The 113,448-nt window shown below is 63.9% G+C and carries 103 protein-coding genes and 1 pseudogene (2 of these 104 cut by a window edge); 59 read left to right on the top strand and 45 right to left on the bottom strand.

The window, feature by feature from the left end; genetic code table 11:
- The 6 genes from UIB01_RS06555 to rloA3 form a co-directional block, all read left to right on the top strand.
- Positions 1-390, top strand: the 3' portion of a protein-coding gene (locus UIB01_RS06555) for a curli production assembly protein CsgB (RefSeq protein WP_038657981.1). It extends 108 nt beyond the left edge of the window; only the last 390 of its 498 coding nucleotides appear in the window; the start codon falls outside the window, past its left edge; its stop codon occupies positions 388-390.
- A 47-nt stretch (positions 391-437) separates the two neighbouring features.
- Entirely contained in the window at positions 438-1,724 is a 1,287-nt protein-coding gene (locus UIB01_RS06550; RefSeq protein WP_038657980.1) for a PPE repeat-containing protein, read from the top strand.
- A gap of 384 nt (positions 1,725-2,108) precedes the next feature.
- Complete coding sequence (locus UIB01_RS06545) at positions 2,109-2,924, top strand: outer membrane protein OmpK (protein WP_038657979.1); 816 nt, start codon at positions 2,109-2,111, stop codon at positions 2,922-2,924.
- A 260-nt stretch (positions 2,925-3,184) separates the two neighbouring features.
- Positions 3,185-3,856, top strand: coding sequence for a TetR/AcrR family transcriptional regulator (locus tag UIB01_RS06540; protein WP_038657978.1), 672 nt, complete (start codon positions 3,185-3,187; stop codon positions 3,854-3,856).
- 4 nt (positions 3,857-3,860) lie between these two features.
- Complete coding sequence (locus UIB01_RS06535; RefSeq protein WP_038657976.1) at positions 3,861-4,817, top strand: LysR family transcriptional regulator; 957 nt, start codon at positions 3,861-3,863, stop codon at positions 4,815-4,817.
- Positions 4,818-4,872: 55 nt separating this feature from the next.
- Positions 4,873-5,394: a retropepsin-like aspartic peptidase RloA3 gene (gene rloA3 / locus UIB01_RS06530; RefSeq protein WP_038657975.1), complete on the top strand. Its 522-nt coding sequence runs from the start codon at positions 4,873-4,875 to the stop codon at positions 5,392-5,394.
- Positions 5,395-5,398: 4 nt separating this feature from the next.
- On the opposite strand, the gene UIB01_RS06525 is transcribed toward rloA3, so the two are convergent.
- Together UIB01_RS06525 and UIB01_RS06520 are read right to left on the bottom strand one after the other, a co-directional pair.
- The gene (locus UIB01_RS06525) at positions 5,399-6,334 is read right to left on the bottom strand and encodes a class I SAM-dependent methyltransferase (protein ID WP_038657974.1); all 936 of its coding nucleotides are present in this window, start codon (positions 6,332-6,334) and stop codon (positions 5,399-5,401) included.
- Between the two features lie 62 nt (positions 6,335-6,396).
- A complete protein-coding gene (locus UIB01_RS06520) occupies positions 6,397-7,407 on the bottom strand; it encodes a zinc-dependent alcohol dehydrogenase family protein (RefSeq protein WP_038657973.1) in 1,011 nt (336 codons plus the stop codon).
- 248 nt (positions 7,408-7,655) lie between these two features.
- Here UIB01_RS06520 and UIB01_RS06515 point away from each other — a divergent pair, with 248 nt between their 5' ends.
- Positions 7,656-9,176 carry a phosphate ABC transporter substrate-binding protein gene (locus UIB01_RS06515; protein WP_051605045.1) on the top strand — a complete coding sequence of 507 codons (1,521 nt, stop codon included), beginning with the start codon at positions 7,656-7,658 and terminating at the stop codon, positions 9,174-9,176.
- 131 nt (positions 9,177-9,307) lie between these two features.
- Here UIB01_RS06515 and UIB01_RS06510 read toward each other — a convergent pair whose 3' ends face one another.
- Together UIB01_RS06510 and UIB01_RS06505 are read right to left on the bottom strand one after the other, a co-directional pair.
- Positions 9,308-9,895, bottom strand: a complete 588-nt coding sequence (locus UIB01_RS06510; protein WP_038657972.1) for a glutathione S-transferase family protein — start codon at positions 9,893-9,895, stop codon at positions 9,308-9,310.
- A complete protein-coding gene (locus tag UIB01_RS06505; RefSeq protein ID WP_038657971.1) occupies positions 9,892-10,320 on the bottom strand; it encodes a VOC family protein in 429 nt (142 codons plus the stop codon). Before UIB01_RS06505 ends, UIB01_RS06510 begins: the two co-directional genes overlap by 4 nt.
- A 113-nt stretch (positions 10,321-10,433) precedes the next feature.
- Here UIB01_RS06505 and UIB01_RS06500 point away from each other — a divergent pair, with 113 nt between their 5' ends.
- Positions 10,434-11,330 (top strand): LysR family transcriptional regulator, encoded by an 897-nt coding sequence (locus UIB01_RS06500; RefSeq protein WP_038657970.1) that lies wholly within the window; start codon positions 10,434-10,436, stop codon positions 11,328-11,330.
- Positions 11,331-11,397: 67 nt separating this feature from the next.
- Positions 11,398-11,601, top strand: a pseudogene (locus UIB01_RS23380) (LysR family transcriptional regulator); the annotation flags it as partial.
- Between the two features lie 86 nt (positions 11,602-11,687).
- Here the strand turns inward: UIB01_RS23380 and UIB01_RS06495 are convergent.
- Together UIB01_RS06495 and UIB01_RS06490 are read right to left on the bottom strand one after the other, a co-directional pair.
- The gene (locus tag UIB01_RS06495) at positions 11,688-13,037 is read right to left on the bottom strand and encodes an autotransporter outer membrane beta-barrel domain-containing protein (protein WP_080695053.1); all 1,350 of its coding nucleotides are present in this window, start codon (positions 13,035-13,037) and stop codon (positions 11,688-11,690) included.
- Between the two features lie 472 nt (positions 13,038-13,509).
- Positions 13,510-14,880 carry an IS1182 family transposase gene (locus UIB01_RS06490; RefSeq protein WP_014818820.1) on the bottom strand — a complete coding sequence of 457 codons (1,371 nt, stop codon included), beginning with the start codon at positions 14,878-14,880 and terminating at the stop codon, positions 13,510-13,512.
- A 212-nt stretch (positions 14,881-15,092) separates the two neighbouring features.
- Between UIB01_RS06490 and UIB01_RS06485 the strand changes: the two genes are divergently transcribed.
- Positions 15,093-15,485: a VOC family protein gene (locus tag UIB01_RS06485; protein WP_038657969.1), complete on the top strand. Its 393-nt coding sequence runs from the start codon at positions 15,093-15,095 to the stop codon at positions 15,483-15,485.
- 130 nt (positions 15,486-15,615) lie between these two features.
- Here the strand turns inward: UIB01_RS06485 and ggt are convergent, their stop codons facing one another.
- The 3 genes from ggt to UIB01_RS06470 all read right to left on the bottom strand — a co-directional run bounded on the left by ggt (position 15,616) and on the right by UIB01_RS06470 (position 19,491).
- Entirely contained in the window at positions 15,616-17,289 is a 1,674-nt protein-coding gene (gene ggt, locus UIB01_RS06480) for a gamma-glutamyltransferase (protein WP_038657968.1), read from the bottom strand.
- Positions 17,290-17,467: 178 nt separating this feature from the next.
- Positions 17,468-18,169: an SDR family NAD(P)-dependent oxidoreductase gene (locus UIB01_RS06475; RefSeq protein ID WP_038657967.1), complete on the bottom strand. Its 702-nt coding sequence runs from the start codon at positions 18,167-18,169 to the stop codon at positions 17,468-17,470.
- A gap of 14 nt (positions 18,170-18,183) precedes the next feature.
- On the bottom strand, positions 18,184-19,491 hold the full coding sequence (locus UIB01_RS06470) for an ABC1 kinase family protein (RefSeq protein ID WP_038657966.1): 1,308 nt from the start codon (positions 19,489-19,491) through the stop codon (positions 18,184-18,186).
- Between the two features lie 433 nt (positions 19,492-19,924).
- On the opposite strand from UIB01_RS06470, the gene UIB01_RS06465 reads away from it, so the two are divergent.
- The 11 genes from UIB01_RS06465 to UIB01_RS06415 all read left to right on the top strand — a co-directional run bounded on the left by UIB01_RS06465 (position 19,925) and on the right by UIB01_RS06415 (position 30,570).
- Positions 19,925-21,451 (top strand): ATPase domain-containing protein, encoded by a 1,527-nt coding sequence (locus tag UIB01_RS06465; protein WP_038657965.1) that lies wholly within the window; start codon positions 19,925-19,927, stop codon positions 21,449-21,451.
- A complete protein-coding gene (locus tag UIB01_RS06460) occupies positions 21,435-23,132 on the top strand; it encodes a response regulator (RefSeq protein ID WP_038657964.1) in 1,698 nt (565 codons plus the stop codon). Before UIB01_RS06465 ends, UIB01_RS06460 begins: the two co-directional genes overlap by 17 nt.
- A gap of 248 nt (positions 23,133-23,380) precedes the next feature.
- Positions 23,381-24,001, top strand: a complete 621-nt coding sequence (locus tag UIB01_RS06455) for a class I SAM-dependent methyltransferase (protein ID WP_038657963.1) — start codon at positions 23,381-23,383, stop codon at positions 23,999-24,001.
- A 396-nt stretch (positions 24,002-24,397) separates the two neighbouring features.
- Positions 24,398-25,378, top strand: a complete 981-nt coding sequence (locus tag UIB01_RS06450) for an isopenicillin N synthase family dioxygenase (RefSeq protein ID WP_038657962.1) — start codon at positions 24,398-24,400, stop codon at positions 25,376-25,378.
- On the top strand, positions 25,371-26,120 hold the full coding sequence (locus UIB01_RS06445) for an alpha/beta fold hydrolase (protein ID WP_038657961.1): 750 nt from the start codon (positions 25,371-25,373) through the stop codon (positions 26,118-26,120). The genes UIB01_RS06450 and UIB01_RS06445 overlap by 8 nt, the downstream gene beginning before the upstream one ends.
- 50 nt (positions 26,121-26,170) lie before the next feature.
- Positions 26,171-27,148 carry an ABC transporter substrate-binding protein gene (locus UIB01_RS06440; protein WP_038657960.1) on the top strand — a complete coding sequence of 326 codons (978 nt, stop codon included), beginning with the start codon at positions 26,171-26,173 and terminating at the stop codon, positions 27,146-27,148.
- 4 nt (positions 27,149-27,152) lie between these two features.
- A complete protein-coding gene (locus UIB01_RS06435; protein ID WP_038657959.1) occupies positions 27,153-27,956 on the top strand; it encodes an ABC transporter ATP-binding protein in 804 nt (267 codons plus the stop codon).
- Complete coding sequence (locus UIB01_RS06430) at positions 27,943-28,737, top strand: ABC transporter permease (protein ID WP_038657958.1); 795 nt, start codon at positions 27,943-27,945, stop codon at positions 28,735-28,737. The genes UIB01_RS06435 and UIB01_RS06430 overlap by 14 nt, the downstream gene beginning before the upstream one ends.
- Positions 28,738-28,773: 36 nt before the next feature.
- The gene (locus UIB01_RS06425; RefSeq protein ID WP_038657957.1) at positions 28,774-29,244 is read left to right on the top strand and encodes a nucleoside deaminase; all 471 of its coding nucleotides are present in this window, start codon (positions 28,774-28,776) and stop codon (positions 29,242-29,244) included.
- Between the two features lie 122 nt (positions 29,245-29,366).
- The gene (locus tag UIB01_RS06420; protein WP_038657956.1) at positions 29,367-30,104 is read left to right on the top strand and encodes an SDR family oxidoreductase; all 738 of its coding nucleotides are present in this window, start codon (positions 29,367-29,369) and stop codon (positions 30,102-30,104) included.
- A gap of 10 nt (positions 30,105-30,114) precedes the next feature.
- The gene (locus tag UIB01_RS06415; protein ID WP_038657955.1) at positions 30,115-30,570 is read left to right on the top strand and encodes a carboxymuconolactone decarboxylase family protein; all 456 of its coding nucleotides are present in this window, start codon (positions 30,115-30,117) and stop codon (positions 30,568-30,570) included.
- Between the two features lies 1 nt (position 30,571).
- Here UIB01_RS06415 and UIB01_RS06410 read toward each other — a convergent pair whose 3' ends face one another.
- Positions 30,572-31,492, bottom strand: a complete 921-nt coding sequence (locus tag UIB01_RS06410) for an AraC family transcriptional regulator (RefSeq protein WP_038657953.1) — start codon at positions 31,490-31,492, stop codon at positions 30,572-30,574.
- 250 nt (positions 31,493-31,742) lie between these two features.
- On the opposite strand from UIB01_RS06410, the gene UIB01_RS06405 reads away from it, so the two are divergent.
- From UIB01_RS06405 to UIB01_RS06395, 3 genes are all read left to right on the top strand, one after another.
- Complete coding sequence (locus UIB01_RS06405) at positions 31,743-33,299, top strand: ABC transporter ATP-binding protein (protein WP_038657951.1); 1,557 nt, start codon at positions 31,743-31,745, stop codon at positions 33,297-33,299.
- Between the two features lie 12 nt (positions 33,300-33,311).
- The gene (locus UIB01_RS06400; RefSeq protein ID WP_038657949.1) at positions 33,312-34,418 is read left to right on the top strand and encodes an ABC transporter permease; all 1,107 of its coding nucleotides are present in this window, start codon (positions 33,312-33,314) and stop codon (positions 34,416-34,418) included.
- Positions 34,419-34,483: 65 nt separating this feature from the next.
- Complete coding sequence (locus UIB01_RS06395) at positions 34,484-35,410, top strand: ABC transporter permease (RefSeq protein WP_011914010.1); 927 nt, start codon at positions 34,484-34,486, stop codon at positions 35,408-35,410.
- A gap of 89 nt (positions 35,411-35,499) precedes the next feature.
- On the opposite strand, the gene UIB01_RS06390 is transcribed toward UIB01_RS06395, so the two are convergent.
- From UIB01_RS06390 to UIB01_RS06380, 3 genes are all read right to left on the bottom strand, one after another.
- A complete protein-coding gene (locus tag UIB01_RS06390) occupies positions 35,500-36,633 on the bottom strand; it encodes a Fic family protein (protein WP_038657945.1) in 1,134 nt (377 codons plus the stop codon).
- A 187-nt stretch (positions 36,634-36,820) separates the two neighbouring features.
- Positions 36,821-37,546, bottom strand: coding sequence for an SIMPL domain-containing protein (locus tag UIB01_RS06385; protein WP_038657944.1), 726 nt, complete (start codon positions 37,544-37,546; stop codon positions 36,821-36,823).
- Positions 37,547-37,617: 71 nt separating this feature from the next.
- Positions 37,618-37,941, bottom strand: coding sequence for a hypothetical protein (locus tag UIB01_RS06380; RefSeq protein WP_038657942.1), 324 nt, complete (start codon positions 37,939-37,941; stop codon positions 37,618-37,620).
- 193 nt (positions 37,942-38,134) lie between these two features.
- On the opposite strand from UIB01_RS06380, the gene UIB01_RS06375 reads away from it, so the two are divergent.
- Complete coding sequence (locus UIB01_RS06375; protein WP_038657940.1) at positions 38,135-39,364, top strand: dicarboxylate/amino acid:cation symporter; 1,230 nt, start codon at positions 38,135-38,137, stop codon at positions 39,362-39,364.
- A gap of 7 nt (positions 39,365-39,371) precedes the next feature.
- On the opposite strand, the gene UIB01_RS06370 is transcribed toward UIB01_RS06375, so the two are convergent.
- On the bottom strand, positions 39,372-39,584 hold the full coding sequence (locus UIB01_RS06370; protein WP_003283903.1) for a DUF3079 domain-containing protein: 213 nt from the start codon (positions 39,582-39,584) through the stop codon (positions 39,372-39,374).
- 188 nt (positions 39,585-39,772) lie between these two features.
- Between UIB01_RS06370 and UIB01_RS06365 the strand changes: the two genes are divergently transcribed.
- Positions 39,773-41,719 (top strand): DNA topoisomerase III, encoded by a 1,947-nt coding sequence (locus UIB01_RS06365; RefSeq protein WP_038657937.1) that lies wholly within the window; start codon positions 39,773-39,775, stop codon positions 41,717-41,719.
- Between the two features lie 175 nt (positions 41,720-41,894).
- Here the strand turns inward: UIB01_RS06365 and UIB01_RS06360 are convergent, their stop codons facing one another.
- Together UIB01_RS06360 and UIB01_RS06355 are read right to left on the bottom strand one after the other, a co-directional pair.
- Complete coding sequence (locus UIB01_RS06360; protein ID WP_038657935.1) at positions 41,895-42,371, bottom strand: GreA/GreB family elongation factor; 477 nt, start codon at positions 42,369-42,371, stop codon at positions 41,895-41,897.
- Positions 42,368-43,324 (bottom strand): alpha/beta hydrolase family protein, encoded by a 957-nt coding sequence (locus UIB01_RS06355; protein WP_038657933.1) that lies wholly within the window; start codon positions 43,322-43,324, stop codon positions 42,368-42,370. The genes UIB01_RS06360 and UIB01_RS06355 overlap by 4 nt, the downstream gene beginning before the upstream one ends.
- A 228-nt stretch (positions 43,325-43,552) precedes the next feature.
- Here UIB01_RS06355 and UIB01_RS06350 point away from each other — a divergent pair, with 228 nt between their 5' ends.
- Positions 43,553-45,400 (top strand): SLC13 family permease, encoded by a 1,848-nt coding sequence (locus tag UIB01_RS06350; protein ID WP_038657931.1) that lies wholly within the window; start codon positions 43,553-43,555, stop codon positions 45,398-45,400.
- 44 nt (positions 45,401-45,444) lie between these two features.
- On the opposite strand, the gene UIB01_RS06345 is transcribed toward UIB01_RS06350, so the two are convergent.
- A complete protein-coding gene (locus UIB01_RS06345; RefSeq protein WP_038657929.1) occupies positions 45,445-47,466 on the bottom strand; it encodes a methyl-accepting chemotaxis protein in 2,022 nt (673 codons plus the stop codon).
- 362 nt (positions 47,467-47,828) lie between these two features.
- On the opposite strand from UIB01_RS06345, the gene UIB01_RS06340 reads away from it, so the two are divergent.
- Both UIB01_RS06340 and UIB01_RS06335 read left to right on the top strand, forming a co-directional pair.
- Positions 47,829-49,055, top strand: a complete 1,227-nt coding sequence (locus UIB01_RS06340; protein ID WP_038657927.1) for an MFS transporter — start codon at positions 47,829-47,831, stop codon at positions 49,053-49,055.
- A gap of 131 nt (positions 49,056-49,186) precedes the next feature.
- Positions 49,187-50,134 (top strand): alpha/beta hydrolase, encoded by a 948-nt coding sequence (locus UIB01_RS06335; protein WP_038657925.1) that lies wholly within the window; start codon positions 49,187-49,189, stop codon positions 50,132-50,134.
- A 6-nt stretch (positions 50,135-50,140) separates the two neighbouring features.
- Here UIB01_RS06335 and UIB01_RS06330 read toward each other — a convergent pair whose 3' ends face one another.
- Both UIB01_RS06330 and UIB01_RS06325 read right to left on the bottom strand, forming a co-directional pair.
- The gene (locus UIB01_RS06330) at positions 50,141-51,154 is read right to left on the bottom strand and encodes an alpha/beta fold hydrolase (RefSeq protein WP_038657923.1); all 1,014 of its coding nucleotides are present in this window, start codon (positions 51,152-51,154) and stop codon (positions 50,141-50,143) included.
- A gap of 110 nt (positions 51,155-51,264) precedes the next feature.
- A complete protein-coding gene (locus UIB01_RS06325; protein WP_038657921.1) occupies positions 51,265-52,884 on the bottom strand; it encodes a methyl-accepting chemotaxis protein in 1,620 nt (539 codons plus the stop codon).
- A gap of 465 nt (positions 52,885-53,349) precedes the next feature.
- Between UIB01_RS06325 and UIB01_RS06320 the strand changes: the two genes are divergently transcribed.
- Positions 53,350-53,700, top strand: a complete 351-nt coding sequence (locus tag UIB01_RS06320; protein WP_038657919.1) for a DUF6746 family protein — start codon at positions 53,350-53,352, stop codon at positions 53,698-53,700.
- A gap of 18 nt (positions 53,701-53,718) precedes the next feature.
- Here the strand turns inward: UIB01_RS06320 and UIB01_RS06315 are convergent, their stop codons facing one another.
- The gene (locus UIB01_RS06315; protein WP_038657917.1) at positions 53,719-54,144 is read right to left on the bottom strand and encodes a protein-tyrosine phosphatase family protein; all 426 of its coding nucleotides are present in this window, start codon (positions 54,142-54,144) and stop codon (positions 53,719-53,721) included.
- A gap of 108 nt (positions 54,145-54,252) precedes the next feature.
- Between UIB01_RS06315 and UIB01_RS06310 the strand changes: the two genes are divergently transcribed.
- A complete protein-coding gene (locus UIB01_RS06310) occupies positions 54,253-55,092 on the top strand; it encodes an AraC family transcriptional regulator (protein ID WP_038657915.1) in 840 nt (279 codons plus the stop codon).
- Here UIB01_RS06310 and UIB01_RS06305 read toward each other — a convergent pair.
- The 3 genes from UIB01_RS06305 to UIB01_RS06295 all read right to left on the bottom strand — a co-directional run bounded on the left by UIB01_RS06305 (position 55,089) and on the right by UIB01_RS06295 (position 56,213).
- Positions 55,089-55,676 carry a LysE family translocator gene (locus UIB01_RS06305; RefSeq protein ID WP_038657913.1) on the bottom strand — a complete coding sequence of 196 codons (588 nt, stop codon included), beginning with the start codon at positions 55,674-55,676 and terminating at the stop codon, positions 55,089-55,091. The two genes, UIB01_RS06310 and UIB01_RS06305, sit on opposite strands and share 4 nt — an antisense overlap.
- Positions 55,677-55,758: 82 nt before the next feature.
- Positions 55,759-55,968, bottom strand: coding sequence for a hypothetical protein (locus UIB01_RS06300; RefSeq protein WP_038657911.1), 210 nt, complete (start codon positions 55,966-55,968; stop codon positions 55,759-55,761).
- 56 nt (positions 55,969-56,024) lie between these two features.
- Positions 56,025-56,213 carry a hypothetical protein gene (locus tag UIB01_RS06295; RefSeq protein ID WP_038657908.1) on the bottom strand — a complete coding sequence of 63 codons (189 nt, stop codon included), beginning with the start codon at positions 56,211-56,213 and terminating at the stop codon, positions 56,025-56,027.
- A 234-nt stretch (positions 56,214-56,447) separates the two neighbouring features.
- On the opposite strand from UIB01_RS06295, the gene UIB01_RS06290 reads away from it, so the two are divergent.
- Together UIB01_RS06290 and UIB01_RS06285 are read left to right on the top strand one after the other, a co-directional pair.
- On the top strand, positions 56,448-56,849 hold the full coding sequence (locus UIB01_RS06290) for a hypothetical protein (RefSeq protein WP_038657907.1): 402 nt from the start codon (positions 56,448-56,450) through the stop codon (positions 56,847-56,849).
- 297 nt (positions 56,850-57,146) lie between these two features.
- Positions 57,147-58,412, top strand: a complete 1,266-nt coding sequence (locus tag UIB01_RS06285) for a DUF445 domain-containing protein (RefSeq protein ID WP_038657905.1) — start codon at positions 57,147-57,149, stop codon at positions 58,410-58,412.
- Positions 58,413-58,419: 7 nt separating this feature from the next.
- Here the strand turns inward: UIB01_RS06285 and UIB01_RS06280 are convergent, their stop codons facing one another.
- From UIB01_RS06280 to UIB01_RS06265, 4 genes are all read right to left on the bottom strand, one after another.
- The gene (locus UIB01_RS06280) at positions 58,420-59,064 is read right to left on the bottom strand and encodes an ABC transporter ATP-binding protein (RefSeq protein ID WP_038665446.1); all 645 of its coding nucleotides are present in this window, start codon (positions 59,062-59,064) and stop codon (positions 58,420-58,422) included.
- Positions 59,057-59,818: an ABC transporter permease gene (locus UIB01_RS06275; RefSeq protein WP_038657903.1), complete on the bottom strand. Its 762-nt coding sequence runs from the start codon at positions 59,816-59,818 to the stop codon at positions 59,057-59,059. Before UIB01_RS06275 ends, UIB01_RS06280 begins: the two co-directional genes overlap by 8 nt.
- Complete coding sequence (locus UIB01_RS06270) at positions 59,815-60,795, bottom strand: ABC transporter substrate-binding protein (protein ID WP_180983552.1); 981 nt, start codon at positions 60,793-60,795, stop codon at positions 59,815-59,817. Before UIB01_RS06270 ends, UIB01_RS06275 begins: the two co-directional genes overlap by 4 nt.
- A 108-nt stretch (positions 60,796-60,903) precedes the next feature.
- Complete coding sequence (locus tag UIB01_RS06265) at positions 60,904-61,347, bottom strand: HIT family protein (RefSeq protein ID WP_038657899.1); 444 nt, start codon at positions 61,345-61,347, stop codon at positions 60,904-60,906.
- Between the two features lie 135 nt (positions 61,348-61,482).
- Between UIB01_RS06265 and UIB01_RS06260 the strand changes: the two genes are divergently transcribed.
- The 12 genes from UIB01_RS06260 (at position 61,483) to UIB01_RS06205 (ending at position 73,916) form a co-directional block, all read left to right on the top strand.
- Positions 61,483-62,730, top strand: a complete 1,248-nt coding sequence (locus UIB01_RS06260; protein WP_038657897.1) for a M20/M25/M40 family metallo-hydrolase — start codon at positions 61,483-61,485, stop codon at positions 62,728-62,730.
- Between the two features lie 87 nt (positions 62,731-62,817).
- Positions 62,818-63,510 (top strand): MOSC domain-containing protein, encoded by a 693-nt coding sequence (locus tag UIB01_RS06255; RefSeq protein WP_038657895.1) that lies wholly within the window; start codon positions 62,818-62,820, stop codon positions 63,508-63,510.
- A 114-nt stretch (positions 63,511-63,624) separates the two neighbouring features.
- Positions 63,625-64,179 carry a COG3904 family protein gene (locus UIB01_RS06250; RefSeq protein WP_038657893.1) on the top strand — a complete coding sequence of 185 codons (555 nt, stop codon included), beginning with the start codon at positions 63,625-63,627 and terminating at the stop codon, positions 64,177-64,179.
- Position 64,180: 1 nt separating this feature from the next.
- Positions 64,181-64,930 (top strand): CPBP family intramembrane glutamic endopeptidase, encoded by a 750-nt coding sequence (locus UIB01_RS06245; protein ID WP_038657891.1) that lies wholly within the window; start codon positions 64,181-64,183, stop codon positions 64,928-64,930.
- Positions 64,931-65,049: 119 nt separating this feature from the next.
- Positions 65,050-65,469 carry a YciI family protein gene (locus UIB01_RS06240; RefSeq protein WP_038657889.1) on the top strand — a complete coding sequence of 140 codons (420 nt, stop codon included), beginning with the start codon at positions 65,050-65,052 and terminating at the stop codon, positions 65,467-65,469.
- Between the two features lie 16 nt (positions 65,470-65,485).
- Positions 65,486-65,905 carry a VOC family protein gene (locus UIB01_RS06235; RefSeq protein WP_038657887.1) on the top strand — a complete coding sequence of 140 codons (420 nt, stop codon included), beginning with the start codon at positions 65,486-65,488 and terminating at the stop codon, positions 65,903-65,905.
- 144 nt (positions 65,906-66,049) lie between these two features.
- Positions 66,050-67,213 carry an acetyltransferase domain-containing protein gene (locus tag UIB01_RS06230; protein ID WP_038657885.1) on the top strand — a complete coding sequence of 388 codons (1,164 nt, stop codon included), beginning with the start codon at positions 66,050-66,052 and terminating at the stop codon, positions 67,211-67,213.
- A 228-nt stretch (positions 67,214-67,441) separates the two neighbouring features.
- Positions 67,442-69,028 (top strand): type IV pilus assembly protein FimV, encoded by a 1,587-nt coding sequence (locus UIB01_RS06225; protein WP_038657883.1) that lies wholly within the window; start codon positions 67,442-67,444, stop codon positions 69,026-69,028.
- A 194-nt stretch (positions 69,029-69,222) separates the two neighbouring features.
- Positions 69,223-70,206 carry a ribonuclease Z gene (locus tag UIB01_RS06220; protein ID WP_038657881.1) on the top strand — a complete coding sequence of 328 codons (984 nt, stop codon included), beginning with the start codon at positions 69,223-69,225 and terminating at the stop codon, positions 70,204-70,206.
- Between the two features lie 117 nt (positions 70,207-70,323).
- On the top strand, positions 70,324-71,211 hold the full coding sequence (gene yghX, locus UIB01_RS06215) for a YghX family hydrolase (protein WP_038657880.1): 888 nt from the start codon (positions 70,324-70,326) through the stop codon (positions 71,209-71,211).
- Between the two features lie 222 nt (positions 71,212-71,433).
- The gene (locus UIB01_RS06210) at positions 71,434-72,249 is read left to right on the top strand and encodes an alpha/beta fold hydrolase (RefSeq protein WP_038657877.1); all 816 of its coding nucleotides are present in this window, start codon (positions 71,434-71,436) and stop codon (positions 72,247-72,249) included.
- A gap of 530 nt (positions 72,250-72,779) precedes the next feature.
- Positions 72,780-73,916, top strand: a complete 1,137-nt coding sequence (locus UIB01_RS06205) for an amidohydrolase family protein (RefSeq protein WP_038657875.1) — start codon at positions 72,780-72,782, stop codon at positions 73,914-73,916.
- Between the two features lie 300 nt (positions 73,917-74,216).
- Here the strand turns inward: UIB01_RS06205 and rlmE are convergent, their stop codons facing one another.
- On the bottom strand, positions 74,217-74,837 hold the full coding sequence (gene rlmE, locus UIB01_RS06200) for a 23S rRNA (uridine(2552)-2'-O)-methyltransferase RlmE (RefSeq protein ID WP_038657873.1): 621 nt from the start codon (positions 74,835-74,837) through the stop codon (positions 74,217-74,219).
- A 245-nt stretch (positions 74,838-75,082) separates the two neighbouring features.
- Here rlmE and UIB01_RS06195 point away from each other — a divergent pair, with 245 nt between their 5' ends.
- The 5 genes from UIB01_RS06195 (at position 75,083) to UIB01_RS06175 (ending at position 80,964) form a co-directional block, all read left to right on the top strand.
- Positions 75,083-76,720 carry an NAD(P)/FAD-dependent oxidoreductase gene (locus UIB01_RS06195; protein WP_038657872.1) on the top strand — a complete coding sequence of 546 codons (1,638 nt, stop codon included), beginning with the start codon at positions 75,083-75,085 and terminating at the stop codon, positions 76,718-76,720.
- Between the two features lie 11 nt (positions 76,721-76,731).
- Complete coding sequence (locus UIB01_RS06190) at positions 76,732-77,463, top strand: TrmH family RNA methyltransferase (protein ID WP_038657870.1); 732 nt, start codon at positions 76,732-76,734, stop codon at positions 77,461-77,463.
- Positions 77,464-77,701: 238 nt separating this feature from the next.
- Positions 77,702-78,478, top strand: a complete 777-nt coding sequence (locus tag UIB01_RS06185; RefSeq protein ID WP_038657868.1) for a PP2C family protein-serine/threonine phosphatase — start codon at positions 77,702-77,704, stop codon at positions 78,476-78,478.
- A 16-nt stretch (positions 78,479-78,494) separates the two neighbouring features.
- Complete coding sequence (locus tag UIB01_RS06180; RefSeq protein WP_038657866.1) at positions 78,495-80,048, top strand: serine/threonine-protein kinase; 1,554 nt, start codon at positions 78,495-78,497, stop codon at positions 80,046-80,048.
- A gap of 61 nt (positions 80,049-80,109) precedes the next feature.
- Complete coding sequence (locus UIB01_RS06175; protein ID WP_038657864.1) at positions 80,110-80,964, top strand: FHA domain-containing protein; 855 nt, start codon at positions 80,110-80,112, stop codon at positions 80,962-80,964.
- A 105-nt stretch (positions 80,965-81,069) separates the two neighbouring features.
- Here the strand turns inward: UIB01_RS06175 and rarD are convergent, their stop codons facing one another.
- From rarD to fadD2, 7 genes are all read right to left on the bottom strand, one after another.
- A complete protein-coding gene (gene rarD / locus UIB01_RS06170; RefSeq protein WP_038657863.1) occupies positions 81,070-81,963 on the bottom strand; it encodes an EamA family transporter RarD in 894 nt (297 codons plus the stop codon).
- A gap of 35 nt (positions 81,964-81,998) precedes the next feature.
- Entirely contained in the window at positions 81,999-86,081 is a 4,083-nt protein-coding gene (gene hrpA / locus UIB01_RS06165) for an ATP-dependent RNA helicase HrpA (protein ID WP_038657861.1), read from the bottom strand.
- Between the two features lie 115 nt (positions 86,082-86,196).
- A complete protein-coding gene (locus UIB01_RS06160; RefSeq protein WP_038657858.1) occupies positions 86,197-87,801 on the bottom strand; it encodes a M28 family metallopeptidase in 1,605 nt (534 codons plus the stop codon).
- 274 nt (positions 87,802-88,075) lie between these two features.
- Positions 88,076-89,761, bottom strand: coding sequence for a methyl-accepting chemotaxis protein CtpM (gene ctpM, locus UIB01_RS06155; protein WP_038657856.1), 1,686 nt, complete (start codon positions 89,759-89,761; stop codon positions 88,076-88,078).
- A gap of 181 nt (positions 89,762-89,942) precedes the next feature.
- Positions 89,943-91,628, bottom strand: coding sequence for a methyl-accepting chemotaxis protein CtpM (ctpM, locus tag UIB01_RS06150; protein WP_038657854.1), 1,686 nt, complete (start codon positions 91,626-91,628; stop codon positions 89,943-89,945).
- A gap of 172 nt (positions 91,629-91,800) precedes the next feature.
- Positions 91,801-93,492, bottom strand: a complete 1,692-nt coding sequence (gene fadD1, locus UIB01_RS06145) for a long-chain-fatty-acid--CoA ligase FadD1 (protein WP_038657852.1) — start codon at positions 93,490-93,492, stop codon at positions 91,801-91,803.
- A gap of 224 nt (positions 93,493-93,716) precedes the next feature.
- Positions 93,717-95,405 (bottom strand): long-chain-fatty-acid--CoA ligase FadD2, encoded by a 1,689-nt coding sequence (gene fadD2 / locus UIB01_RS06140; RefSeq protein WP_038657850.1) that lies wholly within the window; start codon positions 95,403-95,405, stop codon positions 93,717-93,719.
- Between the two features lie 279 nt (positions 95,406-95,684).
- Between fadD2 and UIB01_RS06135 the strand changes: the two genes are divergently transcribed.
- Positions 95,685-96,155, top strand: a complete 471-nt coding sequence (locus UIB01_RS06135; protein ID WP_038657848.1) for a MaoC family dehydratase — start codon at positions 95,685-95,687, stop codon at positions 96,153-96,155.
- Positions 96,156-96,274: 119 nt separating this feature from the next.
- On the opposite strand, the gene ccoM is transcribed toward UIB01_RS06135, so the two are convergent.
- The 4 genes from ccoM to UIB01_RS06120 form a co-directional block, all read right to left on the bottom strand.
- Complete coding sequence (gene ccoM / locus UIB01_RS23560) at positions 96,275-96,388, bottom strand: cytochrome c oxidase subunit CcoM (protein ID WP_038657846.1); 114 nt, start codon at positions 96,386-96,388, stop codon at positions 96,275-96,277.
- Positions 96,389-96,629: 241 nt separating this feature from the next.
- Positions 96,630-96,791 carry a hypothetical protein gene (locus tag UIB01_RS23220; RefSeq protein WP_180983551.1) on the bottom strand — a complete coding sequence of 54 codons (162 nt, stop codon included), beginning with the start codon at positions 96,789-96,791 and terminating at the stop codon, positions 96,630-96,632.
- Positions 96,788-97,420 (bottom strand): alpha-ketoglutarate-dependent dioxygenase AlkB family protein, encoded by a 633-nt coding sequence (locus tag UIB01_RS06125; protein WP_051605043.1) that lies wholly within the window; start codon positions 97,418-97,420, stop codon positions 96,788-96,790. The genes UIB01_RS23220 and UIB01_RS06125 overlap by 4 nt, the downstream gene beginning before the upstream one ends.
- Positions 97,407-97,703 carry a hypothetical protein gene (locus UIB01_RS06120; RefSeq protein ID WP_015276198.1) on the bottom strand — a complete coding sequence of 99 codons (297 nt, stop codon included), beginning with the start codon at positions 97,701-97,703 and terminating at the stop codon, positions 97,407-97,409. Before UIB01_RS06120 ends, UIB01_RS06125 begins: the two co-directional genes overlap by 14 nt.
- A gap of 152 nt (positions 97,704-97,855) precedes the next feature.
- Between UIB01_RS06120 and rapA the strand changes: the two genes are divergently transcribed.
- Positions 97,856-100,705, top strand: a complete 2,850-nt coding sequence (rapA, locus tag UIB01_RS06115; protein WP_038657842.1) for an RNA polymerase-associated protein RapA — start codon at positions 97,856-97,858, stop codon at positions 100,703-100,705.
- A gap of 145 nt (positions 100,706-100,850) precedes the next feature.
- Here the strand turns inward: rapA and UIB01_RS06110 are convergent, their stop codons facing one another.
- The 5 genes from UIB01_RS06110 to UIB01_RS06090 form a co-directional block, all read right to left on the bottom strand.
- Positions 100,851-101,759 carry a CHAD domain-containing protein gene (locus tag UIB01_RS06110; protein WP_038657840.1) on the bottom strand — a complete coding sequence of 303 codons (909 nt, stop codon included), beginning with the start codon at positions 101,757-101,759 and terminating at the stop codon, positions 100,851-100,853.
- 116 nt (positions 101,760-101,875) lie between these two features.
- Positions 101,876-103,141 (bottom strand): Hsp70 family protein, encoded by a 1,266-nt coding sequence (locus UIB01_RS06105; RefSeq protein WP_038657838.1) that lies wholly within the window; start codon positions 103,139-103,141, stop codon positions 101,876-101,878.
- 163 nt (positions 103,142-103,304) lie between these two features.
- Positions 103,305-104,651, bottom strand: coding sequence for a spinster family MFS transporter (locus UIB01_RS06100; protein ID WP_038657836.1), 1,347 nt, complete (start codon positions 104,649-104,651; stop codon positions 103,305-103,307).
- A gap of 121 nt (positions 104,652-104,772) precedes the next feature.
- Positions 104,773-105,555: a hydroxypyruvate isomerase family protein gene (locus tag UIB01_RS06095; RefSeq protein WP_038657834.1), complete on the bottom strand. Its 783-nt coding sequence runs from the start codon at positions 105,553-105,555 to the stop codon at positions 104,773-104,775.
- The gene (locus tag UIB01_RS06090; RefSeq protein ID WP_038657832.1) at positions 105,552-106,439 is read right to left on the bottom strand and encodes an NAD(P)-dependent oxidoreductase; all 888 of its coding nucleotides are present in this window, start codon (positions 106,437-106,439) and stop codon (positions 105,552-105,554) included. The genes UIB01_RS06095 and UIB01_RS06090 overlap by 4 nt, the downstream gene beginning before the upstream one ends.
- A 281-nt stretch (positions 106,440-106,720) precedes the next feature.
- On the opposite strand from UIB01_RS06090, the gene UIB01_RS06085 reads away from it, so the two are divergent.
- The 5 genes from UIB01_RS06085 to phnE all read left to right on the top strand — a co-directional run bounded on the left by UIB01_RS06085 (position 106,721) and on the right by phnE (position 111,349).
- Positions 106,721-107,533, top strand: a complete 813-nt coding sequence (locus tag UIB01_RS06085; protein WP_038657830.1) for an undecaprenyl-diphosphate phosphatase — start codon at positions 106,721-106,723, stop codon at positions 107,531-107,533.
- A 499-nt stretch (positions 107,534-108,032) separates the two neighbouring features.
- Positions 108,033-108,884 (top strand): putative selenate ABC transporter substrate-binding protein, encoded by an 852-nt coding sequence (locus UIB01_RS06075; RefSeq protein WP_038657826.1) that lies wholly within the window; start codon positions 108,033-108,035, stop codon positions 108,882-108,884.
- Positions 108,885-108,927: 43 nt separating this feature from the next.
- Entirely contained in the window at positions 108,928-109,758 is an 831-nt protein-coding gene (locus tag UIB01_RS06070) for a phosphonate ABC transporter ATP-binding protein (protein ID WP_038657824.1), read from the top strand.
- The gene (locus tag UIB01_RS06065) at positions 109,752-110,585 is read left to right on the top strand and encodes a PhnE/PtxC family ABC transporter permease (RefSeq protein ID WP_038657822.1); all 834 of its coding nucleotides are present in this window, start codon (positions 109,752-109,754) and stop codon (positions 110,583-110,585) included. The genes UIB01_RS06070 and UIB01_RS06065 overlap by 7 nt, the downstream gene beginning before the upstream one ends.
- Complete coding sequence (gene phnE / locus UIB01_RS06060; RefSeq protein WP_038657820.1) at positions 110,582-111,349, top strand: phosphonate ABC transporter, permease protein PhnE; 768 nt, start codon at positions 110,582-110,584, stop codon at positions 111,347-111,349. Before UIB01_RS06065 ends, phnE begins: the two co-directional genes overlap by 4 nt.
- A 30-nt stretch (positions 111,350-111,379) precedes the next feature.
- Here the strand turns inward: phnE and UIB01_RS06055 are convergent, their stop codons facing one another.
- Positions 111,380-111,697: a DUF2288 domain-containing protein gene (locus UIB01_RS06055; RefSeq protein ID WP_038657818.1), complete on the bottom strand. Its 318-nt coding sequence runs from the start codon at positions 111,695-111,697 to the stop codon at positions 111,380-111,382.
- A gap of 199 nt (positions 111,698-111,896) precedes the next feature.
- Between UIB01_RS06055 and UIB01_RS06050 the strand changes: the two genes are divergently transcribed.
- On the top strand, positions 111,897-113,015 hold the full coding sequence (locus UIB01_RS06050) for a branched-chain amino acid ABC transporter substrate-binding protein (RefSeq protein WP_015276182.1): 1,119 nt from the start codon (positions 111,897-111,899) through the stop codon (positions 113,013-113,015).
- Positions 113,016-113,271: 256 nt separating this feature from the next.
- Positions 113,272-113,448: the start of a high-affinity branched-chain amino acid ABC transporter permease LivH gene (gene livH / locus UIB01_RS06045; RefSeq protein ID WP_015276181.1), read on the top strand. Its footprint extends 747 nt past the window's final position; only the first 177 of its 924 coding nucleotides appear in the window; the start codon lies at positions 113,272-113,274; its stop codon lies off the right edge, out of view.

Genomic DNA, 113,448 nt, shown 5'->3' with positions numbered 1-113,448 from the left:
GAATTAGCCAAAGCCTACGGCGACCTTTCTGCCCTGACTCATGCGAATGCCAGCGCCCAAGGCGCACTGTCCGTGATTCAGCAGAACGGCCAGGACATGGCCGGCCGCATCGCGCAAAAAGGGGCCGAGCTTGAGGCGTACATCATCCAGAGCGGCTACGCCAATAGCGCGTCCATCGAGCAGATCGGCCTGGGCAACGCCGCGCTGATCAGCCAGGACGGCTTCGGTAACGACGCCCATATCGAACAGTTCGGCTCGGACAACCGCGCCGCCATCGCACAACAGGGCTCGAACAATCGCGCCCTCATCGAACAGACCGGCAGCGGGCACCGCAGCAATGTCAGCCAGAGCGGCCGAGGTCTGACGGTAGTGGTTCGCCAGTACCGCTAATCCCAGGGAAATACCGCTGTACTTAAAACATCCATGGAGTGACAAAAATGTTTAAGTTCAAACCTCTTGTAGCAGCCATTCTGACTGTCGCCACTGCCCAGGCTTTTGCCGCCGACAACACCTCGGAACAGAACCAGCTTGGCATCAACAACGTTGCAGAAGTGCTGCAAAGCGGCGGTTCGGGCAACCTGGCCAAGCAAGGCCAGAGCGGCTTCGGCAACAACGCAATGATCGAACAAACCAGCTCTTACAGCTCGACTGCATCGCAAAACCAGGCTGGCAACTTCAATGCCGCCGATGCCCAGCAGCATCACGCTGTCATGTCCACCTCGACGCAGAATCAGCATGGTGCGGGCAACGAAGCACTGGTCGAGCAAAACGGCACGTACAGGACTGGCGCCACGCAGAGCCAGAACGGTGTCAAGAACGTCGCCGAGACTTTCCAGACCGCCACGACGATGACCAACGCCACCACCAACCAAGCCGGCAAGGAAAACTATGGCCTGATCACCCAGACTGCCAGCTACGGCAGCCAGGCCACGCTGAGCCAGAATGGTGATCTGAACAACGGCAGCATCACTCAATCGCTCAGCGCCAGCGACCGGGCGACCATCGACCAGCACGGCGTGGACAACGACGCTCATATCACCCAACTCGCCAGCAGCGGCTCCATTGCCGAAGTCGAGCAGTTCGGCTGGCGCAATGACGCTATGGTTTCGCAGACCGGCGTGCGCCAAGAGGCTTACGTCATGTCCGATGGCAGCTACAACAAGGTCGACGTGAACCAGAGCGGTAATGGGCAGAACGCTTTCGTCCTGCAACACGGCATCGGCAACGACTCCAGCATCGTGCAGACCAATGGCTGGTTCGGTGGCAACAACACCGCCACCACCGAGCAGTTCGGTATCGGCAACGAAGCCGATGTGTACCAGAACGGCCGTAACCAGACCGCCAAGACCATCCAGGAAGGCGGCTTCAACGTCGCTTCCGTGGACCAGCAAGGTCGCGGTAACGATCTGCACTTCCACCAGGACGGCACCGGCAACGAGCTGAACGCCGTGCAGAACGGTAGCGACAACGAAATCGTCGGGGTCAGCTACGGCTGGGCCAACAGCACCGATATCGACCAGAACGGCCACGACAACCTGGCTACCGTCCGCCAGGAAGGTACGCTGAACGACGTCATGCTGAGCCAGAGCGGCGCCGATCACCTGATCAAGGTGACTCAGCAAGGCTTCGGCAACGAAGCCATGGCAAGCCAAGCTGGTTATGGCAACACCGCGTTCATCAACCAGAATGGCTGGAACAACAGCGCCATCGTTACGCAGAACTAAACACCGCCCTCACCCGGCTGCCGGCTTGACGCCGGCAGTCGTGTTTCATCCTCTCTTTACTCGCAGCACCAGCTGCCCGTCAGCCATACGCTCGAGCAGCGCACCGTTTCGGTGGCGAGTCTGGCGATCGGCCATCTACCACGCCCCAATCTGAAGCAAGCTGACGCATCGGTCAGGTCATGTAGGCATTACCTATCCCCCGAAAGACATGCGTAGCCCCACCTGACCATCATTCATCCAATAAAATATTCCTTTAAGTTCAGACACTTAACTTATCGCTACAGATGCACCTGCGTATTGGCGCGGCGCTTGCTATGGGACCAAAGCCTGACCGCTTGGACAACTTACAAGCTCACTCAAAAAGCCAATACGGAGTACACACCAATGAAGCGCAGCCTGACCACCGCAGCCCTCGCGGCCGGGTTCATCCTCAGCAGCCAAGCCATGGCCAGCCCCATGCTCTGGCAGAACAACAGCCTGACCTACCTTTATGGCAAGGACTTCAAGGTGGATGCTGGGGAAATCCAGCAGACCATCACCTTCGAGCATGCCAGCGGTTGGACCTGGGGGGACATGTTCCTGTTCGTCGACAACAAGTGGTACAACGGCATCTCCGGCAGCGACGGCCACACCTACTACGGAGAATTCAGCCCGCGCCTGTCGCTAGGCAAGATCAGCGGCGCCGATCTGTCCTTCGGCCCGATCAAGGACGTGTTGATCGCCGCGACCTACGAGCGCGGTGAAAGCCAGGACGACGGTACCCCCAACCAGAACTACCTGCTCGGCCCGGCCGTAGACCTCGCTATCCCCGGCTTCGATCGCTTCGCGCTGAACACCTACTACCGCAAACCCGATGGCACGACCGGCAAACCAGGCGGCCAATGGCAGATCACCCCGACCTGGGCCATGACCTTCCCGGTGGGCAAGTCGGACATCCTCTTCGACGGCTATATCGACTGGGTCGTCAACGACAAGAAGAACAGCAACACCGAGCTGAAGAAGAACTTCCACTTCAACCCGCAGATCAAGTACGACCTCGGCAAGGCGCTGGACTACACCCCTGGCAAGCTCTACGTCGGTATCGAATACGACTACTGGTCGAACAAGTACGGCATCGAGGACGGTGGGTTCGTCAGCAAGAACTTTGTCGGCCCGACCGACCAGAACACCTTCAGCGCTATCGTCAAAGCGCATTTCTGATGCCCTCGCCGCCCGTACGCCGGGCGGCGCTTCCCGCGCCCTGCCCACCGACCGCGTCCACGCAAGCACAACGACTGCAACGATCAGTGAATCTCGTGCAGAATCAGCCTGCTTCGGCAATCACCCCGCGTCGACTCGACGGCCAGGCACTGGCTCTGCGTCCACCGCACGACCACCCCGAAGACGCCATCATCAACCCGGCATCGGCTTGGCCGGCCCCGGGAGACGGCCGACCACCAGCGCGCTCACGGACAGGAAACATGGACAAGCACAACGCACCGCAGCCGCTCTACACCGCCCAAGGCAAACCCGCTGGCCGTATTCGCCAGAAGAACGAGGAAAGCATCCTTGCTGCGGCCGCCGAAGAGTTCGCCCGTTACGGTTTCAAAGGCACCAGCATGAATGCCATCGCCACCCGCGCCGGGCTGCCGAAGGCCAACGTGCACTACTACTTCAACAGCAAGCTGGGGTTATACGTCGAGGTCATGCGGCATATCCTCGAGCTCTGGGACACCGCCTTCGACGACCTCACCGTTGACGACGACCCCGCAACCGCCCTGGCCGAGTACATCCGCATCAAAATGGAATTCTCGCGCCGCCATCCGCAGGCCTCGAAGATCTTCGCCATGGAAGTCATCAGCGGCTGCGAATGCCTGTCCGAACATTTCAATCAGGACTATCGCAACTGGTTCCGCGGCCGCGCCGCCGTATTCGACGCCTGGATCGCCGCCGGCAAGATGGACCCGGTAGACCCCATGCACCTGATCTTCATGATCTGGAGCAGCACACAGCACTACGCCGATTTTTCCGACCAGATCCGCCGCATCAACGGCAAACGCATGACCCGCGCGGACTACGCCCATGCCAGCGACAACCTGATCGCCATCATCCTCAAGGGCTGCGGGCTCAAGCCGCCGGCCACAGAGCGCTGAACGCGTGGCCCGCAAGCTACGCATCCACTCCCCGGCCATCCATTACTTCGACATGGTGCGCCGCTGCCAGTCGATCCGCGAAGCCTCGCGGCGGCTCAACGTCGCCTCGTCGGCGGTGAACCGGCAAATCCTCAAACTCGAAGACGAGATCGGCACACCGCTGTTCGAACGCCTGCCCGGCGGACTGCGGCTAACAGCAGCCGGAGAGATCTTCGCTCGCCATGTCATCGTCGTGCTGCAGGACGCCGAGCGCGTGCGCTCCGAACTGGACGCGCTGCAAGGCCTGCGTACCGGCCATGTGGAGATTGCTACGGTATCGGGCGTCACCACCGACTTGCTGCCCGGCGTGCTGGAGCAGCTGCGCGAGCGCTATCCGCGGGTCACCGTGGGCGTGACCAGCCTTGGCTCACAGGCGATTCCCGAAGCGGTGATCAGCGGCCAGGCAGACATCGGCCTGGCTTTCGCCCTGCCGCGCACCGCCGACCTGCAGCAACTGGGCGTCGGGCATTTCCGCCTGGGTGCCATCGTCAACCCGGAACATCCGCTAGCCACGCGATGCGAGGTCAGTTTCGCAACCTGCGCCGAATACCCGCTGATCCTGGCCAAGAGCGACCTTTCCATCCATCACCTGCTGGCACCGTTGCTGGCGCGCACCCGTCCACGGCACAAGGCACCGTTGGAAACCAGCTCCGTGGAGCTGGCCCTGCAAATGGCCAAGCGCGGCGCCGGCGTCGCGTTCCAGACACGCATCGGCATCGAGGCCGAACTGGCCAGCGGCACGCTCGTGCATGTGCCACTGAACGACAGCGGCTCGGTATTCAGTGACCTTGGTGTCTACGTGCGCAGCTCGCGCTATCTGCCGGTGGCAGTGGATGCATTCGTCCGCGCACTGAGCGAGGAAATTGCCGCCCGCGAAGCGGCGCAGAACGGCCCCGTCCGCAGCGGAACGACAACCGGCTGAACATCTGCAGCGGATACCGCTCTATTGAGCGTACCCAAACGCTCAGGAATGTCCCTTGAACGCATCTCGACTGCTCATCCTGCCGGCCGCCCTGCTCCTATCTCTGACCACCCTCCCAGCGCTTGCGGCAGAAGGCACGCCGCTGGGTTGGGTGGAGCGCGGCCTGATCCTCCCGGAACAGGTCACGGTAAAGTTCAAACTCGATACCGGCGCTCTGACCTCTTCCATGCACGCCGAGGATGTCGACTATTTCGAGAAGGACGGCGACAAGTGGGTCCGTTTCGATCTCGACCTCAAGGACGTGGAGCACGACAAGCTGGTCAAGTCGCGTATCGAACGCAAATTGCAGCGTGAGCTGACCGTGCGTGGCGCCGGTGGCAAGGAAGACCGGCCCGTGGTGTTGATGAAGGTCTGCGTTGGCGATCGCCTGCTCGAAGAAGAGTTTTCGCTTCGCGACCGCGACGAGATGAACTACCCCGTCCTGCTCGGCCGCCGCACGCTGGAAAAGCTCGGCCCGGTGGATTCGGCGCGCACCTTTACCATCGAGCCGAACTGTTCCGAAGTGGCCAATCGCTGAAAAGCTACGCGACGAACAGCAGTGCCTTGAGCCCGCTCTCGGGGCTGATATCGGGAAACTCCGGCGGGTTCTCCAGGCGCTGCTCGAAGCGCAGCTGCGGCGCCTCGGCAGCCATGCCCTGGATCAGGAAGTCCGCACCGATATCCGGGTCATTCACGCAGGCCAGCACCTGACCGCCGGCATTCAGCAACTCCGGCAGCTTGCGCAGGATCTTCTGGTAATCGCGGGTAAGGGCGAAGCTGCCCTTCTGGAAGGATGGCGGGTCGATGATGATCAAGTCATAGGGCCCGAGCTTGCGCACCTTGCCCCAGGACTTGAACAGCTCGTGGCCGAGAAAGCTCACCCGGCTGAGATCGTGGCCGTTGAGGCGATGATTCTCACGCCCACGGGTCAGCGCGGCGCTGGCCATGTCCAGGTTGACCACTTGCTTGGCGCCACCGGCGATCGCCGCGACGGAAAAGCCGCAGGTGTAGGCGAACAGGTTGAGCACCCACTTGCCCTGTGCATTTTCCTGCACCCAATGGCGGCCATAACGCATGTCGAGAAACAGGCCATTGTTCTGCTTGCGCCCGAGGTCGAGCTTGTAGCGCAGGCCGTTCTCGCTGATCTGCCACTCGGCGGGCACATCGCCCAGCAACGCTTCGGTCGGCGCATCCGGCAGATAGCGATGCTGCAGCAGCAAGCGCTGTGCCTGGCTCTGCTGCCAAGCCGGAGTGGCGGTCAGCGCCATAAGCACCTGCTTCAATGCCGCCAGTTCCGCCTCGCCCGGATCACGGAACAGCGCCACCAGCACCACGCCCTGTAGCCAGTCGACGGTCAGCTGTTCGAGCCCCGGATAGCAGCGGCCGCGGCCGTGAAACAACCGCCGCGTCTCGTCGGGCATGTTGGCCAAGGCGTCGAGCAGGTGATTTTGCAGGGTGGTGAGGTGTTCGGGTGTCATGGGCGGGCATCGTCGGCAGCGTGGCCGCGCATTCTAAACGCAGCCGCCGCCGACGCCAGGCCTCAGATATCCAGGCAGATCTTGCCGAAGTGCTGGTTGGTTTCCTGGTAACGGAACGCCTCGACGATATCGTCCACCGCGAAGTGCTTGTCGATCACCGGGCGGATGCCGTTGGCGTCGATGGCGCGGATCATCTCCTGCTGCTGCGCGCGGCTGCCCACCAGCACACCCTGCAGACGCAACTGGCGCACCAGCGCCGGCACCAGCGGCAGCTCGCCCGCCACGCCAGTGAGGATGCCGATGACAGCGATATGCCCACCGATTCGCGCCGCCACCATTGACTGCTCCAGTGTCGCCGGGCCGCCCACTTCGATCACATGGTCGACGCCGCGGCCATCGGTAAGCTGGCGCACCGTTTCACCCCAGGCCGGCGTGCTGCGGTAGTTGATCAGATGATCGGCGCCCATCTCGCGCAGGCGCTCCAGCTTGGCATCGCTGGACGAGGTGGCGATGACCGTGGCGCCGGCCATCTTGGCGAACTGCAGGGCAAAGATGGAAACGCCGCCGGTGCCCTGGATCAGCACTCTGTCGCCGGGCTTGAGCTTGCCGTCGGCCATCAGCGCACGCCAGGCTGTGAGGCCGGCAGTGGTCAACGTCGACGCCTCGGCATGGCTGTAGCCCTTGGGTGCATGGGTGAACGAAGTGGCGCGAGCGGTGACCATTTCCCGTGCGTAACCATCGACGCCATCGCCCGGCACCGTGGCGAAACCCTCGATCAGCGGCTCACCGGCCAGCCAGTCGGGGAAGAAGGTGCTGACCACCGCATCGCCAACGGCGAACTCAGTCACGCCGGAACCCACCGCCACCACTTCACCGGCACCATCGGCCATGGGAATGCGCGGCTCGCTGGGGCCCCACATGCCGCTGACCACCGCGAAGTCGTGGTAGTTGAGCGAGTTGGCGCGCAGGCGCACGGTGATCTCGCCGGCGCCGGGCGTGGCGGCCTCGCTGGTACCGACGACGACCCGGCCGTAGCCGCCACCGGGCTGCACGAATATGGCTTTATGGCTCATGGAATTCTCCTCTGCTAACGGGATGACCCGCATGGGAACGGCCGGCAGCGGCATCGTTCGACCTGCCGAAGGCTGCTGCGCATCGCTGCACGAGCACCGCTCGAATGCGCGACAGCATAGCCAATCCGCCATCGACATGGCGGTCGCGAACTTACCTCCTTTAGCATCGTCGAAAGCGCGTTCGCCAATAGTCAACGGCTCGCCCAAGGCAGCCGCACCAAACTGCCCCGCGCATCCGGAACAACCTCATGTCCCATCGCCCTGATCAACCGACGATCCTGCACACCACCATCGCTGCCGCACTTCTACTCGCCTTGGCCACGCCCAGCCTGGCAGCGGAAACCGAGGCCCAGCTGGCCGCCCGCGACGCCGAGAACAAGCGCCTGACCGCAGAGCTCCTGGCCAAGCCAAACGAGCTGACCCAGCCGCTGGAGAGCAAGTACAACCACATCATCACCTACGGCCAGTCGCTAGCCTCCGCGGCCGAAGGCTGGCCGGCACTCTCGGTGGCACCGCGCTACGACAACCTGATGCTCGGCAAATCGCCACGCTCGGCTGCGTTCAGTGGCCCGGCGTTCAAGCCGGTGGGCGAAGCCGCCTTCACCCCGCTACGCGCCGTGGTTCAGCAGAAGAGCAACGCGGCGGTCGTCCTCGAGGCGGAGAAGGTCGAAAAGCTCGCGCCGCAGGCGCAGGAAGAAGGCGAATCGGTGGAAGTCGGCGCGCTGAACATGGCACGCCGGCTCTATCTGCATCACCTCGGCCGCGACACCGATCCGGATCATCTGTTCGTCGCCAGCAACGCCTCGACCTCGGGTCGCTCCATTGCCCAGCTCTCGAAAACCGGCGGCACCAACGAATACCTGCGCGTGACCCAGGCGGTCGATCAGGCCAAGGCACTGGCTGACGCGCAACAGGCCAGTTACAGCATCAGTGCGTTCTTCTGGTTGCAGGGCGAGTACGACTATTCCCACACCAACGGCGGCAAGAACGATCAGGCGTACTACAAGGCCAAGCTGCGCCAGCTGCGCGACGACCTCTACGCCGACACCGCCAAGGCCATCGCCGGGCAGGAAAAAATGCCGGCCTTCTTCAGCTACCAGACCGACGCCAAATCTTCGGTGAAGGACGGCTCGCTCGCCATCGGCACGGCGCAGTGGGAACTGGCCCAGGAAGAACCAGGCTGGTACCTGGTCGGGCCGGTCTACCCGTACACCGACAAAGGCGTGCACCTGTCGGCGAACGGCTATCGCTGGTTCGGCCAGATGCTCGGCAAGGTCTACCACCGCGTCGTCATCGAGCGAAAAGGATGGGTCCCGTTGTCGCCTCGCCATGCCACGGTGGACGGCCGCGACGTGGTGATCGACTACCACGTGCCGCACCCGCCGCTGGCGTTCGATCAGCCGTACATCGGCCACCAGGCCCGCGACGTGAAGAACAAGGGTTTCGTGCTGCGTGACGACAACGGCGAAGTGCCCATCGAAGCCGTCGAAATCGTCGCCGACACCGTCGTGCGCCTGCGCGCCAGTCGCGATCTCAGCGGCCAGCCGCGCATCAGCTACGCGGGCCATGAGGTCGGCGGCGCCGGCCAGCTGCGCGACAGCGACCCGATGCGCGCCGACGCCACCTACGAATACCTGCCCGACCTGATGCCCGCCGAAGCCAACATCAAGGCACTGGTGCACCAGCCCTACCCGCTGCAGAACTGGAGCATCGCCTTCGATATCGCCGCTGAAAAAGCCACGCCGGCGCAACGGCCGGTTAGCGAGTAACACCACGGCGCCGGTCACACCGGCGCTTCAATACTGCACGCGCAGCCGGCAATGCTCCGTTGGCAGGTTTCAGCGACCGGCTGATGATCAGTTTCCCGCGGTGATCGCGTCTCACCGTGGCTGCTCGGCCGCTAAGGCTTGGGCAGATAACCCGGCAACGCTTCCAGCCGCTCCATCCAGCGGGCGACGTGGCGGTACGGGGTGAGATCCACACCCCCTTCCGGCGCCAGCACCACGTAGGGGTAGACCGCGCAATCGGCGATGGTCGGTCGGTCGATCGCCAGCCAGTCGTGGCGCTGCAGATGATCGTCCAGCAGCTTGAGCACCGCCGGTGCCTTGGCCAGCGCTGCGGCCTTGTCCAGCGGATAGCCGAACTTCTGCACCAGCCGCGCCGCATTCAGGCTCTGCTGGATCTCGTTCGCAGTGAAGGACAGCCACTGCACGATCTCCGCCTGCCCGCGCGGATTGTCCGGCCACCACGCCAGGCCGCCGTAGGTCCCTGCGAGGTAAACCAGAATGGCCTGCGAGTCGCGGACGATATGCCCGCCATCGTCCAGAATCGGCAACTGCCCCAGCGGGTTCAGCTCGGACAGCGGCGGCTTCTTGTGCGCACCATTGGCGAAATCCACGGCTACCAGTTCAAGGTCGATGTTTGCCAGCGCAGCGAACAGCCGCACCTTGTAGCAGTTGCCGGATGGTCCCAGGTCATACAGTTTCATTGCGCACCTCCTCTGATGAGCTGATTGAATTCCAAGACGTTGCCGTCCGGGTCGCGGATGAACAGCGCGATCCGTCGCGGGCCGATGGGATGCGGTCCCTCGGTGATGACGATGCCCTGCGCCTCGAGCCACTGCTGGAGCGCCGCGAGGTCATCGACGATAAACGCCGGATGGGTCATACCGGGCCGCTTGACCGGCGCATCCAGCAGCACGTTGTGCGCATCAGGCGCACGCGCACCGTTGAAGATCAGGTTGATGCGCACGCCGTCCGGGCTGAGCATTTCGTTCGCCTCGAACAGCGGGAAGCTGGCGCTCTCGACGAAGCCCAGCGCCCGGTAGAAAGCCATCGCGCGCGGCCGGTCGCTGACACGAATACCGATGTGGTCGTAGGCGAGAATGCGGGCGGGATTGGCTGATTGATTCATGTGCGAAACTCCAAGAGACCTCAGTCCCTGAAGTGTCAGCCGCCACGCGGGTTTCACCTATGCCGCGGGCCTGACAACATCTATGCAGCAATCGCACAAATCCAGGGGTGGCAATGGACAAGCTCAAAGCAATGGCCAGCTTCGTTCGCATCGTCGACAACGGCAGCCTGAGCTCGGCCGCCGATGCCACCGGGCAATCCGTGGCATCGGTGGTGCGCTCACTGGCCGCGCTGGAACGCCAACTCGGCGTGCGCCTGCTGAACCGCAGCACCCGGCGCATGGCCCTCACCGACGAGGGCGCGGAATACCTGGCCTGGAGCAGGCGCATGCTGGCGGACTTCGCCGACATGGAGCAGCGCCTGGAAGCCAGCGACGGCGCCGTCCGCGGCCTGCTGCGCATCACCGCGCCAGTGGAGTTCGGCCAGCGTTACGTCGCGCCGCTGGTGAATGAATTTCTCAAGGAACATGCAGAGATCCGCGTCGAGCTGAACCTGAGCGACCAGATCGTCCCGCTGCTCGACGAACGTCTCGACCTCGCCCTGCGCATCGGCCACCTGCCCGACTCAGCCATGGTCGCCCGACAGATCGGCAGCACCCGGCTGGTCACCTGCGCCAGCCCGGACTACCTGAGCACCGCTCCCGCCATCGGCACCCCCGCAGCACTGGAGGACCACGCCTGCATCCTCTTCGCCGCCCAGGGCCGCCACTGGTACTACCGCCACGGCGAAAAGGAACAGGCCGAAGAAATCACCCCACGCCTGACCTGCAACCAGATCCGCACCGCCAGTCTGGCCTGCGTGCAAGGCCTAGGCATCACGCGGCTGATGCACTATCAGGTCGCCGATGAACTGGCTGATGGTCGTCTGGTAAGAGTGCTCAGGGATTACGAACCGAAGGACCTGCCGATCCAACTGGTCTACCCGCACGCCTTGCAGCTATCGCCAAGGGTGCGGGCGTTTGTGGAGTGGGCTTGTCCGAAGTTGGAGAGGGGTTTGCCAGGGTTGGGTTAGAAATAGAGGCTGGCTGCTTTCGGCCAGAAGCGGTCATCCAGCGTCTACGAAAGGTGGGACTATTCACTTCGGCGTCTCCGTACTGGTCACACGCCCGCAGTCGGACATCACCTACGATGGCAAACACGTGGTCTGCGTGGACATAGTCGAAGACGTCACGGGATCCGGCCTAGTAGCCGCCTGGATCAAGCGATCGCACCTAACCAAACCGGCCCAGTTGTTAGTCGACTTCTGCAAAAAGCAGCTGGGGTCTATCGACGAGTCGGCGTAGCCGCGTCAACAACCCTAGGCTGCGTAGCTCTGCAGCAACGCAGTGGCGCCTGAATAGGTGGTCCCACTGCGTAGCTTCAACATGGCTTAGAACGGCAGCTGATACGAGGTGGCCACCCAGAAGTTGGGCATTTCACTCTGGGTCGTACCGTTGAGCATCAGCGACAGCTTGCCCGGACCGGCTTCGCCTTCGACCCCCACGCCCGCTTTCAGCCAGTCGTTGGTCACATCCTCACCCGGCAGGTTGAAGGTGAAGTAGCCATCAACAGCACCGTTAACACCAGCACTGTTCTTATCGAAGCGATGAGCCGCTTCCAGATTGGTCACGAAGTTGTAGCCGGAAATGAATGGCAGCGGCGTCTGGGTATTGAAGCCCAGGCGTGCCTCGGTACGGTCGTCGGTACGGCCATCGAAACGCGCCGGTAAGCCACCGCCCTCTTCGGTATAGCTTTCCATGTGGCTGCTGCTGTAACTCAGATCGACATAGGGGCTGATGCCGGTATTGGCCACGCTAAGAGCGCTCTGCCAGTCCAGACGCGCACGCACGCCCCAGGTTTCGGTATCCGGGCTGGCCTTGGAGGAATCCAGGGCGCTCATATTGAAATAGCCACGGTGAATATCAACTTCACCCCAGTGGCCATAAGCGCCGAGAGTCGCATACAGACCTTCGACCTGAGTCAACGGAATGATGCCTTCCAGCATCAGGTAACGGCCGTCGCTCTTGACCTCACCGTTGTAGATCAGATCCTGCTTGGCATGAGTCTGGCCAAGGGAGAGGTTGATCTGCGCAAAGCCCAAGTTGCGCCCGACACCGATCTCTGCAAGACCGCCATTGCCCGATCGATTACCGTGATCGTCACGACCCCAGTCTCCCGCCGCCCAGAAGGTGCTTTGCCCCGGCTCAACCAGGCGACCCAACGGCCGACTATGGGCGCCGTTGATCATCATGCTCAGGTTGGAATTCAACGCGTTCACGCCAGACGACGTGGACTCCAGGCTGGCAGCCATGGTTTGCAGGGTGACCAGCTGGTTGATGATTGCATAATAATAATTGCTACTTAGAGTGGGACAAGAACTCGGACAATTAGTTGTTCCACTACCGTTGAAATAGTCAATGGACACATTAGAACCGCTAATCCCATAAGCGAACAAAATCCCAAGCCCACCGCCTGACTGATAGTACCCTGCCGACGTTCCTACAAGCCCTGCCAAGGCATTCGACAAACTCGTATTACCCCACCAGGGCTGCGACTCCAGCAGAGACGAATAGTCGGTGTAATTGACGAATTGAGAGCTGATGGAATAGGTACTTCCGCCATAGCTTACGACCACCGTCGGCCGCTCATCAGGTACGGCCTGCGCCTGGGTCGGATACACATTGGCAAGGCAGGCACTGACGACAAGACCGCCCGAAAGCAGCGCTTTGAGATGGCGCATGGAAGAACTCCCCAGTTCACTGTGTGAGGGCCAGTATGCAGCCCTGCTAATCAGCAGGACAATAATGCCAATAACGGCGAAAAGCTATGGTTAGAGATGATTTTATCTACACATTAACGACAAAAAAGATCGTAAAAATGGACAGCTCTTAGTCCATTTAGTCGAACAATCATTAATTAAGAATATCCTTTTACTGGTTCTACTCTGTGAGTAGAAACTCACGCAGTCGCTGACCATCGATAGCACGGCAAATGCCCTCGGGCTGAATCGCCCCCTGACTTCCCAGGCACATTCGAATGGCTGCTTTTGGCCGATTCTGTTGAAAAAGTAGGTTTAGCGGCAGCAAGGCGGTCGGATGTACCTGCTGTCGAAGTGGCTGCAAGCCACTTCAAGTTACCTTTCGGCGTTTCACTGAGCGTCCTTGCTCAGGTTTGAGGGTTAATTCGAGGGTTTCTGCTCGCCACAGGCGTACCTATCCCGTGAGCGGTGGCCCTTGAGGCAAAAGCTTGGCCATGCGGCGCAGGTTCTGCACCATCGCAGCCATGGTGAATTCGTCAGTGGCGCCTGTCAGGCCACGCAGTCGTAAACGGTCGAGTTTCATGATCCGTTTAAGATGGGCGAAAAGCATCTCCACCTTCTTCCGTTCGCAACGTGAGACGAGGTATTCCGGTGTCTTGGCGATGCGTCGAGCCACATCGCGGGCAGCCTCATGGATGCTGCGAACGATCTTCCGATTCGGTGTGTTGGGGCAGCATTTCGCTTTCAACGGACAGGTGACGCAGTCGGTTTGGCTGGAGCGGTAGATGATGGTGTTGGCCTTGGTTACCCGCGATCTTTTCTGGGTGAAGGCGCGCCATTCACTGCGTAGCGGTTTGCCGGTTGGGCAGCGATATTCATTGGCTTCCTGATTCCAGTGGAAGTCGTTACTGGAGAGACTGTCGTCCTTGCGCTCAGTCTTGTCCCACACCGGCACATGCGGCTCGATGTCCTTCTCTTCGACCATCCAGGCCAGCATCGGGGCAGTGCCATAGGCGGTGTCGCCGATGAGGCGTTCCGGTGTGAGGTCGAACTGCGCTTCGACACGCTCGACCATCGTCCTGGTCGAGTCGACTTCGGTGGTACGGTGCGCCGGGGTCGCTTCCACATCCATGATCACACCGTGCTCAGTGTCGATCAGGTAATTTGTGGAGTAGGCAAAGAAGGCCGGGCCGCCTGGTGCTGCTGTCCAACGGGACTGAGGATCGGTGAGCGAAATCTTCTTGGGAAGAGCCTCAGCCAACGCATCTTCATCAAGTGCTTCGAGGTACTCGCGCACGGCGCGGCTGCTGAGCTTTGGATCGCTCCAATCGACTTCATCTCCCACCACCCCACGTTGCCGGCTGGCATCCGCCTTGATGATGCTGGCGTCGACGGCGAAACCTTCGCCCTTGACTAGGCCGGCTGCCATGCAGCGCCGCAGCACTTCATTGAACAACCAGCGGAACAGATCGCTGTCACGGAAACGGCCATGGCGATTCTTCGAGAAGGTCGAGTGATTAGGTACTTCGTCTTCCAGACCCAGCCGGCAGAACCAGCGATAGGCCAGGTTCAGGTGCACCTCTTCGCACAATCGCCGCTCGGAACGAATGCCATAGCAGTAGCCGACGACCAGCATGCGCACCATCAATTCCGGGTCAATCGAGGGACGCCCGATGGGGCTATAGAAATCCGCCAGATAGGCGCGCAGATCACTGAGATCCAGGCACTGGTCGATGCTGCGCAGGAGATGTTGGGCCGGGACGTGATCTTCGAGATTGAACGAGTAGAACAGGCGCTGCTGTCCTCCCGGTAACTGTCCCATCATGCTGTTCGCCTCCACGCCCGCTGACAAAGCAATTTTGCCAACGGCATGGGGAGGTCGCTACTTTTTCAACAGAATCGGCCGAAAGTAGCCTCTGACCTTCGGCTCGAACATCCGCGCTCACCGCCCAACCCACCGCTTGCCCCCCCTATTCCTCCCAATGCTAGAGTGCCTGCTCCATAACCGCATAACCCCAACCACCTAGCGAGGCCCCCATGCTCAACCATGTAATGGTCGGTTCGAATGATATTGAACGGTCGAAGCGGTTCTACGATGCCGTGCTCGGCGTACTCGGCGCTGGCGAGCCGCTGCGCAATGTGGCGCCGTCCGGGCATACGCGCCTGTTCTACCGTCACGACGGCAGCCTGTTCGGTGTAACCGAGCCGATCAACGGCGAGGAAGCGACCGTCGCCAACGGCGGCACGATTGGCTTCAAGTGCAGCTCGGCCGAGCAGGTCAAGGCGTTTCACGATGTAGGCGTCGCCCATGGCGGGACGACCTGTGAGGACCCGCCAGGACTGCGCGAATCCAGCCTCGGCGCGATGCACCTCAGCTATGTGCGCGACCCTGACGGCAATAAGCTGTGCGCCATCTACCGCCCGCAGTAAGCGTCCCGCTCGATGCCGCACAGCCCATGTGCGGCGTTGAAAGCTGAGCCTCATGCGCCGCAGCCCGCTGCGGCGCATGACGCTTCACAAGACCGCAGCGATCCCCTCCGCTTGCTCTCCCCCTCGCCCATCAGGGTTTAACGACCATCCCAACGCCACGCCCACGCGGGTCGGACCCGGTCTGCAAGCGGGTGCCGTCGACGCGTATCGCCTGGATATCACCCATCAGCCAGCCCTGATCCTCGAGCGTGTAGCCCATGGCTTTCAGCTCGTCGGCGACCTTGCCGGTCAACGGCGCGTGGGCGTCGTAGTAGATGGTGTCCTTCGGCAGCAGCTGATGGTGCACGCGTTGCGCGGCCACGGCTTTTTCCAGCGGCATGTCGAAGTCGTAGACGTTGTTCAGCACCTGGAAGATCGAGGTGAAGATGCGCGAGCCGCCCGGCGTACCGAGCACCAGGCTGACCTTGCCGTCGCGGGTGACGATGCTCGGGCTCATGGACGACAGCATGCGCTTGCCCGGTTCGATGGCGTTGGCGTCGCTGCCCACCACACCGAAGGCATTGGCAACGCCTGGCTTGGCGCTGAAGTCGTCCATCTCGTTGTTGAGCAGGAAGCCGGCGCCCTTGACCACCACGCCGCTGCCGTAGTCCAGGTTGAGGGTGTAGGTGTTGCTGACTGCATTGCCGTCGGCGTCGACGATGGAGAAGTGGGTCGTCTGCCGCGGTTCGAGGCCCGGGTGCACCTTCTCGGTTTCGGAGATGGCCGTGGGATTGATCTCGGCGGCACGCTGCTTCAGGTAGTCAGGCGAGGTCAGCTTCGCGACCGGCACGTCGGAATAGTCCGGGTCGCCGAGGTAGTCGGCACGGTCGGCAAAGACGCGTTTTTCAATTTCGGCGAGCAGGTGGATGTAGCGTGCCGAGTTCAGCTCGACGCCCTTGAAGTCGGCGGCGCGCTGCTCCTTCATGCCGATCAGCTGCGCCAGTGCGATGCCACCGGAGCTGGGCAGTGGCGCGGTATAGAGGCTGTTGCCCTGCCAGTCGACACGCATCGGCTCGCGCCATTTGACGCGGTAGTCGGCCAGGTCCTCCTTGGTGATGAGCCCGTCGTCACGCTGCATCTGCGCCACCAGCAGCTCAGCGGTCTTACCTTTGTAGAAGTCGTCAGGCCCCTTGTCGGCGATGCGCTCCAGCGTCTCGGCCAGCTCCGGCTGGCGGAAGGTGGAACCCGCCTTCATGGCGCCGAAGTAATCCTCGAAGTCGGTCGTACCGTTGAACAGCCCGATGGCGTCCTCGCGGTACTGGAACTGCTGGTCGGCCACCGTGAAGCCCTCACGGGCATAGCCGACCGCCGGGGTGATGAGTTCGCTCCAGGGCAACTTGCCGAAGCGCTGGTGCGCCTCCCACATGCCCAACACGGTGCCAGGCACGCCGGACGCCTTGGCGCCAACCAGGCTCAGGTTCTCGATCACCTCGCCCTTGTCGTCGAGGTACATGGTCTTGCTGGCGGCCTTGGGCGCGACCTCCCGGTAGTCCAGAAAGTACGGCTTGCCCTCGATATACAGCGTCATGAAGCCACCACCGCCGATATTGCCCGCCTCGGGGTAGGTGACGGCCAAGGTGAAGGCGGTCGCCACTGCGGCATCCACCGCGTTGCCGCCGGCCTTGAGCACCTGGGCGGCCACCTTGGCGCTGTACTCGTCGGGTGCGGCGACCGCCCCGCCTTCCAGAAGCGCGCCGTGGGCGATGTGGCCCGTGGCGACGATCGCCACGCCAAGGGTCAACCTGCTGATCTGAAGCAAACGCATCGTGCTCATCCTTATTCTTGTGGTCACCGCCGCCCCGCGATGGCTGGGCGGTTATCACCAACATAGACAATAGGGACGAGGCGTAGGTGCGCAGCGGGGCGTTTGCGGGTCACGCGGCTTGGCTGTAGCGGTGTCTAGCTGCGCGCTGAACGCCGTTTCCTGCCAGGCAGGCCCGGCGCTACCACGGCAACCCCTCCCCGCTATACGCATAGAACCCACCGCTCGCCTCCGGCCCCAGGCTGTCGATCACCCGCAACAAATCCTGCGCTGCGTCGGCTGCGGGCCGGCCGATCTCCGCACCGCGGAATGGATGTGACAGCCGTGAATTAACCGTGCCCGGATGCAGCGCCAGCAGCACCGCATTCGGCTGGCTGCGGCGGACTTCGATGGAAGCAGTCTTGAGCAGCATGTTCAGCGCAGCCTTGGAGGCGCGGTAGCTGTACCAGCCGCCGAGGCGGTTGTCGCCGATGCTGCCGACCTTGGCCGAGAGCATGGCGAGCACGCCGCGCTGGCGGTCGAGCAGCCCGCTGAAGTGACGTAGCAGCATGGACGGGCCGAAGGTGTTGATTTGGAAGGTGGCGAGCAGCTGCGCCTGGTTGAGATCGGCCAGGCGCTTCTCTGGCATGAAGTCGCCACCGTGCAGCACGCCGGCGGCGTTGATGATCAGGTGAAACGGCCCCTGCCCCGCCACGCTGGCCGCGGCCTGTTCGATGCTGGCGGGATCGCTCAGGTCGAGAGCCGGCTCGGATGAACGACTCAAGGCGATGACCGACGCGCAGCGCGGATCGCTGCGCAAGGCATCGACCAGCGCGGCGCCGATGCCACCGGATGCGCCGATGACCAGCGCGCGAAACCCTTCGGGGAATGAGTCCAACGGCATGACGATCTCCAGCTTTAAGGTCGACGAACACCGGCTTCGCCGCGCCAGCGCTCGATATGCTCGGCAAGTAGATCGGCGATGGGCAGGCAGGCGCCGAGCCGGTAGAGGTTCCAGTAATGGCCCTCCAGCGTGCGATTGATCAGCAGGGTGCCCGAAGCCGGTTGCAGACTGCCGAGTGCGGACATCATCAAGGGGAACAACTCGGACAGCCGTTGATGCAGCGCCGCCTCGCGGAAGTCCCATTGCGCGCCGGCTTGCAGCAGCGGGTGCAGCATCAGGTGGATGCGCCGGTACAGCCCATGGGGCGGCGCACTGCCCGGCTGGCGACCGCCGAGCATCTGGAAGCCGGACTCCAACGCCTCGCTGGAGGTGCTGCGCAGCGCTTCGAATATCTGCACGTAGCCGGCCAGCAAGCGTGGCTCCAGACGCAGCACGCTGCCGAAATCGTAGACCACCAGCTCGCCAGACTTGGTCCAGGCCAGGTTGCCGGGATGCGGATCAGTATGCAGCCGTTGCAGACCGAATGCCTGCTCGGCCAGCCATGCGCACAGGTTTTCTGCCAGGCGCTGACGCACTTCCGCCGGGGCCTGATCGACCTCGGCCATGGAGCGGCCGGGCAGATCTTCCATCACCAGCACACCGGGCCGGCAAAGTTCGCCCGCGGCATAGGGTATGCGGATGCCCGGCCAGCTTTCGAAGTGTTCACGAAAGGCTTCGAGATTGGCGCGCTCTGCGTCGTAGTCGAGCTCCTCGGCGATCGCCCGTTGCAGCTCGATATAGACCGCATCGAGGCGCGCGGGCGGCGTACCGAACAGGCGCCCGAGCGGCATTAGGCGACGCAGCTGGCGCAGATCGGCATCGCAGATGGCGCGGATGCCGGGATACTGGATCTTGATGATCAGCGCCCTGCCCTGACGATCCCGGGCGCGGTGGACCTGACCCAGTGAGGCAGCCGCCGATGGCTCAGGCTCGATGGACTCGAACAGTTCGTACAGGCTGCCGTCGTAGACGCGCTGCAGATTGGCTTGCAGTGCGTCGAACGGCAGCGAGGGCACCTGATTCTGCAAGCGCGCCAGCGCGGCGCTGATCGGATCAGGCAGCAGATCCTGCCATTGCGAGGCCTGCTGACCGAGCTTCAGCACCGGACCCTTCATCTGCCCAAGCGCATCGCCGAGCAGCTCGCCGACCGGCACCCAGTCGATACGCGCCTTGCCCGGGGTGATGCGCTGCACCAGCAGGTTGCCGGCAATGCGCGCGCCGGTGCCGCCCAGTTGCAGAAAGCGGCCTAGCGCCGAAGCCGATGGACGAGAGAATCGAGACATGCAGGCGACCCGCAAAGGCAAAGGCTGATCATGGGCCAGCCCAAGGCATGATCCAAGGGCGAATGGTTGCAGTCTGTTGCGCAGCACCGAGCGCGCAAAGCCGCTTCGCTACAGCAAGCGAAGCACTAGATGCCGTGGTTAGCAGCGGGGCATGCCCCGAAATATGGCGTCTGCCGCTACGGGCCAACCGTGCCCATGCGGAACGGGCAGGCACCGTGCGAGTCGGATTAGATGACTGCGCCCCTCGAATGCCGTCCGTCCACAGCGCGTATTCGCCGCGTATGAAAACGCACAACGTGACGGTTCGAGCGGCTTTCAGCCCTGTCAGCCTGAAAGGCAAATAAGGGCGTGTTTCGCCAGCGGGTTCGTCAGCACATGAATTGACGGCTGGAGGAACAGATCACGCAGCGATGCCTGCGTTAAGGAGAGTGGAATGACCGATTTCAATAATCCTTCCTTCCAACCGAACGATGAAGCCCCACGCATTTCCACCGGCAGCAAGGGGCTGGATGACATTCTGGGCGGGGGCCTGGATCCCAACCGCATGTACCTCTATGAGGGCAGCCCCGGTTCCGGGAAGACCACCATCGCCCTGCAGTTTCTGCTCGAAGGTGTGCGCCAAGGCGAGCGCGTGCTCTATGTGACGCTTTCGGAAACCAAGGCCGAACTGGAGCTGGTGGCCAAGCGGCATGGCTGGACGCTCGAAGGCATCGATGTGTTCGAACTGATCTCGCCAGAGACCAGCCTCGATCCCGAGCTGGAACTGACGGTACTGCATCCGGCGGAAATGGAGCTGAGCGAAACCACCCAGCAGGTATTCGACCGCGTCACTGAAACCAATCCAACGCGGGTGATCTTCGACAGCCTTTCGGAAATGCGTCTGCTGGCGCAAAGCCCGCTGCGCTATCGGCGACAGGTGCTGGCGTTCAAGCACTTCTTCACGTCACGCAATTGCACCGTGATTCTGCTGGACGACCAGACCTCCGAAATCGGCGACCTGCAGCTGCATTCCATCTCCCACGGTGTGGTGATGCTCGAGCAACTGGCCATCGACTACGGTGCCGAGCGCAGGCGGCTGCGCGTGATCAAGATGCGCGGCATCCAGTTCCGCGGCGGCTACCACGACTTCGTCATTCGCAAGGGCGGCCTGCAGATCTACCCTCGCCTCATAGCTGCAGAGCATCACTCGCCGTTTACCGGTGAGCTGGCCTCATCTGGTAACGAGGCGCTGGACAAGATGCTTGGCGGCGGACTGGAGCGCGGCACCAACGCGCTGTTGGTCGGCGCAGCCGGTGTCGGCAAATCGTCGTTGGCGTTGAGCTACGCGGTCGCGGCATGCAAGCGCGGCGAGCAGGTCGCCTTCTTCGTTTTCGACGAGAACACCAGCACCCTGCTCGCACGTGGTCGGGCGCTGGGCCTGCCGATGGAGCCATGGATCGATCAGGGCCTGCTGCACCTGCAGCAGGTCGACCCCGCCGAGTTGTCTCCCGGCGAGTTCACCGCCGCGGTGCGCCACAGCGTGGAGATGCAGGGTACCAAGCTGGTGATTCTGGACAGCCTCAATGGTTACTTGCACGCAATGCCCGACGGCAAGTTCCTGATTCTGCAGATGCATGAGTTGCTCAGCTATCTGGGGCAGAAAGGGGTCGTCAGCATCATGATATTGGCCCAGCATGGCCTGGTTGGCCCAATGGATACGCCCATCGACATCAGCTACCTCAGTGATGCGGTTATCATGCAGCGCTACTTCGAGCACTCAGGGGTGGTTCGCCGGGCGTTGTCGGTGGTGAAAAAACGCAGCGGACAGCATGAAAACACCATCAGGGAATATCGACTCAGCCCTGCTGGGATCAAGGTCGGACCGCCGCTAAGCCACTTCAACGGCATTCTATCGGGCACGCCGGAATACACCGGTGATGCGACTTATCTACTGACAGACGAGCATGACGACGCCCACTAACAGAGATAGCCCAATCGTAGTCGTCTATGCCCCCATCGGCCGGGACGGTCCCGCCTCGGCCGAGCTGCTCAGCCGCAGCGGCATGGACGCCGTCGTCTGTCACAGCGTCGATGAAGTGCTGCAACGTGCAGAAACCGATGCGGACGCGGTCTTCATTGCTGAAGAGGGCCTCTTCGGGCGAGATCTCGAAGGGCTTGCCGCCTGGGTCGAGCAACAACCTGCCTGGTCCGACTTCCCCTTTGTCGTACTGACCAGCAAGCATCAGCAGCCTGCCGTCACCGCGTGGCGCCAGCGCATGGTCGCTGCACTGCGTAACGTCTCCCTGCTTGAACGTCCCGTACAGAGCATCACCCTGACCAGCGCGGTAAAGGCCGCATTACGTGGGCGGCACCGCCAGCACGAGGTACGCGCACTACTGGAAGCGCGTGAACGAGCCTCGCAGGAGTTGGAAGCGCTGGTCGTCGAGCGCACCAGTGAACTGGAAGCAACCAACCTCGAACTGCGTACCCAGATGGCCGAGCGCGCGCATATCGAGGAAACCCTGCGCCAGACGCAGAAGATCGAAGCCATTGGCCAGCTTACCGGTGGCATCGCCCACGACTTCAACAACCTGCTGATGGTCATTACCGGCGGGCTCGACATGCTCGACCGCCGCGCCGACCCTGAGCGCCGCAAGCGCCTGATGGATGGCATGCGTCAGGCAGCGCAACGCGGCTCGGCCCTGACCCGTCAGCTGTTGGCGTTCTCCAGACGCCAGTCGCTGGCGCCCGAACCCGTCGACCTGGCCCGACGCATCAGCCAGATGCGCGAAATGCTCGACCGCAGCCTGCGCGGTGATGTGCATGTTCGTCAGCAATTCGCGCCAGATCTGTGGCCGGTGCAGGTCGATCCGGGTGAGCTGGAACTGGTCATCCTCAACCTCGCAGTCAACGCGCGTGACGCCATGCCCGCTGGCGGCTCGATTCTGCTGCAGGCCTGCAACGCACCCGATGAGCAGGTGCTCGGCCGCCGTGGCGACTTCGTCCGCCTGGCCGTGACCGACACCGGTACCGGCATACCGGCTGAGGTTCGCACCCGCGTATTCGACCCCTTCTTCACCACCAAGGAAATCGGCAAGGGCTCGGGTCTCGGTCTCGCCCAGGTCTACGGTTTTGCCCGCCAGTCGGGCGGCACCGTGTGGATCGAAAGCGAATGCGGACAGGGCACCAGCGTGATCCTGCTGCTGCCCCGCGCCGAAGATATCCCGGCACAGCCTGACGTCGAGCATGTCGCGAATGACACCGGTGACGCGTTCCTCGGCAGCGTCCTGCTCGTGGATGATGACGAGGAAGTGGCCGCCCTGGTTGGCGAGATGGTCGAACATCTGGGTTATCACGTCACCCATGCCGGCAGCGCTACCGACGCCCTGAACACGCTGGCCGACGGCTGCAAGGTGGACATCGTCTTCTCCGACGTGATGATGCCCGGGGGCATGAACGGCGTTGAGCTCGCCCGCGAGATTCGCACCCGCGCACTGGGTGTTCCCGTGTTGCTTACCAGCGGCTATGCCGAAGCGGCGCAACAATCGGCCACCGCCGAGGGTGTGCACGTGCTCGCCAAGCCCTATCGCCTTGAGGAACTGGCGTCCGCGCTGCGAGAGGCGATCGAAGGTGCAGCGGCAACGGCCAGTCGATATGGCTAGCGATATGCTCTTGCGGCAGGAAGTACGCAACGACCCGCTTCGCGCCTTCGCTTGACTCTGGCGCAATCCGACTTTCAGTCATCAGGTGCGTAAAGCACCAGCTGGCAGCCGCCCGACTGAACCCCTCTTGCCGGTCAGATCCAAGTCGATTAGCGCGGTCCCTGGCTTCTATGTGTCGCCTTTTGCCGATGTGCTACCGTCCGGAGGCGTCTATTTTCAATGGATCGAAACAGTCGAGGGATAGCGCCATGCAGCCGAAAGATCACTGGGAAAAGGTCTACTCCACCAAGGCCGCAGACGAGGTCAGCTGGTTTCAGGAACACGCCGAGCTGTCGCTGAAACTGATCCGCGATGCAGACGTCCACTCGGCAGCGTCGATCATCGATGTGGGTGGTGGTGCCTCGACGCTGGTCGACGACCTTCTGGCCAACGGTTATCGAAACCTGACGGTGCTCGATCTTTCCGCTGCGGCGCTGGTCACGGCCAAGACGAGACTCGGTGCCAATGCCGCGAGTGTCCGTTGGTTGGAGGCGAATGTCATCGAAGCCGCGCTACCCGAGCGCAGCTTCGATGTATGGCACGACAGGGCAGTTTTTCACTTTCTGACCAGCGAAGAAGACAGGCATGCCTATGTGCGTCAGGTGCTGCATGCGGTCAAGCCCGGCGGGCTGGTGATAGTGGCCACCTTCGCCGAGGATGGCCCGGAGAAATGCAGCGGCCTGCCGGTCATGCGCTATGGCGCCAGCGAGCTGCATGCCGAGTTCGGCGAGCCCTTTCTGCTGCTCGGCCATGAAAAGGAATCGCACCACACTCCCGGCGGGATCGAGCAGAAGTTCGTCTACTGCTTCTGCCGCAAACGGGTCCAATAGCAGGCAGCACTGACAACTGATTCCGTTCCGGGCCAACCACGACAAGTAGTGCTTCGCTGTTTGCCCTGCGCGACAAACGCGACCGCCCCGTCCTCACTGGCCGCGGTCTGCCCGGCCAGGCAAGAAAGAAAATTCCTCGCCCCTCGACACCTACTCCACGCCCCATAACAGTGCGAACGCCCCCTCTCCAGCCTCTCGCTCCTCCTCCCAGGCAACGCCCGCATGCTCTCGCCCAGCACCATTGCTGCCCACCTGACGCCTCTTAATGATGCAAGCGCCTCTGCTGCCGAAACGGCATCGGCTTGCTCGATATTCTCTGCTTCTGCGCACAGCAATGGCAGTCGGATACTGCACCCGCCGATCGCCATCCCGCGCTCGGCAGAGCAGGACTGACACATGCACGATGCCCTTTCCGCCCGCCATCTCGAAGCAGCCGCGCTGCCGCTGATCGATATCGCCGGGCTGTTTTCCCCCGACCTTGCCGAGCGCACAGCCGTGGCCGAACGCATCGGCGCCGCCTGTCGCGAGGTCGGCTTCTTCTGTATTGCCAATCATGGTGTCGACCCGGTGCTGCAGCAGGCGGTATTCGAGCAGGCGCGAGCCTTCTTCGCCCAGCCGGAAGCGAGCAAGCGCGCGCTGGACAAGGCTTTCTCGAAAGCCAATCGCGGATACGAGCCCTTGCGCGGACAGGTGCTGGAAGCCGGGACGCCGGCCGATCTCAAGGAGGGCTTCTATATCGGCGAAGAGCTGGCCGAGGACGACCCGCGTGTACTGGCCGGGCGCTTCAACCACGGTGCCAACCAATGGCCAGCCGAGCTCGCGGACTTTCGCCCGACCATGGAGCGCTATCGCGATGAGATGAATGCCCTCGCGGCACGGCTGATGGGTGCCATCGCGCTGTCGCTGCAACTGCCGGAGGAACATTTCGCCGGCTTCTGCCGCGACTCCATGAGCACCCTGCGCCTGCTGCATTACCCGCCGCAGCCGGCCAATGCCGCGCCCGGCGAGAAGGGATGCGGCGCACATACCGATTTCGGCGGCTTGACGCTCTTGCTGCAGGACGAGAATCCCGGCCTACAGGTCTGGGATCGCCACAGCAAGAGCTGGATTCACGCAGCGCCCGTACCCGGCACCTATGTGGTCAACCTGGGCGACATGATCGCCCGCTGGACCAACGATCAGTACCGCTCGACGCTTCACCGGGTGGTCAACATTTCCGGGCGCGAGCGCTACAGCGTGCCGTTCTTCTTCAGCGGCAACCCGGACCATCTGGTCGAGTGCCTGCCGACCTGCCTCGCGCCGGGTGAAGCCCCTCGCTATCCCGCCGTGACGGTGGAAGAACACCACCGCGAGATGTACCGGAGGACCTATGGCTGACATCGTCCTCATCCACGGTGCCTGGGCCGGTAGCTGGGTCTGGGATTCGCTGCAGGATGGCCTGCGCGATGCCGGACACAGACCCCACGCGGTTGATCTGCCGGGCAACGGCCATAACGACACGCCACTCACCGCGGTCTCGCTGCAGCGCTATGTCGAGCACGTCGGCGCATTGATCGAGACGCTGCCCGGTCCGATCCAGCTGGTCGCGCATTCCGGCGGCGGCGTCACTGCCACCGCCGTGGCCGAGGCTTATGCCGAGCGCGTCGCCGGGGTCGCCTATGTCGCCGGCATGATGCTGCCCAGCGGCATGGGCTTCGGCGAACTCTGCGCCGGACTGAGTAGCGACTTTCCCGAGGTTAGCGGCATCGGTCCCTATCTCGAAGCGGTGCCCGGTGGCAGCCGCGTACCAAGCGATGCCGCCTGTGCGGTGTTCTTCCACGATGCACCGGCACAGGCCGCCATCGCCGCAGCGCGCCGCCTGACGGTGCAGCCCGATGGCGGACGCGACATCGCCGCGCATTGGAGCGTCGAGCGTTTCGGTCGTCTGCCACGGTTGTATATCGAAGCCGCGCAGGACCGCTCCGTGCTGCCACTGGTGCAACAGCGCATGCAGCAGCTGGTGCCTGGCGCCGAGCGGGTGGTGCTCGATTGCGGCCATGCGCCGCAACTGGCCATGCCCGACGCGCTGCTCGCCGCCCTGGTGGATTTCTTCACTCGCCATCCTCAACCCGTGCACTGACCCGTTTATTGCATCGCGCTCATCACGCCGAACCTTCAAGGAGCTTCACCATGTTCAAGAAAACCCTGCTCGCGAGCGCACTGCTCGCGCTGTTCAGCCAAACCGCCCTGGCCGCCGACAAGGTGCGCTGGCTCAACGACTGGTTGCCAGCCGGCGACAAGGCCGCGATCTACCTCGGTGTCGAGCAGGGCCTGTTCGCCGCCGAAGGCATCGAAGTGGAAATCGCCAGTGCCCGCGGCGGTAGCGACGTGGTGACCAAGCTGGCCACCAACAGCGCGGACTTCGGTTCGGCCGGCCTGGCCTCGCTGCTGCAGGCCAAGGCCCAAGGCGAGGTGCCGGTGGTGGCCGTGGCGCCGATCTACAACAAGCAGCCGGACGCCTTCTTCACCACCGAAGGCTCGGGCATCGAGAGCTTCAAGGACATCGTCGGCAAGACGGTCGCCACGCCGACCTTCTCCGCCTCCAACGTGGTCTGGCCGCTGCTGCTGGAGCGCAACGGCATCGACCCGAACAGCGTCAAGCTGCTCAAGCTCGACCCCGGCGCACTGGCGCCGATGCTCGCCACCGGCAAGGTCGACGCCACCATCAACTGGCTGACCGTCGCGCCTGGCTTCGTCCGTGCCCTCGGCGAAGCGGACAAGACACTGAAGACCATCCCCTGGTCGGAGTACGGCTTCGAAGGCTACGGCCTGTCGCTGGTGGCGTCTCAGCGCTTCGTACAGCGCAATCCCGAGGTCGCGAAGAAGTTCGTCAAGGCCTACCAGCAGGCGCAGAAGAACGCCATCGCCAACCCGGCTGCCGCGGCCGCCGCACTGAAGAAGATGGTTGCCGAAGTCGACGAGCAACAGGCCGAGGAGCAGTTCGCCGCCTCGGTACCGCTGATGCAGAACGAGATCAGCAGTGCCGAGGGCACGGGCTTCGATGCCAAGCGCCTAGCCACCACCTGGGAGTGGGTCGCCAAGGCCCAGGGCATGGCCGTCGACAGCCTCGATCCGGCCAGCGCCATCGACACCAGCCTGAGCGAGTGAAGCCATGAACGCCGCCGTCCTGCCCGCCACGCCGCGCCCCAACATCAGCTTCGACCGGGTCAGTCAGGTCTTCACCTCCTCCGATGGCAGCGAGGTGGTGGCGCTGGACAACGCCAGTTTCGATATCGGCCGTCACGAGTTCATCGCGGTGCTCGGCCCTTCGGGCTGCGGCAAGTCCACGCTGCTGCGCATCCTCGCCGGGCTGGTGCGACCGACCCACGGCCAGGTCAGCATCTACGGCAGCCCGGTGGACGGCCCGCGCGACGAGATCGGCATCGTCTTCCAGCGACCGACCCTGCTGCCCTGGCTGAACATTCGCGACAACCTGACCTTCCCCATGCGCCACAAGTACGGCCGCGTCACCGCCCAGGAAATCACCCGCGGCGAAGAGTTGCTGGAACTGGTGGGGCTCAAGGACTTCGGCAACAAGCGCCCGGACGAACTCTCCGGCGGCATGCAGCAGCGCGCGGCGATTGCCCGGGCGCTGCTGCACGACCCGGAAATCCTGCTGATGGACGAACCCTTTTCGGCTCTCGACGCGCTGACCCGCGACGAGCTGAGCCTGGAGCTGCTGAACATCTGGACCCAGCGTCCGAAGACAGTGCTGTTCATCACCCACTCGATTCCCGAAGCGCTGCTGCTGGCCGACCGCATCCTGGTGATGTCGGCGCGCCCCGGCCGCGTGCAGGAAATCATCGATGTCGATCTGCCGCGCCCGCGGTCCATGGAAACCCTCACGGAGCCCCGTTTCAATGAGCTCGCCAACCATATCCGCCGCAAAGTCTTCTCGCGCCATGCCGCCCATTAAGCCCAGGGCGCTGCGCCTGAAGGCTCAGGCCGACCGCTTCGCGCCCTGGCTCGCGCTGCTCGTTCTGCTGCTGGTCTGGGAAGCGGCCTGCCGCCTGCTCAAGCTGCCGAGCTTCGTGCTGCCCTCGCCCAGCGCCATTCTCGCGGCAACGCAGAAGGTCGGTCTCGGTGCCTGGGCCGAGCATATCTTCGCCACCCTGCGGGTGACGCTGATGGGCTACGGCCTGTCGATTCTGATCGGCATCCCGCTGGCCATCGCCCTGGCCTCTTCACGGGTGATGTCGCGCACCCTCTATCCGCTGCTGGTGATCGTGCAGTCCACGCCCATCGTGGCGGTGGCACCAATCATCGTGGTGGTGATGGGCGCCGGCGACCTGCCGCGGGTGTTCATCACCTTCCTCATCGCCTTCTTCCCCATCGTGGTGTCCTGCGTCACTGGCCTCCTGGCGACGCCAGAGGAGCTGGTGGAGCTGTCACGCTCCCTCGGCGCTTCCAAAGCCCGTGAGTACCGCAACATCCGCCTGCCCTATGCGCTTCCGCACCTGTTCTCGGCGCTGCGCATCTCCATCACCCTGGCGGTGATCGGCGCAGTGGTGGCCGAGTTCGTCGCTGCGGAAAAAGGCCTGGGCTACTTCATCAACTTCTCCACCTCGATGTTCCAGGTGCCGCAAGCCTTCGCCGCGCTGCTGATGCTGGTGGTAATCAGCCTGGTGTTGTTCCACCTGATCGGGCTGCTGCAGAAGGTGTTCTTCCCCTGGAGTCTGCCCAAGGGTGGGCATTGAAGCCCACCACCTCTTCATCTCAGTCTGGATAACGCCATGTCTCTCGACGATCTCGCCCTGCTGCGCAAAAGCTTCGACGTCGCCCGCCGCGCACTGGAAAACGGCACCCATCCGTTCGGCGCCATCCTGGTCGGGCCGGACGGTGAAGTACTGCTGGAACAGGGCAACGCCTACATGCCCGACCACGACATGACCGGCCACGCCGAGCGCGTACTGATGACCCGCGCCTCGACCCGCTACACACCGGAATTCCTGTCGCGCTGCACCATGTACACCTCGGCCGAGCCCTGCGCCATGTGCGCCGGCGCCGCTTACTGGGTCGGGCTGGGCCGCGTGGTCTATGGGCTTTCCGAGCGCAGCCTGAAGGACATCACTGGCAACCATCCGGAAAACCCGACGCTGGACCTGCCCTGCCGCATCGTCTTCGAGGCCGGCCAGCGCAAGGTCGAAGTCGTCGGGCCGCTGCTGGAAGACGAGGCTGCTGCCCTGCACGAAGGCATCTGGTAAGCCCCGCCAGAATCAGGCAAGCGACCGGCAGGATCGCCATAACGCCGCAACCGTCCTCCATCGCAGTATTCGAACCACGGCGTCATCGACGTCGTCCGAATCCACCTGCGGAGGACTACCCCATGTCGAACATCACCGGCAAAATCGTACTCATCACCGGCGCCAGCAGCGGCATCGGCGAAGCCACGGCGCGCCTGCTGGCGGCCCAGGGCGCAACCGTCGTGCTGGGCGCGCGACGCCTGGATCGGCTGGAACGGCTGGTCGCCGAGATCGACGAAAGCGGTGGTATCGCCGCCTGCCGTGCGCTGGACGTCACCAGCCGCGAGGACACCCAGGCCTTCGTCGACTTCGCCGAGCAGCGCTTCGGCCGCGTCGACGTGATCGTCAACAACGCCGGGGTGATGCCGCTGTCACCGCTGGACGCGCTGAAGGTCGACGAGTGGAACCGGATGATCGACGTGAACATCCGCGGCGTACTGCATGGCATCGCCGCCGGCCTGCCACTGATGCAGCGCCAGCGCGCCGGCCAGTTCGTCAACATCGCCTCCATCGGTGCCTACGCGGTGAGCCCGACCGCGGCGGTGTACTGCGCCACCAAGTACGCGGTGCGCGCCATCTCCGAAGGCCTGCGCCAGGAGGTCGGCGGCGATATTCGCGTGACCCTGGTGTCGCCCGGCGTCACCGAATCGGAACTGGCCGAGAGCATTTCCGATGACAGCGCGCGCTCGGCCATGGACGACTTCCGTCGCATCGCCATTCCGGCCGAGGCCATCGCCCGCGCCATCGCCTATGCCATCGACCAGCCGGCCGATGTCGACGTCAGCGAGTTGGTGGTGCGCCCCACCGCCAGCCCCTACTGAGGACGCCGCCATGACCCTTCGTACAGGCAACACCCTGGCCGCGGCCTGCCTGGCCGTGTTCGGCTCGCTGACCTTCGCCTCGCTGGAAGCCGCCGGCAACGAGCGACACGAACGTGGCATCGAGGTGATGGATCACTTGTCCGGCGGCGCCGGGCAACCGGTGCTCGAAGCGTTGCGCGAGGACTATCCGTTTCTCGCCGAGGGCATCACCCAGTACGCCTTGGGCGATGTCTGGGGACGCAACGAGCTGGATGATCGCACCCGTCAGCTGGCGGTGATCGCCGCCTTCGCCGCGCAGGGCAATCTGCAGTACATGAAGGTCCACGCCGGTTACGCGCTGCGTCTGGGCGTCACCCGTGAGGAGCTGAAGGAGGTGGTCTACCTGACCACCGTAACCGCCGGCTTTCCCCGCGCCATCGATGCCGCCCAAGCATTGCGCGAGGTGCCGGACCCGGTGTCGCGCTGAATTAAGCGGTGCTGCGCAGCCGGGCTAAATCCTTCACCGGCGAGGCGCCGAACAGGCGGCTGTACTCGCGGCTGAACTGCGAGGGGCTTTCGTAGCCGACCCGGTAGCCGGCGCTGGACACATCGAGTCCCTCGGCGATCAGCAGCCGCCGCGCCTCCTGCAGGCGCAGCTGCTTCTGATATTGCAGCGGGCTCATCGCGGTGAGCGCCTTGAAGCGGTGATGCAGCGTCGAGCTGCTGAGGTTGACCCGCTGCGCCAGTTCCTCGATGCGCAGCGGCTCGACGTAGTTGCGGTTCAGCCATTCGATGGCGCGGGTGACGCGATGGCCCTGGCTGTCGCGCACCGCGATCTCGTGCAGGTGGCGGCCCTGCCGACCGCAAAGCAGGCGGTAGAAGATCTCGCGCATCGCCAGCGGCGCAAGCACCGGGATGTCCTGCGGGCTGGCGAGCAGTCGCACCAGACGTAGCGTGGCATCCAGCAACGGCGCATCGATGCGGTCCAGATAGACCCCCCGCGCCGGTCCTTCCACGGGCTGGCTCAACGGCGCGCTTTCGGCCACCAGGGTGGCGACCATTGCCGGGTCGATATCCAGGCGAATGCACAGGTACGGCTCGCCGGACGAGGCCTCCAGCACGCGACCGGCCACCGGCACGGTGACCGATACCACCAGGTAGTGCAGCGCATCGTAGGTGTACAGCTCATCGCCCAGCCGCACCTCCTTGCTGCCCTGCACGATGATGCACAGCGCCGGCTTGTGCAGCCCGTGCACCAGTTCGCTCGGCGCGCTGCAGCGGATCAGGTAGAGATCGTCAATCGCGGTGGGATGCATACCGTCGTCGCGCACGATGCCGTCGATCAGCCGCGCCAGGGAGGCACGCTGGGCAATCGTTTCCTCGGCGGAATGAAGGTCCATCTGGTTCATTGCAGGCAACCGGTGGGAGCGAAAAGGACGGTTAGCTTAGCAGCCAATCCGACCCGCGGTCGTCCCGCCCCACGGCAGTGCATCGGCAAGACAGTGTTACCGAGTGAAGCACCAAAGCGATGCACCGGCTAACATCGTCGCATGGCCAACCGGTGGCGCAGCTCCCGTGGCCACGTCGCACTTTCAATTCCTGACTGCCTGGCCAGCTTTTTGCTACACCCTGGTCATGAAAAACCCAGCGGACGCCTCCATGCCCGATTCCCAGACCGCGCGCCTCCAGCTCTGCGGCATAACCAAACAGTACCCAGGCTGCCTGGCCAACGACCGTATCGACCTGTCGATCCAGCCGGGCGAGATCCACGCCCTGCTCGGCGAGAACGGCGCCGGCAAGAGCACCCTGATGAAGATCATCTATGGCGTGACCCAGCCGGACGCTGGCGAAATCCACTGGCAGGGCGAACCGGTGACCATGCGCGATCCGGCCCAGGCCCGCGAACGCGGCATCGGCATGGTGTTCCAGCACTTCTCGCTGTTCGAGACGCTCTCGGTCGCTGAGAACATCGCGCTAGCGCTGGGTGCCAAGGCCGGTACGCCGAAACAGTTGGAGCCGAAGATCCGCGAGGTCTCGCAGCGTTACGGCATGCCGCTGGAGCCGCAACGGCTGGTGCACACCCTGTCCATCGGCGAGCGCCAGCGGGTGGAGATCATCCGCTGCCTGATGCAGGACATCCGCCTGCTGATCCTCGACGAGCCGACCTCGGTGCTTACCCCGCAGGAGGCCGACGAGCTGTTCGTGACCTTGCGCCGGTTGGCGGCCGAGGGCTGCAGCATCCTGTTCATCAGCCACAAGCTCAACGAGGTGCGCGCGCTGTGCCAGAGCGCCACGGTGCTGCGCGCCGGCCGCGTGTCCGGCGAGTGCGTGCCGGCAGAGTGCTCGGACCTGGAACTGGCGCGGCTGATGGTCGGCGATGCCGAGGGGCTGGAAGCCGAATACCCGAAGAGCGAGGGCCGCGCGCCATTCCTGCGGGTCGAGCGGCTGTCCTGGCACAACGCCGATCCGTTCGGCGTATCCCTCGAAGAGGTGGACCTGGAAGTGCGCGCCGGCGAGATCGTCGGCATCGCCGGGGTCGCCGGCAACGGCCAGGACGAACTGCTCGCCCTGCTCAGCGGCGAACAGCGCCTGCCTGCCACCCAGGCCATGCACATCCGCTTTCTCGGTGACGACGTCGCCCATCTGCGCCCCGACGCTCGCCGTCGCCACGGCATGGCCTTCGTGCCGGCCGAACGCCTCGGTCACGGCGCGGTGCCGAGCATGAGCCTGGCCGACAACGGCCTGCTCACCGCCTTCCAACAGACCGGCATGGTCGAGCAGGGCATGATCCGCCGCGGCAAGGTGCGCGCCTTCGCCGAACAGGTCATTCAGCGTTTCGCCGTGAAGACGCCGGACGCACAGACCCCGGCAGCGAGCCTGTCCGGCGGCAACCTGCAGAAATTCATCCTTGGTCGCGAAATCCTGCAGCAGCCGAAGCTGCTGATCGCCGCGCACCCGACCTGGGGCGTGGACGTCGGCGCGGCAGCAGCGATCCACCGCGCGCTGATCGAACTGCGCGATGCCGGCGCGGCGATCCTGGTGATCTCCGAAGACCTCGAGGAGTTGTTCCAGATCAGCGACCGCATCGCCGCCCTGAGCGACGGCCGGCTGTCGCCACAGCGCGCCACCGCCAGCACCTGCCCGGTCGAAGTCGGCCGCTGGATGGCCGGTCAGTTCGATACCAGCGACACCCCTGTTTCCACCTCTGCCGCCTGACGAGAATCCATCATGCTGTTATCCCTGCAACCCCGCGGCGAGGCCTCACGGGCCATGCTCTGGTTCTCGCCATTGCTGGCGGCACTGCTGACGCTGCTGAGTGGCGCCCTGCTGTTCGCGCTGCTCGGCCATCCGCCGCTGGAAACCCTCAAGGTGCTGCTGATCGACCCGCTCGGCGACCTCTACGGCGTCTCCGAACTGCTGGTCAAGGCGCTGCCGATCCTGCTTTGCGCCCTCGGCCTGGCGGTGGTCTACAACGCGCGCATCTGGAACATCGGCGCCGAAGGCCAGCTGCTCATCGGTGCCCTGGCCGGCAGTGCGCTGGCGGTCAACATCATCGACTGGGATTCGCGCTGGGCATTGGCGCTGACCCTACTGCTCGGCACCCTTGGCGGCGCCGCCTGGGCCGGGCTCTGCGCCTGGCTGAAGACGGCGTTCAACGCCAACGAAATCCTCACCAGCATCATGCTCAACTACATTGCGCTGAACCTGCTGCTGTTCGCCGTGCACGGCCCGCTGAAGGATCCGGAAGGCTTCAACTTCCCCGAATCGGCGATGTTCGGCGACGCCACCCGGCTGCCGGAGCTGATCGAAGGCCTGCGGGTGCATGCCGGTTTCTACTTCGCCCTGCTGGCGCTGGTGGTGGTCTGGGTGCTGCTGCAGAAGAGCTTTCTCGGCTTCCAGATCAAGGTGCTCGGCCTGGACAAGCGCGCCGCTGGCTTCGTTGGTTTCCGCGACAAGAAGCTGGTGTGGATCGCCCTGCTGATCAGCGGCGGCCTGGCCGGGCTGGCCGGTGTCGCCGAAGTCACCGGTCCGATCGGCCAGCTGGTACCGCAGGTGTCGCCGGGCTACGGCTACGCGGCGATCACCGTGGCTTTCCTCGGCCGCCTCAACCCTATCGGTATTGTCTTCGCCAGTCTGCTGATGGCGTTGCTCTACCTCGGCGGTGAGAACGCGCAGATGGCGGCCAACCTGCCGCAGTCCATCACCCAACTGTTCCAGGGCATGGTGCTGTTCTTCCTGCTCGCCTGCGACGTACTGATCCTCTACCGCCCGCGGCTGAAGCTGTGGGCACGCAAGCCCCAGCTCGTCAGCGCCAAAGAGGAGCCGGCCACATGATCGCGCTCGCCCGCTTGCTTACCCTTTCACCCGCTGCCTGCCGCTTGAAGTTCGAGGCCTGACCGATGGACATGGATCTACTGACCAATATCTTCTACGCCATGATCCGCACCGGCACCCCGCTGCTGCTGGTCGCCCTCGGCGAGCTGGTGTGCGAGAAGACCGGCGTACTCAACCTCGGCCAGGAGGGCATGATGCTGTTCGGCGCGGTGATCGGCTTTATCGTCGCCTTCGCCAGCGGCAACCTCTGGCTCGGCGTGCTGTTCGCCTGCCTGGCCGGCGTGCTGCTGTCGCTGCTGTTTGCCATGGTGGCGCTGGGTTTCAACGCCAATCAGGTGGCCACCGGTTTGGCGCTGACCATCTTCGGCGTCGGCCTGTCGTCCTTTGTCGGCGCCAGCTGGGTCGGCAAGCCGCTGGCCGGCTTCGAACCAATCGCCATACCGCTGCTCAGCGAAATCCCGGTGATCGGCCGCATGCTGTTCGCCCAGGACCTGCTGGTCTATTTGTCTTTCGCATTGTTCGCCCTGGTGGCCTGGGTGCTGCTGAAAAGCCGCATCGGGCTGATCATCCAGGCCGTCGGCGAAAACCCCAACGCCGCCAGCGCCATGGGCCTGCCGGTACTGCGCGTGCGCACCCTGGCGGTGATGTTCGGCGGCGCCATGGCCGGGCTTGCCGGCGGCTACATGTCGCTCGCCTATACGCCGATGTGGGCGGAAAACATGACCGCCGGCCGCGGCTGGATCGCCCTGGCCCTGGTGGTATTCGCCAGCTGGCGGGTGAGCCGGGTACTGCTCGGCGCCTACCTGTTCGGCCTGGCCAGCATCCTCCATCTGGTGGCCCAGGGTCTGGGCCTGGCGATCCCCGGCAACCTGCTGGCGATGCTGCCGTATGTGGCGACCATTCTGGTGCTGGTGCTGCTGTCGCGCGATGCGATCCGTACGCGGTTGTATGCGCCGGTGTCGCTGGGGCAGCCTTGGCAGCCGGGGCATTGAGGCTTTTTTCGGGCCGGCTACGCGGAACCAGGGCGGTTTGCGAGTTGGCTTGAGAGCCTGGTTTCGCCCTGCTGGGCGACTCACTTTATTCAAGCGTTTGCCGAGTGCTGTATCTGGTAGCGCGTGCTGCGCCCGCCGCCCGGCAGCCGGGCAAGGCAGCCCTTCTCGACAAGATCGCTAAGGTGGCGCGTGGCGGTGGCTTTCGAGACCTTGGCCACAGCCTGGTATTGCGCGGCGCTGATGCCGTTCTCGAAACCTCTCTCGCCGCCATCGAGCAGGCGGTTAAGCACTTTGATCTGCTCGGCAGACAGGGTTTGGCTGCGGTGAGCCTGCCAGAAGCGTGCCTTGACCAGCACGCGGTCGATACGAGCAAGGGCCTGTTCCAAGCTCTTGAGCAGCGTGGCGAGGAACCATTGCAGCCAGGCGGTGATATCCAGCGTGCCTTTCTGGCTGGCTTCGAGGATGCGGTAATAGCCGGCGCGGTCATCGAGGATGCTCGCCGACATGGCGTAAAAGCGGATGGCCTGCTGTTCTCCCTGCGCAAGTGCCAAGTCGGTGATGGCGCGCGTAAGGCGGCCGTTGCCGTCGTCGAAGGGGTGCAGGGTGACGAACCAGAAGTGCGCAATGCCGGCTCGTAGAAATGGGTCGAGGCCTGCATCGCTGCGGCTGCTCTCGAACCAGGCAAGGAAGTCGTCCAGTTGTTCTTCCAGCCCTGCGCGGGGTGGCGCTTCGAAATGCACGGTAGGGCGGTCGAGTCTCCCGGAAACCACCTGCATGGGCTCTTCGCCGCGCAGGATGCCGATGCGTAACGGGCGGGGCAGTAGGTGACCATCGCTGGGGAACAGCCAGCCATGCCAGGTGAACAGCCGCTGCAGATCGAGCGGCTGCTGATACGCGCGGGTGGCATCGAGCAGCAGTTCCGCCAGACCTTCGGAACGTGAGGTGATTCGCCCTTCTTCGTTCAGCCCCAGGCGCCGCGCCAGTGACGAGCGCACGGAGCCGACATCCAGCTGCTCACCCTCGATGGCTGATGAGGTGACGATGTTCTGCAGCATGGCATCCAGGGTGCTCTGCACCTCTGTGTCACTGCCAACGGCACCGAGCATCCCGAGCAAGCGACCCTGAGCCTGACTGCAGGTACGCAGCAGCGGGGCCAGTGCGTCTGCCTGCCAATTGAAGTGTGGCCAGTTGGGCTGCCGCCAGACCCAGAGCGGGTCATTCATGAGGGCTGGCTCCTCTGTGAGCCGATTAACGAGCTTATTCGGCTCATTTGGTGAGCCGATAATGCCGACTAATCGGCTCACTGTCTAACCTTTAAGCCATGGCTATCGGGCTTGAACTCGCCTGCGCAGTGCGGTTGATCCGCCTTGGCAGGCGGCTGGCGCTTCATTCAGAGACTCAAGCCCAATATCAATCCAACGTGTACTCAAACGTACTCACCACCCGCAGCCGTTTCCCCACGGTCCGCCCGCTGTCCATATCGCTGCCATCGTCATCGATAACCCGAATCACCCCCTGGTTGGCGTTCTTCAACCGCCCCAGCGTGGCGCCAGCATCATCGGCAAAACGAGTCGCCTGCTCACGGGCATTGCTGGTGGCCGCCTCCAGCAACTGCGGCTTGAGCTCATTGAACCCACGCAACTGATAACGCGGCCCGGCAAAACCATTCACCTCGGTATCCAGCTGCACACCGGCCAAGATCAGCGGATCGATGGCATTGGCCGCCTTGCCCACCGCATCCACGCGCTCGGACTTGACCAGCACCTGGCCCTGACCGTTGAAGCGCAGCGCCACATCACGCGAGGCCCATTCACGCGCCAGCAGATCCTGTACCTGCAACGGTCGCACTTCGATCTCCTCGTCGGTGAAGCCCTGCTCGCGGAGGAAATCCAGCACCAGCTGGCGATCCTCGCTCAGCCCCTTCTGCACCTCGGCGAACTGATCGCCACCACGGCGAAAGCCCAGCGTCCAAACCGCAAAGTCGCTCTTCACGTCCATCTCCGCCAGGCCCTTGACCGTCACCGTGCGGTCGGCCATGCGAAAACGCTCCACACCCTGCCCCACCGACCAGCCGGCGAAGGCCACTGCCGCAGCGATCAACGCCGCCGGCAGAAATCCGATTCGTGCTGTAGCCACCTGCTTCTCCCCTTAGGAATTGACCGAATGCGCATGCTACTCCAGCGCCGGGCGAACGCCAGCATCAGCGCTCAGCCGCGGCCCAGACGCTGCAACGCCTCCAGCCGAAAGGCTATGTGCTGCTCCAGCTCGCTCAGCTCGCGCTCCAGCCGCACGCGCTGCTGGGTATCGCTGCAGGCATCCAGCCGTTCGCGCAACGCGGCACGCTGCGCCAGCAATTCCACTTCCCGGGGCGGCACCCCGGCGCTCTTCAGCACCGAGAACGGCAAGCGCAGGCCCGGCGGCGTCTGCAGCCAGCCTTCGTCCATCACCAGCGGTTCGCCTTTTTCCTGCACGCCGCGCTGCCATCTGGCGATATCGCGGGCGATGCGTTGTTCGATGTCCTGATCGCTCATGACTTGCGCCTCTTCTACCTGCCCGGTCATGAAAACCCAGCAGCATGGCTTTGTCAGCGGCCGGCCGACGCCAGGTCGTTGGCACGTCGGTTGCGTCGCGTCTGTATGATTGCGCCGCGCGCGATGCGAACTTTTGCCGCTGCGTTCATTCTTTTGCTTAGCGCCACCGCTACCCGATCCGAGGAGCCACCCCTTGCCCAGTCTCAACCTGCAGATTCTTGTCGCGGCCTGCCTGGGTGTCGCCATCGGCTGGCTGACCGGCACGCTGCCGACCGACGCGCCCGTGCGCGAAGGCGTGCTCTACGCCAGTACCCTGGCCGGGAGCATCTTCATCGGCTTGCTGAAGATGGTGCTGATTCCGCTGATCTTCACCTCCATCGTGGTCGGCGTGGCCAACCTGCAGGCGCACCATCAGGTGCATCGGGTGTGGGGCGGCGCACTGGTCTACTTCACCCTCACCACCAGTGCGGCGATGCTGGTGGCGCTGGTCGCGGCGAACATCTTCAAGCCGGGCGCGGGGCTGTCGCTGGATCTGTTCGCCGAGGCCATGAACGACTTCGAGGCGCGTCAGCTGACACTGCCGGAGTTCTTTCTGCACTTCTTCGCCAACCTGTTCCAGAACCCCTTCGCCGCGCTGGCCAACGGCAGCATCCTGGCCGTCGTGGTATTCGCCATGTTCATTGGCATCGCCCTGGTGGCCGGCGGCGACCGCTACCGGAATATCCTCGTGGTGCTGCAGGAATTTCTCGAGCTGATGATGCGCATCATCAGCTGGATCATGCGTCTGGCGCCGCTGGGCATCCTCGCGCTGCTGATCAAGCTGGTGGCCGAGCAGGATGTGGCGCTGCTCAGCGCCGTCGGCGGCTTCATCGTGCTGGTGTTCGCCACCACGCTGTTTCACGGCATCGTGGTGCTGCCAGGCATTCTCTTCCTGGCCACCGGCAAATCGCCACTGTGGTTCTTCCGCGGTACCCGCGAGGCACTGATCACCGCGTTCGCCACCAGCTCCAGTGCGGCGACATTGCCGATCTCCCTGCGTTGCGCGGAGGACAACCTCAAAGTGCGCCCGGGCATCGCCGGTTTCGTGCTGCCGCTGGGCGCGACCATGAACATGGACGGCACCGCACTCTACGAAGCTGCAGCTGCGCTGTTCGTCGCCAACCTGATGGGTATCGAGTTGAGCCTGGCGCAGCAGGCGGTGGTGTTCTTCACTGCGATGATCGCCTCGACCGGCGCGCCGGGTATTCCCAGCGCCGGCATGGTGACCATGGTGATGGTGTTGCAGGCGGTCGGCCTGCCGGCCGAAGCGGTGGCGATCCTGCTGCCCATTGACCGCCTGCTGGACACAGTGCGCACGGCGGTCAACGTCGAGGGCGACATTATCGGCAGTGTGGTAGTGCAGCGTTTCGCCGATCGCGCCTAGCGCAGCATCAGGTCGACGACTCCTTGCGGGTCTTGGCGATCAGCTCCGGGTCGATGCCCCAGCATTCGTCCAGATACCAGTCCTCACCGAACATTTCCGCCGGATGCTGGGTGCGGCCCGCACCGTTGCCACAGGCCATCGAAGTTGCCGGGCAATAGCGGTCGCAGCCCCAGCACACACGTTCGGGGTGGGAAGGTTCGAGGGGAAATTTCTTGGCCATTGCGCGTGCCTTTTCTGGCGTTGTTGCAGTGGCCACAGGCTAAGCCTCCTCGCCGCCGCCAGACTTGATCATGCTCAAGAACGACCGGTATCGGCGCAAAACAACTGTATGCACATACAGATAAAGATTGCCTGCAGCGCCGTTTGTGCACATGCTTCGCGCCATCGACCGCTGCCGTCACAGCCTCCATGCAACTCTATCTCTGCGAAAAACCTTCCCAGGCCCGCGACATCGCCAAGGTGCTCGGCGCCAACCGGCGTGGCGACGGTTGCCTGCAGGGCGCCGGGGTGACGGTGACCTGGTGCATCGGCCATCTGCTGGAAACCGCCCCGCCGGACGCCTATGACCCGCGCTACAAGCGCTGGGTGCTGGCCGACCTGCCGATCGTGCCGGAGCGCTGGAAGATGCTGGTCAAGCCGAGGACCGCCAGCCAGTTCAAGGCGGTCAAGCGTCTACTTGGCGAATGCAGCGAACTGGTGATCGCCACCGATGCCGACCGCGAAGGCGAGATGATCGCCCGCGAGCTGGTCGAGCATTGCCGCTATCGCGGACCGATCCGCCGCCTGTGGCTCTCGGCGCTAGACGATGCCTCCATCCGCAAGGCGCTGGCTGCACTCAAGCCTGGCGCCGAGACCTTCAATCTCTACCATGCCGCCCTCGGCCGCTCGCGCGCCGACTGGCTGATCGGCATGAACATGAGCCGGCTGTTCACCCTGCTCGGCCGCCAGTCCGGCTACCAGGGCGTGCTGCCGGTGGGCCGCGTGCAGACGCCAACGCTGCGTCTGGTAGTGGACCGCGACCGCAGCATCGCCGACTTCATCCCAGTGCCGTTCTGGGCCATCGATGTGCAGCTGCTCGCCGATGGCGCCGCGTTCACCGCGCAGTGGCAGGCGCCGGATGACTATTGCGATGATCAGGGCCGCTGCCTCGATCAGGCCCGAGCACAACAGGCCGCGGATGCCATGCGCAACTCTGCCGGCGCCCGGCTGGTGAAACTGAATACCGAACGCCAGCGCGAGGCTGCGCCATTGCCGTTCGATCTCGGCACGCTGCAGGAAGTCTGCTCGAAGAAGCTCGGCCTCGGCGCCCAGGAAACCCTCGATATCGCCCAGGCGTTGTACGAAACCCACAAGCTGATCACCTACCCGCGCAGCGACTGCGGCTACCTGCCGCTGAGCCAGCACGGCGAAGCGCGGGCGATTGTCGCGGCGCTGGGGCAGGCCGATCCGACGCTCGCGGCGCTTGAGCCACATCTGGACCCGTCGCGCCGCTCGCGGGCCTGGAACGACGCCAAGGTCGGCGCTCACCACGGCATCACTCCCACGGCCGCGGCGCGTGGTCTGGAACGCCTGGCCGGCCGACAGCGTGCGGTTTATACGCTGATCCGCGCGCGCTATCTGGCGCAGTTCCTGCCCAACCACGAATACGACCGCACTCAAGCCGACTTCGACTGCGCCGGCCAGGCGCTGCGGGCGGTGGGCAAGCGGGTCGTCGAGCCCGGCTGGAAACGCGCCATGCCCGAAGCACTGGCGGCAGCACGGGGCAATCGCGAGGCGCCCGCGCCGCAAAGCCTGCCAGCCCTGCAACAGGGCGGGGATTACGCGGTGGGCGAGATCAACCTCAAGGACCAGCAGACCCAGCCGCCGAAACCCTTCACCGAAGGCGACCTGATCAAGGCGATGAAGAACGTCGCCAAGCTGGTGGATGACCCGCGGTTGAAACAGAAACTCAAGGACACCACCGGCATCGGCACCGAGGCGACCCGCGCCGGCATCATCCAGGGCCTGCTCGACCGTGGCTATCTGCTTCGCCAGGGCAAGGCACTGGCGGCGACGCCGGCGGCGTTCAGCCTGATCGACGCCGTGCCACGGCCGATCGCCGACCCCGGCACAACGGCGATCTGGGAGCAGGCGCTGGATATGGTGCAGAGCGGCGAGATGCCGCTGGAAGAATTCGTCGCCAAACAGTCGGCGTGGATGAGCAAGCTGGTCGAACGCTGCGCCGGGCTGCGCATGACCATCAGTGGCCCACCGGTGGCCGCCGGCCGCAACGGCAAACCGTGGAAGAAGAAACGCAGCGCCGCGGCGCGCAAGACAGCCGGCCCACGCACGAGAAAAGCACGTGCGGCGGATTGATGGGATGGACCGGGCGGGCCTCCTACAAAAGCACCAGCGACCGCACTGCCCCAGTGGGAGGCGCGCCCCCGCGGCGAATACGGCCACCGCTCCTGCCCAAAGATCAAAAGCTTCGCCCCGTGGGCGGGCCTCCCACAAAAGCATCAGCGACCCGCACCGGCCAGTGGCAGGTCCGTTATTGCACGTCCAGCACTGTGTACACCTGCGGCAGGGCGTTTACCCGAATGCCCACCTCATCACCCACCTGCCGTCCGAGCAGGCCTTGCCCTAGCGGTGAGCGAGGCGAGATCACCAGAATCTCCCGGCCTTCATGCTGCAGCTTCAGCCCAGCGGCATCCGGGCCAAGGAAGAACCAGCGTCCGGCGCCATCGTGTTCAAGACAAAGCAGCGCACCGACCCGCACGCACTCGTCCGAGCCGATAGTCGGCTGCAGGTTGCGGTAAGCGGCAAGTGCCGTCTCGATCTCATGCAGGCGTCGCCTTTGCCCGTCGGCGAGGTAGGCGGCTTCCAGGCCACGGGTGTCGTACTTGTTCTCGGCCTTGCTCTCGGCATGGGTGGCGGCCTCGTGGGTCGCGGCCAGCACGGCCTTGGCGACCTCGCGGTCGGCTTCGAGGGTGGCGATGATCTGTTGCTGAAGGGCGGTCTTGTTCATGGGCCAGGCTTATAGCCCGATGGCGTGCCGAAGGGAATGGCAGCGTCGCTGTTCGGCGCGGCACCCGCCTCGATGACCTCATCGGCCAGCCAGGGATTGCGGCCCTCGGCGATCCACTCCAGCGTCTCGCGCCAGAAACCGTTGCGGTGCCGGTCATGGAACAGGCCGAAATGGCCGATACGCTCGAAGCCCATCGCGCGTGGATTGAGCTGCACCAGCTGACGCGGGCTGTTGCGGAAATAGCCGAGCCCGCGGCGCATGGCCGCCGGGGTCGCGAATTCATCGTCGCTGGTGCTTACCGCCAGGATTGGCGCTCGAACCGCACCGAAACGGCTGAACAGCAGCTCGTGCTCGGCGGATGGATAACTGTCTTCCAGTCGCGCGCCGCGCCGGGACCATTCCAGCGAGACACCCGCCGGCAGGTCTTCCAGCCAGCCGAAGCGCCGTCCGGGAAAATAGCCAACCAGGCGGGTGACCGCGGGCATGAACAGGTGCCACTTGGCATACATGCGCAGACGCTGATCGGCGGCATAGTCGCGCCAATAGGCGTACTGCCCGGCCACGTTGAGGTAACGGTCCACCTCGCTGGCAGCAGCGGCAAAGCCCGGCATGAAGCCGCCGGCGCTATGCCCCACCGCCACCAGCAGCCCGTGCGGATTACGCGCACGCATGTAGCGCACCGCGGCATCGAAGTCGTATTCACCCCAGTCGCGCCAACGCATCTGCATGTCGCGCAGGCGCTGCGGTCGTGAGCCGCCGATGCCGCGAAAGTCGTAGGTCAGTGCAGTAAAACCGTGCTCAGTGAGAAAGCTCGCGTAGCGTGCGTAATAGCGCGACAGCACGCCGGTGGCGCAGCTGATGATCACCGCGCCACGTTCGGTACCTGCCGGCCGCCACAGCTGCGCGGCGAGGGTGTAACCATCTGTGCACTGCAGAGCAACGGACTCGGGCATGGCAGGGACCTTTCGAATTGTTATGCCGCCACCTTGCCCCGCAGCGTGAATTTTTGCCATAACCTGCCGGCACCTTTGCGCAGCGGCAGCAGTCTGTTTATGACAGCCGCATGACCACTGCAGGCAGGTGGGCTGCAGTGCATCACCTCATCGTGTTTCCACTGGCATTACCGCCCCGACTTACAGCGCCAATGTGCTGCGGATTCCTGGCGGCTCGGAGAAAAGTACATGACCGGCGAACAGCTGATCGTCTTTGGCGTACTGGCGGCAACGCTGGTGCTGTTCGTCTGGAATCGCTGGCGCTACGACCTGGTCGCCCTCGGCGCGCTGCTCGCCTGCGCACTGACCGGCGTCGTGCCGGCGGACGAGGTGTTCTCCGGCATCGGCCATCCCGCCGTGATCTCAGTGGCCGCGGTGCTGGTACTCAGCCGCGGACTGCTCAATGCCGGTGTGGTGGATTCCGTGGCGCGGCGGCTGATGCAGGTCGGCGAGCGGCCATGGGCGCAAGTGGCCGCGCTGACCGGAATCGTCGCGCTCAGCTCTGGCTTCATGAACAACGTCGGCGCGCTGGCGCTGTTCATGCCGGTGGCGATCTGGATGTCGCGCCAGAGCGGCCGCTCACCCTCGTATCTGCTGATGCCGCTCGCGTTCGGTTCGCTGCTTGGCGGTACCCTGACGCTGATCGGCACCCCGCCGAACCTGATCATCGCCGGTTACCGCGCCGAAGCCGGCGAGGCCCCGTTCGGCATGTTCGCCTTTCTTCCGGTGGGCGCTGCGGTGACGGTCGCCGGTGTGCTGTTCATCGCCCTGCTCGGCTGGCGGCTGGTGCCGCGGCGACAGGAACAGGAAGGCAACGGCGACTTGTTCGAGATCAGCGCCTACCTCACCGAAGTGCGGGTACCGGAAAGCTGCAAATATGCCGGGCGCACGCTGCACGCGCTGATCAATGCAGTGGAGGACGAAGCCGATGTGCAGGTGATCGCCCTGGTACGCGGCGATGAGCGCCAGCGCATGCCCTCGACCTACGAGGTGCTGCGCGAAGGCGACATCCTGCTGGTGGAGGCCGACTCGGACAGCCTCAAGGCGCTGCTCGACGTCACCGGCGTCGAGCTGGCGGCCAATGTCGACGAGCAGGAGGATGAGGCACGCGAGGAGCAGGAAGCGACCGAGCAGGCCGTCGAGGAAGAGAAGGCACGCAAGAGCCACAAGAGCCGCCACGGCGAGCTGACCCTGGCCGAAGCCATCGTCTCGCCGCGCTCCATGCTGGTAGGCACCAGCGCCAGCGGCCTCGACCTGCGCGAACGTCACGGCGTCAATGTGCTGGCCGTGGCCCGCCAGGGGCAGCGGCTGCGCCAGCGGCTCGGCAAGATCCGCTTTGCGTCCGGCGACATCCTGCTGCTGCAGGCCCGCGAGGACGCACTGCAGTCGAGCCTGAACAGTCTGGGCTGCCTGCCGCTGGCGTCCCGCGGGCTGAGCATCACCACCCCGCGCAACGTGCTGCTGGCCAGTGCCATCTTCGCCATCACCCTGGCGACAATCGCCTTTGGCCTGGTTCCCGCTGCCACAGCGCTGGTCACCGGGGCGCTGGTGATGATTCTGGTCGGGCTGATTCCTCTGGGCGGTATCTACGAAAGCATCGACATGCCGGTGATCGTACTGGTCGCGGCGATGCTGCCGGTTGGCCAGGCGCTGGAAAGCAGCGGGGGCTCGCAACTGATCGCCGAAGCCCTGCTGGAGCTAGGCCGGTCGCTGCCACCAGCCGGAACGCTGGCGCTGCTGATGGTGGCCGTGATGCTGATCTCCAACGTGGTCAACAACGCTGCCGCCGCGGTGCTCGCCGCCCCCGTGGCGATCAGCCTGGCGCGCGGCATGGACGCGTCGGTCGATCCGTTCCTGATGGCCGTGGCGATCGGCGCGTCCTGTGCCTTTCTCACGCCTATCGGCCATCAGTCCAACACGCTGGTGATGGCGCCGGGCGGATATCGCTTCGGTGACTACTGGCGGCTGGGACTGCCGCTGTCGATTCTGGTGGTGCTCTGCGCGGTGCCGGCAATTCTCTGGATCTGGCCGCTCTGAAGCAAAGCCGACGGCGCCAACTGGTGCCGTCGGCGGGCTGATGCTCAGCTCGCCTTGAAGCGGCTGACGTTGTCCAGCAGGGTGCCGGCCAGATCGCTCAGGCGGCTGGCAGTGTGGTGATTGGTGCCTACCGCTTCGCCGTTTTCCTCAGCCATGCGCGCGATGGTGGTCACCTGCTGAGCGATTTCCGCCGATGCCGCGCTCTGCTCGCGCAGCGCATTGGAAATCTCGGCGACGGTCGACAGCACCTGGTTCGCTGCCTCACGAATGCCACCCATGGCCTCGCCGGCCCGCTGCGCGCGGGCGACGCCCTCGTTGACCTTGGCGACGCCCTGCTCCATGCCCTGCACCGCACCCTCGGTGCCCTGCTGAATGGCTGAAACCATCTGCGCGATTTCCTTGGTGGAGTTGGCGGTACGCTCGGCCAGCTTGCGCACCTCGTCGGCCACCACCGCAAAACCACGCCCCTGATCACCGGCACGCGCCGCTTCGATCGCCGCGTTCAGCGCCAGCAGGTTGGTCTGTGCGGCGATATCGCCGATCACCCCGACGATGGCCGATATCTGCCCTGAGCGCTCGCCCAGCTCGGCGACGGTGCGCGCCGAGTCGCCGACGGACACGGCGATCTGACTGATTTCCTCGACCACTGCAGCGACGATCTCGCCCCCCTGGCGCGACAGTTCGCCGGAGCGATTGGCCAGCGCATCAGCCTCACCGGCGTTGCGCGCAATGCTCTCGATGCCGACGGTCATCTGCTCCACCGCTGCCGCCATGCTCGATGCCGCATCGCTCTGGCACTGCGAGGCGACATGAATCTGCCCCGAAGCGGTCGCCAGGCTGCGTGCCGAGTCGGCGACGTGGTCGGAGTTGCTCTTGATGCTGCCGATCAGCTGGCGCATGGCCTCGGCCATGCCGTTGAAACTGCCAGCGACATAACGCAGCTCGTCCCGCGCGGCCAGCTGGATATGCGCGGTGAGATCACCGGCGGCGAGTCGCTCGCTGCCTTCGCGCAGGCTGCGAATGCTGGTCATCACCGACAGGTAGGCGCCGACCGAGAGATAACCGATCACCGCCAGTACCACCAGCAGCATGGCGAGGTTGCCGTGCAACATCTGCCGCGCGTTGTCGATGCGCTGCTGCAGCAACTGGTCAAGATTCGGCAGCAGTACGTCGTACATCTGCGTGTAGGCGATGCTGATTGCTTCGGTGGTCATGTCGAAGAACTGCGCCGGCGAGGTGCTGCTGAAATCGCCGCGCAGCACCATGCCCTGCACCACGCTATCGACCGCTTCGCCGCGCTCACGCAGGGTCGCCACCGCGCGGTTGAGCTGAGGCTGCAGCTCCGGCCGCTGGGCGATGACCTTTTCCATGCTGCGTTCCATCTCCACCGTGGCCGAACGGATCTCCTCGGTCACCACGATCAGCGCCGTGCGTTGCTCATCGCTGATCTCACCCTTGGCTAGCATCGCCGATGCGCTACCGCGCAGACGACCCAAGCGCTCGATGAGAAACGGCAGGCGGTTGACTGCCGTGGTCATCAGGTAATAGGTCTGCGGTTCCGGATCGAAGGTCAGGCCGTAAGCATCGGAGAGCAGCGTCTGGAAGTTCAGCAGCTCACCGATCAGCGCGGTATGCGCCTGAAAGCTTTGCGGCTGCGACCAGCCCTGCACGCCCCGCTTGATCTCGTCCCAACCGCGGCTGATGTCCTGCCATTCGCGCATGCCGCGCCTGTCGTCGGCCAGCACGCGATTCATCTCGGCCACGGCAGCATCGACGCTGGTCTGCAGCGCGCTTCGGCGATCCGCCATTGCCGCGTTGCCACCCAGCAGCATCGCCGACACGCCGCGATGCTGCTGGGTCAGCTCGACCAGCTTGGACAGCGGCCGCGCCAGGTCGGATGCCACCAGCTCGTTCTCCGCACGCTCGATGGTGCGGTTGAGCTGGCTGGCGATGGTCCACATCAGGCTGGCGAAGGCGAGAAATACCAGCAGGCCGATCAGAGCGAACTTGCTCGGATAGTTGAGCCGGTTCATCAGCAGTTCGGCAGGGGCAAAGACGAGTTTCATGGGGCATTCCTGAACGGTACGAGGCACTACGCGAAGCTGATCGACATCGAGTTGCCCGGCGGTTGGCTGGGACGCTTTCAGCGGATCAGAACGAAATGAGATCTGCCGCGCAAAATACGGAGACGACTCCCGGGTCACCCTGACCAGAATCAAGATTGCAGGGCAAAAAAACGGCGCCAACAAACCGTCCATCCGAATGCCTGGCCCGCCGTTCCCCCTGCTAAAGGAATTGCTCTGTAGCGGGCGAACTCACGCGTGCCGATGCAATCCCACCACCCTGTGATCTCCTTCTTTGGCAGTCGGGCTTTACCTGAGCCCGCAAGCGTGAATAATGCCGCCCCTTTCGACGTGACGAGGTATCCATGACGGCGCCAGCCACCGCAGCGACTCCGCCCCTTTCCGCCCGCGCCGTGTTGCTGCTCGAGCTGGCGCTGGCCATGGGCGGCTTTGCCATCGGCACCGGCGAGTTCGCCATCATGGGTTTGATGCCCAATGTGGCCGAAGGGTTGGGCATCAGCGAGCCCCAGGTCGGCAACGTGATCAGCACCTACGCGCTGGGCGTGGTGGTAGGCGCACCGTTGCTGGCGATCCTCGGCTCACGGCTGTTCCGCCGACACCTGCTCTTGTTGCTGATGGGTTTCTTCGCCCTCGGCAACTTCGCCAGCGCCCTGGCACCGGACTATTCGACGCTGATGATCTTCCGCTTCATCACCGGCCTGCCCCACGGTGCCTATTTCGGTGTGGCGATGCTGGTGGCCGCCTCCATGGTGCCGCCGGACAAACGCGCCCAGGCAGTGGCCCGCGTGCTGATGGGGCTGACCGTGGCAATCCTGATCGGCAACCCGTTGGCCACCTGGCTCGGACAGTGGCTGAGCTGGCGCTATGCCTTTGCCCTGGTTGGCGCCATCGCCCTGCTGACGGTATTGCTGGTGGCGCTGTTCCTGCCGCTGAACCGCGACGAGCCGCGCAACAGCCCGTTGCACGAAATCCGCGCGTTCAACCGCCCGCAGGTCTGGCTGGCGCTGGCGATCAGCTCCATCGGTTTCGCCGGGATGTTCTGCGTGTTCAGCTACATGGCGCCGACGCTGCTGGAAGTCACCGGCGTCAGTGCCGGCTGGATTCCGTTTGCCCTCGCCGCCTTCGGCCTTGGCGGCATCGTCGGCAATCTGGTCGGCGGCTGGCTGTTCGATCGGCTGCGCTTCAAGGCGGTCGCCTGGCTCTTGCTGTGGAGCGCGCTGGTGTTGCTGGTATTTCCGCTGGCGGCGCACTCGGTATGGACGATCTTTCCGGCGGTGTTCGCCGTGGGCACCATGGTCTCGCTGTCGCCCGCGCTGCAGACCCATCTGATGGATGTCGCGGCGGATGCCCAGACCCTTGCCGCCGCCTCCAACCACGCCGCCTTCAATGTCGCCAACGCCCTCGGCCCCTGGCTCGGCGGCCTGGCGATCACGGCGGGCTTTGGCTGGACTTCCACCGGCTACATCGGCGCGGCTACCGCCGTTGGCGGCCTGCTGGTATTCGCCTGGGCATGGAAGATCGAGCGCGCGGTGCAGGACGCCGACGCCGGGCAGGCGACCTGCTGCTCCTGAGGCCGAAGCCGGCCGTCCGCTGGCCGCGACAGGGGCGCGCAACATGCAGTAATCAGTAAAGCGCAGGCCCGCCTTGCAGATCGTTCTGCAAGTGGGTCCTATCTGTAGCTCCTGATAGCGAGACCCTCACCTTGCAGCGCTTCTTCCTGTTCCGCAGCAAAGCCCGGCGGATTTGCCTGTTGCTGATTACCCTGTTCGCCGTCGGCCTTCCGGTGGGCTGTTCGGTGCTCGAACAGAAAGAGCGCGAGCTGGTGTTCCGTATCGAACCGGGCACCGCGTCCTGGTTCAGCGGGCTGCCGCGTGGCATCGAAGAGTTGCAGCTGACAGATTCGGCGTTCGGCGACCAGCAGAACATCCACGCCTGGTGGTGGCCGGCCGCCGACGCCGATGCGCCGGCGCTGCTCTATCTGCACGGCGTGCGCTGGAACCTCACCGGCCATCTGTTCCGCCTGGAGCAGCTGCGCGCGCTGGGATTCTCCGTGCTGGCCATCGACTACCGTGGCTTTGGCCAGAGCCTTGGCGACCTGCCATCGGAGCGCAGCGTCTATGCCGATGCCCGCATCGGTTGGGAGCGCCTGAAGGAACTGCAACCGGACGCCAACAAGCGCTTCATCTACGGCCATTCCCTCGGCGGCGCGGTGGCCGTCGACCTGGCAGCGGAGCTGGGCCAGCAGGCCGAACGCGACGATGCACCGGCCGAGGCGCGCGCGCTGATCATCGAGTCGACCTTCACCTCGCTGGCCGACGTGGCGACGGTGGTGTCCGACACCACGCTGCCGGTGCGCTGGCTGCTGTCGCAGAAATTCGACTCGGTGAACAAGATCGACCAGATCGGCATGCCCCTGCTGGTGGTGCACGGCACCGAAGACCGCTATGTGCCGCCACGCTTCAGCGAGCAGCTGTACCAGGCGGCGCGCCAGCCCAAGCAACTGCTGCTGGTCGAGGGCGCCACGCACAACAACAGCCTGCGCGTGGCGCTCGGTGCCTATGGCCGTGCGTTGCAGGCGCTGCTGGAATCCGGCGAGCAGCGCCTGGGTGCCGCGCAGCCGCCCCAGGCAAAAGCAGCGGAGCGCGGCTAGCCAGCCTTAGCGCTTGGCCTCCAACCCTTCGAGCAAGGCACGGTGAAACGCTTCCGGCGCCTCGACCTGGGGCGAATGCCCCAGATCGGGGAAGGCCACCAGCTTCGCCTGCGGAATCATCGCCGCTGCCTGACGGCCCAGCTCCGGATAGTTGCCCAGGCGCTTGGCAACATCATCCGGCGCACGATTGGCGCCCGGCGCGGTGCGATCCAGACCACCAATCAGCAACAGCGTCGGCGTGGCAATGCGTGGAAACTCATGGATGACCGGCTGAGTGAAGACCATCTCCGAGGTCTGCGCCTGGTTCCAGGCGACCTGCTCCTTGCCATCTCCGGCGTACATTCCGGCGAGCATTTCCACCCAACGGTCGTACTCCGGCTTCCAGTTGCCGTTGTAGTAGAACTTCTGCTGGTAGGCCTTGATGCTGTCGAAATCGGTCTTGAGTTCCGACTGATAGAGCTGATCGATCGAGGCGTAGGGCACACCCTCGGCCTGCCAGTCCTCCAGGCCGATGGGGTTGACCAGCACCAGCTGCTCGGCCCGCTGCGGGTAGTTCAGCGCCAGCCGCGCCGCCAGCATGCCGCCCATGGAATGGCCGATCACCGTCACCTGCTCGATGCTCTCCTGCTCCAGCAACTCCTGGGTGTTGTGCGCCAGCTGGGCGAAGCTGAACTGGTAACCCTCGGGCTTGCTCGAGCTGCAGAAACCGACCTGATCGGGAGCGATGACCCGGTAGCCGGCCTTGCTCAACACCTCGATGGTGCGCTCCCAGGTCGCCGCGCAGAAGTTCTTGCCATGCAGCAACAGCGCGGTGCGGCCGTTCGCCTTGCCCTGCGGCTCGACGTCCATGAAGGCCATCTGCAGCGCCTTGCCCTGGGACTCGAAACGGTAATGCTTGAGCGGATGCGGATAGCTGAAGCCTTCCAGCTGCGGACCGTAGGTCGTTCGACTTTCGGCCAGCAGCGGCAGGCTGAGGGATAGACCGGCGGCGAGCGCCAGGGCGGACACGGCTGTTTTCACGCGCGACTCCTTGTTCAGTACGGATCAGGGAAAGCCCGTACATAGGAATGCGCTGGTAGCGTCAGGTTCGCGGTCGGATTGCGACATCGCATGTCCCGACCGCGTCGCCTTTACAGACGGAAGCGCCCGACCAACTGGTTGAGCTGCGTTGCCAGGCGTGCCAGTTCGTCACTGGCCACCGAGGTCTGCTGCGCACCGGTGGCGCTCTGTTCGGAGATGTCGCGGATGGCCACCAGATTGCGATCCACTTCCCGCGCGACCTGTGCCTGTTCCTCGGCAGCGCTGGCGATCACCAGGTTCATCTCGTTGATCTGCCCGACGCGCTCGGCAATCAGCCCCAGCGCCTGATCCGCTTCGCCGGCCATGGTCTGGCTGCGCGAGGCGAATTCACTGCTCTGCTGCATGTCGCGCACCGATTGATCGGTCGCGCTCTGGATCGCGCCGATCATGCGCTCGATCTCCTGAGTCGAGCTCTGGGTGCGCTGCGCGAGGTTGCGCACCTCGTCGGCGACCACCGCAAATCCACGTCCGGCTTCGCCGGCCCGCGCCGCTTCGATGGCGGCGTTGAGCGCCAGCAGATTGGTCTGGTCGGCGATCGCACGGATCACATCCACCACCTGGCCGATGCTCGCCGCCTCCTCGGCCAGCCGGGTCACGGTTCCGGCGGTCTGCTGCAGCTTTTCGCTCAGTTGGTCGATGGTCTGCCGCGTGGCGGTCACCTGCCGGCGTCCATCGTCAGCGACCGTCTCGGCATCGCGCGAGGCATCCGAAGTGCGGTTGGCATTGCCGGCCACTTCGTCTACCGCGGCGGACATCTCGGTGACCGCGGTAGCGGCCATCTGCACTTCCTCGTTCTGCTGATGGATGCCCTGCGCGGTGTGCTGGGTAACCGCGTGCAGCTCTTCGGCAGCGGAAGCCAGCTGGGTCGCCGAGCCCTGAATGTCCTGCAGGGTATCGCGCAGGGTGTGCTGCATCTGCCGGATCGACTGCTGCACCTCGGTGATTTCGTCCTTGCCGCGGCATTCGATGGTGCGGCTCAGATCGCCGGCCGCGACCGATGCAGCGGCCTGCTTCAGCTCTTCCAGCGGGCGGCTGATGCTGCGTAGCAGCACCAGAGCAAACAGGCCGCCGCCGATCAGCAGCGCCAGCAACAGGCCGATATTCAGCACCCGGTTGCGCTCGTACAGCGCCACTGCCTGATCGTATTCGGCCTTGGCCTCGCCCAGCTGCAGATGAATCAGCTCGCTGAAGCCTTCGGAGATGGGGTCGATCAGCGGATACAGATCATTGATGACGAACGCAGCCAGGCGCTTCTCGCTGTGGCGATCGAAGATACGCTCAAGGTCATCGAGCGGGGTCTCGGCCTTCTGCATCAACGCCTCGATGCGCACCGATACCTGGCGTTCTGCGTCGATCAGCTTGGTGCTCATGAAATCGCCCCAGAGACGGCGGATCTCCGCACGTGCTGCTCGCACGTCGTCCCGCGCCTGTTGGTAGCTGAGCATCCCGCTGCGCGACTTGTGCGTGGCGTCGACGATCTTCACCGCGTAGAGATCGGCAATCAGCTTGAGGTCACGCAACGGCACCACGCGGTCGAGGTACACGGTATTCAGGCCGGCGACGCTGCGCTGCTGCGCGTTCAGACCGGTCAGGCCGATGACCAGGCAGGCGGTCAGCATCGCCCCGACCAGAATCAACAGGCGGGCTCGGATAGTCAGTTGCTGCATCATTCGTTCTTTCCATATGGCGTGCCGGCTCTGAGGGCGGCAATTGGCAAGTAAGGCATCAGTGTCGAATGGTTCGCGCCGACGTTGGGGCGTCGGTCTGTAGTCCCTTTGCGGAACCTGCAAGCAATGAGGTAGCGAGGCACATTGTTGTTGAATCCCCGAAACGCTTGGTCATCCGATAGAGGCCAGATGCCAGCGCCTATATCTATCGGCTGTGACAGCCGTCTCTTTAGCAAACGCCTGCTGCAATAGCCGTTCCAGAGCGGCTGCCAATACGACCAGCAGTCCGCCCGCGGTTTTCTGGCAGGCGCAACGCACGACGAATTGCAGGTTGCAATCTCCAAGAATCAGCCGATGCAGGCGTCCGGTATGCGACTAATGGCGCAGCGCAGACTGTGCGCTGCTGCACAACGTCCAGATCAACAGGTGGTACCTTCGCGCCCCACAATTTTCAGCTAGGGACCAGTCGTGAAAACGCTCATTCGGACCGCCATTCTGGCGCTGACCACCATCGTTGCCGGCCATGCTCTGGCCGACGCCCAGCCATCACGCAACCTGGCCGAGGCGGTAAAAAACTTTTCCGACTACAACAACCGCCTCGAACAGGCCATGGCGCAGGGCCTGACACCCGAGAGCATGGCGCAGATCCACGAGCTGACGTACACGCTGAAAGACGCGCTGGACAAGATCAACGAGGAGATGGGCGACCTGACCGACACCCTCGAGGAAATCCACATCGCCTCGGAAGCGAAGGATGCCGAAGAGGTCGAAAGCCACACCACCGACTACCTGAAAACCGCGCGGACGGTTATCAAGTAACCGCTATTCTCCCGGCGCTCACGGCTCCACCGGGATGATGTCGAAGCCGATGCGGTTGTCGCTGATGACACGAAACTCCAGCGTCTGCCCCGCTTGCACCTGCGCCAGTTTCTCGCGGCGCAGGCTCAGCTTGCCGCACAGCGTATCGTCCAGCGGATCGGTGCCGATGCTGACGATCCGCGCGCCGGCCGGCACCTGAAAACGCACCACCTCGCCGACATGGATGCGCGCAGCCAGCTCACGGTCGATCAGCACGGCGATATAGCAGCCGCCACCGCGCAAGCCGAAATCCCGCGTCACCACCACCTCACCGGCATTCTCCAGCGCCTGCTGGTAGGCCAGCACCCGCTCGGCCGTCACTGGAACGATGTCCTCGGCATCGGGCTGCCAGGATGAACAGCCAGCCAGCGAAAGCAGTGCGGCGAACGCAAGAATTGGGCGCATGTGAACTCCTTGTCCGGGAAGGGATGGCGAGCCGTGGCAATCGAGCATGCCAGAGCGACGGATGATTGCTAGAGTCAGGTTCCAGTTTTTGACCACGGCGCTCTTAACGTGAACGGTTCGGACGATAGCCAACCCCGCTTCTGGCGCGATGCCGCCCTGCCCTTCCTCGAGGCGCGTGCCGTCGCCGACGGGCGCAAGGTCTGCTATGCGCCGCATTGCCATGAGACCTTTTCGATCGGCGCGATCACCGCCGGCGCCAGCACCTACTTCAACGGCGACGCCCAGGAACGAATCGCCCGCGGCACGCTGGTGCTGATCAATCCACAGACCGTGCATGCCTGCAATCCTATCGATGGCCGACCCTGGTCATACCTGATGTTCTACGTCGACGTGTGCTGGCTGGGCGCGTTGCAGCATGAGCTGGGCGTCAGCAGCGACGGTCACTTCATTCCCTACGCGCCGATCCAGAGCCTCGACCAAACGCTGTTCAACGGGCTGACCCAGCTATACGCCACGCTGCTCGACCAGCAGGCGGACACGCTGCACAAGCAGAGCGCCGCGGTGGAATATTTCACGCTATTGCAGCAGACGCTGGCGCCCGCCCCGACTCAGCCATATGCCGAGCCGTTGCAGCAGCTGAGCCGCGCTGCCGAGTACATCGCCGAACATTGCACCGAGGCGCTGCGCCTGGAAGACATCTGCCAGGCCGCGGAGCTTTCGCCGTCCTACCTCATCCGCACGTTCAAGCAGCACTACGGCATGACCCCGCATGCCTATCTGCTCAACCGCCGCATCCAGCGCAGCCAGCACTGGCTGCGCCAAGGTCTGGACCTCGCCGAGGTCGCGCTGGCCGCAGGCTTTGCCGATCAGGCGCACTTCCAGCGCACCTTCAAGCGCCAGCTCGCCGCGACGCCCGGACAGTATCGCGACCGGGCTGCCCGCAACTAACCCAACACGAGATAAAGCGCGCTGCCGGCCAGCAATAGCGCCATCGTCCGGTTCAACCAGCGCACCCGCGCAGGCACCTGCAGGTAGCGACCGAGAAAGACACCCGCGCCGGCCCAGCAGGCAATCGACGCATAGCAGATGAGGAAGTACAGAGCGGCGAACAGCCAGACCCGCTGCACATCGCCGTTCGCCGCGAACAGGCCCATGCCGGCAACGGAGGCCAGCCAGGCCTTGGGGTTGAGCCACTGCATCAGCGCCCCATCGAGCAACGAGGGGCCACCGCTGGCGGCGGCGGGTTCCAGCCGACCATCATCCGCAGCCAGCCGCCAGGCCATATACAACAGGAAGGCCACGCCGCCCCACTGGATGCCGCGCATCATCATCGGCGCACGTTCCAGCAGCTCGTACAGGCCGAGGCCGATGAGCAGCAGCAACAAGGTGAAACCGATGGTTGCACCGGCGATGTGCCGCGCACTGGCGCGAAAGCCAAAACGCGCGCCGCAGTTGAGCGCCACCAGATTGACCGGCCCCGGGGTGATCGAAGAGGCCAGCGCGAACGCGGCCATCGAAAGATAGAGTTCCATAAGCACTGCTCGCCAATCGAAAGAGGCTGCAGGCTAGCGGCTCAGGCGAGTCGTCTTATTGAAGGAAATTGCCCTGCCTGAGCTACAGGTGATGGCTGCCGGGATACGGCCGCTCCTCCTCCACCTCACCGTCGCGACCAATGACTTCGACCGAGGCCGTACGCCCCTCCATGAAGGCATCGAGTGCGCTGTACATCTCGTCCTTGGTAAGGGTGCGCAACACGGTTTGCTGCGATTGCTGGTCTTGCAGCTCCCAGCCCATTTCGGTAGGCCTGACTTGATAGATGTTCATGACGATTTCTCTGGCATGGATAACCCGCTAACGGAGCGGGACCGAATGGATGACGACTAACCCGGTTGGCTGGAGCCATCGCGACCCTGAATATCCGGGTCGTCCGGCAGCACTTCGGGCTCGTCGGGGTCATCCTGTGGCGACGGTTGGTCGTCGAAGTCTGGGTCTTCATCAGGGTTCTTCTCACCGGCATCGGTCATGGTGATATCGGGCTCATCGTCCGCTTTCCGTTCATCCGGGTTCATGGCTGCCTCGAATCTCGCTGGTGGTTGGTATCGATTGGAGGGGGGAATCGACACCTCGTTCGTATCACGATGTGCCGGCGGTCCGATGCTTGCCGCCGACAGCGGATACCACCCGAACAAGTAAACGAGGGCCGTCTCGCCGGCTAAGCGCAAGGCGCGACCATCCAACCGATTGCACTGCCGGTTCCGCTCAACCACACTGCCCACTCACACCCAACCGCAGTCGGAGATTCCATGCAGACACTCACCCCACAATCCCGCGCGGCCATTCTCGAAAACCCGGAAGCCCTGGAATGCACCCTGTACCGCCCCGACGAATATGACGAGGAAGCGGAAGAGCAGGACCTGGGAGACGCGCGCATTATCATCAGCGGCCCCTTCGAGGCGCCCGCCGAATGGGATGCCAAGGACCGTGACGACTACTTCGACGGCACCGCGCCGGAAGCCTTCGTCGTCGCCCGCATCGCCTGCCAGGCAGCACCTGATTCCGGCGTTTACTTCACTGCCGTGCCCGGCGACTACGCCGCCGTCACGGAACGCCCGGGCCAGGTATCGATGTTCTATGTATGGGACTGCCTGAACGATGCCGAAGGCCAGTACGTGCTGATCCGCGAGGAAGAGGACGACGAGGTCTGATCCACCGCCGACGATCACACCGACCGGGCGAGCCCCGGTGGATGTGGCAGGCGACATCCACCCTACGGATCGGCAACATCCGTAGGGTGGCAACGGCGCAGCCTCGCCCATGCGAGCAATCTCACCGGCCTTATGCAAGCCGCCGAGCGGTTCCTCCGCAGGCGCACCTCACACCAGCCAGCCCGAACGTTTTCCGATCCGCTTCACTGCGCCTTGGACGCAAGCGCCGACCTCAGGGTCTTGCTTCACTGTCTACTCGGTAGACACTCCATTCGCCCACCATCAACGAGGACCTGCATGCGTTCCTTGATCAGCGCCTGGCAATCACCGGTTTCGCGCATGAAGCTGGTCGCCAGCCTTCTGTTGTTGCTGGCCGCCCTGCTCTACATCGTCGCGACGCGCTTCGAAGCCAGCCATCCGGCCTGGGGCTACGTCGCCTCATTCGCCGAAGCCGCGATGATCGGCGCAATTGCCGACTGGTTTGCCGTCACCGCGCTGTTTCGCCACCCGCTGGGCCTGCCGATCCCGCACACGGCGATCATCCCGCGCAGCAAGGCGCGCATTGGGCAGAACCTGTCCAGTTTTATCACCACGCATTTCCTCGCCACGCCACTGGTGCTGGCCAAGCTGCAGGAACTCGACATTGCCTCGCGCCTGGCCGGCTGGCTGCGCCATCCAAGCAATGCCGAGGCAGTCGGCCGCAGGCTCACCGGCGTCGCGCACTTCGGCATCGCCGCACTGCATGACGAGCGCGTGCGCGCCTTCGTCGAGGCCAAGGTGACCACGCGGCTGCGCAAATTCGACCTCTCCACACCGCTGGCCCAGGCGTTGCGCGTACTGACCAGCCAGGGTCGGCATCAGGCGATGCTCGACGAGCTGTTGATCCGCCTCGATTCGATCATGCAGGACGAGGAAACGCGCGCGCTGGTCGCCGATGCCATCAGCCGGGAAATCCGCACGCTGCGCTACCTCGGCCTGAGCCGGCCGGTGAGCGGCTGGTCGGCAAACAAGTTCGTCGATGGCCTGTCCGCATTGATCGCCGAGATCGCCGCCGACCCCGAGCACCTGATCCGCCAGCGCTTCGACGAGCACGTCAGTGAATACATCGAGCGCCTGGAGCAGGACCCGCAATACGCCCTGGAAGTCGAGCGCATCCTCGCGCAGCTCCTCGAGCACCCGGCCACCAGCGCCTATTTCGGCAACCTCTGGCAGGAACTCACGGCCTGGCTGGAAAACGATCTGGCCAGCGACGACTCACGCATCGGCCGACGCATCGTCAGCCTCTGTCGCGGCCTCGGCGACGGCCTGGCCGCTGACGATTCCATGCGCAACTGGATCAACGAGCAGCTGCTGGCCGCCGCGCCCAGCCTGCTGGAGCGCTATCGCGGGCAGATCGGCGCCTATATCGCCCAGCGGGTGGAGAACTGGGAAAGCCGCGAGCTGGTCGAGCAGCTGGAACAGAGCGTCGGCAAGGACCTGCAGTACATCCGCATCAACGGCACGCTGGTTGGCGGGCTGGTCGGCCTGGCGCTGCATGCGCTGACGCAGCTGCTGACCGGTTGAAAGCCGCTCAGGCGCTGCGCTGACGCTCGCTCAGCTGGCTGAGGTTGACGGCGCTGCCGGGCGGCTCATCGCTGCGCAATGTCGCCGGGGCGCCGCTCAGGTACCACAGGCGATTGGCCAGATCGTCGGCATCGCGCGGATCGTGGGTCACGCAGATCATCGCCATGTCCGGTTGCCGGTCCAGCAGGCGGGCGATCAGGCCGCGCAGCTCGGCGGCGCGCTCGGCATCCAGCGAGGCGAAGGGTTCGTCGAGCAGCAACAGATCCGGCTTGATCGCCAGGCAGCGCGCCAATGCCGCTCTGCGCGCCATGCCCAGCGAGAGCTGATCCGGCAGGCTGTCAGCCGCACCACTCAGCCCTACCTCGGCCAGCAGCCGCTCGATCTCCGCTGCGTCCGCGCCGACCAGCGCCAGGTTCTGCCGCACCGTGCGCCACGGCAGCAGACGATGCTCCTGAAACAGGTAGCCAACGCGCAATCCGGCGCGCTGCGCAATCATCGGCCGCACCTGCGGATCGAGTCCGGCGATACCGTTGAGCAGCGTGGTCTTGCCGACACCGGACGGCCCGAGCAGACAGATGCGATCGCCTTCGCGCACCTGCGCATCGATCACGCCCAGCACGGCGTGACGGCCATCCAGGCGCAGCTCAAGCATGGCGTACACCCGCTTCGCGCCAGGACGATGCGCGCCGCTCCAGCGGCTGCAACAGCGCCAGTTCGATCAGCTGGACTACGGCGATGAACGCCAGGCTGTAGGCGAGGATGCTCGCCACGTCGAACACCTGAAAGGCCATATGCAGTTGAAAGCCGATGCCATCCGAGCGCCCGAGCAGCTCGACCACCAGCACGATCTTCCAGATCAGCGCCAGCCCACCGCGGGTGGCGGCCATCAGGTAGGGAAACAGCTGCGGCAGCCAGACATGCCTGATCCGCTGCCAGCGGGTGAAGCGGTAGACCAGGGCCATCTGTTCCAGCTTGGGATCGATACTGCGGGCGCCCTCGCGCACGGTGACGGCCACGTTCGGCACCTTGTTGATCACCACCGCCAGCACCGCCGCGGCTTCGACCAGGCCGAACCAGACATAGAGCAGGATGATGGTGACCAGCGCCGGCAGGTTGAGAAACAGCACCAGCAGCGGATCGAGCACCGCATTGGCCAGCCGCGAGCGGCCCATCCACACGCCGAGCAACGTGCCCAGCGCCATCGCCAGCACGAAGGCGAACAGCACTCGGCGCAGGGTAACCAGCAGATGTTCCGGCAGCTCGCCGCTCCGTGTGGCCTGCCAGAAGGTGTCGAGCACGGCGGCCGGGCTCGGCAGCAGCGGCGTCTGCACCACCAGCGCAATCAGCGTCCAGAGCGCCACCGCGCATGGCAGGGCGATCCAGCAGGCCCAGCGCGAGCCGTTCATGGCGTGCTCCGGAACGACGCGGCCGGCATCAGCTTCGCCGGATCGGCACCGGTGAGGGTCAACAGTCGCTGCAGGTCGGCGATACGCGGTTCATCCAGCGGCTGCGGGATACCGGCGAGGAAACTGTCGCGCAGCGCGGCGAACACACCATCCTCGTCGGCACGCATCAGCGGGCGGAGCGCCTGCCAATGCGCCGGATCGCTGGCGAGCTGGCGCTTGGTCTGGCTCAGCGCCGTGGCGAAGCGCTGCAGCAGCTCTTCATGCTCGACGGCCCAGGCTTCCGGGAACAGATAGCCGAGCACCGGCAGGTGCGGATCAATCTCCAATGATCGGAGCAGATCATCGAGAGCGAACGCCACCTGCACGCCACCCTCGCCACGCATGCGCGCGGAGAAGTGCCAGAAGGTCAGCAGCGCATCTACCTGACCACGGCGCAGGGCCTGGCTGAGCAGGGGCGGCGCGGCGTATTGAACAGTCGCCTGTTTGGCCAGAACGATTCCGCTCTTGGCCGCGGCATGCTGCAGCAGCAGCCAGCCCAGCCCGTCCGGCCCGCCCGCGACGCCGATGCGCTTGCCGCGCAGGTCGGCCGGCGTGCGGATGGCGCTGCCTTCGGGCACCAGCACTTCGCCGATCTGCGAGGAAAACGGCAGGTAGCGATAGGCCGTGCCGGCCTGGTAACGCGCCTGCGCCCAGAGCAGATCGCTCACCGCGCCGTCGACGCTGCCGCTGGTCAATGCCAGCCGCGAGGCCGGCGCATCGGCCACCAGCCGCACCTTCAGCTCGAAGCCGTTGGCACGGTCCAGCCCCTGGCGCTTGAGATGCTCGAGTTCCCAGTGCGGCGTGCCGAACTGCAGCACGCTGAGGGTCAGCACCGGCAGCTCCTGCGCCTGCGCCCACAGGGGCAGCAACACAAGCGCCAGCAGCGCACGGCGAGTGCGCAGAATGAAGGGGATGAGGAAGGGCAATGAAAGCATCATGCCCGCAGGGTACGAAGCCCCCAGGCGGGCACGAATTGTACTTTGGTGTCTGTTGGCTGCTGCGATGGTCGCAGCGGGCTTGACCCCGCCACGACATCGCAGCCTGGCTCAGCCCTGCGCGGCGATACGCTGCTGCAGGCGCGCCTGAAGCTTTTCCAGCTCGGCCGGATCGGCCTTGCCGGCGGCGTGGATACCGAGCCCTTCGCCCGAGTAGCGCGGCACGATATGCACGTGGATGTGGAACACCGTCTGCCCGGCCGGCGCGCCATTGAACTGCGCGACCTGCACGCCATCCGGCTGCAGTTCGTCGACGATCACCCGGGTGAGCTTCTGCACTACGGCCATGACCTTGGCCAGCGCCCCGGTATCCACATCGAGGATGTTGCAGGCCGCCGAGCGTTTGGGAATCACCAGCGTGTGGCCGAAGGACTGCGGGAACAGGTCGAGGAAGGCCAGCACGTCATCATCCTCGTAGAGCTTGTAGCAAGGGGCATCGCCACGAATGATCTGGGCGAAGATGTTCTGCGGGTCATAGGGCGTGGTCAGGGACACCTGGAGTTCTCCGGCAAGTGGAAAAGGCAACCTTAGCATTCTCCGCGCGGCTGCGACCGGTGCAGCGATGCTTCGGAACGTTGCGGGCCTGGCGGCGCTCTCAAGCTCATCACCCCGTGATCCGAGGTTATTCCGATGCACGTACGCGCCGTCGCACCGATTGCAGCTGCAGTCGCGCTTTGCCTCTCTTCCCTGTCCGCCATCGCTGCCGAAATCAAGCCCACCGAACTGCTCGAGCAGGCCAAGGCCGAACAGAGCGCCTATATCGAGACCGTCAAGCAACTGGTCGCGGTGGATACCGGCACGGGGCAGGCGGCGGGCTTGGCCACGGTCAGCCAAATGCTGGTCGAACGCCTGCAGGCGCTGGGTGCCGAGGTCAGTACCAGTCCGGCGACGCCATCAGCCGGTGACAACATCGTCGGCACCCTGAAGGGCAACGGCAGCAAGGACTTCCTGCTGATGGTGCATTACGACACGGTGTTCGCCGAAGGCACCGCCGCGGAGCGCCCGTTCCGCATGGACGAGCAGCGCGCCTACGGCCCCGGCGTGGCCGATGCCAAGGGTGGCGTGGCGATGATCCTGCACGCGCTGGAGCTGCTCCAGGCGCAGCAGTTCGACGCCTACGGCACGATCACCGTGCTGTTCAATCCGGATGAGGAAATGGGCTCGGCCGGTTCGAAGAAGATCATCGCCGAACTGGCCCGCAAGCATGATTACGTCTTCTCCTACGAGCCGCCGGATCGCGATGCGGTGACCACCGCCACCAATGGCATCAATGCGGTGATGCTGGAGGTGAAGGGCAAATCTTCTCACGCCGGCTCCGCGCCAGAGGACGGTCGCAACGCCGTGATGGAGCTGGCGCATCAACTGGTGCAGCTCAAGGATCTGGGCGATCCGGACAAGGGCACCACGGTGAATTGGACCATGATTGCCGGCGGTGAGAAGCGGAACATCATCCCGAACAAGGCGACCGCCGAAGCGGACATGCGCTACTCCGACATCAGCGAGACCGAACGCGTGCTCGCCGATGCGCAGAAGATCATCGAGAACAAGCTGATCGACGACACCCGCGTCGAGCTGCGCGTCGACCAGGGCCGTCCACCGCTGGCGAAGAATCCGGCATCGGAGCGCCTGGCCGAGACCGCGCAACGCCTGTATGGCGAGATCGACCAACGCATCGAGCCGATCGCCATGCGCTTCGGCACCGATGCCGGTTACGCCTACGTGCCGGGTAGCGACAAGCCGGCCGTGCTGGAAACCATGGGCGTGGTCGGTGCCGGGCTGCACTCGGAAGACGAGTACATCGAGCTGTCGAGCATCGCGCCGCGGCTGTACCTGACGACGGCGATGATTCGCGCGCTGTCCGCCGAGCAGGCGCCCTGACCGACCAGTGCTATGCACGGAACGCACGGCCTCCCCTCCGATGCGGCACAATCGCGCCTTCGCGAGCCGTCATCCGGAGGGAGCATCATGCAGCTGGCCAGGATCGAACAATTGCTCATCGGCAAGGCCGTAGCCTATACCCGCCCCGGCAGCCGCAGCGCCATCGCCAAACAGCCGGTTGAAGGCGCCGTCGCGGTTGGCGTCGAGGGGCTGGCCGGCGACGAACAGGGGGATCGGCGGGTTCACGGCGGCCCGTACAAGGCGGTCCACCATTACCCGTTCGAGCACTATCGCAATTGGCGCGAACAACTCGGCGACTCGCCGCTGCTGCAGCAACCCGGCGCCTTCGGCGAAAACATCAGCACCCGTGGACTCGTCGAGGCCGATCTGTGCCTGGGTGATGTGCTGCGTTGTGGCGATGCGTTGCTGCAGGTCGCCCAGAGCCGGCAGCCGTGCTGGAAGCTCAACGATCGGTTCGGCGTCGCGGACATGTCCCTGCGCGTGCAGCAGAGCGGCATGACCGGCTGGTACTACCAGGTACTGCAGCCCGGCCAGTTGCAGGTCGGCCAGCCGCTGGTGCTGGAGCAGCGGCCGTTTCCGCGCTGGCCGCTGACGCGGGTAATGGATGTGCTTTACCGGCGCACACTCGAGCGGGACGCGCTGCTGGAACTGGCCGAGCTGCCGCTGGTGCCGAACTGGCGCACGCTGGTGGAGCGTCGGCTGCAAGCGAACACCGTCGAGGACTGGAACAAGCGCCTGTACGGCGCGACCGATGCCTGAGCAATAGCGACGTCATCAGCAACCCGAATCGCCGACCGTCCGGCTGCTATGCAGTAGGCGAAACGCCGTGCTGCGGGTATCTTCGCCACCTCTCATCACAGGACCACCCGCTCGATGCTTCGCCTTCTCACGCTCTGCGCACTGGCGCTGTTCGCCTGCACCGCCCACGCCAAGGTCGAGGTATTGCTGCTGGAGCATGAAGGCCAGGGGCAGGTGCTGGTCGCGCGGGTCACCGAGCAGATCGCGCCGGGTGACTACGAGGCGCTGCTCAAGGGCATCATGGCCCACCCTGGCAAACACGCGCGCAAGCTGCTGATCCTCGACAACATCGGCGGCAGCGCAGCGGAAGCCATGCGCATGGGCTATCTGCTGCGCGAGACGGGTTTCGACGCCCTGGTACCAGAGGCGGCGGTCTGCCAGGGCAGTTGCATCTACCTGCTGGCGGCCGGCCGCCAGCGCACCGTGCGCGGCCATGTCGGCCTGCACCGGCCCTACGTCGCCAACGGCGAGTCGGCACTGTCCATCGGACAGCGACCGCACCGCGCGCCGCGCATCTATTTTCGGGACATGGGCGTCAACACGCGGCTGGCGGACGACATGCAGCTGATCGAACCGTGGCGCATGCGCGTGCTCACGCAGCGAGAACTGGCGCGCTATCGGCTGCGCTGACGTGCGTCATGCACTGCACTACGGCACTCCCCTCCTCGCGCTGCTGGCGGGACTGGCAGCAGGATTGATCGATGCCTCCGCTGCGCTGGCGACTCTGGCATTTGCCGGGTGGCTGATAGTGCAGCCACGTCTGCCTGGACAGTTGTGGTTGTTCGGCGCACTGCTCGGCTCCCTGTTGCTCGCTGCGCATCTGCTGCCCGGCTTCACGCCATTGCCGATCGGGCCGCCGCAGGACCTCGGCGGCGCAGCGCCCTGGCAATTGCGCATCAGCCCGGACAAGGCGATGGTCGCCGCGCTGCTGCTGGCCTGGTGGCTGGACCAGCCGCGAACGGCTTGGCGCTCGATCAGCCTTACTGTGCTCGCCTCGGGCGCCAGCCTGATCTTCGTACCGCTGCTCGCGCTGGCCTTTGGCGTGCTGGACTGGCAGCCGAAATGGCCGGCGCTGTTCCTGCCTTGGCTGCTGATCAACCTGGGCATCACCTGCCTGGCCGAAGAGCTGATCTTTCGCAGCCTGCTGCAGCGTGAACTGGTCCGCCGCTTCGGTGCGGCCATCGGCATCGGCCTGGCGTCCGTCCTGTTCGGCGCCGCGCACCTGCCGGCCGGCGCGGGTTTCGCCGGACTCGCCACACTGGCAGGGCTCGGCTATGGCCTGGCCTTCCACTACGCCGGTGATCGGCTGTGGGTGGCGGTGCTGCTGCATGGTGCGGTCAACAGCCTGCATATCCTTCTGCTGACCTATCCGCTGCGCTGATACACAAAATTTTATCGCCCTGTCGATTTCCCCCGCGCCCGTTCGACCAGTGATCGGAGCCGGCGGAAATTGCCGTATGCCCGTCTAGGCTCTTTCCATTCCACTGAAGGAGTCCACCGATGCGTTTCATGGTGATGATCAAGGCCACCCCGCAAACCGAAGCCGGCGAGATGCCCAGCGAGGACGTTCTCATGGCGATGGGCCGCTACAACGAAGACCTGGCCAACGCCGGCGTACTGCTCGGCGGCGAGGGTCTGCAGCCAAGCCGCAAGGGCGCGCGGGTCCGTTTCAGCGACGGCCAGTGCAGCGTGGTCGACGGCCCGTTCGCCGAAACTCGCGAGCTGATTGCCGGCTACTGGCTGTTCCAGACCGCCTCGTTGCAGGAGACCATCGACTGGATCAAGCGCTGCCCGCAATCAGCCATCGGCGACGCGGAAATCGAGATTCGCCAGATATTCGAAGCGGAAGACTTCGGCGCCGAGTTCACCCCCGAACTGCGCGAGCAGGAAGAACGCCTGCGCGCACAACTCAACCACTGACTGCAAGGAGCAAGCCATGAAGATCACCACCTACCTGACCCTCGACGGCACTACCCGCGAGGCGTTCACCTTTTATAAAGACGTGCTGGGCGGCACGCTGAAAATGATGACCTTTGCCCAAGCACCCGATGCCGAGCAGTTTCCCGCCGAGTATCGCGAACGAATCATGCACGCCTGCCTGAACCTCGGCGACGGCGTGCTGATGGCTTCCGATACCTTGCCCGGTACCTGCGGCGGCGGACCGTATGAAGGCATCAAGGGTTGCTCGGTATCCCTGCATCCGACCAGCGTGGACGAAAGCGAAAAGCTGTTCGCTGCACTGGCCGAGGGTGGCACGGTGGTCATGCCGCTGGAGAAAACCTTCTGGGCCGAGCGCTTCGGCATGCTCACCGACCGCTTTGGCGTGTCGTGGATGATCAATTGCGAGCAGGGCTGAGACGATCGGCCTTTTTCACACAGAGTGACCATCGTGGTTGATTCGCGTTTGGAGAGGTAGCGACTTTTGTTATAACGTATCGCACCTTTCGGCGGGCGCAGCGAGTCTGCGCCCGCATTGCGATCATCCTGCTGTGAGCCGTTAATGCCCTCCCCCGATCTCACTTCGCCAGCCGCGGCGCGCCTGCAATCCATCGACGCGCTGCGCGGCCTGGTGATCCTGTTCATGCTGCTGGATCACGTTCGCGAAACCTTCCTGCTGCATATGCAGGTGCCCGACCCGATGGATGTGGCGGTCACCGAGCCGGCGCTATTCTTCAGCCGCACCCTGGCGCATCTCTGCGCGCCGGTATTCATCTTCCTCACCGGTCTGTCGGCCTTCCTTTATGGCGAAAAGCACCAGGACCGCCGCGCGGTATCGAGCTTTCTGCTCAAGCGCGGGCTGTTCCTGGTGGCCCTCGAGTTCACTCTGGTCAACTTCGCCTGGACGTTCCAGTTCCCGCCTCAGGTGATCTATCTGCAGGTGATCTGGGCGATCGGCCTGAGCATGCTGGCGCTCTCGGCGCTGCTCTGGTTGCCGCGTCCTGCGCTGATCGTGCTGGGACTGGTGATCATCGGCGGGCATAACCTGCTCGATCCGCTGCAGTTCGCCGCCGACTCTGCGCTTCACGTGCCATGGGCGATCCTGCACGACCGCGGCTGGATCGAGGTTTCGGAAAACCTGCGGCTGCGCACTTCCTATCCGCTGCTGCCGTGGATTGGCGTGATCGCCCTTGGCTACGCTGTCGGGCCCTGGTTCGCCAGGAACGCCGACCCCGAGCGACGCCAGCGCTACCTGGGCGGCTGGGCTCAAGGTGCCCTGCTGACCTTTGTTCTGCTGCGGCTGGTCAACAGCTACGGTGAGCAGCCTTGGGTCGTCGGCGAGGACGGCCTGCGTACGCTGATGAGCCTGTTCAACGTCACCAAATACCCGCCGTCGCTGCTGTTCCTCTGCCTGACGCTGGGTTGCGGCCTGCTGCTCCTGCGTTACTTCGAACGCAAGCAGGGCCGCGCCTGGCTGCGACCGCTCAGCGTGTTCGGTGCCGCACCGATGTTCTTCTACCTGCTGCACCTGTACGTGCTGAAGCTGCTCTACATCGCTGCCGTGGCGATCTGGGGTTTGAACCACGGCAATCACTTCGGCTTCGACGCCGTATGGCCGCTATGGCTGTGCACCGTGGCGCTGGCGGTGGTGCTGTTCCCGGCGGTGCGCTGGTTCGCCGAACTCAAGGCTCGCCGCCGGGATATCACCTGGCTCAAATACCTCTGACCCGGCCCCGCAAAACCGAGGGCGTCAGGAGCTTGCACTGGCAGAAGCACCCCGTCGGGTAGCCGTCGATCTGGGAAAATGTGAACAGCTTGGCAAAGTGCCATCATTGAATGATCATAGCCACTCTCACGTTTACCTCGGGGGAGTCGGCCGCACGCCATCGCCGCCTGCCCGGCCCGGTTCAGCACGGCCGGCCCGCCCCCAGCTACCTGATGGCACGAGAACACTATGTCGCCCTTTCGTCTCGCTGTTTGGCCATTCGCGCTGATCGCTGCCGTTTTCACGCCATTCGCCTGCGCACTCGGGCTGGGCGAGATCAGCCTGCATTCAGCGCTGGCCGAGCCGCTGAAGGCCGACATCGAGCTGCTCGATGCACGCAACCTGAACAGCGATGAAATCAAGGTACGCCTCGCCCCGAGTGATGTCTTCGCTCGCGCTGGCGTCGAGCGCCCAGCCTTTCTGGCAGGTTTGAGTTTCCTGCCGGTGCTCGAACAGGGCAGGCAACGCATCCGCGTGACTTCCACTGCCCCGGTGAAAGAGCCCTATCTGAATTTCATCGTCGAGCTGACGCTGCCGGGGGGCCAGCTGTTGCGCGAATACACACTGCTGCTCGATCCACCGCTGTACCAGCCGGAGCTGTCGGCACAGCCACAGGCCCAACCAGAGGCGCCGCGAATCGCACGCACTTCGCCCGCCAGGACAGAAGCCGCCGTGCCGCTGCCAGCCGCCGTGCAAGGCAAACGCTATCGGATCATGCCCGGCGACAGCCTGTGGAGCATTTCCGGCAGACTGGGAAATGCGGCCACGGTCTCCCGCGAAGCATTGATGGCCGATCTGTACGGGCTCAATCCCGCTGCATTCATCAATGGCGATCGCAATCGCCTGCGGGTTGGTAGTGAGTTGCTGCTGCCTGACAGCGTCGAGCCTGGTGAAGTCGTCGCGCTGCAACCAGCCGCACAAGCGCAAGCTCGCACCACGGCAGAGCCTGCGGCGCCACAGGCGGCATTGCCCGAAGCTCGGACCGAAGCGCCTGCGCTGCAGGATCAAGGCCTGATGAATGTACTCAGGCAACTGGAGGCCCAGGTGTTGAGCCTGCAGGCGCAGATGGATGAACAGAATCGCCTGCTGGCCGAAGCGCAGAGCACCCTTGCCCAGCGCCAGGCGGGCGCGTTGGCCGTTGATGCCCCGGCACAGGACGCAGAACCAATAGCCACAAATCAGGCCGAGCCGACCCGACAGGCAAAGCCGCAGGTGGTCCCTGTACAACCGCCAGCGATGACATCGCCAACGCAGGAAGAAAGTACCGGCAGTTCGTGGCTGGTTCCGTCCCTGGGATTGCTGGCATTGCTGGCATTGCTGGCAGGCTGGCTGCTGTATCGTCGTCGCGCCACAGCCGTGGTCGTCACGAACGAACCCCGTCCGGCCCAGGCGAAACGTGCCGCAGCGTCCTATCCGGACATCAACCCGTTCCAGCGCAACGTTCTGGATGTGACTGAGATGTCGCTCGACGAGTACCTTGATCGCTCACCCGCCACGCCTCCAGCCGTGACCCTCGTCGCAGCGCAGCCGCAATCTACGCCCCAACCGGTGCACTTGCTCGACGACATGATCGCCAGCCTGCCGGACGACCTCGATGCACTGACCGAGCCTGCTGCCGCAACGGAGGCCGACCTGCGAGAGCGTCTCGAAGAGGCGGCCGCCTGCATCGACCGCGGCGAGATCGAACAGGCAACTCGCGTGCTGGTCGCCCTGCTCGACCAGAGCGATCGGGATGACCGCCGCTTTATCAGCGAACAGCTGGCGCGGATCGCCTGACACCGGTCTGCTCCGCGCCGCCAGCGCTCCAGCAGGCCATGCCACCGTTCTTCTATTAGTCGCCCGGCGCTCCCGGCAACAGCGAACCAGGCGCCAGTCGCATGAGCTGACAAGGCGAGAACCGACGACAGGCCGGCGGCTGCCAGCCGTGGTGGTACGGCATACTAGCCAGCCCAACCAGGAGAACATGCCCCGTGGATCTTCTCTTTCTCGGCACCTCATCCGGCACGCCCACCCGGGCCCGCAACGTCACCGCCCTGGCCTTGCTGGAGGACACCGGCAAGAGCTGGTACCTGATCGACTGTGGCGAAGGCACCCAGCACCGGCTGCTGCGCACGCCGCTGTCGCTACATGACCTGCGCGCCATCTGCATCACCCATGTACATGGCGACCACTGCTACGGCTTGCCCGGTCTGCTCGCCAGCGCAGGGATGATGGGGCGCAAGGCCGCACTGACGATCATCGCGCCGCAGGGCATCGAAAGCTGGGTGCGCGCGACGCTGGAGATGAGCCAGAGCTGGCTGGGCTACGACCTCGAATTCCACGCGGTCGAATCGCTGGGCGAGTGGCGCAATCTGAACATGCGCATCGAGGCCACCGCCCTGTCCCACCGCGTGCCCTGCTACGGCTACAGCTTCACCGAGGCCCGCCCAGATCCGCGGCTGGACATCGAGCGCCTCGAACGCGACGGCGTGCCCCGCGGCCCGCTCTGGGGCCAGCTGGCGCGCGGCTTCGACATCGAGCACGAAGGCCGGATGCTGCGCAGCGCCGATTACCTGAGCTTCAGTCGTGCGCCGCAACGCATCGTCATCGGCGGCGACAATGATCGTCCCGAACTGCTTACCGACGCCTGCCGCGGCGCCCAGTTGCTGGTGCACGAGGCGACCTACACCGAAGCGGTGGCCAACGGCGCACGCAACGACTTCGGCCACAGCACCGCGGCATCGGTGGCGCGCTTTGCGCAAGCGGTCGGCCTGCCGAATCTGGTGCTGACCCACTTCAGCGCGCGCTATCAGAAGAACGCTGGGCGTGGCCACTCGATCAACGACCTGTGCGCCGAAGCCAGCGCCCTTTACGCCGGTAGGCTGCTGCTTGCCGAAGACTTCATGCGCCTGCACCTCGGCAAGGACGGCCAGCTGACGCCCGTCGAGCCACCCAGCCCGCGCCAGCCGCGCTGAGCACCGTAAAGTTCGTCAGCAAACGCGGCGTCTCCAGTCCGGGTGACTACACTGGCTGCTGCACCCGCTGTCAGCGCAAACACCCAGCATCGCTTTCGATACTCGACGGAGCCGCCGATGGAACGTCTTACCGCGAAAGACTTCGCCCCCGAACTGCTCGAGCTCTACGACTTCTACGTCCACGGCAAGCTCAGCCGCCGGGAATTCCTCGACCGCGCCGCGGCCTTCACGCTGTGCAGCATGACCGCCGTGGCGGTGCTCGATACGCTCACGCCCAACTACGCGCTGGCCCAGCAGGTCGCCTTCACCGATCCCGACATTGCCGCCGAATACATCAGTTACCCGTCACCCAACGGCCACGGTGAAGTGCGCGCCTATCTGGTCCGTCCGGCCAAGGCCGAGGGCAAGCTGCCAGGTGTTGTCGTCGTCCATGAAAACCGCGGCCTCAACCCGTACATCGAAGACGTGGCGCGGCGCGTGGCCAAAGCCGGTTTCATCGCCCTGGCGCCGGACGGCCTGAGTTCGGTCGGTGGTTATCCCGGCAATGACGACAAGGGCCGTGAACTGCAGGCCGCGGTCGACCCGCAAAAACTCATGAACGACTTCTTCGCCGCCATCGAATGGCTGATGGCCCATGAAGCCACCACCGACAAGGTCGGCATCACCGGCTTCTGCTACGGCGGTGGCGTCGCCAATGCGGCCGCGGTCGCATACCCGGAACTGGCGGCGGCAGTGCCGTTCTACGGCCGCCAGGCCAATCCGGCGGATGTGGAGAAGATTCAAGCACCGTTGCTGTTCCAGTTCGCCGAACACGACGAGCGCGTCAATGAAACCTGGCCCGCCTATGAAGCTTCGCTCAAGGCGGCCGGCAAGCACTACGAGGCCTACATCTACCCGGGCACCCAGCATGGCTTTCACAACGACAGCACCCCGCGCTACGACGAGCAGGCGGCTGAGCTGGCCTGGCAACGCACCATCGCCTGGTTCCAGCGTTATCTGAGTTGATGCGCTCCTGCCGTAGCGGGCCATGCCGCCAGGCTCCAACCCTGCGCTGACCTGATTTGCCTCCAGAACGCCCGCGCGTTGTGCCGCGCATCAGTGCGGCTTTCGGCTGCATTGCCTGCCCGAAGGCTGCAGCGCACTGCCGATACATCCGTCACTGCATGTTGACGTTTACGTAAAAGACCAGTACTGCTATGTGATCCGCACCGCTCAGGAAAGCCCCCCATGACCACTAGCGCAACGCTCGGCAACGCCCCGGCAGACCTCTGGGTACAGAGCACGCATGGGCAGATGTTCGTCCGCAGCTGGTTCCCCGACGCCGGCGCGCTGCGTCCGAACTGCGCACCGATCCTGCTGCTGCATGAGTCGCTCGGCTGCATCGAACAGTGGAAGGATTTCCCCGCCGCGCTCGCCCAGGCTACCGACCGCACGGTGGTCGCCTATGACCGGCTGGGCTTCGGTCGCTCCGACCGCTTGACCGCCCCGCCCGCGCCGACCTTCGTCGAGGATGAAGCGGCACAAGGCTTCACCCATGTACTGGAACATCTGGGTATCGAGCGCTTCGTGGTACTCGGTCACAGCGTCGGCGGCAGCATGGCGGTGCACTGCGCGGCGCAATATCCCGAAGCCTGCCAGGCGATGATCACGATGTCGGCGGTCACCTTCGTCGAACCACGTACCCTGGAAGGCATCCGCGAAGCCAAAAGCTGGTTCGCCGACCCTGCACAACTTCAGCGCCTGCGCCGCTACCACGGCGACCGAAGCGACTGGGTACTCAACGCCTGGACCGACACCTGGCTCGCGCCCGACTTCGCCTCCTGGACCCTCGCCCACGCCTTGCCTCGAGTCCGCTGCCCGGCACTGGCCATCCATGGCGACAACGATGAATTCGGCTCCGAACGCCACCCGCAACTGATCGCCCAGCACGCCGGCGGCCATGTCGAACAGGCGCTGCTGCCCGACGTCGGCCACGTGCCGCATCGCGAGCAGCCGGAAGAAGTGTTGAAGCGGGTTGGACGGTTTTTGCAGACGATGGGGTGAGGCGTTACGTTCCCCAAAATCTTATCGAAACAGAGCATTCGAAGAGGATGTATCTGGAAGGCCAGTCCGCAGCAGGACTGCATTGTCGAGCTAGGGAAGGATTAGCGGCTATCGAGCAAGAGCGGTCGGTCAGCAGCATCAGTACTGTGGTCTATCCTTGATTTTCCATTGGTGACTATATTGAACCTAACATTCAGGTTGGTGCCGCTGAGCGCGGTCCCGAGCGAGCGGCCTTGCTTGTTAGGCACGGGCATCGAGTAGGACGCAGGTAATGAAATACCGCATTGCGGCCAACCCGCAGCGGCCCTGCGGGCAGCTGATTCGTTTTGAATGGAGCCTCGATTGAGCGAGCAACAAAACAACGCGTAGCAATCAGGATCAGTCGACTTAATGCTTTTGCCTTAAACGCCAGCAGATCGCCGGTGGCTAGAGTGATGTCAAGAGCCTGCTTTACGCGTTGCATGACGCAAAAAGCCGCAAGGTGTGCAGCTGTAACGATCCTGCATCGACGTTCTTAATAGGGGAGTCCGATGAGCACGAACCATGACGAGCAACAAGCTGGCCCCGACCTGCAAGAACCCGAGGGATCAAGGATCGAGGCTTCGCGCCGGCAGTTTCTCAAGTTCTCAGCCGCCGCCTCGGCCGCTGCGGCGGGCGCCTTGGTCCCTTCTGCAGCCTTCGCTGATGACGACCTGCTCATGACGGGACGCAGCGATAGGCCCTCTTGGGCGCCCACGAAGTACCTGATCGATTGCCACGCCCACCTCGGCTCCGGACCGACTGTCGCAGAACTGGCGCCGAACATCCACAGCGCCGCGGACTGGGGTGCGCTTCGCACCAAGCAACCGGAAAAGTTTGCCAAGGCCGTGGGCGAAGATGCCGTGGACGATTCCGCGATTCTGCTGCGGGCCATGGATAAGTATGGCGTCACGCACGCGATTCTCCAGACCGCGCCCGGAAAAGGTACCAACAACCAGATGGTGCTCGACGCCGCCAGGAACAGCAACGGGCGATTCTTCCCGATCTACCGGCCCGAAGCCGTTTCGAATGCCGCCGCAAGGGGGACCCTGGGTGTGGACTATGGCGACGAGGTCAGCAAGGTTGTACGTCAAATCGCCGATGAACTGCAGAGCCCTGCCATGAGCGCCACGCGTGGGGTGGGTGAGGTAGTGCCGGTTACGACTGAAATCCATCCGGCCAAAATCGCCCGCGACATGGCGCCGATCATGGAAGTGCTCAAGGCGCGGGGCGACCTGCCCATCATGTTCCCAACCGGATATACGGGCTGGAAAGGCGTGCACTACTACGTTTTCTCTCCTATCTGGGTGGACGAGGTGGCCGCGAATTTCCCTACGGTGCCAATCGTCCTCACGAAGATGGGGCGGAGCATCCGCGCGTCCTTCGATGCGTGCCTGTCTGTGGCGATGCGCAACGCCAATGTTTACTTCGACATGACCGACACCTCGGCGGAGCACCTGCGTGAGGCGATCTCCATCATCGGCGCGCAACGGATCATGTACGGCAGCGACCTCAGCGCCATCTCGTCGAATCACTCGACAATGGACAACCTCAGAACCGCTATCGAGACCCGGCTGTCCGCCGAGGAGCGTGAGCAGATTGCCTGGAAGACAGCAAACCAGATTTACAAACTCGGTTTGAAGGGCTGATTCGAGCGGGGTACGTTGCGAAAGCAGGCTTGTTGCCGTGGCTTTGACGCAAGGTGCTGCGAGCGCTTTGAACTAATTGTTCCGTGTAAATATTTCGCAGACGGTTGACCATACTGCGCTTTGGCTGGAACAGCCTAAGATCATCCGTTTCCATGTTCTGGTCGCTGTGATTGGACAGCGTGGACGTTTAGCGCGTCGATACAAGACGCTGGCCAAAGCTAGCGCTCGACCAAATGCGGCTAGATCCAGCGCTTAGTGGCAACAGCCAGAAGCCTGTATTGCCACTACAGCGCCACATCGCTAGCCCTTGAACCCCTTCGCCACCAGATAGACCTCCCGCGAACGCGGGCGGGAAGCTTCCGGCTTGCGAATCGACACCTTCTCGAACGAGCTGCGCACGTCCTTGAGGAACTCGTCCGAGCCTTCGCCCTGGAACACTTTGACCACATAGTTGCCACCGGGCTTGAGCACCTGGCGAACCATGTCGAGGGTGAGTTCCACCAGGTACATCGAGGCGGCCTGGTCGGCGGCGGCGACGCCGCTGATGTTCGGCGCGATGTCGGAGACGATCAGGTCGGGCTGCCGGCCGTCGAGCATGTCGAGGATCTGCTGGAACACAGCATCCTCGGTGAAGTCGCCCTGCACGAAATCGACGTTATCCAACCCGCCCATCGGCAGGATGTCGGTGGCCAGCACCCTGCCCTTTTCACCGACGATACCGCCGGCCACCTGCGACCAGCCACCGGGGGCGGAGCCGAGGTCCATGACCAGCATGCCAGGGCGTATCAGTTTGTCCTTCTCGTTCAGCTCGATCAGCTTGTAGCTGGAGCGCGAGCGCAAGCCATCCTTCTGCGCGCGTTTTACGAAGGGATCGTTGACGTGTTCATCCAGCCAACGACGGCTGCTTTTGGATCGTTTCATGATAGAGCCAACCACGGAGAATCAAGGTAAGACGTGCGCCAACAGGCAGGACGCTGCGCAACTGTTGGGCAAATTGGCGGCGATTATAAGCCGATAATGCCGGCCCGCGGGCGCCGGGCGCAGCACCAACCCTGGGCGAACCGCGTAAGCGCCGCCTGACAGGCATGCGCGCCGCCGGTACAATCCGCGCCTCACGCCCCCTCAAGTTGCTTCCTCTGCCGGAGTCACCGGCCAGGATTACCTCCATGATTCGCATCACCGAACTGTCCCTGCCCCTCGATCATTCCGCCGATGAGTTGCGCCAGGCCATCGTCAAGCGCCTGAGCATCAGCGACGCCGACCTGCTGAACTTCACCGTGTTCAAGCGCAGCTACGATGCGCGCAAGAAGAACAGCATCATCCTGTTCATCTACATCGTCGACGTTGAGATTCGTGACGAGGCGGCGATCCTGACGCGTTTCGCCGACGACAACCACGTGCGTCCGGCGCCCGACACACGCTACTACCCGGTCGGCCAGGCCCCGGCCAATCTGACCGAGCGTCCGCTGGTGGTGGGCTTCGGCCCTTGCGGTCTGTTCGCCGCGCTGCTGCTCGCACAGATGGGTTTCAAACCCATCGTGCTCGAGCGCGGCAAGGATGTGCGCAGCCGCACCAAGGACACCTGGGCGCTGTGGCGCAAGAAAACCCTGACGCCGGAATCCAACGTGCAGTTCGGTGAGGGCGGTGCTGGGCTGTTCTCCGACGGCAAGCTCTACAGCCAGATCAAGGACCCCAAGTTCTACGCCCGCAAGGTGATGCACGAGTTCGTCCGCGCCGGCGCGCCCGAAGAGATCATGTATGTCAGCAAGCCGCACATCGGCACCTTCCGCCTTACCGGCGTGGTCGCGGCGATGCGCGAGGAAATCATCGCCCTTGGTGGCGAGGTGCGCTTCGAAAGCAAGGTGACCGATCTGCTGATCGACGATGGCCAGCTCGAAGGCGTAGTGCTGGCCAGTGGCGAGACACTGCGCAGCCGCCACGTAGTGCTGGCGCTGGGTCACAGCTCGCGCGATACCTTCCGTATGCTGCACCGCCAGGGCGTATATATCGAGGCCAAGCCATTTGCCATCGGTTTCCGCATCGAGCACCCGCAGGGCATGATCGACCAGGCCCGTCTGGGCAAGTACGCTGGCCATCCGGAGCTCGGCGCTGCGGACTACAAGCTGGTGTACCACGCCAAGAACGGCCGTGCCGTCTACAGCTTCTGCATGTGCCCCGGCGGCACCGTGGTGGCCGCCACGTCCGAGCCGGGACGCGTGGTGACCAACGGCATGAGCCAGTACTCGCGCAACGAGCGCAATGCCAACGCCGGCATCGTGGTGGGCATCAACCCCGAGCAGGACTTCCCCGGCGACGCGCTGGCCGGCGTGGAGCTGCAGGAGCGTCTGGAATCGCGCGCTTATGAGCTGGGCGGCAGCGACTACTGTGCGCCGGCACAGTTGGTGGGCGACTTCATTCGCGGCGTGCCCTCGACCGAGCTCGGAGAAGTCGAGCCCTCCTACAAGCCGGGCGTGCGACTCGGCGATCTGGCGCCGTCGCTGCCGGAGTATGCAATCGAAGCGATCCGCGAAGCGCTGCCGGCGTTCGGCAAGCAGATCCGCGGTTTCGATCGCGCTGACGCGGTGCTCACCGGCATCGAAACCCGCACCTCCTCGCCGGTGCGCATCACCCGCGACCATGAGACATTGCAGAGCCTGAACCTGCGCGGTCTTTATCCGGCCGGTGAAGGCGCGGGTTACGCCGGCGGCATTCTCTCGGCGGGCGTGGATGGCATCAAGGTCGCCGAAGCTTTGGCCAAGGCGATGCTGGCGGAAGCGGGACAGTCTGAAGTGCAGAGCAACTGAGCGCCGCCTTGATGAAATTCGACGACATCAAAAAGCTGCACCAGAAGAAATACCGGGCCGAGTTCGGACATTTCCTGGTGGAGGGCGAACACCTGCTGCTGGAGCTGCAGAAAGCGGCTCTGCACAACCCGCAACTGCAGCGCAGCGAGCTGTATGTGACCAGCGCCTACGAGCACTGGCCAAGCCCGTTCAAGACCCACCTGATCAGCGACCGCCAGATGGCGCAGATCGCCGACACCAAGACCCCGCAGGGCATCGTTGCGCTGGTACCGATGCCGGCGACAGGCGCGACGCTTGCTGCGCCCGTAGCGGGCGAGCGCGCCATCTACCTGCATGAAATCCAGGACCCGGGCAACCTCGGCACCATCCTGCGCACGCTGGCCTGGTTCGGCAATTTCCGCTGCCTGCTCAGCCCCGGCAGCGTTGACCCGTACAACCCGAAAGTCGTTCGATCGAGCATGGGCGCCATCTTCCATGCGCCGATGGAACTGGATGTCGCGCTGGATTCATTACGCACGCGCTTTGCCCGCATTGCCTGCCTGGATATGAATGGCGAGCCGGTCCAGTCGGCGAGTTTCAAGGGCTTCGACTGCTACCTGTTCGGCAACGAAGCCCGCGGCGTGCCACACGCACAGCTGACCACACTCAATGCCCAGCCATTCACGATTCCCGGCTGTGGTGCCATCGAATCACTGAACCTGGCAGCGACGGTCAATATGTGCGCGTACGAGCTCAGCAGGTAGCACATCAAAGACCGAAACCTCGATTAGATCGCTGCCCGCCAACTGCACCAACATCCCGCGCCGATCTGGCCCAGCCGCTACCGAGCTAACGAACCACCATGAAAGCAGCTCTCGCCGAGTAAAACTTCTGCGCCTTTGCACGAGTTAACAGTTTGGCGCTTGCTCCGACGCCAATCGATGACAGCCGCACAAGCCCAACGCATCATGCTCGCTCGATGTCGTGCCGCAGGGCCCTCGCATGCAACCTACCCTCTCTGAGTCATTGCTGGACTACGCTGGGCAAAGCTCGCCTGGTCGTAGGCGGAACCACAATGAGGATGCGCTGCTCGGTGCGCCGGAGCTGGGACTTTGGGCCATCGCCGATGGTATGGGCGGGCACCAATGCGGGGAGGTCGCGAGCAGTCTGGCACTGTCTGTGTTGCAGCAAGCAGTCGAAGACGGCGAGCCGTTGCAAGCAGCGGTCCAGCAGGCCAACCAGGCAGTATTGGACGCGGCAGTGGACGACGGCATGGGCACCACGCTGGTCGCAGCACATTTCAACGGTGCCGATTTCGAACTCACCTGGGTCGGCGACAGCCGCGCCTATCTGGCCACCGCCAACGGTATCGAGCAGCTGACCCGGGACCATAGCTGGGTGCAGATGATGATCGATGCCGGCGAGCTGAAGCCGGCCGAGGCCGAGGGCCACGCCTGGCGCAATATCATCCTGCGGTGCCTGGGCCGCGAAGCACCGCTGGAGGTAGGTATCCGCAATGGTACGCTGCAGCCTGGCGAGCTTCTGCTGCTGTGTAGTGACGGTCTGACCAACGAGCTGACCGACGCGCAGATCCATGCCAGCTGCACCTTCGCCGACACCCTCGAAAATCTGGTGGAACAGCTGATCGACCAGGCCAATGAGCATGGCGGCCGAGACAACATCTCCTGCATCGTTATCGGTCGCACCACTCCACCGCCTGCGACCGAGTCTCGCCGGCGGCGCTTCATCAACATGCTGTTAAAACCCCTCAAGTCGTAATCAGGCACGCGCTTTCATGACGCATCGGATGCTGGAAATACCGGGCTATCGCCTGCACAAGCGACTCGGAAAAGGCGGGATGGCCGAAGTCTACCTGGCCACGCAGCTGTCGCTGGATCGAGAGGTAGCCGTCAAGGTGCTGCTGCGCACCGAGGACGCGGCGTTCACCGAACGCTTTATCCAGGAAGGCCATATCGTCGCCTCGCTGCGTCACCCGGCCATCATCACCATTCACGACATCGGCCAGATCGCCGATGGCCGGCACTACCTGGCCATGGAGTACATCGGTGGTGGCGATCTGGCGCAGCACCGCGGCATCGTCTTCTCGCCCTCCCGCGCGCTGGATATCATCCGGCAGCTGGCCGGTGGCCTGGCAGTGGTGCACGACGGCGGACTGGTTCACCGCGACGTGAAACCGGCCAACATTCTCTTTCGTGACGATGGCAGCGTCGTGCTCACCGACTTCGGCGTCGCCAAGTCGGTCGAACTGGACAACGAACTCACACATTTCGGCATTGCCGTCGGCAGCCCGGCGTACAGCAGCCCGGAACAGGCCCAGTGCCAGCCGCTGGACGCGCGCAGCGACATATACAGCCTCGGCGTGATCCTCGCCGAGATGCTCACCGGTACCAATCCCTTCCGCGCCAGCAGCTATCCGCAGACGGTGCTCAACCACCTGCAGATGCCCATTCCCTTGCTGCCGCCCGCGCTGGCACCCTATCAGCCGCTGCTCGACCGCATGCTGGCCAAGCAGCCGGACGAGCGCTTCGGCAGTTGCCGTGAGCTGCTGGCCGCCATCGACACGCTCACCGAGCCGGACATGGATCAGACGCGCATCGCACCGGCACTGCTCATGGAACCCCCACCACAGCCCCGACGCCGGCGACAGCGTCGTAGCATTGGCCGCTGGGCGACGGTGGGTGCGCTGCTTGCTTTGGCAATAGCCGCGTTGGGCGTGGGTGGCTATCAATGGTTTCAGTACAGCCAGATCAGCGAGTTTCTCACCCGTGCCGAGTCGCGTCTGGGCGACGGACAGCTGACCGCACCGGCGTACGACAATGCCGACTACTACTTCCGCCAGGCCCTGCGCCTGGACTCGGACAATGCAGATGCCCTCGATGGCCTGCGCCGCGTCCTCGATGCCCGCATCGCCCAGGCTCTGGAACTGGCGGCGCAGCGACTGGCCGATGACCAACTGCTGGAACCGGCCGAGGACAGCGCCGTGCACTACTACCAGCAGGTGCTTGGCTGGCTGCCGGAGCACCAGGTGGCGCTCGACGGGTTGGCCCGGGTCAGCGAACGCTATGTCGAGCTCGCCGAAGCGGCATATGGCAGACGCGAGTACGCGTTGGCGCTGGAGTACATCGAGCAGGGGCTGGAAGCATCGCCGGAATACGCCCCCCTGCTCGCGCTCCACCAGGGCCATGCCCAGCGCGTAGCCAAGGCTCGTGCGCCACGGCCAGCACCACGTACCGCCGCCAGCACCTCGCGTACCGCGCCGGCTTCCACGCAGACCTCACAGGCGCCGGCCAACCCGGTCAAGCGTCTGTGGAATCGGATATTCAATTAGCAATCTCACCTGCTCGCCGGCTCAAGCGGCGAGCACGCCTCCCGCTCAAGGTATGCAGATAATGCTCAGGATCCACTTCACTGATAATCGCCAGAGCCCGGTCTGGCTTGCCGATGAACGCTTTACCCTTGGCTCTGACCGCAGCAACAGGCTGGTCGCCAGCGATACCGGGGTCGCGCCCTTTCATGCAGAGCTGCTGCTGGAAAACCGCTTCTATTACCTGACCGACCTCGGCACGCCAGGCGGCACCTACGTCAATGACGAAAAGATCGGCGAGCGCTATCAGATTCGCTCTGGCGACCGCGTGCGGCTGGGCGCACTGGAGCTGGAAATCGTCGATCCGGCCAAGGTTGGCGCCAAGGTGGCAGCTGCACCGCGCTGGCTGTTGCAGGTGGTCAAGGGCGAGAACCAGGGCCACAAGTATCACATCACCGGTTCGATGACCTTCGGCCGCTCGGTGAAATGCGAGCTTTGCTTCGCCGACGCGGAACTGTCCCGCCGCCACGCCGAGTTCTACCTCAAAGGTGATGTGCTGGAGGTGAAGGACCTCGCGTCGGCCAACGGCCTGCTGGTCAACCGGCAGAAGGTCTCCACCGCAGTCTTGCAGCCGGGTGACCAGATTCAGCTAGGCAGCACGACGCTGCTGGTGATCGGCCCGAAGGTCAGCACACCGGAAATCGTCGACGAAGACGCCACCGTATTTGTCCGCGCCGCTGACCTGCCTGCCACCGCAGCTCAACCGAAGCCTGCCCGGCCGCGACCCGGCACGCCGAATCCACTGCATACGCCTGCCCCCGCCACCGCCTCAGCGCCGGCGCTGGATATCCCGCGCAAATCGGGTCGGCGCCTGGTCCTGCTGCTCGGCATGCTGGGGCTGGCTATCGTCGCAGGGCTGGTTGCGCAGCAACTGATCTAGCAGCTTGCCGGTCTTGAGGCGGTGGAAAGCCTTCGCAGCATTCCACCCGATCTGCCGGCGCCTGCCCAACCGCTTTTTCGACCCATGCGTAACTGCTCAGGAACGCTAAGCTCGCCCCCTGCGCAGCGCGCGCGCCCCTTCAACGACCAGCACCAAAATCGCTGCCCAGATTGGGGCGTAGGTCAGCCATTGATCCGATGCGATGCTCTCGCCGAGCAGCAGCGAGACGACGACCAGCAGAACCGGCTCGACATAGCTGAGCAAGCCGAACAGCGCGAGATCCAGGTGCTTGCTGGCGACGATCATCAGCGCCAGAGCCAGCGCACTGAGCGCCCCCAGACCAATGATCAGAAGCAGCAGCGCCGGGCTCGCAGCGAGCTGCTGCAGGGTGCCCCGGTCGGAAAAGGCGAACAGCGCTGCGACCGGCAGACTGATGACCAGATCGACCCACAGACCACCGAGGCTGGCGATGCCAATCCAGCGGCGCAGGACGAAGTAGCAGGGATAACCGAGGGCAACGGCGAGTACCGGCCATGACAACGACGAAGCCAGCAGCAGCTGGTTGCCGACACCCACAGCCGCCAGCAAACAGGCCAGGCGTTGCAATCGACTGATCGCCTCGCCTAAGACCAGCCGCCCGGTAAGTACCAGCGTCAGCGGCAGCAGGAAGTAGCCAAGCGAGACGTCCAGCCCGTGGCCGTTGATCGGCGCCCACATGAACAGCCAGAGTTGCAGACCGACCAGCGCCGAGGACAGCGGTAGAGCGAACCACAGTCGCGCCTCTGCCGGTACGCGTACAAGGATCTCGCGAACCTCATGCCAGCGACCGATGGCGAGCAGCAGTAAAGCTAGGCAAGGCGCAGTCAGCAGAATGCGCCAGCCGTAAATCTGCTGGCCGCTCAACGGCTCGAGCAGCGAGGTGTAGTAGTACAGCGTGGCGAAGAGCATTGATGCGCCGAGCGAGCCGACGACGCCCGCCAGCCTGTTGCGAGTTTCCATGGGCTTCCTGCGATGACAATTCGTGGCGCCCCGCATCAGGGCTCGACCTGGCTCCACTGCTTGTTCAGACGCTTGTCCGATACCGCCATTTTCGTGCCGAGCTGCTGTGCCCAGAGCGAGACGCGGTATTCCTCGAGCATCCAGCGATACAGGGCAAGGTCGGCATCGCGCTTGCCTTCCTGCAGGTGCTTCTTCAGGCGCGCCTGATACTGCTCCCAATACCCAGCCAGCTCACCGGACCAGACACGATCACGCTGCAGCTGCGCACCGATCTTCTCGAAGCGTTGCTCGATGGCCTTGAGGTAGCGCGGATATTCCTTCAGCCACTCAGCGGGCGTCTCACGGACAAAGCCCGGATAGACCAGGTTGCCCAGCTGCGCCTTGATGTCGTTAAGCGCCACGGCCTGAGCCAGGTCGATCTTGCCCTTGAAGCGCTTCTGCAGGCCGTGCCAGTGCTTGAGGATTTCCAGCGTTAGGCGCGCCAAGCGCTCGGCATGCGCCGCCCAGTCGCCGCGCTTGCGCTCGGCCAGCGACGCCAGGGCTGCGCCATCACGCGGCAGCTGGGCTTCACCATCGAGGATGCAGCTGTCCAGGCTCGCCAGCAGGATGTCTTCGACCAGCCCGTCGACCTTGCCCATGTCGCGGTAGAGCAGGCCCAGCTCAGTGAGCCCCGGCAGCTTGTTGCGCAGGTATTTGGCCGGCTCCGCCAGTTGCTGCAGCAACAAGCGCTGCAACGCGCGACGGTGTTGCCAGTCAGCTTCGGCCTGAGTCGGGAAACGTCCTTCCTTGACCACCCCGCCCTCTTCCACCAGCGCCGGATAGACCGTCATCGACAGCCCGGCCATCTTCGCCTGGGCCTTTTCCGCGATCTGGGCGAAGCCCTTGGCTTCGACCGGCTGCTGTTCGGCTTTCTGCTGCGGCGGCGCCAGGGCGGCCTGGCTGGCCTCGGCGAAACGTGCAGTTAGCTCGGCCAGGTCACGACCTTCGCCGAGGAACTTGCCGCGGGCATCGACCACTTCGATGTTCATCTTCAGATGGTTTTCCAGCCCGGCGGCCGCTTCGGCCCACGCTTCGTCCGATACGCGCGCGCCGGTCATGCGCAGCAGCTCGCGGCCCAGCGCCTCGGGCAACGAGCCTTCACCGAAGCTGATCTTGGCCAGCGCCGCGCCAACGAAATCCGGCACCGGCACGAAGTTCTTGCGCAGTGCCTTGGGCAGGTTGCGCACCAGCGCCACCGCCTTGATTTCCAGCAGCCCCGGCACCAGCCAGTCGAGCCGCTCGCTGCGCAATTGCGGCAACAGCGGCGCCGGTACGCGCAAGGTCACGCCGTCGCTCGGATGGTTGGGTTCGAAATGGTATTCCAGCGGCAACTGCAGCTCGCCGATGCGCAGGTAATCCGGGTACTGCGCGGCGGTGACTTCGCTAGCCTCCCGCGCGAGCACGTCTTCCTCGCGCATGATCAGCAGCTGCGAGTCCTTCGCGCTTTCGCGCTTGTACCAGTTCTCGAAGCTGGCGGTCTGGTAGATGTCCGCCGGCAGGCGCGCATCGTAGTAGTCGAACAGCGTTTCCTCATCGGCGAGGATGTCGCGGCGCCGCGCCTTGGCTTCCAGTTCGTCGAGACGTTCGAGCAGTTCGCGATTGGCACTGAGGGCGCGCGCACGGCTGTGCATCTCGCCACGCACCAGCCCTTCGCGGATGAACAGCTCGCGAGCCGCCGGCGGATCGATCGGCCCGTAGTGCACTGGCCGGCGGCCGACGACGATCATGCCGTAGAGCGTCACCTGCTCGTAAGCCACCACCTGGCCGCGCTTCTTTTCCCAATGCGGCTCGAAGTGGTTCTTCTTGATCAGGTGCCCGGCCAGCGGCTCGATCCAGTCCGGCTCGATCTTGGCAACCATGCGCGCGAACAGCTTGGTGGTTTCCACCAGTTCCGCGGCCATCAGCCAGTTGGGCTTCTTGCGGCCGATCACGCTGGATGGATGCACCCAGAAGCGCCGCTGGCGCGCACCGAGGAAGTCGCCCTCCTCGGTCTTGTTGCCAACCTGGCTGAGCAGGCCAGCGAGAATCGCCTTGTGTACGGCCGCGTAGCTCTTGGCCTTCTGCGCCGCCTCGCTGGCTTCGGCCTGCTGGCGAAGGATGACGTTGACCTTTGTATCGGTGGTCGGTGCGGGTTGGGCGCTGGCACCGGCCGGACGCGTGGAAGAGGCTTCACCGTCTTCGACCCTACGTGCCTTGTCGGCATGCGGTGGTTGGTCGGAGCCATCCACCGGCCTGCCCGAACCGAGTTTGAGTTCACGGGCGATGAGCGTCAGCTGGCGATGGGCGTCGCGCCACTCGCGCAGGCGCAGATAGTTCAGGAAGTTCTTCCGGCACCAGGTACGCAATGGGTTGGAGCCCAACTCCTGGCGTTTTTCCTCGAACCCGCGCCAGATATTGATCAGCGCGGCGAAGTCCGAATCCGGGTCCTTCCACTGCGCATGGGCCTGATCGGCCGCCTGCTGGCGATCGGCCGGACGCTCGCGCACATCCTGCACCGACAGTGCACTGGCCACGATCAGCACCTCGGCCAGGCTGCCCTGCTGCGCGGCTTCGAGGAGCATGCGACCAAGCCGCGGGTCGATTGGCAGGCGCGCCAGCTGGCGGCCCAGCGGGGTCAGCTGGTTCTCGCGGTTGACCGCCGAGAGCTCCTGCAACAGGTTGAAGCCGTCGCTGATGGCCTTGCCATCCGGCGGCTCGATAAAGGGGAAATCCTGAATATCGCCCAGACGCAGATGCAGCATCTGCAGGATCACCGCGGCGAGGTTTGTGCGCAGAATCTCCGGATCGGTGAATTCCGACCGGCCGAGGAAATCCTCCTCGCTGTACAGGCGGATGCAGATACCCGGTTCGACCCGTCCGCAGCGACCCTTGCGCTGGTTGGCGCTGGCCTGTGACACCGCCTCGATCGGCAAGCGCTGAACCTTGGCGCGGTAGCTGTAGCGGCTGATGCGCGCGGTGCCGGAATCGATCACGTAGCGGATACCGGGCACGGTCAGCGACGTCTCGGCGACGTTGGTGGCCAGCACGATCTTGCGCCCCGGTCGCGGCTGGAAGATTTTCTGTTGCTCGGCCGGCGTCAGCCGCGCATACAGCGGCAGCACCTCGGTGAACTTCAGATTGGCCTTGCGCAGCACCTCGGCGGCGTCGCGAATCTCGCGTTCGCCGGGCAGGAACACCAGCACGTCGCCGGGGCGCTTGCCCACGCTCTGCTCGTGGGCAGTAATTTCGTCCAGCGCGGCGAGGATGCCCTGGTCGACGGTAAGGTCGTCCTCGACCCGATTGCCATCCTCGTCGATCTCGGCCGCCAGTGGCCGATACCAGGTCTCCACCGGGTAGGTACGCCCGGACACCTCGACGATGGGCGCGCCATCGAAGTGCTCGCTGAAACGCTGCAGATCGATGGTCGCCGACGTGATGATGACCTTCAGGTCCGGCCGGCGCGGCAGCAGGGTCTTGAGGAAGCCGAGCAGGAAATCGATATTCAGCGACCGTTCGTGGGCCTCGTCGACGATGATGGTGTCGTAACGCTCGAGGAAGCGATCGTGCTGCGTCTCGGCCAGCAGGATGCCATCGGTCATCAGCTTGATCAGCGAGCTGTCCTTGCTCTGATCCTCGAAGCGCACCTGATAACCCACCAGCTCGCCCAGTGGCGTGCCGATTTCCTCGGCCACCCGCGTGGCGACGCTGCGTGCCGCGAGCCGGCGCGGCTGGGTATGGCCGATCAGCCCGTGTACGCCCCGGCCGATTTCCAGGCAGATCTTCGGTAGCTGCGTGGTCTTGCCGGAGCCGGTCTCACCAGCGATCACCAGCACCTGGTGCTTTTCCAGCGCGGCCTTGATCTCGTCGCGCTTGGCGGCGATCGGCAGGCTGTCGTCGTAGCGAATGCGCGGCACACTCCGGCGGCGAGCCTCGACCTTGGCGACGGAGGCCTGAAAACGTTCCAGCCACTGGGCCAGCTTGACTTCGTCCGGCTTCTTTCTCAGCTCATGCAGCTGCCGGCGCAGACGATGGCGATCAGCGAACAGGGCCTGGTCGAGATTCTTCAGCAGGGTATCGATAGCGGGCGTTGCGTCGGTCATGGACAGCCGTGGGGCAATTCGAGAAGGGCGCGATTGTCGCAGATTTGCCCGGCCGGCCGAAGGGAAAGGGTTTGTGCAGGGACCGCGCCGGCATGCCGGCGCGGTGTTCAGCCGATCAACGGATCCAGTGACCCCAACGCGACTTCTCCTGCACTTGCTGAATGCGCATGGTGCCGATGCTCTGCTCGGCCGCTGCGGCGATCTCGTCATCGATCATCTTGGTCGACAACGAGAGCCAGCTGGTGGCGAAGGCTAGCGCGTCACCATGCAGCTCCAGGGCTTCGGTGGAAATGTTGCCGAGGTTGTCGCACGGCGAGTGGTAGCACTGATCGAACGACTCCCCGGCGATACCGCCATAACGCTGCGCCTGTTCTTCGGACTTGATGTCCTCGGCGCCGGTGAACAACCCGCCGAAGGCGATGCCGTCTTCGAAGAACTGTGCGTAGTCGGAGCGGAAATCGATCTCGGTGCCTTCCGACGGCGCATTGCGCAGCCTGAAGTAGGTGCGTAGCAGGCGTTCGATGGCAGCCGAGCCAGGCGGGCCCTGCAGACCGAAATCGGAGCCATCGCCGTCATAGATGAAGTTGGCGTAGTTCGGCGAACCGATCATGTCGACGTTCAGGTAAGCCTTGATGCGCTGCTTCTGCTCGTCCGGCAACTGGGTGACGTAGTAGGTCGAGCCCACCAGCCCCGACTCCTCCGCGCCCCACCAAGCAAAACGCACCTTGTTCTGCGGCTTGGCCTTACTCATCAGCAGCGCCATCTCCAACAGGGCAGCACTGCCGGAGCCGTTGTCGTTGATGCCAGCGCCTTCGAACACCGAATCCAGGTGCGCGCCGACCATGATCACGTTGCTCGGATCGCCGCGACGCGTCTCGGCCAGGAGGTTGTAGGTCTCGGTCTGCTCGCGCACCACATCGACGTTCATGCTCAGCTGCAGACCTGCGGTCTGCGACCAGGCCACGCCGTTGTCGTAGGTCGAGAACATCACCGGAATACCGCCGCTGTAATCCTCGCCCAGGGTCGCGACCAGCAGCCCCTTGCGGTCTTCGGTGTCGCCCTGGTTGAAGATGATCGCGCCAGCCGCACCGGCCGCAGCCGCATTGGTCGCCTTCTGCCCGAACGGACAGGTGCCGCGCTGCATCAGTGCGATGGCGCCAGCCGGGAAGCCGGCGAAATCTTCGGGCTCACAGCCGCTGGTGGAGGTATTGCCGGCGCCGAGCGCCAGGTCGACCGGCACCACCGGTGCGGTGACATTGCCAGGGTCGGTCTGGTCGGCATAGGAGAAGTCTTCTTCCCAGACATACTGCACCGGCTGCGGCGCTACGGCACTGAGTGTTCCGGGGCTCATCGGATAGAAGGCGAGGAAGGGAAACGCCTGTATCTCCACACGATAGCCAGCCCGCTGCAGACGGCTGCGCACGTAGTCGATCGAGGCCTGATAGCCAGGCTGACCGGACGCGCGATTGCCGTCATTCATCGTGGCAATATCCTGCAGCGCCTCAAGGTGCTTCATGACGTTGCTCGCCTGCATGCAACGCGGCAGGCCGACCGGCGTGCCAACCAGCAGCGGCGATCGGCAAAGCGCGGCGTTCGGCTTGTCCGGCGTCCAGAAGTCGTTGAATTGAGCGGTGTCTACCTGCGGCGCCGCGAAAGCGACACTGCCGGTAAGTAATGCGAGAGAAGCAACTACCCGAACAGCATTGTTTTTCTTGTGCATGGGTAACTCATCCTTGCAACGGATTGATGGGCAGGCCGCCAGTGGCTTGCGCCATCGTCCCCTACAGCATTAAGCGGACGCGGCCATAGGGAGCTAGACCGAGCGGCCGCCGCCTCGGTTCTGAGACAACCGCCCGCCGGTAGCACCGTTGATCGGGAAGAGGGAACTTCGTTCTCGAGACGCGCTAACGGGCCGCGGTGACGGCGCCGTTACTCGGTATGCGCAGAAAACTGAGAGAATGGCGGCACGCGTTGCACCTGCCGCTCACCACCGATCAGATACGGAACTGACCCACCAGCTTTTGCAAGCGCTCGGCCAGACCATTGAGTTCACGCGAGGTCTGCGCGCCCTGTGCGGCATCGCTTGCTACACCGTCCACGGCATCGGCGATGTGATGCACGCTGCGATTGATCTCCTCGGCCACGGCCGTCTGCTCTTCGGCCGCGGCGGCGATCTGTGCGTTCATCGAGTTGATCGTGCCGATCAGCGCGGATATCGCATCCAGCGATTCACCAGCCTGGTTCGCCTGGTCGCGGGTACTCTCGCCCTTTTCGCCCGCGCGCAACATGGTGGAGACGGTGTTCGAGGTCGCGCTCTGCAGGCGATCGATCATGCCCTGGATTTCACCAGTGCTCTGCTGTGTACGACTGGCCAGCGCGCGCACCTCGTCGGCGACCACGGCAAAACCACGCCCGGCCTCGCCGGCACGCGCCGCCTCTATGGCCGCGTTAAGTGCGAGCAGGTTGGTCTGTTCGGCAATGGCGCGGATTACATCAAGCACACCGACGATGCCCTTCACATCCTGCTGCAGGCCTTCCAGCGATTCACCGCTACCACGCAGCTCGCCCACCAATTCATGGATCTGACGGATGCTCTGGTCCACCACCTGCTTGGCGGCAACACCCTGCTGATCGGTCTCCCGCGCCGCTTCGGCGGCACGCTGGGCGCTCATCGCCACTTCATGGGCCGCAGCGGACATCTCGTTGATCGCCGTAGCGACCTGATCGGTCTCGCTGCGCTGATCGGCCATGGCCTGTTCGGAACGTTGCGCCTGGCTGGCTACCGCGCCGACCAGACCGCTGAGCTGAGTCGTGGTACCAGCGACCTGCTGCACCAGCGAGTGGATCTTCTCGACGAAACGGTTGAACGACATTGCCAGCTCGCCCAGCTCGTCCTGGCTCGTGATCGGCAGCCGCTGGGTCAGGTCACCATCACCCTGAGCCATATCGTCCAGGTTGCGCTTGATCAGCAACAGGGGGTTCAGCAAAGCGTTGCTCATGAAAATGGCCAGCAGCGCAATCAGCACCAGCAGTGCGAACGCCGAAACCAACATGATGGCCACCAGGCCATCGATGCGCTGCTGGAACTCCGCACGGGCAGCCTGCACATCGCGCTCGACACCATCCAGGTTCAACGAAGTACCGAAGACCATCTTCCACTTCGGCAAGAATTCGGAGTAGCCGACCTTGGGCACCACCACGCTGCTGTCGCCGAGCACGAAGCTGTAGTCGACGTAATGGCTGCCGTCCTGCCCGGCGCGGACCAGTTCGCGAATGGCATAGACGCCGTTGGGATCACGGTAGTCGTAGAAGCTCTGTCCAATCTTGTCCTTGGTGTTGCCCTGCAGGATGCGCACGGTCTGGGTATCGTAGCCCCAGAAATAGCCATCCTTGCCGTACGACATCCGCTCGAGAATGGCTACCGCCTGGTCACGCGCCTGCATGTCGCCCTCGGCGGAGCGCTCATAGATCGGCCCGATGGCGTTGCGCGCGAGTTCGACGTAGTGCTTGAGTTCGGCGCGCCGGTCCTGGATGAGGCTGTTGCGCGTATGTTCTTCCTGCTGTTCGGCAAGGCCCTGCAACTCATAGACGGCTATGCCGCTGAGCAGGATGGCAAGCAGGAGAATCGGGCCCAGCGCAAGCAGCAGCAACTTCATTCGCAGACGAAGATTGGAAAGCATTTGGTTCGATCCCGTAGGTACGTTGAGCAGCGATTAAAGCGACAGAAAACAGGCGCCACTTAAGCGCCATTAACTGTAGCTACCATTCATTTGTCGACCCTGGCAATCCTTTCTTTACCCCCAAGAACGGCGAAACCCTGCCAGGCAGGGTTCGCTAAGGTGCTTGCTAGAGCGCTTTCGGTCAGATGCGGAACTGACCCACCAGGCGCTGCAGCTGTTCGGCCAGGCCGTTCAGCTCGCGGGCCGTCTGTGCCCCCTGCGCGGCATCGCTGGCCACACCGTCTACCGCATCGGCGATGTGATGCACGCTACGGTTGATCTCCTCGGCCACCGCCGTCTGCTCTTCGGCCGCGGCGGCGATCTGTGCGTTCATTGAGTTGATGGTGCCAATCAACGCTGAGATGGCGTCCAGCGACTCGCCGGCCTGGTTGGCGTGATCCCGCGTGCTCTCGCCCTTTTCCCCGGCGCGCAACATGGTGCCGACCGTGTGAGAAGTTGCATTTTGCAGGCGATCGATCATGCCCTGGATTTCACCGGTGCTCTGCTGTGTACGACTGGCCAGCGCGCGCACCTCGTCGGCGACTACGGCAAAACCACGCCCGGCCTCGCCGGCACGCGCCGCCTCGATGGCAGCGTTGAGTGCGAGCAGGTTGGTCTGTTCGGCAATGGCCCGTATCACGTCGAGCACGCCGACGATGCCCTTCACATCCTGCTGCAGCCCTTCCAGCGATTCGCCGCTGCCGCGCAGCTCGCCCACCAGCTCGTGGATCTGGCGGATGCTCTGATCCACCACCTGCTTGGCGGCAACGCCCTGCTGATCCGTCTCGCGTGCCGCCTCGGCGGCACGCTGGGCACTCATGGCGACCTCATGGGCCGCAGCGGACATCTCGTTGATCGCCGTGGCGACCTGATCGGTCTCGCTGCGCTGATCGGCCATGGCTTGCTCGGAGCGCTGCGCCTGGCTGGCCACCGCACCAACCAGCCCGCTGAGCTGCGTAGTCGTTCCGGCGACCTGCTGCACCAGCGAGTGAATCTTTTCGACAAAAAGGTTGAACGAGGCCGCCAGTTCGCCCAGTTCGTCCCGGCTGGTGATTGGCAGCCGCTGGGTCAGGTCGCCATCACCCTGAGCCATATCGTCAAGATTCTGCTTGATCTGCAGCAGCGGTCGCAGGATAGCGTTGCTCATCAGCACGGCGAGCCCAGCCATCAGGATCAGCAGCAGCAACGCCGCGCCGAGCATGATCATGGTGAGGCTGTCGATACGCGCCTGGAACACCGCGCGAGCGTCGGCCACGTCGCGCTCGACGTCATCCAGATTCAGCGAGGTGCCGAATACCAGATTCCACTTCGGCAGATACTCGGCATAGCCAACCTTGGGAACCAGCGCATCGCTGCCCGGCACGGCGAAGCTGTAGTCAACGAAATGGCTGCCGTCCTGCCCGGCCTTGACCAGCTCGCGAATGGCAAAGACGCCGTTCGGGTCGCGGTAATCCGCAAAGCTCTCTCCGATACGCTCGCGCGTGGCGCCCTGGAAAACTCGACGCGACTGCCCGTCGTAACCCCAGAAATAGCCCTCGCTGCCGTAGCTCAGTAACTCGAGTACGGCTACTGCCTGGTTACGCGCCTGCATGTCACCCTCGGCGGCGCGCTCGTAAATCGGCCCGATGGCATTGCGTGCGAGTTCTACATAGTGCTTGAGTTCGGCGCGCCGGTCGCGAATCAGGCTGGCGCGGGTCTGCGCTTCCTGCTGATCGGCCAGATCCTGCAACTGGACTACCGAAACCCCGCTGAGCACCAGCGTCAGCAGCAGAATCGGACCAAGCGCAAGCAAGAGCAGCTTCGCCCGCAGGCGTAAGGACGACAGCATTTCGGAAAACCCCTATAAACAACATGGTTAAGTAGTCACATTGTGCCACCGACTACATAACTAGGAGAACGCGACCAAATGCCAATTCAAGGGAATTCCCGCGTGGCCGATGGCTGTCTTTCGCAGAAATAAAAAACCCCGCCGGAGCGGGGTTCTTTGCATGTGGCTGCGGCTATTTCTTGTGGCCGAGTTTGCGCAACTCCTCGTCACGCAGCTCACGCCGCAGGATCTTGCCGACGTTGGTAGTGGGCAGGCTGTCGCGAAACTCTACGGCTTTCGGCCGCTTGTAACCGGTCAGGTTGTCATGCATGTGCTGCATGACCTGCTCCTTGGTCAGGCTCTCGCCCGGCTTGACCACCACGAAAAGCTTGATCGCTTCGCCCGACTTCTCGTCCGGCACGCCGATAGCGGCGCACTGCAGCACGCCCGGCAGGCTGGCGAGCACGTCTTCCAGCTCGTTGGGATACACGTTGAAGCCGGACACCAGGATCATGTCCTTCTTGCGGTCGACGATGCGGATATAGCCGTCTTCCTGGATAACGCCAATGTCGCCAGTCTTGAACCAGCCTTGCGCATCGATCACCTCATCGGTGGCCTCAGGGCGCTGCCAGTAACCCTTCATCACCTGCGGGCCCTTGATGCACAGTTCGCCGATCTCGCCTTGGGCAAGGTCAAGGCCGTCATCGTTGATGACCTTGAACTGCGTCGACGGCACCGGAATACCAATTGAACCGAGCTGGATATGCTCGATCGGGTTGACCGAAGCCACCGGGCTGGTCTCAGTCAAGCCGTAGCCTTCGCAGATCGGGCAACCGGTCACCTGCTTCCAGCGCTCGGCCGTAGCCAGCTGCAGCGCCATGCCGCCCGACAGGGTGACCTTGAGCGCTGAGAAATCGAGTTTGCGGAAATCCTCGCTGTTGCACAGCGCGACGAACAGGGTGTTGAGCCCGACGAAGCCGCTGAAGCGGTACTTGGCCAGGTCCTTGATCATCGCCGGCAGGTCGCGCGGGTTGGAGATCAGAATGTTGTGGTTGCCGCTGAGCATCATCGCCATGCAATGAAAGGTGAAGGCGTAGATGTGGTAGAGCGGCAGCGGCGCGATCAGGACTTCGCTGCCATCATTGAGATTCGCGCCCATCAGCGCCTTGCACTGCAACATGTTGGCGACGATGTTGCGGTGGGTCAGCATGGCCCCCTTGGCGACGCCGGTGGTGCCGCCGGTGTACTGCAACACGGCGACGTCTTCGCTCTTCGGCGATGCTTCGCGCACCGCCTTGCCGCGGCCGAGTGCCAGCGCATCGTTAAGCTTGACGGCTTTCGGCAGGCTGTAGGGCGGCACCATCTTCTTCACGTGCTTGACCACGGCATTGATCAGCATGCGCTTAAGCGGCGGCAACATGTCGGCGACTTCGGTGATGACCACGTGCTTGATGCCGGTCTTGGGCAGCACTTCCTCGGCCAGGTGCGCCATGTTGGCCAGGCAAACCAGCGCCTTGGCGCCGGCGTCGTTGAACTGGTGCTCCATCTCCCGCGCGGTGTACAGCGGGTTGGTGTTGACCACGATGAGGCCGGCACGCATGGCACCGAAGACGACGATGGGGTACTGGATGAGATTGGGCAGCTGCACGGCGATGCGGTCACCGGGCTGCAAATCGGTGTTCTGCTGCAGGTAGGCAGCGAAGTCGCCGGACAGTTTGTACAGCTCACCGTAGGTCAGGGTCTTGCCGAGATTGCTGAACGCCGGCTTGTCCGCGAAGCGCTCGCATGACTGTTTGAGCACAGCCTGGATGTTCTGGTATTCGTCAGGGTTGATCTCGCTGGAGACCCCAACAGGATATTTATCCTTCCAGAAGTTTTCGGTCATGAACCCCACTCCTAAGCAACAGCTTTATCACTGCGCGATGGCAGCTGTTTTGTTGTGATTTGTTAACTTTTGTACCGCGTATCGGGCAAAAAGCGTTCCCGAGGTTAGCAGCTTTGCTTTGGAGCGAATAGAGCCCGAAGCAGCACCATTCGACATAAAGTGACCAGAACAAATATCCCGGTCACTTTCATTCAGCGTGCGTTCACGCCGTCGGCAGCCACCCGTCAGGCGATTTCGCGCAGCTCACGGCGTAATATCTTGCCCACCGGGGTCATCGGCAGCGAGTCACGGAACACGTAGTGCCGCGGCATCTTGTAGCCGGTAAAGTTCTCCCGGCAATAGGCATGCAGCTCTTCCTGAGTCAGGGCAGGATCACTTGGCACGACGAACAATTTGACCGCTTCGCCGGACTTCTCGTCTGCCACACCAATCGCTGCACAGGCGGCCACCTTCGGATGGGCCATGACCACGTCTTCGATCTCGTTGGGATAGACGTTGAAGCCAGACACGATGATCAGATCTTTCTTGCGATCGACAATGCTGACGAAGCCGTCAGCATCGATAACCGCGATGTCGCCGGTCTTCAGCCAACCCTCCTCGTCCAGCACCTCAGCTGTTGCATCCGGGCGTTGCCAATAGCCTTTCATGACCTGCGGACCCTTCACGCACAACTCGCCGCGTTCGCCAAGCGGGAGCGCGTTGCCCTCATCATCGATGACCTTCACCGTCGTGCCAGGCACCGGAAGCCCTACGGTGCCGAGGCGCGAATGCTCGCCGTGCGGGTTGGCACAGACGACCGGCGACGTCTCGGTCAAACCATAGCCTTCAACGACGGTGCAACCGGTCATACCCTTCCATCGTTCGGCTACCGCAGACACCAGGGCGGTGCCGCCCGAATTGGTTCCCTTGAGCCGGGAGAAGTCGATCTTCTTGAACTGCGGGTGGGCCATCAGCGCGACGAACAAGGTGTTGAGCCCCAGGAAGGCGGAAAACTGCCAGCGCTGCAACTCCTTGACGAAGCCGTTGATGTCCCGCGGATTGGTGATCAACACGTTGTGGTTGCCGGTGACCGTCATGCACATACAGTTCACCGTGAACGCATAGATGTGATACAGCGGCAGCGGCGCGATCATCACTTCCTGACCTTCACGGATCACCGGATGACCGTGCTCGTCGAGCTGCTGCATGTTAGCCCGCACCTGCTGCATGTTCGCTACGAGATTGCCATGGGTGAGCATCGCCCCCTTGGCTACGCCGGTCGTGCCGCCGGTGTATTGCAGTACCGCGACGTGGTCGAGGTCAAGCGCTGCAGGCTTGTGGTTATGCCGTGCACCGTCACGCAGCACATCCTTGAAGGGCACCGCTTGCGGCAGGCTGTAAGCCGGCACCATCTTCTTCAGATGCTTGACCGCGGCGTTGACCAGTGCGCCCTTCAGCGCCGGCAGCATGTCGCCGATCCGCACTTCGATCAGATGCTCGATCGAAGTGTCCGCCAACACGTCCTGCACATGGTTGCCAAAGGTATTGAGGTAGACCAGCGCCCGGGCGCCGGAATCCTGGAACTGGTGGCGCATTTCCCGCGCGGTGTACAGCGGGTTGGTATTGACCACGATGAGGCCAGCACGCAGCGCACCGAATACCGCGATGGGATACTGCAGCAGGTTGGGCATCTGGATCGCGATGCGGTCACCCGGCTGCAGGTCGGTGTTCTGCTGCAGCCATGCGGCGAACGCAGCGGAATAACGTTCCAGATCGGAATAGTTGAGGGTAACGCCCATGTTGCTGAAGGCCGGACGGTCCGCATGGGTCTTGCAGGCACGTTCGAACACTTCCACAACCGAGCGATAGGCGCCGAGGTCGATGTCGTTAGGCACGCCGGCAGGGCGTTTGTCATTCCAGAATTCAGGCTGCATTGTTATTGGCCTCTTTACCTGAGAGTGTCTGACCCACGCACAGCGGGCTCTGGCGAACTTATCAGGTCGACGTCGCTACGCAACAGCCCAAGCCGCACAAATCACTGATGTGAATCTTTCGTCACGGCACCGAACGCGCCCAGGCTCGGGACAAGTGTGGGACATGCCTCTAGAATGCTGCCCAGCGCGCAAATGGCCGGCTGTGTCGGTCAGCGCCGAACCAGATTCGACCCGTCGGGCGCAGCATTCGGCGCACCGCTCCATCTCAGAGGACAGTCCATGAGCACCATCAGCAACACGCCCTATGCCGAACTGGAAGTCGGCCAGCAAGCGAGCTTCGAAAAACACGTGGAAGAAAGGGATATCCAGCTGTTCGCCGCCATGTCCGGCGACCGCAACCCAGTGCATCTGGACGCCGATTTCGCTGCAAGCACGCTGTTCAAGGAGCGCATCGCTCATGGCATGTTCAGTGGAGCGCTGATCAGCGCCGCGGTGGCGTGCACCATGCCGGGGCCAGGCACCATCTATCTTGGCCAGACCATGAAATTCACCCGCCCAGTGAAGATCAACGACACGCTGAGCGTACGCTTGGAAATTCTTGAGAAGCTGCCGAAGAACCGCGTCCGCATTGCCACGCGGGTGTTCAACCAGAACGATGAACTGGTCGTGGATGGCGAAGCGGAAGTACTCGCCCCGCGCAAGCAGGAAACGGTTGAGCTGAAAGAACTGCCACCGATCAGCATCGGCTGATCAACTGGCCCGCGCCGCAAGGTGCGGGCACACCAGTCGCAAAAAAGAGAAAAAAGAGCAAAAAAAAGGCGACTATGAAGTCGCCTAAATGCCTTGCGTGCTCTTTGAGTCAGGCGGAATCAGCTCTTTTTCTTGTGAGCGTCCCGCCAAACGAAATATCCGAAACCTGCGAAGAAGGCGACCATCAGGCCGACCGTGACCACCCCTGCGAGCACCACATCATCGACAAACATGAGACCTACCTCCGAAACTTGATTCGCTGTTCGATGGGTTCAAGTTAAACCCGCTCCCCCCTAAAAAAATTGACCCGGGTCAATGGCCGCAAAGCGGCGCGCACAGCCGTGCGCAACGACTGATCCAAGTCAAGAAAACAGGGGTATTGGAGGCGAAAAACAGCGGGGCAGGAGCAAAAGCGCAGCGAGATCCGACCGGCTAATAGCGAATTGATCTGTGCGATATGGAGGAGGAAGCTGATTAACGCTTCTTTGGAGCGCGCTTTCCCTTTTTCTTCGCCTTGCCCAGCGGCAGGACCTGCTCGAAGGTCTTACGCATGTCTTCAAGACGCTTGTCGTTGAGGTCATGAATGCGCTTGGCGCGCTCTGCACTGAAGTCGATCAACTTCTCGTCGCTACTCATCTACTCGGCCTCGTCTGGATCAGGCGGAAAGTCAGATTCAGGCGCGGCTGCAGCACCTTGCTGGTCCGCGCGATCTGATGTTGCCAATGATGCTGCGTCGCGCCACTCATGACCAGTAGCGAGCCATGGTGAAGGAGGAACGAATGTTGAATCCGCCCGCTGCCCTTGCGTCGCAGGTCGAAGCGCCGCTCGGCGCCCAGGCTCAGCGAAGCGACCGTAGGGCAATCGCCCAGCTCAGGCTCATCGTCACTGTGCCAGCCCATGGCGTCGCGTCCGTCGCGATACAGGTTCAGCAACACGCCGTTGAAGCGGTGGCCGGTCTCCTTCTGCAGACGCTCACGGATGTCGTGCAACAGCGGCGTCCAGGCCAGAGGATCATGGCGTAGGCCGGAATAGCGATACCCGGCGTCCGCGTCGCCGTACCAGGCGACCATGCGTGGTACTGCAACCTGGCGGCCATAGATGCGAATTTCGGGTTGCGACCAGGGCGTGGCGCTGATGAGTTCCTCCAGCCAGGCATCGGCGGTTTCGCTGTCGGCCCACCCCGGTTGGTAGTCCAGTGCGGCATCCGGCAACTCGGTCGATGAAGCGTGGATCGGGTCGGTCGTGAACACCTCAGACCTCGACATCAACCCAGAGCCCCTGCCGCGGTAGCTCCTCAAGCTCGGCCTGGTCCTGCTCATCGGTCTCGCCGGTCGCTAGCTCCTCCGGGGTGTAACCCCGACGCTGACGCCGCCGCTGCTCGTCGCGCAACATCTGCTCGCTCTCTTGAGGGTGCCGGCGGTCGAGGCTGACTGCGCTTTCGCTGGAGCTCGGCTGCACGGGGGTCACCGGAGCAATTTCCGGACGAGGCTTGACCACGTCCTGCTGAGCGTTGACCGGAAATACGCCTGATGGGATGGGTGGCAGCATGCTCGTTACCCCTCTTTACCGATGAATCGGCGTGGCACCAGCCAACTTTAACAGGACCGCTACACTTCATGCGTCACGCAGTCGCCATCGGCCGTCGCTCTGATGGCGACGTTCCGTTACCATAGCCGGCTTTTTTCACAGAGGGAGGCAGCATGGCGCAGCAGTATCTACCGGGGCAACGCTGGATCAGCGACAGCGAGGCAGAACTCGGCCTCGGAACCATCCTGACCCAGGATGGACGGATGCTCACCGTGCTCTACCCGGCGACCGGCGAAACGCGCCAGTACGCCACTCGCAGCGCCCCATTGACGCGGGTGCGCTTCGTTCCCGGCGACGAGATCACCCATTTCGAAGGCTGGAAGATGACCGTGCGCGAGGTCGACGACGTCGACGGCCTGCTGATCTACCACGGTCTGACCGCACAGAACGAAGCCCGCACCCTGCCGGAAACCCAGCTGTCCAACTTCATCCAGTTCCGCCTGGCCAGCGACCGCCTGTTTGCCGGGCAGATCGACCCGCTCGCGTGGTTCAGCCTGCGCTACTACACCCTGCAACACCAGAGCGCCCAGTTGCAGTCTTCGCTGTGGGGCCTCGGCGGCGTGCGTGCGCAACCCATTGCGCACCAGCTGCACATCGCCAAGGAAGTCGCCGACCGCATCGCTCCGCGCGTGCTGCTGGCCGACGAAGTGGGCCTGGGCAAGACCATCGAAGCCGGCCTGATCATCCATCGCCAGTTGCTCTCCGGCCGCGCCAACCGGGTGCTGATCCTGGTTCCGGAAAACCTCCAGCACCAGTGGCTGGTGGAGATGCGCCGCCGCTTCAACCTGGAAGTCGCCCTGTTCGATGCCGAGCGCTTCATCGAAAGCGATGCCAGCAACCCGTTCGAGGACACCCAGCTGGCACTGGTTTCGCTGGAATGGCTGAAGGAAGACGAACGCGCCCAGGATGCCGCCTTTGCCGCCGGCTGGGACGTGCTGGTGGTGGACGAAGCGCACCATCTGGTCTGGCACCCGGAAGGTGCCAGCGCCGAATACAAACTGGTCGAACAGCTGGCCGAAGTGATCCCCGGGGTGCTGCTGCTGACTGCAACTCCGGAACAGCTCGGTCTGGACAGCCACTTCGCCCGTCTGCGCCTGCTCGACCCGAATCGCTTCCACGACCTCGAAGCCTTCCGCGCCGAAAGCTCCAGCTATCAGCCGGTGGCCGAAGCCGTGCAGGAGCTGCTCGACGAGGGCCGTCTCTCGCAGCAGGCACACCAGACCATTCACGATTTCCTCGGCGCCGAGGGCGAAGCCCTGCTCGCCGCCGCCACTGACGGCGACATCGAGGCCAGCAGCCGCCTGATCCGCGAACTGCTCGACCGTCACGGCACCGGCCGCCTGTTGTTCCGCAATACCCGTGCCGCCGTGCAGGGTTTCCCGGAGCGCCAGCTGCATCCGTATCCGCTGCCCTGCCCGGCCGAATACCTGGAGCTGCCGCTGGGCGAGCACGCCGAGCTGTATCCGGAAGTCGCCTTCCAGAGCCAGCAGGACGACGGCGAGGCGAGTAACCGCTGGTGGCAGTTCGATCCGCGTGTTGAATGGCTGATCGACACGCTGAAGATGCTGAAGAAGTTCAAGGTGCTGGTCATCTGCGCCCATGCCGAAACCGCCCTCGATCTGGAAGACGCGCTGCGCGTGCGCTCCGGCATTCCGGCCACGGTGTTCCACGAGGGCATGAGCATCCTCGAACGCGACCGCGCCGCGGCGTACTTCGCCGACGAGGAATTCGGCGCGCAGGTGCTGATCTGTTCGGAGATCGGCAGTGAAGGCCGCAACTTCCAGTTCAGCCACCATCTGGTGCTGTTCGACCTGCCGGCGCACCCGGACCTGCTCGAGCAGCGCATCGGCCGTCTCGACCGCATCGGCCAGCAGCACACCATCCAGCTGCACGTGCCGTACCTGGAAACCAGCCCGCAGGAACGCCTGTTCCAGTGGTATCACCAGGCCCTGAACGCCTTCCTCAACACCTGTCCGACCGGCAATGCACTGCAGCATCGCTTCGGTCCGCAGCTGCTGGCACAGCTGGAAGAAGGTGACGATGACACCTATCAGCAGCTGATCGACGAAGCACGCGCCGAGCGCGAGCGTCTGGAAGCCGAACTGCACAGCGGTCGCGATCGCCTGCTGGAGCTCAACTCCGGCGGCGGCGAACAAGGCAAGGCGCTGGTCGAAGCGATCGAGGAGCAGGACGACCAGTTCGCTCTGCCGATCTACATGGAGCAGCTATTCGACGCGTTCGGTATCGACAGCGAGGACCACTCGGAAAACGCCTTGATACTGCGCCCCAGCGAGAAAATGCTGGATGCCAGTTTCCCGTTGGGTGACGACGAGGCAGTGACCATCACCTATGACCGCGAGCAGGCCCTGGCCCGTGAAGACATGCAGTTCCTCACCTGGGAACACCCCATGGTGCAGGGCGGCATGGACCTGGTGCTGTCCGGCTCCATGGGCAACACCGCGGTCGCGCTGATCAAGAACAAGGCGCTCAAGCCGGGCACCGTGCTGCTGGAGCTGCTGTTCGTCAGTGAAGTGGTGGCGCCGCGCGCGCTGCAACTGAGCCGCTTCCTGCCGCCGCTGGCGCTGCGCTGCCTGCTGGACGGCAACGGCAATGACCTGGCCTCGAAGGTGGCCTTCGATACGCTCAACGATCAGCTGGAAAGCGTGCCGCGGGCCAGCGCCAACAAGTTCGTTCAGGCCCAGCGCGACGTGCTGGCGACGCAGATCGCCGCCGCCGAAGCCAAGATTGCACCGCGTCACAGCGAGCGCGTTGCCGAGGCGCAACGCAAGCTCAAGGCCGGCCTGGACGAGGAACTGGCGCGCCTGGTAGCCCTGCAGGCGGTCAATCCAAGCGTGCGCGACAGCGAGATCGAAGCCCTGCGTCGGCAGCGCGAAGATGGCCAGGCGGCACTGGAAAAGGCGGCCTTGCGGTTGGAAGCGATACGAGTGCTGGTCGCCGGTTGAGCCGGCAGCGCTTTGCCCCGTATGTTCTGAAGGTGGGCTAAAACCCACCCGTTCAGGTCAACACGCCCGCACTGGACTGCCTCGTTCTCGACCTGAACGAGGCGGGCCGATACTGCCAGGGCGGAGTCGTAAAGGCGTAGGTCGCCTACTCCTGTTCTTTACGCGCGATACGCCAGTACGCCCCGACCCGCTCCGCCAGTGCTTTTGGCCGTTCGGCATACAAGCGACGACCGAGGCGCAACGCGCGCTGCTGCAATTGCCCCCGCCGCTGCTCGATGCTGCGCTGCAATGCTTCACGTGTTTCCGGCGTACCGAACAGCTCCGGCTCGCCCTGCATCAGCTCAGTCATCACCGCCAGGTCGTGATCGTCACCCAGCGCGTCGGCGACCTGCTTGAGCTGTTCCGCACGGCTTTCCAGCGCATCCGGCCAGCACGGAGACAGCAGCTGGCAGTGATACCAGTGGTCCTTCACCCGTTTGCGCCACTCGTGGAGCAACTCGTCCGAGTCCGCCTTCTGCGCTCGCGCGAGATCTCGCACGCCGTCGGCGTAGGTCCGCCGAAAACCCGCGGCCAGCAAGCCAAAGCCCTTGCCCGGCAATTTCCAATGCCGCACCTGCTGAGTCAGCGAGCGCAGCTCACCCAGCACCTGCGTCACCTCGACATCGAAGCCGGTATGCACCTCGCCATCCGGCGCAGCGCGCTGCTGCAAGCGCAGACGGATCTGCCGGAACGCATCGCTGACGAACAATGGCTGATCAGTGCGCGCCAAGGCGTCCCAGCTCTCCAGCATGGCGGCGGCATCGCGCGACTCGGCCAGGCGTCGCCCGGCATCGCGCAGGCGGCGATTATCGATATTGAATCGCGCACCCAGCGGTTCACGCACCAACCGCAGCAGCGCGCGCAATTCCTTGAAGCGCTTGCGGGCCTGGTGGACGCCCTCGGCACGCTCGGACGGTTCGACACAGAGCGCCTGGATTGCCTTGTTGATGCGCCCCAGCGCAGCCTTGCGCACCTCTTTGGCAGCATTGCGCGCCGGGCGTATTCGATAGGCCATTTGCGTTTTCCTCAATGACACGCTCCGCTGGAGCATCCGTATTGAGACCCGCACGCCAATCCGGGTGTTATCCCGGCAATGTGAAGATTTGTGTCGGCGGCACGGAGGTTCCCGCCTCAACCGTAGCGCTTGCGCGCCTCGATGGCCAATCCGCTGCCGATACTGCCGAAGCGATTGCCTTCCACATGCCGTGCACGGGGCAACAGCCCGGCAACGCTGTCGCGCAATGCCGGAATGGCGCTGGAGCCACCGGTGAAGAACACCGTATCGACCTCATCGTGGCGCACGCCGGCATCCGCCAGCAGCTGCGCGATGCTGCCACCGATACGGTCAAGCAGTGCGGCGATGGCGCTTTCGAAACCCTGGCGCGTCAGCTCGGCCTGCAATTGCGGTTCGATACGCTGGAAATCGATGGCGAAACGCTCCGCCTCGGTCAGCTCGATCTTGCCCTGCTCCACCTGCATGGCCAGCCAGTGCCCGGCACGCTGTTCGATCAGGCGGTACAACCGATCAATGCCGGTGGGGTCGACGATGTCGTAGCGCATGCTCTGCAACGCCCGTAGCGAGGCCGGCGCGTAGACTGCATTGATGGTGTGCCAGGTGGCCAGGTTGAGGTGCGTACTGGTCGGCATCGGTGCGTCGCTCTTCATCCGGCTGCCATAGCCGAACAGCGGCATCACCCCGCTCAGGCTGAGCTGCTTGTCGAAGTCGGTTCCGCCGATGTGCACGCCGCCAGTAGCAAGAATGTCCGCCTGGCGATCATCGACAGACCGGCGCTCGGGCGATAGCCGCACCAGCGAGAAGTCGGAGGTACCACCGCCGATATCCACGATCAGCACGCGCTCTTCACATTCGATACGCGACTCGTAATCGAAAGCAGCGGCGATCGGCTCGTACTGGAAGGACACGTCCTTGAAGCCGATCTTGCGGGCGGCAGCGGCCAGGGTGTCGGCCGCCTCCCGGTCGGCCTGCGGGTCGTCATCGACGAAAAACACCGGCCGCCCCAGCACGACCTGCTCGAATGGCCGGCCCGCAGCCGTCTCAGCGCGCTGCTTGAGGGTGCCGAGGAACAGGCCGAGGATTTCCTTGAACGGCATGGCGCTGCCAAGCACCGTGGTTTCGCTTTTCAACAGCTTCGAGCCGAGCAGGCTCTTGAGCGAGCGCATCAGGCGCCCTTCGTAGCCTTCGAGGTATTCGCTCAACGCTTGGCGACCATAGACCGGCCGGCGCTCCTCGAGGTTGAAGAACACTACCGAAGGCAAGGTCGGCTGCTCGCCCTCCAGCGCGATCAGCGGGTCCATGTCCGGGCGCCACCAACCAACCGTGGAGTTGGAAGTACCGAAGTCGATGCCGCAGGCGCGGGCGGATGAGGCGTTGAGCATGGCGTGTTCCACGGGTACTGAAAAAACGGCCGCGCAGTGTAAAGGAGGCGGCCCGCCGATGCAGGCCTATCGTCGGTTGGCCACTCGATGGCTTTCTCCAGACGAAAAAAAAAATGCCCGGCCATCGATGGTCCGGGCACAAACCCCATAACGCAACGCCGTATCAGGCGGGCACTGCCTCCGCGCCGGGCGCATCGGCCGTCATCCCGGCAGTCATGCGCTTGGCATCGGCACAGAAGGTCCGCGACGCCTGGAAGAGGAACAACATGGTCAGCAGCAACGAGGCGGGTATCAGGTACATCGCCCCGTGCAGCCCCTCGGCGCGGAAGGCCTCGGCCATCTCGCTGGCGCCCGCGGCGAGCATGGCCGCTTCGGCGAAATGGTCCGAAAGCAGACCGACCACTACCGTCCCCATACCGCCACCGAGCAGATACAGCCCGGCGAAGAACAGCGCCATGGCCGTGGCCCGCAGACGCGGCTCGACCACGTCCTGAATTGCCGTGTAGACGCAGGTATAGAAGTTGTAGGAGAACAGCCAGCCGATGCTGAAGACCGCAACGAACAGGCCCACGTCGATCCGCCCGGCGAGCAGCGCGTAGCCGGTCGCGAGCGTGGCAATCAGCATGCTCACCGCCGCGAAGATCAGGCGACCGCGGGCGAAGCGCTGGTGAATGCGATCGGCAACCCAGCCACCCAGCGTCAGCCCGAACAGACCGGTCAAGCCGACGATCACGCCGGTGGCGACAGACGCCTGGACCAGCGAAACACCGTGATAGCGCATCAGCAGCGGCACCATGAAGGCGTTGCACGCATAGGTGGCGAAGTTGAATGCCAGGCCGGCCAGCACCAGCCACCAGAAGGTGCGAATCGACAACACTTTGCGCATCGGCTGCTTCACCGGCTCCTGGGATACCTTGACAGTCTCGGCGGCGCCACGCTTGGGCTCTTTGATGAAGAAGATAAACAGCGCCAGTACCAGGCCTGGCACGGCAGCGATAAAGAAAGGCGCACGCCAGCTGCCGAACGCTTCGACCATCGAGCCGATGGTGAAAAAAGCCAGCAGCAGCCCCAGCGGCAGGCCGAGCATGAAGATGCCCATGGCCCGCGCGCGTTTGTGCGCCGGGAACAGGTCGCCGATCAGCGAGTTAGCGGCGGGCGCGTAACTGGCCTCGCCGATGCCGATGCCCATGCGCACCAGCAGGAAACTCCAAAAGTTCCAGGCCAGCCCGTTGACCGCGGTCAGGCCGCTCCAGGCGGTGAGCCCCCAACCCATGATCTTGCGTCGCGAACCGAGATCGGCCATGCGCCCCAGGGGCAGCCCGGCAATGGCGTAGACGATGGTGAAGGCGGTGCCGATGAGGCCGAGCTGGAAGTCGTTGAGGCTCCACTCCAGGCGGATCGGCTCGGCGATGATCGCCGGAATGGTGCGATCGAAGAAGTTGAACAGGTTCGCCAGGAACAGCAGAAACAGCACGCGCCAGGCGTTGGATGCTTGGGTGGAAGGCTGCATGACGTCGGTCTCGATTGTTCTTATATTTCCGGCCGCAGACCAGCCGGGACTCGACGATGACTCTAGAGTCTGTGCCTGCTCCTGTCTCCGAACATCACCTTCGCTTATGCCGCGCGATGGCTCACCGCTCGCGCCAATCGGCCAGCCAGCCCAGGCTGGCATCGGTGCCCTGCTCGCCCGGTTTGTACTCGGCGCTCAGCCAGCCCTGGTAGCCGGCGGCCTGCAAGGCTTGCAGCGCTGCGCTGAAGTCCAGCTCACCGCTACCGGGCGCGCCGCGGCCCGGGCAATCGGCGAACTGCACATGACCGATGCGCTCACCCAACTGGGCGATGCAGTTGGGCAGGTCCAGCTGTTGGCGGGCCATATGGTAGAAATCCAGCTGCGCCATGCAGTTGGGGTGATCGACCCGCCCCAGCAGCGTCTCCAGATCCGCCGCGCTGTTGATCAGAAAGCCTGGCATGTCGAGCGGGTTGATCGCTTCGCAGAGCACACGGATGCCGAGCATGTCGAAGGCGTCGGCGGTCTTCCACAGGTTGTGCTCGAGCGTCTCCAGCGCCAGCTCTCGGTCGACGCCCTCGGCGAGGCGACCCGGCAGCACGTTGACGCTGGCAGGGCGAACCATCAACGCATAGGTCAGCGCCTCCTGTAGCGCAGCGTCGAAGGCCTCCTGCCGATCCGGCACTGCCGCCAGACCAGGACCGCCCTGCAGCAGATCGCCGGCGGGCAGATTGATCAGCACCAGTGGCATGCCGGCACGCTCGAGCTGTTCTTTCAAGCGAATGGCCGGCACTTCATAGGGAAACTGGATCTCCACCCCATCGAAACCGGCGACGCGGGCGGCAAGAACGCGTTCGGTTAGCGGCAGCTCGGTGAACAGCAGCGACAGATTGGCGGCGATCTTCATTGGTCGTCCTCCCGGTACATCTGCACCAGCGTGGCGGGATCGCGCTCCAGATTGCCCTGGCTGCCGTGCAGACGCATCAGCTGTGCCGCCAGTCCGCTCAATGGCGTTGCCGAGCCCTGCTCGCGGGACAGCTTCACCGCGGTGTCGAGATCTTTGAGCAAGGTGCGCACATGCCACTTCACTGGCTCGAACTCACTCGCCGCCATCTGTGGAGCGAGGATCTGCAGCGGCTTGGAGTCGGCGAAGCCTCCAGCCAGTGCCGGTGCCAGCAAACTTGCATCGACCCCGGCACGTTCGGCCAAGGCCACCACCTCGGCGATCACCAGCGCGTTGCAGGCAACAATCATCTGGTTGCAGACCTTCGTCACCTGGCCGGCGCCAACCTCGCCCATATGGGTCAGGCGCTGGCCGAGATTCATCAGCACAGGGCGCACCCGCTCGACGTCCTCGACGCGCCCGCCTGCCATGATCACCAGGCTGCCGGCCTCCGCGCCCGCCGTGCCTCCGGATACCGGGGCATCGACCCAGCGCATACCGCTGCGAAACTCCAGCTCCGCGGCCATATCACGCGTCGCAGTCGGCTCCAGGCTGGAGTGATCAACCAGCAGCTTGCCGGCCTTGCCACCTTCGGCGATACCGCCCTTGCCGAACAGCACCTCGCGCACAGCGGCAGTGTCAGCCAGGCAAAGCAGGACGATGTCCGCCTCCGCGCAGAGTTCGGCGGGTGTGGCCACCGCCCGAGCGCCCAGTTCGATCAGCGGCTCGCACTTCTCCGGCGAACGATTCCACACCACCAGACGATAACCCGCGGCAAGCAGCCGTCGGCACATCGGCAAGCCCATCAGGCCGATACCGGCAAAGGCGAGGGTTGGCAGGTCGGACATGGGGCAACTCCTTGGCGAACGAGGCTCTGATTCTAGCGCCGCAGCGCAGTCGGCAGCCATGCTGCCTTGCTGGCGCTCCAGCAGAACCCGTTACCTGGCCATCACTTGATGTCACAATGCCGCGCCTGCCAATCCAGCAAATTGCCCGACCAATCGGAACGATCCGCTTTTGAGCGCCTCTGAAGGAGGCCCCGGGGCTTCACCCCGTACAGATCCATCCGCTCAACGTACGTCCGCCTCGGCGATACGCGTGCATCAAAAGAAATCGCAGGAAACAAACAATGGATTTACTTCAGATCATCGTCCTGGCCATCGTGCAGGGGCTTACCGAGTTCTTGCCGGTATCAAGCTCGGCTCATCTGATCCTCTTCCCGCATCTGGCGGGTTGGGAAGACCAGGGATTGGCTTTCGATGTGGCCGTGCACCTCGGCACCCTGTTCGCCGTGGTCTGGTACTTCCGCCAGGAAGTGTTCGGCATGACCCGCGACTGGTTCGCTTCGCTGGCGAAGCGTGAGCGCGTGGGTGACAGCCGACTGGCTTGGGCCGTGATCATCGGGACGATTCCGGCCGGCATCGCCGGGCTGCTGTTCAAGGGTTTTATCGAAGAGCAGATGCGCTCGCCGCTGGTGATCGCCTGGGCGACCATAGGCTTCGGCCTGTTGCTGTGGTGGTCGGATGTGGTCAGTCGGAAAACGCCGCAGCCGCGCGATGAGCACAGCCTCAGCTGGAAAGACATCCTGTTGATCGGCTGCGCTCAGGCCCTGGCGCTGATTCCCGGCACCTCGCGCTCGGGCGTCACCATGACCGCCGGCCTGCTACTGGGTCTATCGCGCTCAGGGGCGGCGCGCTTCTCCTTCCTGTTGTCGATCCCGATCATCGTGCTCGCCAGTGCACTGAGCACGCTCGACCTGGTGGAAGGTGGCATAGCCGTGGACTGGACGGCGATGGGCCTGGGTGTGGTGCTGTCGGCGGTGAGCGCCTACCTGTGCATCCACTTCTTCCTGAAGCTGTTGGAGCGCGTCGGCATGCTGCCGTTCGTGATCTACCGTTTGATCCTTGGCGTGGTGCTGCTGGTGCTATTCAGCGACGCCTGAGCACGACTGATACGGTGAACACCTTGCCGCGGTTCGCGATCCCTCGCTTCCGCGGCGCCGGCCGGAGCTCCATGCGCTATCAGCCCTGGGGCAGGTCGATCAGCAATGGGCCAAGCAGGACAGCTGCGATACGTGCTTCGGTGAACATTTTCTCGGTCAAAGGCACGCTACGTACTTCGGCGCTGCCAACGGGTTGCGCCTGAATTCTCGCTACCTCTCTGAATGAGTGACCATCTGCCCAGACCATGGTGGACCGACACTTCTTATCGCACTTCACATTCGCTTCCTTTGCCTGCGGGGTGGCACATTGCATTTATTCGGCCACTACAGATCACTTAGGTTTGGGGCCTGAAAAAAGTTCGTCGTGTTACACGATATTTCTGCACTGAACTGCACGACGAATGCTCCGAGCGCCCTGCTCAGCTTTCGCTTGGCGTCGCACGCCTCCCGCGCTTTATAATCCGCGCGCTTTTTCCGCTATTGAACCGGAGAACCCTCAATGCTGAAGCGCTCCCTGGCAGCCGTTGCCGGCTTTGCCCTGTCCCTGTCTATTGCCACCACCCACGCCGCTGAAGCCCTGCGGGTTTCCGCCATCCCCGACGAAGCCCCGACCGAGCTGATCCGCAAGTTCAAGCCGCTGGGCGAATACCTGGAGCAACAGCTGGGCATGCCGGTGAAGTTCACCCCGGTATCGGACTATGCCGCTGTCGTCGAATCCCTGGCCTCCGACCGTCTCGATCTCGCCTGGCTGGGCGGCTTCACCTTCGTCCAGACCCGTCTGAAGACCGGCAATGCAATCCCACTGGTGCAGCGCGAGCAGGATGAGCAGTTCACCAGCAAGTTCATCACCGCCGATCCTGCGGTGAAGTCACTGGCCGACCTCAAGGGCAAGACCTTCGCCTTCGGCTCGGTGTCGTCGACCTCAGGCAGCCTGATGCCGCGCTACTTCATGCTCAAGGACGGCATCCAGCCGGAGCAGTTCTTCAAGCGCATCGCCTACTCAGGCGCTCACGACGCCACCGCCGCCTGGGTCGAAGCCGGCAAGGCCGACGCCGGCGTGCTCAATGCCTCGGTATGGGACAAGCTGGTCGCGGCCGGCAAGGTCGACACCGCCAAGGTCCGCGTGATCTCCACCACGCCTCCCTACTACGACTACAACTGGACGGTGCGTGGCAATCTCGACCCGGCTCTGGTCGAGAAGATCAAGGCAGCGTTCCTCGCCCTCGACCCGGCCAACCCCGAGCACAAGGCGATCCTTGACCTGCAGGCCGCCAGCCGCTTCATCGAGACCAAGCCGGAAAACTACGCCGGCATCGAAGAAGCCGCGCGGGCGGCCGGACTGCTGAAGTGACGTTGCGCGTTTCACGCACATGAGCACCTTGCAGGCGCCGCCAATGCCAGACTGCGCGGCCGAACCCGAACCAATGGTGAAGCTGGCCGGCGTGGGGCATACCCACGCCGGCGGCCAGGTTGCCTTGCGCGGAATCGATCTGCAGATCGCCCAAGGTGAGCGCGTCGCGATCATCGGGCCATCCGGGGCTGGCAAGACCACGCTGCTGCGTCTTCTGGCCACCTCGCTCAAGCCCGACCAGGGCGAGCTCGATTTGCTCGGCAAGCAGCCCTGGACGCTTGCCGCCACCGCCCGGCAACGACTGCGTACGCGGATCGGCCTGATTCACCAGGCGCCGCCGCTACCCGCAAGGCAGCGCGTGGTCACTGCGGTGCTGGCCGGTCGGCTTGGTCAGTGGTCGCTGTTCAAGAGCCTGTTCAGCCTGATCTTTCCACTGGACCGTCAGGGCGCCGCCGATGCGCTCGGGCGTCTCGATCTTGCCGACAAGCTGTACATGCGCTGTGACCAGCTATCGGGCGGTCAGCTGCAGCGAGTCGGAATCGCCCGGGTGCTTTATCAGGCCCCGGATCTGATTCTCGCCGATGAACCGGTGTCGGCCATGGACCCGGTGCTCGCCAGCCACACGCTGGACGTGCTCAGCCGCGAAGCGCAGCGCCGCAACGCCACACTGCTGGCCAGCCTGCACGCAGTGGAGTTGGCGCTGGAGCACTTCCCGCGCATCGTCGGCGTGCGTGACGGTTGCATCCTGTTCGACAAACCCGCCACTGCAATCGGTCACGACGAGCTGACCGCGTTGTACGCCAACGAGCAACTCGAGCATGCCCCGTCGCCACCCGCTGCGCCGCCCCCGCTGCTGAACATTCCGCGATGCTGAACCCCGCGCTGGTCCGCCACGACCCCGCTACCGCTTCACGCCTGATGCTGACATTGCTGGTGGTGGCGTTGCTGTGGCCCGGGCTGAAACTGAGCGAGCTGGACCTTGGCGTGCTGTTCGACGGCAGCAATGCCGACACCATGGGCACCTTTGTCTCGGCGTTCTGGCCGCCTGAGCACAGCGGCGAGTTTCTCGAGCTACTCTGGCAGGCCACGCTGGAGACCCTGGCCATCGCCACCGCCGGCATGGCCCTGGCGTTGGGTGTCGCCCTCCCCTGCGCTCTGCTTGCGACCCGCGCAATGTCCCTGTCCGCGCTCAGCCGCGGCGGCCGTCCGGCCTGGTGGGCACAGGCCTTGCGCTGGCCGGTGCGCGGATTGCTGATCGTTTTGCGCAGCATCCCGGAAATCGTCTGGGCCCTGCTGTTCGTTCGCGCCGTGGGGCTGGGCCCGACCGCCGGCGTGCTGGCCATCGCCATCACATACGCCGGCATGCTCGGCAAGGTCTACGCGGAAATCTTCGAGTCGGTCGACCCGCTGCCCGCCCGTGCCCTGCTGGGCGCCGGTGCTTCGCGACTGCAGGCATTCCTCTATGGAGTACTGCCGCAAGCCACGGGCGAGATGCTCTCGTACAGCGTTTACCGCTGGGAGTGCGCGATCCGCGCCTCGGTGGTGATGGGCTTCGTCGGCGCCGGCGGGCTGGGCCAGCAAATGGATCTGTCGATGCGCATGTTTGCCGGCGGTGAAGTCGCCAGCATGCTGCTGACGTTTCTCATGCTAGTGCTGCTGGCCGATCTGCTGAGCCGCCTGCTGCGCTGGAGGTTCGCATGAGACTGCTGTCGCGCCTGCTGATCCCGGCCGGGCTGGTCGCCGCCGTCGTGGCCGCCTTCAACTTTCTGCAACTGGAAAGCGCGGCCCTGTTCAGTCGCGACGGACTCGCGCAGATGGCCACTTACGCTTCGGGATTCATGGCACCGGACCTGTCGCCCGAACACCTGCAGGCGATCGCCCAAGGCACGCTGGAAACACTGGCGATGTCCGCCATCGGCACATTGCTCGCAGCCCTGTTCGGCTTGCTGCTGGCACTCCCTGCCGCCGGACGTTTCGGTCTGCTCCCGCAGGCAGCGTCGCGCCTGCTGCTCAATGCGCTGCGGGCGATACCGGAACTGGTGTGGGCAGCGCTGATGGTGCTCGCCGCCGGCCTCGGTCCGAATGCAGGAACCCTGGCGCTGGCCCTGCATACCACCGGGGTGCTTGGCCGCCTATTCGCCGAAGCGCTCGAGAACACCCCAGCGCAACCCGGCGACGCCCTGCGGTTGGCCGGTAGCGGACGCATTGCTGCGTTCTGCTACGGCACCCTGCCCTCGCTCTGGCCGCAGTTGGTGGCCTACACGCTGTACCGCTGGGAAAACAATATCCGCATGGCCAGCGTGCTCGGTTTCGTCGGCGCCGGCGGACTGGGCCAGATGCTCTATATGAGCCTCAGTCTATTTCAGGAAGCCCAGGCCTCGACGGTCATCCTGGCAATGCTTCTGATGGTGCTGGCGGTAGACAGCCTCAGCGCCTGGGCCAGGCAGCGCTGGGTACGCAGCTGATCAAAGGCGGCGAGACGTCACCGCCCTGTTTCAGTGCACGACGGATGGTTGTTCGCGCTCCTGCACCAGCACCCAAGGTGCGACCACCACAGCCCATAGGTCAGGGTCGCGCTGCTGCCAATCCTGCGCCTGCTCGGCCTGCATCTTAGACAGCTGCCCAGCATTCAGCCACGCGGCCACCTTGGCCTGATCGTCCTCGGCGACGGCCTGCGCCACTGCAACCAGATCGGCATCCCCCGCCACCTGCAACAGCGCACCACGGGCGAAGAACGGCTGTAGTTCCTGCCAAGTGATCGCTGCAGTTTCGCCCAGCAGCTTGGCATAAAGAGTGCTTGCGTCGTCGGCCATGGGACTCACCAGATACGAAAAGGGCGCAATGATACCCGCGCCCAGATTCCCATCAAACGGTTGAATCTGCCGGCTGTGCAAACGAAGGAGACACTTCTACACTGTGCCGGTACAGTTGCCGGAGCGTTTCGGGATGTTCGCCTCTTAACGGCGCTCCGGCCCGCAGGATTCAAACAATAACGATGCAAGTGGAGCACTTATGAAGACCAAACAGCGTCTTTCGAAAATTTTCCTGGCAATGGCACTGACCGGCGCAGCCAGCTACACCCTGGCCGCCGACACCATCCGCATCGGATTGGCAGGGCCGGTAACCGGGCCGGTGGCGCAGTACGGGGACATGCAGTTCATCGGGGCCGAAATGGCCATCGAGCAGATCAATAAGGCCGGCGGGGTGAACGGCGCGCAACTGAAGGGTGTTCGCTACGACGACGCCTGCGATCCGAAACAGGCCGTGGCGGTGGCCAACAAGATCGTCAACGATAACGTCAAGTTCGTGGTCGGCCACCTCTGCTCCAGCTCCACGCAACCCGCGTCCGACATCTACGAGGACGAAGGCATCCTGATGATCACTGCGGCTTCCACCAGCCCGGACATCACCTCCCGCGGTTATGAACTGATCTTCCGCACCATCGGCCTCGACAGCTTGCAGGGCCCGACCGCCGGCAACTTCATCGCCGACCACGTCAAACCGAAGAACGTCGCCGTCATCCACGACAAGCAGCAGTACGGCGAAGGCATCGCGACTGCGGTCAAGCAGACCCTGGAAGGCAAGAACATCAAGGTCGGCCTGTTCGAAGGCATCAATGCCGGCGACAAGGACTTCTCCTCGCTGATCGCCAAGCTCAAGCGTGAAGGCGTGGACTTCGTCTATTACGGCGGCTACCACCCGGAACTGGGCCTGCTGCTGCGTCAGTCCAAGGAAAAAGGCCTGAACGTGCGCTTCATGGGCCCGGAAGGCGTCGGCAACTCGGAAATCTCCGCCATCGCCGGCCCGGCCTCCGAAGGAATGTACGTAACGCTGCCGAAATCCTTCGACCAGGACCCGCGCAACAAGGAGCTGGTTGACGGCTTCAAGGCCAAGAAACAAGACCCGAGCGGCCCGTTCGTGTTCCCGGCCTACGCGGCGGTTCAGGTTATCGCCGAAGGCATCGAAAAAGCCGGCAGCACCGACACCGACAAGGTGGCCGAAGCGCTGCGCAGCAATACCTTCGACACCCCGACCGGCATGCTCTCGTTCGATGAGAAAGGCGACCTGAAGGACTTCAATTTCGTCGTCTACGAATGGCACCAGGACGGCACCAAGACCGAAGCCAAGTAATTTCCATCAGCCTGACAAAGCCCACACTCGCTTGTGGGCTTTGTTTTAGCGGGCGGTCCTGCCACAAGCATCGGGCCGCCTCGCCGTACCTGTAATCCGACGAGCGGCCTGAACAGCAGGCCCGCCTCGAACCGGCGCCGTGCGTGATCCGCCAGGCACCGTACCGCAGTGGCACCGCGCCAGGTTGCGCGGTGTGTTCGAAGTGGGCAGCGCAGCCGGAGCGAAATGGAATTGCAGGGACTTCGGGAGAGCAGTGATGCCTGAGCTTTACCACTACCTACAACAGCTGATCAACGGACTTACCGTGGGCAGCACCTACGCGCTGATCGCCATCGGTTACACGATGGTGTACGGCATCATCGGCATGATCAACTTCGCCCACGGCGAGGTGTACATGATCGGTTCGTATGTCACCTTCATCGCGATCGTCGGC

The organism is Stutzerimonas decontaminans (assembly GCF_000661915.1).
Taxonomy (GTDB): domain Bacteria; phylum Pseudomonadota; class Gammaproteobacteria; order Pseudomonadales; family Pseudomonadaceae; genus Stutzerimonas; species Stutzerimonas decontaminans.
This window is presented reverse-complemented; position numbering and strand designations above follow the sequence as displayed.

What these genes read in the sequence shown, in the direction of transcription:
- UIB01_RS06550 (WP_038657980.1), top strand. Translation starts at nt 438, where the DNA reads ATGTTTAAGTTCAAACCTCTTGTAGCAGCCATTCTGACTGTCGCCACT.
- UIB01_RS06545 (WP_038657979.1), top strand. Translation starts at nt 2,109, where the DNA reads ATGAAGCGCAGCCTGACCACCGCAGCCCTCGCGGCCGGGTTCATCCTC.
- UIB01_RS06540 (WP_038657978.1), top strand. Translation starts at nt 3,185, where the DNA reads ATGGACAAGCACAACGCACCGCAGCCGCTCTACACCGCCCAAGGCAAA.
- UIB01_RS06525 (WP_038657974.1), bottom strand. Translation starts at nt 6,334, where the DNA reads ATGACACCCGAACACCTCACCACCCTGCAAAATCACCTGCTCGACGCC.
- UIB01_RS06520 (WP_038657973.1), bottom strand. Translation starts at nt 7,407, where the DNA reads ATGAGCCATAAAGCCATATTCGTGCAGCCCGGTGGCGGCTACGGCCGG.
- UIB01_RS06515 (WP_051605045.1), top strand. Translation starts at nt 7,656, where the DNA reads ATGTCCCATCGCCCTGATCAACCGACGATCCTGCACACCACCATCGCT.
- UIB01_RS06510 (WP_038657972.1), bottom strand. Translation starts at nt 9,895, where the DNA reads ATGAAACTGTATGACCTGGGACCATCCGGCAACTGCTACAAGGTGCGG.
- UIB01_RS06505 (WP_038657971.1), bottom strand. Translation starts at nt 10,320, where the DNA reads ATGAATCAATCAGCCAATCCCGCCCGCATTCTCGCCTACGACCACATC.
- UIB01_RS06500 (WP_038657970.1), top strand. Translation starts at nt 10,434, where the DNA reads ATGGACAAGCTCAAAGCAATGGCCAGCTTCGTTCGCATCGTCGACAAC.
- UIB01_RS06495 (WP_080695053.1), bottom strand. Translation starts at nt 13,037, where the DNA reads ATGCGCCATCTCAAAGCGCTGCTTTCGGGCGGTCTTGTCGTCAGTGCC.
- UIB01_RS06490 (WP_014818820.1), bottom strand. Translation starts at nt 14,880, where the DNA reads ATGATGGGACAGTTACCGGGAGGACAGCAGCGCCTGTTCTACTCGTTC.
- UIB01_RS06485 (WP_038657969.1), top strand. Translation starts at nt 15,093, where the DNA reads ATGCTCAACCATGTAATGGTCGGTTCGAATGATATTGAACGGTCGAAG.
- ggt (WP_038657968.1), bottom strand. Translation starts at nt 17,289, where the DNA reads ATGCGTTTGCTTCAGATCAGCAGGTTGACCCTTGGCGTGGCGATCGTC.
- UIB01_RS06475 (WP_038657967.1), bottom strand. Translation starts at nt 18,169, where the DNA reads ATGCCGTTGGACTCATTCCCCGAAGGGTTTCGCGCGCTGGTCATCGGC.
- UIB01_RS06470 (WP_038657966.1), bottom strand. Translation starts at nt 19,491, where the DNA reads ATGTCTCGATTCTCTCGTCCATCGGCTTCGGCGCTAGGCCGCTTTCTG.
- UIB01_RS06465 (WP_038657965.1), top strand. Translation starts at nt 19,925, where the DNA reads ATGACCGATTTCAATAATCCTTCCTTCCAACCGAACGATGAAGCCCCA.
- UIB01_RS06460 (WP_038657964.1), top strand. Translation starts at nt 21,435, where the DNA reads ATGACGACGCCCACTAACAGAGATAGCCCAATCGTAGTCGTCTATGCC.
- UIB01_RS06455 (WP_038657963.1), top strand. Translation starts at nt 23,381, where the DNA reads ATGCAGCCGAAAGATCACTGGGAAAAGGTCTACTCCACCAAGGCCGCA.
- UIB01_RS06450 (WP_038657962.1), top strand. Translation starts at nt 24,398, where the DNA reads ATGCACGATGCCCTTTCCGCCCGCCATCTCGAAGCAGCCGCGCTGCCG.
- UIB01_RS06445 (WP_038657961.1), top strand. Translation starts at nt 25,371, where the DNA reads ATGGCTGACATCGTCCTCATCCACGGTGCCTGGGCCGGTAGCTGGGTC.
- UIB01_RS06440 (WP_038657960.1), top strand. Translation starts at nt 26,171, where the DNA reads ATGTTCAAGAAAACCCTGCTCGCGAGCGCACTGCTCGCGCTGTTCAGC.
- UIB01_RS06435 (WP_038657959.1), top strand. Translation starts at nt 27,153, where the DNA reads ATGAACGCCGCCGTCCTGCCCGCCACGCCGCGCCCCAACATCAGCTTC.
- UIB01_RS06430 (WP_038657958.1), top strand. Translation starts at nt 27,943, where the DNA reads ATGCCGCCCATTAAGCCCAGGGCGCTGCGCCTGAAGGCTCAGGCCGAC.
- UIB01_RS06425 (WP_038657957.1), top strand. Translation starts at nt 28,774, where the DNA reads ATGTCTCTCGACGATCTCGCCCTGCTGCGCAAAAGCTTCGACGTCGCC.
- UIB01_RS06420 (WP_038657956.1), top strand. Translation starts at nt 29,367, where the DNA reads ATGTCGAACATCACCGGCAAAATCGTACTCATCACCGGCGCCAGCAGC.
- UIB01_RS06415 (WP_038657955.1), top strand. Translation starts at nt 30,115, where the DNA reads ATGACCCTTCGTACAGGCAACACCCTGGCCGCGGCCTGCCTGGCCGTG.
- UIB01_RS06410 (WP_038657953.1), bottom strand. Translation starts at nt 31,492, where the DNA reads ATGAACCAGATGGACCTTCATTCCGCCGAGGAAACGATTGCCCAGCGT.
- UIB01_RS06405 (WP_038657951.1), top strand. Translation starts at nt 31,743, where the DNA reads ATGCCCGATTCCCAGACCGCGCGCCTCCAGCTCTGCGGCATAACCAAA.
- UIB01_RS06400 (WP_038657949.1), top strand. Translation starts at nt 33,312, where the DNA reads ATGCTGTTATCCCTGCAACCCCGCGGCGAGGCCTCACGGGCCATGCTC.
- UIB01_RS06395 (WP_011914010.1), top strand. Translation starts at nt 34,484, where the DNA reads ATGGACATGGATCTACTGACCAATATCTTCTACGCCATGATCCGCACC.
- UIB01_RS06390 (WP_038657945.1), bottom strand. Translation starts at nt 36,633, where the DNA reads ATGAATGACCCGCTCTGGGTCTGGCGGCAGCCCAACTGGCCACACTTC.
- UIB01_RS06380 (WP_038657942.1), bottom strand. Translation starts at nt 37,941, where the DNA reads ATGAGCGATCAGGACATCGAACAACGCATCGCCCGCGATATCGCCAGA.
- UIB01_RS06370 (WP_003283903.1), bottom strand. Translation starts at nt 39,584, where the DNA reads ATGGCCAAGAAATTTCCCCTCGAACCTTCCCACCCCGAACGTGTGTGC.
- UIB01_RS06365 (WP_038657937.1), top strand. Translation starts at nt 39,773, where the DNA reads ATGCAACTCTATCTCTGCGAAAAACCTTCCCAGGCCCGCGACATCGCC.
- UIB01_RS06360 (WP_038657935.1), bottom strand. Translation starts at nt 42,371, where the DNA reads ATGAACAAGACCGCCCTTCAGCAACAGATCATCGCCACCCTCGAAGCC.
- UIB01_RS06355 (WP_038657933.1), bottom strand. Translation starts at nt 43,324, where the DNA reads ATGCCCGAGTCCGTTGCTCTGCAGTGCACAGATGGTTACACCCTCGCC.
- UIB01_RS06350 (WP_038657931.1), top strand. Translation starts at nt 43,553, where the DNA reads ATGACCGGCGAACAGCTGATCGTCTTTGGCGTACTGGCGGCAACGCTG.
- UIB01_RS06345 (WP_038657929.1), bottom strand. Translation starts at nt 47,466, where the DNA reads ATGAAACTCGTCTTTGCCCCTGCCGAACTGCTGATGAACCGGCTCAAC.
- UIB01_RS06340 (WP_038657927.1), top strand. Translation starts at nt 47,829, where the DNA reads ATGACGGCGCCAGCCACCGCAGCGACTCCGCCCCTTTCCGCCCGCGCC.
- UIB01_RS06325 (WP_038657921.1), bottom strand. Translation starts at nt 52,884, where the DNA reads ATGATGCAGCAACTGACTATCCGAGCCCGCCTGTTGATTCTGGTCGGG.
- UIB01_RS06315 (WP_038657917.1), bottom strand. Translation starts at nt 54,144, where the DNA reads ATGCGCCCAATTCTTGCGTTCGCCGCACTGCTTTCGCTGGCTGGCTGT.
- UIB01_RS06305 (WP_038657913.1), bottom strand. Translation starts at nt 55,676, where the DNA reads ATGGAACTCTATCTTTCGATGGCCGCGTTCGCGCTGGCCTCTTCGATC.
- UIB01_RS06300 (WP_038657911.1), bottom strand. Translation starts at nt 55,968, where the DNA reads ATGAACATCTATCAAGTCAGGCCTACCGAAATGGGCTGGGAGCTGCAA.
- UIB01_RS06295 (WP_038657908.1), bottom strand. Translation starts at nt 56,213, where the DNA reads ATGAACCCGGATGAACGGAAAGCGGACGATGAGCCCGATATCACCATG.
- UIB01_RS06290 (WP_038657907.1), top strand. Translation starts at nt 56,448, where the DNA reads ATGCAGACACTCACCCCACAATCCCGCGCGGCCATTCTCGAAAACCCG.
- UIB01_RS06285 (WP_038657905.1), top strand. Translation starts at nt 57,147, where the DNA reads ATGCGTTCCTTGATCAGCGCCTGGCAATCACCGGTTTCGCGCATGAAG.
- UIB01_RS06280 (WP_038665446.1), bottom strand. Translation starts at nt 59,064, where the DNA reads ATGCTTGAGCTGCGCCTGGATGGCCGTCACGCCGTGCTGGGCGTGATC.
- UIB01_RS06275 (WP_038657903.1), bottom strand. Translation starts at nt 59,818, where the DNA reads ATGAACGGCTCGCGCTGGGCCTGCTGGATCGCCCTGCCATGCGCGGTG.
- UIB01_RS06270 (WP_180983552.1), bottom strand. Translation starts at nt 60,795, where the DNA reads ATGATGCTTTCATTGCCCTTCCTCATCCCCTTCATTCTGCGCACTCGC.
- UIB01_RS06260 (WP_038657897.1), top strand. Translation starts at nt 61,483, where the DNA reads ATGCACGTACGCGCCGTCGCACCGATTGCAGCTGCAGTCGCGCTTTGC.
- UIB01_RS06255 (WP_038657895.1), top strand. Translation starts at nt 62,818, where the DNA reads ATGCAGCTGGCCAGGATCGAACAATTGCTCATCGGCAAGGCCGTAGCC.
- UIB01_RS06250 (WP_038657893.1), top strand. Translation starts at nt 63,625, where the DNA reads ATGCTTCGCCTTCTCACGCTCTGCGCACTGGCGCTGTTCGCCTGCACC.
- UIB01_RS06240 (WP_038657889.1), top strand. Translation starts at nt 65,050, where the DNA reads ATGCGTTTCATGGTGATGATCAAGGCCACCCCGCAAACCGAAGCCGGC.
- UIB01_RS06235 (WP_038657887.1), top strand. Translation starts at nt 65,486, where the DNA reads ATGAAGATCACCACCTACCTGACCCTCGACGGCACTACCCGCGAGGCG.
- UIB01_RS06230 (WP_038657885.1), top strand. Translation starts at nt 66,050, where the DNA reads ATGCCCTCCCCCGATCTCACTTCGCCAGCCGCGGCGCGCCTGCAATCC.
- UIB01_RS06225 (WP_038657883.1), top strand. Translation starts at nt 67,442, where the DNA reads ATGTCGCCCTTTCGTCTCGCTGTTTGGCCATTCGCGCTGATCGCTGCC.
- yghX (WP_038657880.1), top strand. Translation starts at nt 70,324, where the DNA reads ATGGAACGTCTTACCGCGAAAGACTTCGCCCCCGAACTGCTCGAGCTC.
- UIB01_RS06210 (WP_038657877.1), top strand. Translation starts at nt 71,434, where the DNA reads ATGACCACTAGCGCAACGCTCGGCAACGCCCCGGCAGACCTCTGGGTA.
- UIB01_RS06205 (WP_038657875.1), top strand. Translation starts at nt 72,780, where the DNA reads ATGAGCACGAACCATGACGAGCAACAAGCTGGCCCCGACCTGCAAGAA.
- rlmE (WP_038657873.1), bottom strand. Translation starts at nt 74,837, where the DNA reads ATGAAACGATCCAAAAGCAGCCGTCGTTGGCTGGATGAACACGTCAAC.
- UIB01_RS06195 (WP_038657872.1), top strand. Translation starts at nt 75,083, where the DNA reads ATGATTCGCATCACCGAACTGTCCCTGCCCCTCGATCATTCCGCCGAT.
- UIB01_RS06190 (WP_038657870.1), top strand. Translation starts at nt 76,732, where the DNA reads ATGAAATTCGACGACATCAAAAAGCTGCACCAGAAGAAATACCGGGCC.
- UIB01_RS06185 (WP_038657868.1), top strand. Translation starts at nt 77,702, where the DNA reads ATGCAACCTACCCTCTCTGAGTCATTGCTGGACTACGCTGGGCAAAGC.
- UIB01_RS06180 (WP_038657866.1), top strand. Translation starts at nt 78,495, where the DNA reads ATGACGCATCGGATGCTGGAAATACCGGGCTATCGCCTGCACAAGCGA.
- UIB01_RS06175 (WP_038657864.1), top strand. Translation starts at nt 80,110, where the DNA reads ATGCTCAGGATCCACTTCACTGATAATCGCCAGAGCCCGGTCTGGCTT.
- rarD (WP_038657863.1), bottom strand. Translation starts at nt 81,963, where the DNA reads ATGGAAACTCGCAACAGGCTGGCGGGCGTCGTCGGCTCGCTCGGCGCA.
- hrpA (WP_038657861.1), bottom strand. Translation starts at nt 86,081, where the DNA reads ATGACCGACGCAACGCCCGCTATCGATACCCTGCTGAAGAATCTCGAC.
- UIB01_RS06160 (WP_038657858.1), bottom strand. Translation starts at nt 87,801, where the DNA reads ATGCACAAGAAAAACAATGCTGTTCGGGTAGTTGCTTCTCTCGCATTA.
- ctpM (WP_038657856.1), bottom strand. Translation starts at nt 89,761, where the DNA reads ATGCTTTCCAATCTTCGTCTGCGAATGAAGTTGCTGCTGCTTGCGCTG.
- ctpM (WP_038657854.1), bottom strand. Translation starts at nt 91,628, where the DNA reads ATGCTGTCGTCCTTACGCCTGCGGGCGAAGCTGCTCTTGCTTGCGCTT.
- fadD1 (WP_038657852.1), bottom strand. Translation starts at nt 93,492, where the DNA reads ATGACCGAAAACTTCTGGAAGGATAAATATCCTGTTGGGGTCTCCAGC.
- fadD2 (WP_038657850.1), bottom strand. Translation starts at nt 95,405, where the DNA reads ATGCAGCCTGAATTCTGGAATGACAAACGCCCTGCCGGCGTGCCTAAC.
- UIB01_RS06135 (WP_038657848.1), top strand. Translation starts at nt 95,685, where the DNA reads ATGAGCACCATCAGCAACACGCCCTATGCCGAACTGGAAGTCGGCCAG.
- ccoM (WP_038657846.1), bottom strand. Translation starts at nt 96,388, where the DNA reads ATGTTTGTCGATGATGTGGTGCTCGCAGGGGTGGTCACGGTCGGCCTG.
- UIB01_RS23220 (WP_180983551.1), bottom strand. Translation starts at nt 96,791, where the DNA reads ATGAGTAGCGACGAGAAGTTGATCGACTTCAGTGCAGAGCGCGCCAAG.
- UIB01_RS06125 (WP_051605043.1), bottom strand. Translation starts at nt 97,420, where the DNA reads ATGTCGAGGTCTGAGGTGTTCACGACCGACCCGATCCACGCTTCATCG.
- UIB01_RS06120 (WP_015276198.1), bottom strand. Translation starts at nt 97,703, where the DNA reads ATGCTGCCACCCATCCCATCAGGCGTATTTCCGGTCAACGCTCAGCAG.
- rapA (WP_038657842.1), top strand. Translation starts at nt 97,856, where the DNA reads ATGGCGCAGCAGTATCTACCGGGGCAACGCTGGATCAGCGACAGCGAG.
- UIB01_RS06110 (WP_038657840.1), bottom strand. Translation starts at nt 101,759, where the DNA reads ATGGCCTATCGAATACGCCCGGCGCGCAATGCTGCCAAAGAGGTGCGC.
- UIB01_RS06105 (WP_038657838.1), bottom strand. Translation starts at nt 103,141, where the DNA reads ATGCTCAACGCCTCATCCGCCCGCGCCTGCGGCATCGACTTCGGTACT.
- UIB01_RS06100 (WP_038657836.1), bottom strand. Translation starts at nt 104,651, where the DNA reads ATGCAGCCTTCCACCCAAGCATCCAACGCCTGGCGCGTGCTGTTTCTG.
- UIB01_RS06095 (WP_038657834.1), bottom strand. Translation starts at nt 105,555, where the DNA reads ATGAAGATCGCCGCCAATCTGTCGCTGCTGTTCACCGAGCTGCCGCTA.
- UIB01_RS06090 (WP_038657832.1), bottom strand. Translation starts at nt 106,439, where the DNA reads ATGTCCGACCTGCCAACCCTCGCCTTTGCCGGTATCGGCCTGATGGGC.
- UIB01_RS06085 (WP_038657830.1), top strand. Translation starts at nt 106,721, where the DNA reads ATGGATTTACTTCAGATCATCGTCCTGGCCATCGTGCAGGGGCTTACC.
- UIB01_RS06075 (WP_038657826.1), top strand. Translation starts at nt 108,033, where the DNA reads ATGCTGAAGCGCTCCCTGGCAGCCGTTGCCGGCTTTGCCCTGTCCCTG.
- UIB01_RS06070 (WP_038657824.1), top strand. Translation starts at nt 108,928, where the DNA reads ATGCCAGACTGCGCGGCCGAACCCGAACCAATGGTGAAGCTGGCCGGC.
- UIB01_RS06065 (WP_038657822.1), top strand. Translation starts at nt 109,752, where the DNA reads ATGCTGAACCCCGCGCTGGTCCGCCACGACCCCGCTACCGCTTCACGC.
- phnE (WP_038657820.1), top strand. Translation starts at nt 110,582, where the DNA reads ATGAGACTGCTGTCGCGCCTGCTGATCCCGGCCGGGCTGGTCGCCGCC.
- UIB01_RS06055 (WP_038657818.1), bottom strand. Translation starts at nt 111,697, where the DNA reads ATGGCCGACGACGCAAGCACTCTTTATGCCAAGCTGCTGGGCGAAACT.
- UIB01_RS06050 (WP_015276182.1), top strand. Translation starts at nt 111,897, where the DNA reads ATGAAGACCAAACAGCGTCTTTCGAAAATTTTCCTGGCAATGGCACTG.